This is a genomic window from Nocardia sp. NPDC051911, assembly GCF_040681035.1.
GTDB classification, from domain to species: domain Bacteria; phylum Actinomycetota; class Actinomycetes; order Mycobacteriales; family Mycobacteriaceae; genus Nocardia; species Nocardia sichangensis.
Genome location: NZ_JBFAXY010000022.1, coordinates 1 through 114802, shown reverse-complemented (window position 1 = coordinate 114802; position 114802 = coordinate 1). Strand labels below are relative to the sequence as shown.

Annotated in this window: 103 protein-coding genes and 3 pseudogenes (1 of these 106 cut by a window edge); 51 read left to right on the top strand and 55 right to left on the bottom strand. The window is 66.4% G+C overall.

Annotated elements, in window-relative coordinates:
* The 3 genes in view from eccCa to eccD are tightly spaced (at most 11 nt apart) and all read right to left on the bottom strand, a layout consistent with a single transcriptional unit that may run on beyond the window.
* Nucleotides 1–3097, bottom strand: the 5' portion of a protein-coding gene (eccCa, locus tag AB0L97_RS25450; protein ID WP_364433908.1) for a type VII secretion protein EccCa. It extends 938 nt beyond the left edge of the window; only the first 3097 of its 4035 coding nucleotides appear in the window; the start codon lies at nt 3095–3097; the stop codon falls past the left edge of the window.
* Nucleotides 3098–3108: 11 nt separating this feature from the next.
* On the bottom strand, nt 3109–4506 hold the full coding sequence (gene mycP / locus AB0L97_RS25445) for a type VII secretion-associated serine protease mycosin (protein WP_364434000.1): 1398 nt from the start codon (nt 4504–4506) through the stop codon (nt 3109–3111).
* Nucleotides 4499–5956 carry a type VII secretion integral membrane protein EccD gene (gene eccD / locus AB0L97_RS25440; RefSeq protein WP_364433905.1) on the bottom strand — a complete coding sequence of 486 codons (1458 nt, stop codon included), beginning with the start codon at nt 5954–5956 and terminating at the stop codon, nt 4499–4501. The genes mycP and eccD overlap by 8 nt, the downstream gene beginning before the upstream one ends.
* A gap of 226 nt (nt 5957–6182) precedes the next feature.
* Here eccD and eccA point away from each other — a divergent pair, with 226 nt between their 5' ends.
* The 13 genes and pseudogenes from eccA (at nt 6183) to AB0L97_RS25375 (ending at nt 18868) form a co-directional block, all read left to right on the top strand.
* Nucleotides 6183–8003, top strand: coding sequence for a type VII secretion AAA-ATPase EccA (gene eccA / locus AB0L97_RS25435; protein WP_356967624.1), 1821 nt, complete (start codon nt 6183–6185; stop codon nt 8001–8003).
* A gap of 489 nt (nt 8004–8492) precedes the next feature.
* Nucleotides 8493–9308, top strand: coding sequence for an SDR family oxidoreductase (locus AB0L97_RS25430; protein WP_364433901.1), 816 nt, complete (start codon nt 8493–8495; stop codon nt 9306–9308).
* Between the two features lie 91 nt (nt 9309–9399).
* The gene (locus AB0L97_RS25425) at nt 9400–10626 is read left to right on the top strand and encodes an acyl-CoA dehydrogenase family protein (RefSeq protein ID WP_364433898.1); all 1227 of its coding nucleotides are present in this window, start codon (nt 9400–9402) and stop codon (nt 10624–10626) included.
* A 2-nt stretch (nt 10627–10628) separates the two neighbouring features.
* On the top strand, nt 10629–10775 hold the full coding sequence (locus tag AB0L97_RS25420; RefSeq protein ID WP_355074394.1) for a hypothetical protein: 147 nt from the start codon (nt 10629–10631) through the stop codon (nt 10773–10775).
* A 34-nt stretch (nt 10776–10809) separates the two neighbouring features.
* Nucleotides 10810–11811 (top strand): phosphotransferase family protein, encoded by a 1002-nt coding sequence (locus AB0L97_RS25415; protein ID WP_364433997.1) that lies wholly within the window; start codon nt 10810–10812, stop codon nt 11809–11811.
* An 81-nt stretch (nt 11812–11892) separates the two neighbouring features.
* Nucleotides 11893–12303: pseudogene (locus tag AB0L97_RS25410) on the top strand (zinc-binding dehydrogenase); the annotation flags it as partial.
* A gap of 96 nt (nt 12304–12399) precedes the next feature.
* The gene (locus AB0L97_RS25405) at nt 12400–13089 is read left to right on the top strand and encodes a TetR/AcrR family transcriptional regulator (protein WP_355074393.1); all 690 of its coding nucleotides are present in this window, start codon (nt 12400–12402) and stop codon (nt 13087–13089) included.
* 607 nt (nt 13090–13696) lie between these two features.
* Complete coding sequence (locus tag AB0L97_RS25400; protein ID WP_364433894.1) at nt 13697–14581, top strand: hypothetical protein; 885 nt, start codon at nt 13697–13699, stop codon at nt 14579–14581.
* A gap of 35 nt (nt 14582–14616) precedes the next feature.
* Nucleotides 14617–15540 carry an alpha/beta hydrolase gene (locus tag AB0L97_RS25395; protein ID WP_364433993.1) on the top strand — a complete coding sequence of 308 codons (924 nt, stop codon included), beginning with the start codon at nt 14617–14619 and terminating at the stop codon, nt 15538–15540.
* A gap of 133 nt (nt 15541–15673) precedes the next feature.
* A complete protein-coding gene (locus AB0L97_RS25390) occupies nt 15674–16378 on the top strand; it encodes a hypothetical protein (protein WP_364433891.1) in 705 nt (234 codons plus the stop codon).
* A gap of 263 nt (nt 16379–16641) precedes the next feature.
* On the top strand, nt 16642–18171 hold the full coding sequence (locus tag AB0L97_RS25385; protein WP_364433888.1) for a long-chain fatty acid--CoA ligase: 1530 nt from the start codon (nt 16642–16644) through the stop codon (nt 18169–18171).
* Nucleotides 18172–18210: 39 nt separating this feature from the next.
* Nucleotides 18211–18534: pseudogene (locus AB0L97_RS25380) on the top strand (TetR family transcriptional regulator); the annotation flags it as partial.
* Nucleotides 18535–18670: 136 nt separating this feature from the next.
* Nucleotides 18671–18868, top strand: a complete 198-nt coding sequence (locus tag AB0L97_RS25375; RefSeq protein WP_364434009.1) for a hypothetical protein — start codon at nt 18671–18673, stop codon at nt 18866–18868.
* On the opposite strand, the gene AB0L97_RS25370 is transcribed toward AB0L97_RS25375, so the two are convergent.
* The 3 genes from AB0L97_RS25370 to AB0L97_RS25360 form a co-directional block, all read right to left on the bottom strand.
* The gene (locus tag AB0L97_RS25370) at nt 18865–19071 is read right to left on the bottom strand and encodes a hypothetical protein (protein WP_364434006.1); all 207 of its coding nucleotides are present in this window, start codon (nt 19069–19071) and stop codon (nt 18865–18867) included. The two genes, AB0L97_RS25375 and AB0L97_RS25370, sit on opposite strands and share 4 nt — an antisense overlap.
* Nucleotides 19032–19379 carry a CSLREA domain-containing protein gene (locus AB0L97_RS25365; protein WP_364433990.1) on the bottom strand — a complete coding sequence of 116 codons (348 nt, stop codon included), beginning with the start codon at nt 19377–19379 and terminating at the stop codon, nt 19032–19034. Before AB0L97_RS25365 ends, AB0L97_RS25370 begins: the two co-directional genes overlap by 40 nt.
* Before the next feature lie 154 nt (nt 19380–19533).
* Nucleotides 19534–20889 carry an MFS transporter gene (locus AB0L97_RS25360; RefSeq protein ID WP_355074381.1) on the bottom strand — a complete coding sequence of 452 codons (1356 nt, stop codon included), beginning with the start codon at nt 20887–20889 and terminating at the stop codon, nt 19534–19536.
* Between the two features lie 533 nt (nt 20890–21422).
* On the opposite strand from AB0L97_RS25360, the gene AB0L97_RS25355 reads away from it, so the two are divergent.
* The 4 genes from AB0L97_RS25355 to AB0L97_RS25340 all read left to right on the top strand — a co-directional run bounded on the left by AB0L97_RS25355 (nt 21423) and on the right by AB0L97_RS25340 (nt 24823).
* Entirely contained in the window at nt 21423–22097 is a 675-nt protein-coding gene (locus AB0L97_RS25355) for an ABC transporter substrate-binding protein (protein WP_364433884.1), read from the top strand.
* Nucleotides 22025–23080, top strand: coding sequence for an ABC transporter substrate-binding protein (locus tag AB0L97_RS25350; RefSeq protein WP_364433881.1), 1056 nt, complete (start codon nt 22025–22027; stop codon nt 23078–23080). The genes AB0L97_RS25355 and AB0L97_RS25350 overlap by 73 nt, the downstream gene beginning before the upstream one ends.
* A gap of 3 nt (nt 23081–23083) precedes the next feature.
* Nucleotides 23084–23626: a hypothetical protein gene (locus tag AB0L97_RS25345; RefSeq protein ID WP_364433878.1), complete on the top strand. Its 543-nt coding sequence runs from the start codon at nt 23084–23086 to the stop codon at nt 23624–23626.
* Between the two features lie 993 nt (nt 23627–24619).
* Nucleotides 24620–24823, top strand: a complete 204-nt coding sequence (locus tag AB0L97_RS25340) for a hypothetical protein (protein WP_364433875.1) — start codon at nt 24620–24622, stop codon at nt 24821–24823.
* 111 nt (nt 24824–24934) lie between these two features.
* Here AB0L97_RS25340 and AB0L97_RS25335 read toward each other — a convergent pair whose 3' ends face one another.
* The 7 genes and pseudogenes from AB0L97_RS25335 to AB0L97_RS25305 form a co-directional block, all read right to left on the bottom strand.
* Complete coding sequence (locus tag AB0L97_RS25335) at nt 24935–26836, bottom strand: WD40 repeat domain-containing protein (protein ID WP_364433987.1); 1902 nt, start codon at nt 26834–26836, stop codon at nt 24935–24937.
* Nucleotides 26837–27376: 540 nt separating this feature from the next.
* A pseudogene (locus AB0L97_RS25330) lies at nt 27377–27691 on the bottom strand (toll/interleukin-1 receptor domain-containing protein); the annotation flags it as partial.
* A gap of 338 nt (nt 27692–28029) precedes the next feature.
* Nucleotides 28030–28191, bottom strand: coding sequence for a hypothetical protein (locus AB0L97_RS25325; protein ID WP_364433872.1), 162 nt, complete (start codon nt 28189–28191; stop codon nt 28030–28032).
* Between the two features lie 50 nt (nt 28192–28241).
* On the bottom strand, nt 28242–28811 hold the full coding sequence (locus AB0L97_RS25320; RefSeq protein ID WP_364433869.1) for a hypothetical protein: 570 nt from the start codon (nt 28809–28811) through the stop codon (nt 28242–28244).
* A 27-nt stretch (nt 28812–28838) separates the two neighbouring features.
* On the bottom strand, nt 28839–29186 hold the full coding sequence (locus AB0L97_RS25315; RefSeq protein WP_364433866.1) for a DoxX family protein: 348 nt from the start codon (nt 29184–29186) through the stop codon (nt 28839–28841).
* Nucleotides 29187–29195: 9 nt separating this feature from the next.
* The gene (locus tag AB0L97_RS25310; RefSeq protein WP_364433862.1) at nt 29196–30056 is read right to left on the bottom strand and encodes a fumarylacetoacetate hydrolase family protein; all 861 of its coding nucleotides are present in this window, start codon (nt 30054–30056) and stop codon (nt 29196–29198) included.
* 77 nt (nt 30057–30133) lie between these two features.
* Entirely contained in the window at nt 30134–31000 is an 867-nt protein-coding gene (locus AB0L97_RS25305) for an alpha/beta hydrolase (protein WP_364433859.1), read from the bottom strand.
* Between the two features lie 93 nt (nt 31001–31093).
* On the opposite strand from AB0L97_RS25305, the gene AB0L97_RS25300 reads away from it, so the two are divergent.
* Nucleotides 31094–31741, top strand: a complete 648-nt coding sequence (locus AB0L97_RS25300) for a TetR/AcrR family transcriptional regulator (protein WP_364433856.1) — start codon at nt 31094–31096, stop codon at nt 31739–31741.
* 14 nt (nt 31742–31755) lie between these two features.
* On the top strand, nt 31756–32394 hold the full coding sequence (locus AB0L97_RS25295; RefSeq protein ID WP_364433853.1) for a polysaccharide deacetylase family protein: 639 nt from the start codon (nt 31756–31758) through the stop codon (nt 32392–32394).
* Nucleotides 32395–32485: 91 nt separating this feature from the next.
* On the opposite strand, the gene AB0L97_RS25290 is transcribed toward AB0L97_RS25295, so the two are convergent.
* Nucleotides 32486–32725: a hypothetical protein gene (locus AB0L97_RS25290; RefSeq protein ID WP_364433850.1), complete on the bottom strand. Its 240-nt coding sequence runs from the start codon at nt 32723–32725 to the stop codon at nt 32486–32488.
* A 196-nt stretch (nt 32726–32921) separates the two neighbouring features.
* On the opposite strand from AB0L97_RS25290, the gene AB0L97_RS25285 reads away from it, so the two are divergent.
* Nucleotides 32922–33389: a hypothetical protein gene (locus tag AB0L97_RS25285; protein WP_364433847.1), complete on the top strand. Its 468-nt coding sequence runs from the start codon at nt 32922–32924 to the stop codon at nt 33387–33389.
* Between the two features lie 14 nt (nt 33390–33403).
* A complete protein-coding gene (locus AB0L97_RS25280) occupies nt 33404–33553 on the top strand; it encodes a hypothetical protein (RefSeq protein WP_364433844.1) in 150 nt (49 codons plus the stop codon).
* Between the two features lie 154 nt (nt 33554–33707).
* On the opposite strand, the gene AB0L97_RS25275 is transcribed toward AB0L97_RS25280, so the two are convergent.
* A complete protein-coding gene (locus AB0L97_RS25275) occupies nt 33708–34385 on the bottom strand; it encodes a TetR/AcrR family transcriptional regulator (RefSeq protein WP_364433841.1) in 678 nt (225 codons plus the stop codon).
* Between the two features lie 113 nt (nt 34386–34498).
* Between AB0L97_RS25275 and AB0L97_RS25270 the strand changes: the two genes are divergently transcribed.
* Nucleotides 34499–36088 (top strand): MFS transporter, encoded by a 1590-nt coding sequence (locus AB0L97_RS25270; protein ID WP_355074338.1) that lies wholly within the window; start codon nt 34499–34501, stop codon nt 36086–36088.
* On the top strand, nt 36057–36521 hold the full coding sequence (locus AB0L97_RS25265; protein WP_364433837.1) for a transposase: 465 nt from the start codon (nt 36057–36059) through the stop codon (nt 36519–36521). Before AB0L97_RS25270 ends, AB0L97_RS25265 begins: the two co-directional genes overlap by 32 nt.
* A gap of 102 nt (nt 36522–36623) precedes the next feature.
* Here the strand turns inward: AB0L97_RS25265 and AB0L97_RS25260 are convergent, their stop codons facing one another.
* The 4 genes from AB0L97_RS25260 to AB0L97_RS25245 form a co-directional block, all read right to left on the bottom strand.
* Nucleotides 36624–37859, bottom strand: coding sequence for an FxsB family cyclophane-forming radical SAM/SPASM peptide maturase (locus AB0L97_RS25260; RefSeq protein ID WP_364433834.1), 1236 nt, complete (start codon nt 37857–37859; stop codon nt 36624–36626).
* A 22-nt stretch (nt 37860–37881) separates the two neighbouring features.
* Nucleotides 37882–39675: an HEXXH motif domain-containing protein gene (locus AB0L97_RS25255; protein ID WP_364433831.1), complete on the bottom strand. Its 1794-nt coding sequence runs from the start codon at nt 39673–39675 to the stop codon at nt 37882–37884.
* A 16-nt stretch (nt 39676–39691) separates the two neighbouring features.
* A complete protein-coding gene (locus tag AB0L97_RS25250) occupies nt 39692–40930 on the bottom strand; it encodes an FxsB family cyclophane-forming radical SAM/SPASM peptide maturase (RefSeq protein WP_355074332.1) in 1239 nt (412 codons plus the stop codon).
* A gap of 67 nt (nt 40931–40997) precedes the next feature.
* Nucleotides 40998–41150, bottom strand: coding sequence for a hypothetical protein (locus tag AB0L97_RS25245; protein WP_354957206.1), 153 nt, complete (start codon nt 41148–41150; stop codon nt 40998–41000).
* Between the two features lie 1468 nt (nt 41151–42618).
* On the opposite strand from AB0L97_RS25245, the gene AB0L97_RS25240 reads away from it, so the two are divergent.
* Complete coding sequence (locus AB0L97_RS25240) at nt 42619–44409, top strand: HEXXH motif domain-containing protein (RefSeq protein WP_364433826.1); 1791 nt, start codon at nt 42619–42621, stop codon at nt 44407–44409.
* Nucleotides 44402–45640 (top strand): MFS transporter, encoded by a 1239-nt coding sequence (locus tag AB0L97_RS25235; RefSeq protein ID WP_364433823.1) that lies wholly within the window; start codon nt 44402–44404, stop codon nt 45638–45640. The genes AB0L97_RS25240 and AB0L97_RS25235 overlap by 8 nt, the downstream gene beginning before the upstream one ends.
* Nucleotides 45641–45775: 135 nt before the next feature.
* Here AB0L97_RS25235 and AB0L97_RS25230 read toward each other — a convergent pair whose 3' ends face one another.
* Complete coding sequence (locus AB0L97_RS25230) at nt 45776–46228, bottom strand: Lrp/AsnC family transcriptional regulator (RefSeq protein ID WP_357883269.1); 453 nt, start codon at nt 46226–46228, stop codon at nt 45776–45778.
* A gap of 158 nt (nt 46229–46386) precedes the next feature.
* Between AB0L97_RS25230 and AB0L97_RS25225 the strand changes: the two genes are divergently transcribed.
* On the top strand, nt 46387–47412 hold the full coding sequence (locus tag AB0L97_RS25225; RefSeq protein WP_355074325.1) for a DMT family transporter: 1026 nt from the start codon (nt 46387–46389) through the stop codon (nt 47410–47412).
* 91 nt (nt 47413–47503) lie between these two features.
* Here the strand turns inward: AB0L97_RS25225 and AB0L97_RS25220 are convergent, their stop codons facing one another.
* Together AB0L97_RS25220 and AB0L97_RS25215 are read right to left on the bottom strand one after the other, a co-directional pair.
* Nucleotides 47504–48451: an alpha/beta hydrolase gene (locus tag AB0L97_RS25220; protein ID WP_364433818.1), complete on the bottom strand. Its 948-nt coding sequence runs from the start codon at nt 48449–48451 to the stop codon at nt 47504–47506.
* A 695-nt stretch (nt 48452–49146) separates the two neighbouring features.
* Nucleotides 49147–50013 carry a LysR family transcriptional regulator gene (locus AB0L97_RS25215; RefSeq protein ID WP_364433815.1) on the bottom strand — a complete coding sequence of 289 codons (867 nt, stop codon included), beginning with the start codon at nt 50011–50013 and terminating at the stop codon, nt 49147–49149.
* 80 nt (nt 50014–50093) lie between these two features.
* Between AB0L97_RS25215 and AB0L97_RS25210 the strand changes: the two genes are divergently transcribed.
* Together AB0L97_RS25210 and AB0L97_RS25205 are read left to right on the top strand one after the other, a co-directional pair.
* Nucleotides 50094–50453 carry a cupin domain-containing protein gene (locus AB0L97_RS25210; protein WP_364433812.1) on the top strand — a complete coding sequence of 120 codons (360 nt, stop codon included), beginning with the start codon at nt 50094–50096 and terminating at the stop codon, nt 50451–50453.
* Between the two features lie 183 nt (nt 50454–50636).
* The gene (locus tag AB0L97_RS25205; RefSeq protein ID WP_364433809.1) at nt 50637–50999 is read left to right on the top strand and encodes a DoxX family protein; all 363 of its coding nucleotides are present in this window, start codon (nt 50637–50639) and stop codon (nt 50997–50999) included.
* A gap of 7 nt (nt 51000–51006) precedes the next feature.
* On the opposite strand, the gene AB0L97_RS25200 is transcribed toward AB0L97_RS25205, so the two are convergent.
* From AB0L97_RS25200 to AB0L97_RS25190, 3 genes are all read right to left on the bottom strand, one after another.
* The gene (locus AB0L97_RS25200; RefSeq protein ID WP_364433806.1) at nt 51007–51393 is read right to left on the bottom strand and encodes an aldo/keto reductase; all 387 of its coding nucleotides are present in this window, start codon (nt 51391–51393) and stop codon (nt 51007–51009) included.
* Between the two features lie 335 nt (nt 51394–51728).
* Complete coding sequence (locus AB0L97_RS25195; RefSeq protein ID WP_364433803.1) at nt 51729–53180, bottom strand: amidase; 1452 nt, start codon at nt 53178–53180, stop codon at nt 51729–51731.
* A 345-nt stretch (nt 53181–53525) separates the two neighbouring features.
* The gene (locus AB0L97_RS25190; RefSeq protein ID WP_364433800.1) at nt 53526–54194 is read right to left on the bottom strand and encodes a TetR family transcriptional regulator; all 669 of its coding nucleotides are present in this window, start codon (nt 54192–54194) and stop codon (nt 53526–53528) included.
* Between the two features lie 97 nt (nt 54195–54291).
* Here AB0L97_RS25190 and AB0L97_RS25185 point away from each other — a divergent pair, with 97 nt between their 5' ends.
* Both AB0L97_RS25185 and AB0L97_RS25180 read left to right on the top strand, forming a co-directional pair.
* Complete coding sequence (locus AB0L97_RS25185; protein ID WP_364433797.1) at nt 54292–55737, top strand: MDR family MFS transporter; 1446 nt, start codon at nt 54292–54294, stop codon at nt 55735–55737.
* Nucleotides 55734–56009, top strand: a complete 276-nt coding sequence (locus AB0L97_RS25180; protein WP_364433794.1) for a hypothetical protein — start codon at nt 55734–55736, stop codon at nt 56007–56009. Before AB0L97_RS25185 ends, AB0L97_RS25180 begins: the two co-directional genes overlap by 4 nt.
* A gap of 14 nt (nt 56010–56023) precedes the next feature.
* Here the strand turns inward: AB0L97_RS25180 and AB0L97_RS25175 are convergent, their stop codons facing one another.
* Nucleotides 56024–56680: a helix-turn-helix domain-containing protein gene (locus tag AB0L97_RS25175; RefSeq protein ID WP_355074313.1), complete on the bottom strand. Its 657-nt coding sequence runs from the start codon at nt 56678–56680 to the stop codon at nt 56024–56026.
* Nucleotides 56681–56892: 212 nt separating this feature from the next.
* The gene (locus AB0L97_RS25170) at nt 56893–58020 is read right to left on the bottom strand and encodes an NADH:flavin oxidoreductase (RefSeq protein ID WP_364433790.1); all 1128 of its coding nucleotides are present in this window, start codon (nt 58018–58020) and stop codon (nt 56893–56895) included.
* Between the two features lie 111 nt (nt 58021–58131).
* Between AB0L97_RS25170 and AB0L97_RS25165 the strand changes: the two genes are divergently transcribed.
* Nucleotides 58132–58599, top strand: a complete 468-nt coding sequence (locus AB0L97_RS25165) for a MarR family transcriptional regulator (protein ID WP_355074309.1) — start codon at nt 58132–58134, stop codon at nt 58597–58599.
* A 319-nt stretch (nt 58600–58918) separates the two neighbouring features.
* On the opposite strand, the gene AB0L97_RS25160 is transcribed toward AB0L97_RS25165, so the two are convergent.
* The 4 genes from AB0L97_RS25160 to AB0L97_RS25145 all read right to left on the bottom strand — a co-directional run bounded on the left by AB0L97_RS25160 (nt 58919) and on the right by AB0L97_RS25145 (nt 63615).
* Nucleotides 58919–59722 carry a tachylectin-related carbohydrate-binding protein gene (locus AB0L97_RS25160; protein WP_364433786.1) on the bottom strand — a complete coding sequence of 268 codons (804 nt, stop codon included), beginning with the start codon at nt 59720–59722 and terminating at the stop codon, nt 58919–58921.
* A gap of 493 nt (nt 59723–60215) precedes the next feature.
* A complete protein-coding gene (locus AB0L97_RS25155) occupies nt 60216–60776 on the bottom strand; it encodes a choice-of-anchor K domain-containing protein (RefSeq protein ID WP_364433783.1) in 561 nt (186 codons plus the stop codon).
* A 525-nt stretch (nt 60777–61301) separates the two neighbouring features.
* Nucleotides 61302–62585, bottom strand: a complete 1284-nt coding sequence (locus AB0L97_RS25150) for a serine hydrolase (RefSeq protein WP_364433780.1) — start codon at nt 62583–62585, stop codon at nt 61302–61304.
* A gap of 265 nt (nt 62586–62850) precedes the next feature.
* On the bottom strand, nt 62851–63615 hold the full coding sequence (locus AB0L97_RS25145) for a potassium channel family protein (protein ID WP_364433777.1): 765 nt from the start codon (nt 63613–63615) through the stop codon (nt 62851–62853).
* A 332-nt stretch (nt 63616–63947) separates the two neighbouring features.
* Between AB0L97_RS25145 and AB0L97_RS25140 the strand changes: the two genes are divergently transcribed.
* On the top strand, nt 63948–65282 hold the full coding sequence (locus AB0L97_RS25140) for a carotenoid oxygenase family protein (RefSeq protein WP_364433774.1): 1335 nt from the start codon (nt 63948–63950) through the stop codon (nt 65280–65282).
* 195 nt (nt 65283–65477) lie between these two features.
* Here AB0L97_RS25140 and AB0L97_RS25135 read toward each other — a convergent pair whose 3' ends face one another.
* Nucleotides 65478–66170, bottom strand: coding sequence for a dienelactone hydrolase family protein (locus AB0L97_RS25135; RefSeq protein ID WP_364433771.1), 693 nt, complete (start codon nt 66168–66170; stop codon nt 65478–65480).
* 477 nt (nt 66171–66647) lie between these two features.
* The gene (locus AB0L97_RS25130; RefSeq protein WP_364433768.1) at nt 66648–67598 is read right to left on the bottom strand and encodes a zinc-binding dehydrogenase; all 951 of its coding nucleotides are present in this window, start codon (nt 67596–67598) and stop codon (nt 66648–66650) included.
* A gap of 77 nt (nt 67599–67675) precedes the next feature.
* Between AB0L97_RS25130 and AB0L97_RS25125 the strand changes: the two genes are divergently transcribed.
* Nucleotides 67676–68284 carry a helix-turn-helix domain-containing protein gene (locus AB0L97_RS25125; protein ID WP_364433765.1) on the top strand — a complete coding sequence of 203 codons (609 nt, stop codon included), beginning with the start codon at nt 67676–67678 and terminating at the stop codon, nt 68282–68284.
* A 73-nt stretch (nt 68285–68357) separates the two neighbouring features.
* Here the strand turns inward: AB0L97_RS25125 and AB0L97_RS25120 are convergent, their stop codons facing one another.
* From AB0L97_RS25120 to AB0L97_RS25105, 4 genes are all read right to left on the bottom strand, one after another.
* Nucleotides 68358–68771, bottom strand: a complete 414-nt coding sequence (locus AB0L97_RS25120) for a DUF1003 domain-containing protein (protein ID WP_364433762.1) — start codon at nt 68769–68771, stop codon at nt 68358–68360.
* Between the two features lie 206 nt (nt 68772–68977).
* Nucleotides 68978–69808 (bottom strand): LLM class F420-dependent oxidoreductase, encoded by an 831-nt coding sequence (locus AB0L97_RS25115; protein WP_355074294.1) that lies wholly within the window; start codon nt 69806–69808, stop codon nt 68978–68980.
* A 299-nt stretch (nt 69809–70107) separates the two neighbouring features.
* On the bottom strand, nt 70108–70338 hold the full coding sequence (locus AB0L97_RS25110) for a DUF6400 family protein (RefSeq protein ID WP_355074292.1): 231 nt from the start codon (nt 70336–70338) through the stop codon (nt 70108–70110).
* Nucleotides 70339–70576: 238 nt separating this feature from the next.
* A complete protein-coding gene (locus AB0L97_RS25105; RefSeq protein WP_355074290.1) occupies nt 70577–71029 on the bottom strand; it encodes a helix-turn-helix domain-containing protein in 453 nt (150 codons plus the stop codon).
* Between the two features lie 90 nt (nt 71030–71119).
* Between AB0L97_RS25105 and AB0L97_RS25100 the strand changes: the two genes are divergently transcribed.
* Entirely contained in the window at nt 71120–71530 is a 411-nt protein-coding gene (locus AB0L97_RS25100; protein ID WP_364433756.1) for a dihydrofolate reductase family protein, read from the top strand.
* Between the two features lie 46 nt (nt 71531–71576).
* Entirely contained in the window at nt 71577–71954 is a 378-nt protein-coding gene (locus tag AB0L97_RS25095; protein ID WP_356967487.1) for a PPOX class F420-dependent oxidoreductase, read from the top strand.
* A 73-nt stretch (nt 71955–72027) separates the two neighbouring features.
* On the opposite strand, the gene AB0L97_RS25090 is transcribed toward AB0L97_RS25095, so the two are convergent.
* On the bottom strand, nt 72028–72420 hold the full coding sequence (locus AB0L97_RS25090) for a hypothetical protein (protein ID WP_364433752.1): 393 nt from the start codon (nt 72418–72420) through the stop codon (nt 72028–72030).
* A gap of 227 nt (nt 72421–72647) precedes the next feature.
* Here AB0L97_RS25090 and AB0L97_RS25085 point away from each other — a divergent pair, with 227 nt between their 5' ends.
* A complete protein-coding gene (locus AB0L97_RS25085) occupies nt 72648–73304 on the top strand; it encodes a VC0807 family protein (RefSeq protein ID WP_364433749.1) in 657 nt (218 codons plus the stop codon).
* Between the two features lie 51 nt (nt 73305–73355).
* On the opposite strand, the gene AB0L97_RS25080 is transcribed toward AB0L97_RS25085, so the two are convergent.
* The 3 genes from AB0L97_RS25080 to AB0L97_RS25070 all read right to left on the bottom strand — a co-directional run bounded on the left by AB0L97_RS25080 (nt 73356) and on the right by AB0L97_RS25070 (nt 76618).
* Nucleotides 73356–74102 carry an ABC transporter permease gene (locus tag AB0L97_RS25080; protein ID WP_356967482.1) on the bottom strand — a complete coding sequence of 249 codons (747 nt, stop codon included), beginning with the start codon at nt 74100–74102 and terminating at the stop codon, nt 73356–73358.
* Nucleotides 74103–74267: 165 nt separating this feature from the next.
* Nucleotides 74268–75701, bottom strand: a complete 1434-nt coding sequence (locus tag AB0L97_RS25075; RefSeq protein WP_364433744.1) for an aminobutyraldehyde dehydrogenase — start codon at nt 75699–75701, stop codon at nt 74268–74270.
* Between the two features lie 494 nt (nt 75702–76195).
* Nucleotides 76196–76618, bottom strand: coding sequence for a VOC family protein (locus AB0L97_RS25070; RefSeq protein WP_364433741.1), 423 nt, complete (start codon nt 76616–76618; stop codon nt 76196–76198).
* A gap of 93 nt (nt 76619–76711) precedes the next feature.
* Here AB0L97_RS25070 and AB0L97_RS25065 point away from each other — a divergent pair, with 93 nt between their 5' ends.
* The gene (locus tag AB0L97_RS25065; protein WP_364433738.1) at nt 76712–77713 is read left to right on the top strand and encodes a transcriptional regulator; all 1002 of its coding nucleotides are present in this window, start codon (nt 76712–76714) and stop codon (nt 77711–77713) included.
* Nucleotides 77714–77852: 139 nt separating this feature from the next.
* On the opposite strand, the gene AB0L97_RS25060 is transcribed toward AB0L97_RS25065, so the two are convergent.
* Nucleotides 77853–78257: a hypothetical protein gene (locus AB0L97_RS25060; RefSeq protein WP_364433735.1), complete on the bottom strand. Its 405-nt coding sequence runs from the start codon at nt 78255–78257 to the stop codon at nt 77853–77855.
* 480 nt (nt 78258–78737) lie between these two features.
* Here AB0L97_RS25060 and AB0L97_RS25055 point away from each other — a divergent pair, with 480 nt between their 5' ends.
* Nucleotides 78738–79178 carry a hypothetical protein gene (locus AB0L97_RS25055; protein WP_364433732.1) on the top strand — a complete coding sequence of 147 codons (441 nt, stop codon included), beginning with the start codon at nt 78738–78740 and terminating at the stop codon, nt 79176–79178.
* 158 nt (nt 79179–79336) lie between these two features.
* On the opposite strand, the gene AB0L97_RS25050 is transcribed toward AB0L97_RS25055, so the two are convergent.
* The 9 genes from AB0L97_RS25050 to AB0L97_RS25010 all read right to left on the bottom strand — a co-directional run bounded on the left by AB0L97_RS25050 (nt 79337) and on the right by AB0L97_RS25010 (nt 88629).
* A complete protein-coding gene (locus AB0L97_RS25050; protein ID WP_364433729.1) occupies nt 79337–80569 on the bottom strand; it encodes a VWA domain-containing protein in 1233 nt (410 codons plus the stop codon).
* Nucleotides 80566–81210: an SRPBCC family protein gene (locus AB0L97_RS25045; protein ID WP_356967467.1), complete on the bottom strand. Its 645-nt coding sequence runs from the start codon at nt 81208–81210 to the stop codon at nt 80566–80568. Before AB0L97_RS25045 ends, AB0L97_RS25050 begins: the two co-directional genes overlap by 4 nt.
* A 13-nt stretch (nt 81211–81223) precedes the next feature.
* Nucleotides 81224–82111, bottom strand: coding sequence for a MoxR family ATPase (locus AB0L97_RS25040; protein WP_364433725.1), 888 nt, complete (start codon nt 82109–82111; stop codon nt 81224–81226).
* Nucleotides 82108–82701, bottom strand: coding sequence for a nucleotidyltransferase family protein (locus tag AB0L97_RS25035; RefSeq protein ID WP_364433722.1), 594 nt, complete (start codon nt 82699–82701; stop codon nt 82108–82110). The genes AB0L97_RS25040 and AB0L97_RS25035 overlap by 4 nt, the downstream gene beginning before the upstream one ends.
* The gene (locus AB0L97_RS25030) at nt 82698–83591 is read right to left on the bottom strand and encodes an XdhC family protein (protein ID WP_364433984.1); all 894 of its coding nucleotides are present in this window, start codon (nt 83589–83591) and stop codon (nt 82698–82700) included. The genes AB0L97_RS25035 and AB0L97_RS25030 overlap by 4 nt, the downstream gene beginning before the upstream one ends.
* Before the next feature lie 25 nt (nt 83592–83616).
* Nucleotides 83617–86007, bottom strand: a complete 2391-nt coding sequence (locus AB0L97_RS25025) for an aerobic carbon-monoxide dehydrogenase large subunit (RefSeq protein WP_364433719.1) — start codon at nt 86005–86007, stop codon at nt 83617–83619.
* Entirely contained in the window at nt 86004–86522 is a 519-nt protein-coding gene (locus AB0L97_RS25020; RefSeq protein ID WP_355074262.1) for a (2Fe-2S)-binding protein, read from the bottom strand. The genes AB0L97_RS25025 and AB0L97_RS25020 overlap by 4 nt, the downstream gene beginning before the upstream one ends.
* A 2-nt stretch (nt 86523–86524) precedes the next feature.
* A complete protein-coding gene (locus tag AB0L97_RS25015) occupies nt 86525–87415 on the bottom strand; it encodes a xanthine dehydrogenase family protein subunit M (RefSeq protein ID WP_355074261.1) in 891 nt (296 codons plus the stop codon).
* A gap of 80 nt (nt 87416–87495) precedes the next feature.
* Complete coding sequence (locus AB0L97_RS25010; protein WP_364433714.1) at nt 87496–88629, bottom strand: XdhC/CoxI family protein; 1134 nt, start codon at nt 88627–88629, stop codon at nt 87496–87498.
* Nucleotides 88630–88693: 64 nt separating this feature from the next.
* Here AB0L97_RS25010 and AB0L97_RS25005 point away from each other — a divergent pair, with 64 nt between their 5' ends.
* Entirely contained in the window at nt 88694–89650 is a 957-nt protein-coding gene (locus AB0L97_RS25005) for a LysR family transcriptional regulator (protein ID WP_355074257.1), read from the top strand.
* Nucleotides 89651–90123: 473 nt separating this feature from the next.
* Here AB0L97_RS25005 and AB0L97_RS25000 read toward each other — a convergent pair whose 3' ends face one another.
* The gene (locus AB0L97_RS25000; protein ID WP_364433710.1) at nt 90124–91101 is read right to left on the bottom strand and encodes an ADP-ribosylglycohydrolase family protein; all 978 of its coding nucleotides are present in this window, start codon (nt 91099–91101) and stop codon (nt 90124–90126) included.
* A gap of 408 nt (nt 91102–91509) precedes the next feature.
* Between AB0L97_RS25000 and AB0L97_RS24995 the strand changes: the two genes are divergently transcribed.
* Entirely contained in the window at nt 91510–92169 is a 660-nt protein-coding gene (locus AB0L97_RS24995) for a TetR/AcrR family transcriptional regulator C-terminal domain-containing protein (RefSeq protein ID WP_364433707.1), read from the top strand.
* A gap of 826 nt (nt 92170–92995) precedes the next feature.
* A complete protein-coding gene (locus AB0L97_RS24990) occupies nt 92996–98452 on the top strand; it encodes a carboxyl transferase domain-containing protein (RefSeq protein WP_364433704.1) in 5457 nt (1818 codons plus the stop codon).
* Nucleotides 98453–98637: 185 nt separating this feature from the next.
* On the opposite strand, the gene AB0L97_RS24985 is transcribed toward AB0L97_RS24990, so the two are convergent.
* Nucleotides 98638–99522: a universal stress protein gene (locus tag AB0L97_RS24985; protein WP_364433701.1), complete on the bottom strand. Its 885-nt coding sequence runs from the start codon at nt 99520–99522 to the stop codon at nt 98638–98640.
* Between the two features lie 840 nt (nt 99523–100362).
* Here AB0L97_RS24985 and AB0L97_RS24980 point away from each other — a divergent pair.
* Nucleotides 100363–100980 carry a hypothetical protein gene (locus tag AB0L97_RS24980; protein ID WP_364433698.1) on the top strand — a complete coding sequence of 206 codons (618 nt, stop codon included), beginning with the start codon at nt 100363–100365 and terminating at the stop codon, nt 100978–100980.
* Complete coding sequence (locus tag AB0L97_RS24975) at nt 100977–101627, top strand: hypothetical protein (RefSeq protein ID WP_355074245.1); 651 nt, start codon at nt 100977–100979, stop codon at nt 101625–101627. Before AB0L97_RS24980 ends, AB0L97_RS24975 begins: the two co-directional genes overlap by 4 nt.
* 61 nt (nt 101628–101688) lie before the next feature.
* Here the strand turns inward: AB0L97_RS24975 and AB0L97_RS24970 are convergent, their stop codons facing one another.
* Nucleotides 101689–102138 carry an FAD-binding oxidoreductase gene (locus tag AB0L97_RS24970; protein ID WP_364433694.1) on the bottom strand — a complete coding sequence of 150 codons (450 nt, stop codon included), beginning with the start codon at nt 102136–102138 and terminating at the stop codon, nt 101689–101691.
* Between the two features lie 211 nt (nt 102139–102349).
* Here AB0L97_RS24970 and AB0L97_RS24965 point away from each other — a divergent pair, with 211 nt between their 5' ends.
* Nucleotides 102350–104143 carry a thiamine pyrophosphate-requiring protein gene (locus tag AB0L97_RS24965; protein ID WP_364433691.1) on the top strand — a complete coding sequence of 598 codons (1794 nt, stop codon included), beginning with the start codon at nt 102350–102352 and terminating at the stop codon, nt 104141–104143.
* Nucleotides 104144–104171: 28 nt separating this feature from the next.
* Nucleotides 104172–105869 (top strand): cytochrome c oxidase subunit I, encoded by a 1698-nt coding sequence (gene ctaD / locus AB0L97_RS24960; RefSeq protein ID WP_364433688.1) that lies wholly within the window; start codon nt 104172–104174, stop codon nt 105867–105869.
* 20 nt (nt 105870–105889) lie between these two features.
* Here the strand turns inward: ctaD and AB0L97_RS24955 are convergent, their stop codons facing one another.
* Nucleotides 105890–106351: a DUF2083 domain-containing protein gene (locus AB0L97_RS24955; RefSeq protein WP_364433981.1), complete on the bottom strand. Its 462-nt coding sequence runs from the start codon at nt 106349–106351 to the stop codon at nt 105890–105892.
* Between the two features lie 137 nt (nt 106352–106488).
* Here AB0L97_RS24955 and prpD point away from each other — a divergent pair, with 137 nt between their 5' ends.
* The 6 genes from prpD to AB0L97_RS24925 all read left to right on the top strand — a co-directional run bounded on the left by prpD (nt 106489) and on the right by AB0L97_RS24925 (nt 114593).
* Nucleotides 106489–107991: a 2-methylcitrate dehydratase PrpD gene (prpD, locus tag AB0L97_RS24950; RefSeq protein WP_364433685.1), complete on the top strand. Its 1503-nt coding sequence runs from the start codon at nt 106489–106491 to the stop codon at nt 107989–107991.
* Nucleotides 107991–108905: a methylisocitrate lyase gene (gene prpB, locus AB0L97_RS24945; protein WP_364433681.1), complete on the top strand. Its 915-nt coding sequence runs from the start codon at nt 107991–107993 to the stop codon at nt 108903–108905. The genes prpD and prpB overlap by 1 nt, the downstream gene beginning before the upstream one ends.
* Nucleotides 108906–108931: 26 nt before the next feature.
* A complete protein-coding gene (locus AB0L97_RS24940) occupies nt 108932–110083 on the top strand; it encodes a bifunctional 2-methylcitrate synthase/citrate synthase (protein WP_364433978.1) in 1152 nt (383 codons plus the stop codon).
* Between the two features lie 240 nt (nt 110084–110323).
* Nucleotides 110324–111043, top strand: a complete 720-nt coding sequence (locus AB0L97_RS24935) for a DUF6069 family protein (protein WP_364433678.1) — start codon at nt 110324–110326, stop codon at nt 111041–111043.
* 607 nt (nt 111044–111650) lie between these two features.
* Nucleotides 111651–112562, top strand: a complete 912-nt coding sequence (locus AB0L97_RS24930; RefSeq protein WP_364433675.1) for a cutinase family protein — start codon at nt 111651–111653, stop codon at nt 112560–112562.
* 318 nt (nt 112563–112880) lie between these two features.
* On the top strand, nt 112881–114593 hold the full coding sequence (locus AB0L97_RS24925; protein WP_364433672.1) for an acyl-CoA dehydrogenase family protein: 1713 nt from the start codon (nt 112881–112883) through the stop codon (nt 114591–114593).
* Nucleotides 114594–114802: the final 209 nt, after the last annotated feature.

Genomic DNA, 114802 nt, shown 5'->3' with positions numbered 1-114802 from the left:
CCGCGCGGCGATCCATCTCCGAGTCCGACGGGTCGCCGAGGCGCAGTTCGATCCTGGTGCCGATCTGGTCCTTCACCACCGGCCGGATCTCGGCCCACCGGTTGGCGCCGAGCACGAGGTGGATGCCGTAGGACAGACCGCGCGCGGCCAAACCGAGCACCTGGCCTTCGACGATGTCGAAATCCTCCCGGAACGCCGCCCAGCCGTCGATGACGAGGAAGACATCGCCGAACAGGTCGGCCGAGAGCGGGTGCGCCGCGCGTTCGTCCTCGGGCAGCTGGGCGAGCCGCGCCTTCAGTTTCCGGAAGTCGCGCATGTTCTCGATGCCGAGGTCGAGAAAGCGGCGTTCACGCTGCCGCAACAGCATGCTGAGTTCGGCCACTGTCCGCCGGACGCGGTCGCCTTCGAGGCGACCTGCCGCCGACCCGACGTGCGGGAGACCGGTGAGCGCGGACAATGTGCCGCCACCGAAATCGAGGCAGTAGAACTGCACCTGCTCGGGGGTGTGGGTGGCCGCCGCGGCCGTGATGATGGTGCGCAGGGTGGTCGACTTGCCCGACTGCGGCCCACCGACCACCGCGATATTGCCCTGGGCGCCGGCCAGATCGATCGTGAGGACATCGCGCCGCTGCTCGTAGGGCTTGTCGACGATGCCGATCGGCAACCACAGATTGCCGTTGCGGTTGCTCTCCGAACGCCAATCCTGTTCGGGCAGCAGCATATCCACGGTGGGCGAGATGTCGAGCGGCGGCAGCCAGACTTCGTGCGCGGGTCTGCCGTGCCCGGTCAACCGCTCGACCACCACCTGCAGCAGTGACTGCTCGTGCGTGGGGGCGGGGGCTTCGGTCGCGGTCTCGCCGAGCAGTTCGCTCAGGTCCGGCAGTTCCACCGGGACCGGCTGCGCCGCGCGGACCGCGACGGCCGCGGCGGTGAAGAGGTCGACCGCGCCCGCTGTGCCGGTCGCCTCGGCGACGGCACGGTCACCGGCGGGCGGCACATAGGTGCCCGACACGTAGGTCGCGTTGAACCGCAGCGGGTCCGAGGAATCGCTCTTGAGATATCCGGCGCCGGGTTGACCGGGCAGGTGATAGGCGTCGGTGATGCCGAGCACCTGGCGGGACTCGCCGGCGGAGAAGGTGCGCAGGCCGATTCGGTAGGACAGGTGCGAGTCCAGACCACGCAGCCGGTTCTCCTCGAGGCGCTGCGATGCCAGCAGGAGATGCACCCGCAGCGATCGCCCGAGCCGGCCGATCATTACGAACAGTTCCGCGAAATCTGGTTTCTGCGAGAGCAATTCGGAGAACTCGTCGACGATGATGAACAGCGCGGGCAGCGGATCGAGCTGGGCTCCGTTGGTGCGCGCCTTCTCGTATTCGGTGACGTTGGCGAAGTTCCGGGTCGCTCGGAGCAGTTCCTGCCGGCGCGTCAATTCACCGGCGAGAGCGTCACGCATGCGGTCGACCATCGAGAGTTCTTCCTCGAGATTGGTGATCACCGCGGAAACATGGGGGAGAGGGTCGAGGCCGAGGAAGGTCGCACCGCCCTTGAAGTCGACCAGGACGAGGTTGAGCAGATCCGGTGAATGGGTGGTCACCATCGACAACACCAGCGTGCGCAGGAACTCCGACTTGCCCGAACCTGTGGCACCGATACACAGTCCGTGCGGGCCCATGCCGCTTTCCGCGGATTCCTTGATGTCGATCTCGACGGGCGTGCCGTCGGGAGTGACGCCGATCGGAACACGGAGGCGTTCGCGCGCGGATCGAGGCCGCCACACGGACTCGGCGTCGATCGTCGCGGCGTCGGGAATCGACAGCAGCGACATCAGACCGGGATCGCCGGAGACGTCGTCGCCGAGATTGACGATCTGGGCGGTGGTGGCGATCCGGAACCGAGCCATGGCGCGCGCGAAGATGGCGGCCACCTCGGGGCTCAGCCGATCGGGACCCGCGAAATTCTCCACCGACCCGCCGGTGCGCGCGCCGATCACCTCCTCGTCGACGACCAATTGCAGGCCGCGCCGGACCGCGAGCCCGGCTGGTGGCGCGGTCAGGTCCAATACGGTGACCGAGTCGAGGCCCGCGTCGCTGATCGTGCGCTCGGAACCGCTGACATAGCCGTCGTCGATGACGACGACCACGTGCAGCCGGCCCGCGGTGGGCGGTGCGTTGCGCAGGAACCGGCCGCGCTCGAGCAGGTCCTCGCTCAACGCGGTCTCCAGCTCCGATAGCGACTCGTAAACCATGCGCGCCGCGCCGATCCCGTCGCGGTCTCGCGGATGTTGCAGGTGTGGAAGCCATTTCGTCCAACGCCAGGCGTCCGCATCGGGGTCGGCGGTGACGATGGCGAAGATCATGAAGTCCGGACCGTGAAAAGTCGCCAGCTCCATCAGCATCGACCGGAGCAGCGCGCGCCCGTGCTCCCGCGGGCCTTCGATGTTGACCGCGGGGAACGCGCGCAGCGAGATGGCGGTCGGCAGGCCGTGCACGACCGAGTGAGTGCGCACGAACCGGCGCAGCGCCACCGTCGCCACCGGTTCCAGGTCTTCGAGCGGGCCGGTCTCGGGCCTGGCCAGCTTGGTGGCGATGCGATGGCTGCCGACGCCGATCCGGACATGCCCGAAGTCGGAATCGCCGGGCCGGCGTTCCCACATCCGCCGTGTGCCGATCAGGGCGTGCAGGTCGACCGGGTGGGGGTGGCTCCAGATCAACGCCGCCCGCTGCGCAGTGCCGGTGCCGCGGACGTCACGGCGCAATTGATCGAGGTAGCGGAAATAGTCCTTGCGTTCCTCATTGAGCTCGGCGGCCTTCTTGCCACCGCCACCGGTGCGACCGGCGAACATGCCGACCATCGACATCAGCATCATCATCGGAAACATCATGGCCATGGGGTTGGTCAGCATCGACCGGCCGCTCATGGTGAAAATCAGCGCCATCATGCCGACCATGGCGACCACCATGACCAGCGGAAGCAGGCGCTGCCACAGCGGGCCGGGCACCGGCGCGGTGATCTCCGGCGGTGCGTTGAGCACCACGTCGCCGCCGGGCGGCCGCGGCGGGGCGATCCGGGCCAGCCGAATGAAACCTTGTGTACTCATAGCTGTTCCGTTCAGTCGTCACCGGGCAGAACGAGCGGCATGCGCTGCTTGCGGCGGAAGGGGATCGACAGCGTCGAGAAGATGGCGAGCAGGGTCAGGCAGATCGCGGCGCCCGTCACGCCGATGCGCCGCGGCCACGGGTTCACCGGTGCGATCGGGGCCGGGCCCGCGATCTGTTCGCCGGCCGCCGGATCATGGAGCGGCGGATTCGGCAGTACGGCGGTGAGCGCGGCTACCGGATCGACCATGCCCGCGCCGATCCGGGCGTCGTGGCCATCGCCGGGTGCATGCGCCGTGCCGATGATGCGATCCATCACCTCTTTGGCGGACAGCTGCGGAAAGCGTGCGCGCACAAGGGCCGCCAGGCCTGCGACGTAGGCGCTGGAAAAGCTGGTTCCCGCCACCGGCGATACCTGACCGTCGGCTTGTGGGGTGCCGTTGACCAGGCCGGTGGCACCAGGTTTGCTGTCGAGTGAAATCAGGTTGCTGCCGGGGGCGGCCACCGAGACCCACGGCCCGTACAGCGTGAACGGCGACGGCGAGCCGTCCGGCTCGACCGAGGCCACCGAAAGGACATAGGGCGAGAACCACGCGGGCGTCGCGATCGTTCTGACCGAATCCCAGCCGGCGCCGTTCTGCTGCTTGCACGCGCCCTGCGATTGCAGGTTTCCCGCCGCCGCTACCACGACGACATCGCGGTCGTAAGCGTATTTCAATGCGGCGCCGAGCATCCCGTCCACCGGGCCGGCACCGGCGGGCCGGCAGGACACTTCGGAGATGTTGACGACCGTTGCGTGCAGATCCACCGCGCGGACCACGGCATGCGCCAGGGTGGCGACGGTGCCGTACCCGCCGGCCGACATGCCATCGGGCCGGTCATTGCCGTAGCTGTTCTTGGCTTGATAGGCCAGGCTGGTCTGCCGGATCGCGAGCACCGTGGCTCCCGGCGCGACACCGGCGAAACCATCGCCACCGTCCGGGGACGGGTGTGCGGCGATGATCCCGGCGACCAGGGTGCCGTGCCCGTCGCAGTCGGTCGTGCCGTCGGAATCGGAGACGTAGTCCCCGCCCGCGTCGACCGTCAACCGCGGATGGCGAGTGACTCCGGTGTCGATCACCGCGACAACCTGTCCCGCGCCGCGACCGAATTCCCAGGCAGCGGCCAGCCCGAGCGCCTTTTGGGCGGCGGGCACCCCAGCCGGAGGTGGTCCCGTCCAGTTGGGTTCCGAGCACAGCAGTCGCTGTTGCGAGGGTTCCGGCGGGGCCACCGGGGCGCCGGTGATCAGCAGGCCCGGATCGACCCCGGGCGGAGCGACGGCCCTGGCTGGACCGGTGGGCAGCAACGCCGCCGTGATCGTAAGTGCCGCGACGGCGAGCGCGGCCGGTGCCGATCGTGCGTGGTCACGCATTGCGGGCCAGGGCATAGACGTCGATGATCCAGAACACCAGTGGCCCGATCAGGCAGATCATGAGGTACTCCAGCAGCTCGCCGGCCCGCTGCACGACCGGCGAGATCTCGAGCTTCGGCCCGGCCACCCCGATCAGCAGCGCGAGTGCCGCGACGACGAGCAGCGCGCCCGCAGCGGGCAGCGCGGCATCGGTGAGTTGGGTGCCGAGCAGCACCATCGGCGGGATCAGCGCCGAGCAGCCGCCGAGCACCAGCAGCGCGGCCTGGGTGAGGTCGGAGAAGGCACGCCCGCGCCGGGCCAGCACGATGCCGACCGCCACCGCCAGCAACGCGGTCTGCCAGAGGTGGTCCCGGGCCGTCGCGACCACCATGATCGTCGCGATCACCGTCACCGTCACGATCCCGGCGATCATCCCGGACTGATAGTCGTTGGCCCGGCGGGCCCGTTCGCCCAGCCCGGCCGCCGAGGGAATCGAGGTCGCGCCGATCGCGCCGATGCCCTCGATGGTCGGTCGGGGCTCATGGTCGCGCGGATCGATCACTCCGCCCGCGGTCGGCACCGGCGGCACCGGCAGCCGCGCTGCCGCGACCGCGATCCGCGGCGTCAGCGTGATGCCGAGCAGTGCGAAAAAGATGACTCCGGCCGCGGTTTTGGACGGTGCCACCTGCCATACCGTGGTCGTACCCGCGGCGCCGAGGCCGAACGCCGCGATCGTGATGACGGCGGTGAACATGGTTGGGCGCACCGCGATCACCCGCATCGCGACCGTCGCGAGCAGTATCGTGACGGCGCAACTCAGCAGCAGGTGCGGTGCGCCCGGCAGACCGGGCACGAGCGCCGCGGCCCCGGCGCCCATCAGCAGCAACCCGCACAGCGCCAGGACCGTGGCGGGCAGTGTCGCGGCATACCACCGGGCGACGAGCCCGGCTCCGACCAGGACGAGGAGCCCGAACCCGCTGCCCGCCGCGCCAGCCCATCCGCCGGCCCCGTGTCCCGCCGCGTACAGCAACAGGAGGCAGGCGCTCGCGACCGCGGCGATCGCGCCGCCGAGCCCGGCCAGGCCCGCGGACTCGGCGGTCCAGCCGCGAAACGAGTTGTCGGTCAGCCGGGCCACGGCGTCGATCACGTCATCGAAGAGCGCCGGGGAGTCGACCGAATCCACTGCGGCCAGCACCAGCAGGTCGCCGTCGAAGACCTCGGCCTCGGTGAGCGTCCGGACCGGGTCGATCGCGGTGTGGCCCAGCCGGGACAGCGTCCAGTGCCGGGCGACCAGCGGCCCGTCCTCCTCGTGTTCGGACAGGTCCGGATTGCGAGAGGCGATGAGTGTCACCACATCTGGAATGAAAGTGGCGATCGGGATCGTGGCGGGCAGCGCGACATCGACCTGAGTATTCCCGCCGATCACCGAGACTCTGCACAGCTGCGGCTCGATCGCCGTTGACTCGATCACGTGATGACTCCCGAATTCCCTGGTTACGACGATCAGGAAGGTAGCAATCACGGTGCCGCGCGGCGGTGGCCCGAGGCGGAGTTCGCTTTGTCGTAACCCGCGGTGTGGCAACGACATGCGGTTATCGCGTCGAGCCCGCGCGGCGGGGTGAACTGTCCGTGAATGGCCGGTGCTCGCCGTCCGGGTTCGCTGGGCTGGACAGCCGAGTCCGCGCTAATTTCCGGGCATGTCAGCGATTCGGCAAGCGCAACAGGTCTTCGATGCGGGCGTCCTCTCGCTCGGTCTGATGGTCGACGGCCAGCAAGCCGCGAAGAATCTCGAGTACGCCAAGGTCGCCTTCCGCCGGGCGACCGAGCTCGATCCCGACATGTGCGACGCCTGGCTCGGGCGCGTCGCCGCCGGGGACGCCACCCAGGAAGTGCTACGCCAGTTACACCGCACCTCGACGACTTCGCATCTGCGTGAGCAGCGCCGTCTCGGTCTGCCGCCGCGGCAACTGGCCGGTCGGTTCCAGATCGGCCAGTACATCGACTATCCGATCGCCAGCCTCACCGAGATCTGGCTCGCCCAGGCGATGCATCTCGTCGAGGACCGGGATTTCGATGCGGCCGAACGCGTTCTCGACGAACTCGACGAGCGTCGCAGGCAGCTGACCGAGGATCCCGACCGTGCCGTCGACGACAAGGTCTGCGCCTATGCGCGCGGCGTGCTCTATTTCACCGGTCAACTGTGGCAAGAGGTGATGGGCGTGCTGGCCGGGTCGGCCGACTGGCAGGACCAATACATGGCGGCCGGCGCGCACGTCATGGTCGGCACCGCCTGCGCCCACCTCGGCCTCTTCGGCGAGGCGACCCGCAGGCTGGAACTGGCCGAGCGCGGCCCGATTCCGGCGGCCCGGACTGCGGCCATGTACTGCCGTGGGCTGGCGTTGCGCGAACAAGGCCACGAGGACGAGGCGCGGGCGTTGTTCGAGACCGTCTACACGCAGGTCCCCGGGTTCGCCGCCAACGCCACCGCGATGCGCGATCCCAAGTTCCGGATCATGGTGACCACCAAGGAACAGATCGAATCACGCACCGACCGTTGGGATCCGGCGTCCGCGCCGTCGCTGGCGGAGGCGGCCGAGGAGGAACAGCATCACAGGGCCGAGCTGATCCTGGCCGCCGCCCGCGCGGAACTGGCGGCGCAGATCGGCCTGGGTGCGGTCAAGGTGCAGGTCGCCAAGCTGCAGTCCTCGGCGATGATGGCCAAGATCAGGGCCGAGAAGGGCCTCAACAGCATGCCCCGCGGCCAGCATCTCGCCTTCACCGGCCCGCCTGGCACCGGCAAGACCACCATCGCCAGGGTGGTGGCCAAGATCTACTGCGGGCTCGGGTTGCTGAAGACCGACAAGGTCGTGGAGGCCAAACGATCCGACTTCGTCGGCCAGCACCTGGGTTCGACCGCGATCAAATCCAACCAGCTGATCGATTCGGCCATGGACGGCGTGCTGTTCGTCGACGAGGCCTACACCCTGATCCAGGCGGGCCTTTCCGGTGGTGACGCCTTCGGGCGCGAGGCCGTCGACACCCTGCTGGCGCGGATGGAGAACGATCGCGACCGCCTGGTCGTCATCATCGCAGGCTACGACGGCGAGATCGACCGCTTCCTGGCCAGCAACGACGGCCTGTCCTCCCGCTTCGCCAAGCGCGTGAAGTTCGACTCCTACTCGCCCGGCGAACTCTGCGAGATAGCCCAATTCATCGCCGCCAGACGCGATTCTGCCGTATCCGACGATGCGGTCGAACTGTTGCGCGAGTCGTGCGCGACGCTCTACGCCACCGAAGGCACCGACCAGAGCGGCCTGCCCCGCCGCGGCGTCGACCTCGCCGGCAACGGTCGATTCATCCGAAATGTCATCGAAAGTGCAGAGGAAGAGCGCGAATACCGCCTAGCCATGGACGACAGCCTCGACCACCGCGCGCTCGACGAAGAAACCTTGATGCGCATCGAGGCCGACGATATGCGCAAGGCACTGGAAGTGGTGCTCTCAACCCTGATGCCCTGAGTGCGAACACAACTGGAAGTAGCAGCATCTCGCCGAGCTTGTTGCTGCCCAGACGGCGAAGTTCGCCAACTTGTACGACGTCAGCCACGAGCGCGAGGACGTCGCGCGACTTGTGTCGGAACGGTCGAGGCGGATGCCGGGAACCTTCCACCAGCTACCGCGAGACAGGTATGAAACAGCATGAAGTCACCTCTTTCGTGACCCGTCTGCTGATTCCTTCGACATCTATCGAAGCGCACCTTGGTTGCTTCGCGCCACCCTGCGCGTTCGCAGGGAGCGGGGGTGGGTGGCGTGACCAACGGAGGTGTGGTCATGTCCGGCTCGCGATGAGGCGGCACTGGAGCCGATTCTCGGCGCGTGGCAGTGCTTGAAACTGACGTCGACTTCAACTATACAGATGTCAGGGGCCGCATCGGGTCCAGCTGGTAGTAGGAGCCGTCCGTTCGGATGTGGCGGCGCGCCCCCATCGACACGAAAGCAGGTTCGGTAGTGCAGGTTGCAGGCAAGGTCGCCATTGTCACCGGTGGCGGCGGAGGCATCGGCGGCGCTATCGCGCGGGCTCTCGTCGGTGCGGGTACCCGCGTAGTCGTCGCAGACCTGCACGCATCTACCGCTCAGGCCGTCGCCGACCGGATCAACGCCGACCATCCCGGTACCGCGGTGTCCGCCGGCGCGGACGTATCGGACACCGAGGCGATTCGCCAACTCATCGCGTTGGCTGACAAGCACTTCGGTCCCGTCGACATGTACTTCGCCAACGCCGGAATCGTCGGTGCGCCTGGGCTCGAGGCCGACGAAGCCGCCTGGAGCCTGGCGATCGACGTGAACCTGCGCGCCCACATCCGGGCCGCGCAGTTGCTGGTCCCGGCATGGGTGGAGCGGGGTGCGGGCTACTTCGTCAGCACCGCCTCCGCGGCGGGGCTGCTCACCCAGATCGGGTCGGCCACCTACGCGGTCACCAAGCACGCCGCGGTCGGTTTCGCCGAGTGGCTCAGCGTCACCTACGGAGACCAAGGGGTGCGGGTCAGCTGCCTGTGCCCACAGGGCGTCAATACGAAGCTGCTGTTCGGTGGGGAGTCCGGGGAAGTCCTCGGCGCCGCGGCAACCCGCGCCGTCACCAGCGCCGGTGAGGTGCTCGAACCGGCCCAGGTCGCGGCCGACGTGATCGCCGCGATCGACGAAGAGCGTTTCCTGATCCTGCCGCACCCGCAGGTGCTGGACATGTACCGGCACAAGGCCGCCGACTACGACCGATGGCTGCGCGGCATGCGGCGCTACCAGACGAAGGTGCTGGCGCAGGACTGAGGTCCTCCCGCGGCATCGACCTCGTCGAGGCTGTCGTCGGCCACAACGAGCGCCGCACCCCCGATTCCCTCCGGACCCGTCAGGAGTTCTCATGTCCCTGTTCGACATCTCCGAACGCGCCCAGCAGTTGCAGAACGAACTGCTGGATTTCATGGATGCACACGTATACCCGGCCGAGACCGTGTACGAGGAGCAGATGCGCGCGGCCGGCGATCCACATTTCCATCCGCCGATACTCGAGGAACTCAAGACCGAGGCGAGAAGGCGGGGCCTGTGGAACCTCTTCCATCCACATCCTGCCACCGGTGCCGGACTGACCAACCTCGAGTACGCGCCGCTGGCGGAGATCATGGGCCGCAGCCACATCGCGCCCGAGGCGTGCAACTGCAACGCCCCCGACACCGGCAACATGGAGGTCCTCGAGCTCTTCGGCACCGAGAAGCACAAAGAGAAGTATCTGAAACCCCTGCTCGACGGCACTATGGCGTCCGCGTTCGCGATGACGGAGCCAGGTGTGGCCAGCTCCGATGCCACCAATGTCGAACTGTCTATGGTCAAGGACGGTGACGAATACGTCCTCAACGGCCGGAAGTGGTTCGCCTCCAACGCCCTCCACAAGAACTGCAAGGTCATGATCGTCATGGGCAAGACCGATCCGGCCGCCCCGACGCACCGGCAGCAGTCGATGATGGTGGTACCGATCGACGCACCCGGTGTGACCGTGCTGCGCAACTTGCCGGTCTTCGGTTACGCCGACCGAGAAGGTCACGCCGAGATCGACTTCAAGGACGTACGGGTTCCGGTCGAGGACCTACTCAAAGGCGAGGGAGAGGGCTTCGCGATCAGCCAGGCCCGGCTGGGCCCCGGTCGCATCCACCACTGCATGCGTGCCATCGGCGCGGCCGAGCGCGCGCTGGAACTGATGTGCAAGCGCGCCCAGTCGCGCGTCACGTTCGGCAAGCCGATCGCCGACAATGCCAACATCCAGGACTGGATCGCCGAAGCGCGCATCGACATCGAGATGATCCGGCTACTCACCCTCAAGGCCGCATATCTGATGGACACCGTCGGTAACAAGGAAGCACAGACCGAGATCGCCGCGATCAAGGTCGCCGCCCCGGCCATCGCGCTGAAGATCGTGGACCGGGCCATCCAAGTGCACGGTGGCGCGGGCGTCACCGACGACTTCCCGCTCGCCATGTCGTACGCACACCTGCGGACCCTGCGCCTGGCCGACGGCCCGGACGAAGTGCACAAGCGCGCTATCGCCCGCCGCGAACTGCGCCAGTACCGCGACCTGCGACCGGACGGTATCTGAGCATGACTCCCATGCAGTCGCGTGCCAGAGCGTCTTTTCTGGATCTGAGCGGCAGAACCGCGATCGTCACCGGCGCTTCGCGCGGCATCGGCGGCCAGCGGCTCGGCGACGTGGTGCCCTACCGGAACGGAGCGACGCTCGGTGCCTGAGACCTCGGCGCGAGATGCGATCGGCATCGATCCGATGGCGGTCACCCGCTGGTTCGGCGACCTCGGGATCGAGTTCGCCGGCCGGCTGGGCTTCCACCGGATCGGTCTCGGTCAGTCCAATCTCACTTACCTCGTGCGGGACGACGCCGGTCGGCGCTGGGTGCTGCGCCGGCCCCCATTGGGGCGCCTGTTGGCCTCGGCACACGACGTCGCGCGGGAGGCGCGGATCATGTCCGCGCTCGCGGGCACTTCCGTCCCTGCACCGCGGATCCTCGGTGTCGCGGAGAATTCCGCGATCTCCGACGTGCCGTTGGTGCTGATGAACTTCATCGACGGCCAGGTCGTCGACACGATGGAGATCGCGGAGTCACTACCTCAGCGACGGCGTCGCGAGATCGCGGAGTCCCTGCCGCGCGCCCTCGCGCAAATCCACGCCGTCGACCTGGAGCGGACCGGACTGTCCGATTTGGCGAGCCACAAGCCGTACGCGCGACGCCAACTCGCGCGGTGGTCCGGCCAGTGGGAGAAGTCCAAGACCCGGGAATTGCCCGAACTCGACGATCTGACCCGCAGGCTGATGGCCGCGGTGCCCCAGCAGACCGAACTCGCGCTCGTGCACGGCGACTTCCACCTGCGCAATGTGATCGTCGCCCACACGAGCGGTGAGGTCATCGGCGTGCTGGACTGGGAACTGTCCACGCTCGGAGATCCGTTGGCCGACATGGGTTCTATGCTCGCCTACTGGCCCGAGCCGGGGGAGGACACGGGGGGAGACTTCCCGGTCTCCACACTCGCGGGATTCCCGAACCGGGACGAACTCGCCCGGATGTACCTCGACGAGACCGGCCGGGACCCGCAGGCGCTGAAGTTCTGGCACGCGCTCGGTCTATGGAAGGTGGCGATCATCGCCGAAGGTGTCCTGCGCCGGGCGATGGACACCCCCGCGAACAAGGCGGCAGCCGGCACCCCGACCGTCGAGCGCATCGATGCTCTGGTCCACAAGGCCATCGTTATCGCCGATGCCGCGGGGATATGAATCCCCGGCCATCGACACTTATCAGGAGAATCTTCTATGAAGGCATGACGCGTCAACGAACTCGGCGGGCCGCAGGACGTCGTGAAGCTCGAGGACGTCGCCAAGCCGACCGCCGGTGACGGTCAGGCAGGGTGAAGGTGTTGGCTGCTCCGGCCAACTTCCCGGACGTGCTGCTCTGTCGCGGCCAGTACCAGATCAAGCCGCCACTGCCGTTCACTCCGGGTGTCGAGCTCTGCGGCGAGGTCGTCGCGGTCGGAGCGGTGTCGGACGCGCCGTGGTCGGTGATCGGGTCGTCGGCACCACCGCACTGCCAAGCGGCGCGTTCGCGGAGTACGCGCTGATGAACCAAGCGAAGACTTCGTGCAAGCAGTCGAGGAGTTCACCGGCGGCCACGGCGCGGATATCGTTTTCGACCCGGTCGGCGGCGACGCCTACAGCGGGTCGACCGAGTGCATCGCCTTCGAAGGCCGGATCGTCGCGATCGGCTTCGCCCTGAACCGTGGCTCCGCCGCAATGGTCGACGTCGCCTGCGGTTCGCCGCGGCATGATCTGGCGAGCTCCGATGGTTGCGTTGCTATAACTGTTCCCATGTCACGATCGACCGCAGGGGACGAACACGAGGGCCCGCCGCCGTCCATGGCGAACTCCGCGCTGCTGCGCGAGCTTCCGGCCACCGGTCGGGGATTGCGGACGCGCTCGGCCTTGATCGCAGCTGCCCGTACGGTGTTCGAGCGTTCGGGCTACCTCGACACCCGGCTGGTCGACATCACCACAGAGGCCAAATGCTCGTCCGGCACCTTCTATACGTACTTCTCCAGCAAGGAGGAGATCTTCGCGGCTGTCCTCGAGTTGGCGCAGGAAGACATGATGCATCCAGGAATGCCGCATGTGGACCCCGACGCCGACCCTGCTGGGATCATCGAGGCGAGCAACCGGGCGTACTTCGAGGCGTACAAGCGCAATGCCAAGCTGATGGCGTTGCTCGAACAGGTAGCCAGCATCGATCCGGAGTTCCGCAAACTGCGTCGGCGGCGCGCGGAGGCGTTCGTTCGGCGAAACGCCCGCAGCATCGAGTCCCTGCAGGCGCGGGGACTCGCAGACACGGAGGTCGATCCGCTGTTGGCCTCGCGCGCACTGTCCGGGATGATCAGTCGGCTCGCGTTCGACTACTTCGTGACCGGTGAAGGCGCACCGGAGGATCTGAGGGTCGACCTGGACGAACTGACGCGCATCGGAACCCGGTTATGGGTCAACGCGCTGCGCATCTCCCCGCTGTGAGCCAGGCCCGTCCGAGCCGCACAAAGCACCTTTCAGGCGACCTCCGCGCTGAATGGTGCTCATCATTTCCCGCCTTTTCCGGTCGTTTCTGTGTGATTTTGTGTGTCGTGTGACCGGTCGCAGGCCGGTGTGCCAGACGGTGGTACTCGAACTTTCGGCGAACGGCGAACCGTCGTCTTCGACAATATAGCTCCCGGCCCACCGGCCGGGGTCGCCCCCGGCAAGGTCGTCGAAGCCCCCCGTGAGCCCTGCGGGTAGGGCGACAGCCGACACCGGCGCCTCCGGGGGTTCCGCCGTTCCGGCAGGACCGTAAATGACGTTGATTTCGGTTCGAGACTTGACGTAGGTCACAACTTGATGTTGAGTTCAGCTTCAATGTTCGGCCCGCCGGAGGGAGGGTCGAAGCCCAGATCCGAAACAACGACGATCGAGGGAACCGCATGGCCCCACTCCTGACTGTGAACGATCTGTCTCGCAGGCTTCTGGTCGCAGGCAGGCCGCTTCGCGAGGTCGGTGTCGCACCCGCCGCAAGCGAGGGCGCCGGCCCGGTCGGCGAGCGGCGATGAGTTCCGTGACCTTTCTGCCAGTCGAATTCGAAAGAATGACGATGTCCACTGTTTCGCCGGAGACCGCCCGGCTCACCTTCCGTGCTCTCGAACTGATTCACGGGATGATCTACTTCAGCCCGCACGGGCAGGAGTGCTATGCCGAAATCGGCTTGCAGGGGCGGGCCCCGACATATTTCGCGCCCCGCTCGGCAGCGATGGGCCCGGTACCCGCGGAAGTCGCCGTCGCGACATTCTTCAACTTCAATCCGGTGGCGGTGCGCTCCGCGCTGCCCGCGGCCTGGCACACCGCCGCGCCTGGGCACGTCCTGGAGGCGCGGTACGAGGCCGTCGACCGCTCGCTGCGCCAAGCATGGGGCGACGACGTCGACGGTCCAACGGTTCGGGAGGCGGCCGATCTCGCACGCCGTGCCGCGGAACGCGCCTGCGATCGGCCTCAGGGACGTCCGCTGTTCGCCGGACACGCGCAGCTGCCGTGGCCGGACGCTCCGCACCTGGTGCTGTGGCACGCGCAGACTCTGCTGCGCGAATTCCGAGGCGACGGACACGTCGCGCTGCTGTTCACCGAAGGCCTCGATGGTATGGAGGCGCTGATCACGCATGCCGCGACGGGGGCCATCAGCGCGGAAGTCCTCCGCGTCAGCCGGTACTGGAGCGAAGAGGAGTGGGCTGCGGGCATCGAGCGGTTGCGTGCTCGCGGGTGGCTTCTGAATGGGCCCGGACTCGCCCTCAGCGAGGAAGGGCGGCGGCGCCGGCAATCGATCGAGGACCGGACTGACCAACTCGCCGTGTACGCGTACGAAGCAATCGGACCGGAGGGGTGTTCGCGACTGGGCGAGTTGGGCATGCCGCTGACGAAGGCGGTTGCGCAGGCCGATCTGGGTTTCCCGGCCGAGCTGATCGCCCGGTACCGGGACGGCCGGTGACCGGGGCGCCGAGGCTCGAGCAGGAGGAGGTGCGGATGACGGTCGATGTTGCGGCGTGGCAGGCGCTCGGATCTCGGCGGATCGCCACGAACGGGATCGAACTGCGGGTCGTCGATCATGGCGAGGGACCGGTGGTTGTTCTCTGCCACGGATTTCCCGAACTCGCATTCTCGTGGCGTCATCAGGTTTTCGCCCTCGCCGAGGCCGGGTATCGCGTGATCGCCCCGGATATGCGCGGCTACGGAGGTAGCTCGCGGCCGTCCGAGATCGAGGACTACGACGTATTGACGATCTGCGCCGACCTGGTGGGACTGTTGAACGCCCTCGGCGTGGAGGATGCCGTGTTCATCGGACACGACTGGGGTGCCGCCGTGGTCTGGCAGATGGCACTGGCCTATCCCGGCCGGGTGCGGGCGGTGGCTGGACTGAGCGTTCCACCGGCGCCGCGCGCGCCGGTTCCACCGCTGGGGATTCTGCGTTCCCGGCTGGGAGATTCGTTCTACATGTGCTGGTTCCAGGAGCCGGGAGTCGCGGATGCCATGCTCGCGCAGGACGTTCGATGGACACTCCTCAATAACGACACTCCCTCGCCGCAGGCTCTGGCACGGCGGCCGAGCGGAGAACTACCGCGTCCCCCGTGGTTGTCGGAGGACGAGCTGCGGGTATTCGTTGAGGCGTTCGAGCACACGGGCTTCAGCGGAGGACTGAACTACTACCGGAACATGGACCGGAATTGGGAGCTCACGGCCCCGCTCGACGGTCACGTCATCACGCAGCCCTCGCTTTTCCTGACCGGTTCCAAAGATGCGGTTCGCATGTTCATGCCGGCCGAAACGATGACATCGGTCCTCGCGGATCTGCGCGAAAACATTGTGATCGCAGGCGCCGGCCATTGGATTCAGCAGGAGCGACCAGCGGAAGTCAACGAGGCGCTGGTGAAATTCCTCGATTCCATCTGATGTGGATGGAGTCGGGCGCGATGCGCGGGAGCGGTCGGAGACGGTTTCGTCGGCGGAACCGAATCGAATCGCACCCGTGCGTGTTCGCAGTCTCTCGAACGTCTGGTTCGAGGCACAAAGAAGAAGGAAAAAGATGAGGAAAACGATTGCAGCAGCGTCGCTGCTCGTCTCGACGCTCGGCATAACCGCCGGAACGGTATCGGCGGCACCGGCCGATACCGCGGCGGTCGGTTACAAGGTATCGGTCGGAGAGCGGTCATCGGTGATCGATCTCGCGGCCGGCTCGATTGCCGTCGAAGAGGGGGTGCTGAAGATCAAGGCCCCCGGCGGTGCTGTGGTGGCGGGTTCGGAATTGTCTTTCCGGGTCGATGATTTCGTCTTCCCGATCGCCGCCGATATCCGCGACCGCACTGCTACCTTGACGCCGCAGTTCGACCTCGAGCACGCCGCCTACAAGCCGGTGGCGCTGCCCTACGAAGACCAGGCTCCCTGGAAGACCCAGTACGACCGGGAACAAGCCGCTTGGGCGCGACTGTCCTCCACGATCCTCATGGGCGCGACGATCGGTACCGCCGTCGGCGGCATCGGCGGCGCGGCTGTCGGTTGCGTGCTGGGCGGGATCGCCGGGGCGACCGTCGCTTCCGCGGCGATTATCGGCTTGTTCGGAGGCTTCATTCCGGCAGCCGCCATCGGATGTGTGGGCGGAATCATGGCCCTCGGCGCGCTGGGGACGTTGGCAGGCCAGATTCTCGTCACCGCTCCGGTCGCGATCATGGCGGCAGTCCAGTACTTCACGACGATCAACCAGCCGATGCCGGCCCCGGCCCCGGCGAAGTGACGCCAACCCTGCCCAGCCGGTTTCGCCGGCTGGGCAGGGTCTGGGCTTTCATGACAGACTTCGCCGCCACGAAGCTGCCGAACCTCGGCTGGAGTGCGGACGAGGCCTCTCCGGTAGACCGTTAGCGGCTGTTCTGGTCGCATCACACGGTTTCCTTGCCGATGCGGTTGTCGCAGATTTCCCTTTTGACAGTTATTGAACTTGACGCCGAGTTCAATTACGGTGCGAGGGGGATTACCAGCTAGGCCAGAAGGAGGAATCGGATGGTCAACGTCGCCGGTCCGATGTGGAAGAACGCGCTCGATCGGCCCGAGGCGATCGCGATCAGGGCGCAGGGCGAGGAATGGAGCTATGGCCGGCTGAAGGACTCGGTGGCGGCCTTCGCCGGTGCACTGCGTGCCGCCGGGATCGACAGTCGCGACCGCGTACTGCTGGTGGCCCCGAGCGTCCCCGAATTCGTTGTTGCCTACCTGGGTGCGCACCTCGTCGGCGCCATCGTCATCACCATGAACACGATGGCGACCGGAGCCGAAATCGGCTATGTCCTCGACGATTCCACGGCACGCCTGGTGATCGCGTGGCACGAGGCGACGACATCGGCCGAGACGGCCACGCGGGAGCGCGGACTCCCGCTCTGGGTGCTCGAGCCGGGCGCACAGCGTGATCGGACGGAGCCGCTGTCCGAACCCGTCGATCTCGCCCCGGATGATGTCGCGGTTCTGCTGTATACCTCCGGTACCACCGGCAAGCCGAAGGGCGTAGAGCTCACGATCGCCAACCTGCACGCCGCGTCGACGATCTTGATCGACTACCTCGGGGTGACGAGCGAGGAGCGGATGGGCACCGCGCTGCCGCTGTTCCACGTATTCGGACAGTCGGTCGTCATGAATACCGCTCTGCACCTGGGTGCGTCGCTGTCGCTGCTGTCGCGGTTCGATCCCGGTCGCATGCTCGAGATGGTGCGCGCGGACGAGATCACCCTGATGTCGGGTGTCCCGACGATGTGGAACGCGATGCTGCACGCCGGAGGGGACTTCGGGCCCGAGCAGTTCGGGAGTCTGCGGATGGCTTCGTCGGGCGGTGCCTCACTCCCGGGGGAGGTCATCCGAGCTTTTCGCGCCCGGTTCGGCTGCGAGATCATGGAAGGCTATGGGCTTACCGAATCGTCGGGAATAGCGACGTTCAACCCCGTCGGGAAGGACCCGAGGGTGGGTTCTGTGGGTCTTCCGTTGCCCGGCATGCGAATCGAAGTCCGGGACGCCTCGGGCTCGGTACTCGCTCCCGGTGAGGTAGGCGAGTTGTACCTGTCCGGTCCGACGATCATGCGGGGATACTGGAACCGGCCGGAGGCCACCGCATGCGACCTGCGCGACGGCTGGCTCGCCACCGGGGATCTCGGCAAGATCGATGACGACGGCTATGTCTACATCATCGACCGGGCCAAGGACATGATCATCCGGGGCGGCTACAACGTCTATCCCCGTGAAGTCGAGGAAGTGTTGTACGGGCACCCCGATATCGTCGAAGCGGCGGTGATCGGTGTGCCCGACGAGCACTACGGCGAGGAGGTCGCCGCGGTGATCGCCCTGGCGCCCGGAGCGGAGCCGACACCGGATGAACTGCGGAGTTGGGCCAAGGAGCAGCTGTCGGCATACAAGGTTCCACACCTGTTCGCGTTCGTGGACCAGTTGCCGAAGGGCGCCACCGGAAAGATCCTGAAGCGGGCGATCGACTGGAAGTCGCTGCCAGGCCTGAACGATCCGGCGGACAGGGGAGCGGTTGCCCGTCGGTGAGCTGGGCGGCTTACGCCGTCGAGGTCTCCCCGCGCCTTGATGGGTGTGACGCAGGTGTCGGCAGGACAGGCCTGTCGTCCCTGCGTCACCCGGCTCGTGAAGTCTGTGCCGAGCCGTGCGCGCACTCTGATATGGAAGATGTGGGTGCGACGCAGGAAGTTGCTGGAACCGACTCTGACGACCTTGCCGCACAGCCTCGCTCGTGATCTGGTGACGGGGTCGCAGCGTCAGCGGCTGTTGTTCGGTGTGACCGTCGTTGTCGCGGATCGCGGCTATCTCACTGCGACGGTCGCGGATATCGCTGCCGCGGCGAAGGTTTCGCGCTGGACGTTCTATCAGCACTTCCCGGACAAAGAGGCGTGCTTTCTCGCCGCAGCGGAGACGGGTCGCGATCTGATGATCGATCATCTGGAGCAGGTGATGAGGCAGGTGCTCTCCGAACCGGTGGAGCCACTCGAGGCCCTCCGGCGCGGGATCCGGGCGTATCTCACCCTGTTGCGTGGGGAACCGTCGTTTGCCCGGCTCGTTCTATTTGGAGACCGCCGTGGCCGGGTCTCGTGCATATCTGGCGGTGACCGAGGCGACCAACGAGGCCGTGCGCCGGATCTTGCGTGACGGCGGGGATTTGCTCGCGCTCGAGGACGCGGTGATGTACATTCACCGCGCATTACTCGGGCTGGCTACGCCTGCCGACTAGGACACGACTGTGTCGCCTGCCCCGGTGAACTCGCAGGAAGCGTCGTCGCTGGTGTCGCCACCCTCGGAGACAATCCGCGCGAACGCCGTCGCGCAGTTGGCCGATGCGATACCGGAGATATTCGCCCTGATGGTGGAGTTCCGCACGGTCGGCGCGGTGACGTTCAGGTCTCCCGTGGTCGGATCGGCGTTGCGGCACTGCACTTTCTGCGGGTCGGGCGGTATCGCCAAACATAGCGGCCGACCGGCACCACGATCGTGCTGCCCGGACGGGCATTGGCCACCTGCACCGCGGCGCGCAGGGTGCAGGTACCAGAAGCCGTGCGGCACAATCGGCTTCCGAGATCGGCCGCGGTTTCGTCCGCAGTGGTGTCGACCGTGATCACCACCGGCGTATCCCCAGCGGGCGCGCTGTCGGCGTGGGCCGTTCCGGGGAATCCGCCTGCGGTTCCAACGGCCAGGGCTGTGATGGCAGCAGCGCCGGCCACCGCGGCAGATGTTCTCGTCCTCATGGGGGTCTTTGATCCAATCATGAACCTGAAGTTGTAAACGCTCGCGTCCAAGTCGGGTACGTGAGCGTTTACAACTTTGCGGCAGGCCAACGCCCAGTGGTGGCGTTTACGTGAATCCTGTTGGCAGTTACCCGGATTGATCAGACGATGCTGATCAGGACGGAACGGAGACGGAGGCGTTCCCGCCGGCCGTCGCGGGCTGACCGGCCGACACGGTTTCCGGCAGTGCCCATGCGCAGCCGAGCGTGCACAGCGCCATGACCATGAGGAAGGCGGAGACCGACGCTGTCGAACCGGTTGCCGCCAGCAGCGCGGTCATGAGGAAGGGCGTGCCACCACTGACGAGGATGGCGGCCAGCTGGTAGGACAGCGTTATGCCGGAGTAGCGGATTCGGGGCTCGAACAGTTCCGCGAGATACGCCGCCAACGGGCCGTACACCAGCCCGGAGCCGATGCCGCTGCCGACAGTGGTTGCGATCATGATCGCCGTGAGTGAGCCGCTACCCACCAGCCAGAAGAAGGGGAATGCCCACAGCGCCATGAGCGCTGCCCCGATCAGTATCAATGGGCGGCGACCCACACGGTCGGACAGCGAGCCGGCGAGATAGATGATGGGCACTCCGATGGCCGAGGAGAGCAGAGAGACGGCCAGCAGGCTGTTGCGGGCCAGGCCGAGTTCGCGCACACCGTAATCGAGCACACCGGCGACGCTGATGTAGAAGATGGCGTTCGTTCCGAACAACAGCCCGGCGCCGAGCAGAACCCGCTTCGAGCGCGTGCGCAGTACTTCGAGAATCGGGGCCTGCGCGACCGCGGTCGAGGCCACGGCAGCTTTGGTTTGCAGCCGGCGGAACTCGGGGGAGTCCTCGATGCGGAGTTGGATGAACAGCACCACCGGGAACAGCGCGGCGCTGGCCAGGAACGGGATACGCCAACCCCAGCTCAGAAAGTCGGCACCCTTGACGTATGCGCTGACCAGAAGGAACGCGCCGGTGCCCAGTAGCAGTCCCAAGGGCACGCCCATCTGGCCGAAGGTGCCCGCTTGGCCCTTGCGGTTCGGCTTGGTGGTTTCGGTGAGCAGCAGAGTGACCCCGCCCCACTGGCCTCCCACGGCGATGCCCTGGAGGAACCGCAATGCCACCAGCAGAATCGGCGCGGCCACGCCGATCGTCTTGGAGGTGGGCAGCAGGCCGATCGTGCAGGTGGATGCGGCGACCAGGATCAGGCACGAGACCAGTGCCGGCTTGCGGCCGAAGGTGTCGCCGATGTGCCCGAAGATCAGTCCGCCCAGTGGCCGTGCGATGAAGCCCGCCCAGAAGGTGCTGAAGGACAGCAAGGTGCCCATCAGCGGCGACGCATGGGGAAAGAACAGCTTGCCGAATACCAAGGCAGCGGCTGTTCCGTAGATAAAGAAGTCGTACCATTCGATCGAACTGCCCACCAGGGCAGCGGCCATGAGGCGCCGTAATTTCTTCTGGTCCGGGCTGCCGGAATCCGAATTCGGAGTCATACCTATCTCCAGGGTGAGAAACGAACCTGATGTGACGCGGGTCACCGTCAGTGGTCGGCACGCTACTTGAAGTTGACGTCGTATTCAATAGATTCCGCGAGATTCTCGGCATGCACTCCGGCATGGGCCGGTCCGGGGTGTGATGCTCACGCGACTGTGTGAGCGGGGAACCGGCCGGGCGCTGGACCACACGGTGATCCCGTTCCACCGTGCGGAGACCGGGCATTCCTGGTTTCACGAAAACTGAACGATTCTCGAAGACGAGCTTGGTTGTTCCGGCTACCGGCGCTGTGCAGACTGCACTGTGGATCGCCGGTGCGGTCCGCTGTCCGTCGAGCGGTGAAGGAGCGTGACCATGCGATTCGCGGTGTCCACGCGCTCGGCGGTGCGGCAGGCGTTCGCCGACTGTTGTCGCTGACGCGAAACCACTTCGCGCGCCGCTCCGGACGGTTTGTTCCCGGGGTTCTCGGCCACCACTTCGCCACCCACGGCATTCGCCGCAAGGGGACGGCCACTCGTCAGGAGTTTGTCAGATGTCATCACGCAGGTTCTCGAGGGCGGCGGCGCTCATCGCCGTCACCATCACCGCCGCGGTGCTGGCCGGATGCGCGGCGCCGGCCAACCGGGTCGCGGGCGGCGGCGACGGCGGCACGCCGGTCGCGGGCGGGACATTGCGGTTCGCGGTGCTGGACGCACCGGCCAACCTCGATCCGCATTCGGGCAGTTCCTACCCCGAATCGCTGATCACCAGCAATATCACCGACAAGCTGACCTACCAGAACCCCGAGACCGGCGCCATCGAACCGTGGCTGGCCACCTCATGGGACATCGATCCCGAGCTCACCCGATTCACCTTCCATCTGCGCGACGACGTCACCTTCAGCGACGGGTCGAAATTCACCGCGGATTCGGTGAAGGAGAACTTCGACCTGCTCGGTTTCGGCAACAAGGAACTCGGCATCGTGCCGGTGACCGCGTACTGGGTCGGCTACTCCGGCACCCGCGTGCTCGACCCGCGCACCGTCGAGGTAGCCTTCACCCGCCCGAATGCGGGCTTCCTGCAGGCGCTCTCGCTCTACTTCTCCGGCATCCTCGGGCACACACCACCCTGCAGCTGCCCAAAGAGCAGCGCAGCTTGCCGCAGAATCTGGTCACCACCGGGCCTTTCACCGTCACCGAGCACGTCTACCAGCAGAAGACGGTGCTGAAGAAGCGTTCCGGGTACAACTGGGCGCCTGCCAGCCGTAAACACAACGGCGAGGCGTATCTGGACGCGGTGGAGATTTCGGTGATCCCGGAGGCCGGTGTGCGCACCGGAGCGCTACGAGCGGGCCGGGTGGACGCGATCCTGGATGTGAACAACACCGACGAGGCGCCGCTGACCCGCGAGGGCTACCGGATCGTGCCGCAGCTCATTCCCGGTCGCGACATCGCCTTCGACTTCAAGACCGACCTGTTCCCCACCAACGACCGCGCGGTGCGCGAAGCGGTCAAGCTGGCCTGGAATCGCGACGCGCTGAGCAAGACCGTGCTCACTCCGAGCTACAAGGTGTCCAGTTCGGTGCTGTCCGAACGGGTGCCGGGCTACGTCGACTTCTCCGGCACACTGAAGCAGGACCAGCGCAGGGCCGAGCAGATCCTGGAGGACGCGGGCTGGCGCAGGGGCGCCGACGGCATCCGCGTCGACCGCGACGGCCGCAGGCTGGAACTGGCGCTGATCGGCATCAACAACCTGGTGAACAACAAGCCTGCCTACGAGCTGATCCAGCAGGACCTGCGCAAGATCGGCGTCGACCTGAAGCTGAACGTGCTGCCGATCCCGGACTACCAGGCCGCCATCACCCAGCCGCAGCGCTGGAACATCCAGGTGGCCAACCAGAGCCGCGCGGACGTCGCGGTGCTCGAACAGGTGTACTCGCCGCAGTTCGGCAACATGGCCAAGCTGGCCCAGGGCGATCCGGTCTACCAGCAGGCGATCGACACGCTCGGCGCGGTCAGCAAGACCATCGACCCGCAGCGGCGGGCGGCCGCGGCCCAGGCGGCGCAACGGTTCCTGTTGGAGGACCAGGTGCTCACCGTGCCGGTGTACAACCCGGCCCAGGTCACCGCGGCGAATCCGAAGGTGCACAACGTGGGCTACGAGGCGCAGTCGCGAAACGTCTTCTACGACACCTGGATCGAGCCGAGGTAACCGATGTTCCGCTATGTGCTGGCCAAACTCGGCCAAGCGGTGTTCGTGGTGTGGGGCGCGTACACCGTGACGTTCGTGCTGCTTTACGACGCGGTGGATCTGTTGTTCGACCCCACCCAGGGTGACCTCGTCACCGAGCAGGACAAGCAGAACGCGAGGGAGTACTACGGACTCGACCACGATCTGCTCGGCCAATACCTGAACCGGCTGTTCGCGGCCGCCCGCGGTGACTTCGGGGCATCCACCCGCACCGGCGAGCAGGTGTGGCCGCTGATCGTGTCGGTGCTGCCGCAGACCGCGCTGCTCGCCGCCTGCGCGCTGGTCCTGGCGGTGCTGCTGGCGCTCGCGGTCACGTTGATCTCCGCCTACACGCGCGTGCGGTGGCTGAGCGGCCTGTTCGCCGCGCTGCCCGCGGCGGGTGTGTCGGTGCCGGTGTTCCTGGTGGGATCGGCGATCCTGCAGGTGTTTTCGTTCCAGAGCCGGGCTGGCGAACGTGCAACCGGAAAAACAATTCGATTCCCTGGGTGTAGGCGCGTGCACCGCTGAGCGCGATCGCGATGTCGTCGGTGCGCACGAGTGCAGCATCAATGCCCACGGTCACGGGAAGCTCGTTCGACGGTCTCGTACGCCTCCGAAAGCCGGACGCCTGTTGCCCAGTGGCGGAGAGCCTTTCGTCCAATGATGCCTCCTTCGTCTTATCGCCCGTTTCGGTGCAGGCGCGTATCAGGCAACGGTAGCGTTCCCCTCCGACAGCCTTGGTAGCGCTGGCTCTACGCAATGGGGCTTTCTGACATAAGCGGCGGGGCCAGAACTGCCCGGCGTTCAGCCGCCGGAATGGTCGTGTGCGGAAACCAGCCGACTACACGTGGTGGTTGCACTGGTCCAGTACGGCCGCATGGTCTCCACCGGAAGAGCATCCTCATCGAGCCTCGGAATCCGCTCTGTGTCAGGTTCTGGCTCATCTCTCCGATCAGGTGTTTCGTGGTCGGGGTGGTTACCCGCAGCGGGCGCCGATCGGCAAGCACCAAAGCCCGTAGTACAGGGCCAGCTCGATGCTGCTTGTTCTGGTCTATGAACCGCATTCGGTCCTCCGAGTCCATCGGCAGGCTTGGGCACGCGACGACCGAGTGCCCTGGCGGACGCATCGCGGCCTTTGGCGATGAGGTGGACGAACCGGGCGAGATAGGTTTGAGGGCGCGGCCGCCCACTGCGCTCGTCGTGCGAGCCGGTCCGATCACCAGGCTCCGGCCGCGTACACGATGCCACCACGCCGATCGAGGTGTACCGGAGGCGCCTCCAGCAAGTTTGGCAGCAATGACCTTCAGAATCGATGCGTGTCTGCGGTATTCGGCTCAGCACGTCTAGCGTGTGCTGGTGAGTCGCAGCTGGTCGCAGTGAGTTTCTGGTGTGGAGGCCTTTGGTTACCGGGTGCCGAGACGAGGGGGCCGGCCGTTTACAGCGGCGCGGTGGTGCTATTCGGTGAAGGACACGACATAGTGCCTCGACAACGGCTTCGACAACACGATCAAGGAGGTTCACGTGGCCGAGAAGAGCTACCGCTCCGCCGATACCGGCGAATACGTGAGCGAGGAGACCGCAGCGGAGAACCCGAAGACCACCCTCGGTGAGGATGAGCCTGACGACGGGGACAACCGGCGCGACCGCTCAGCAATTACTGGACATTTCGTCAAGCCTGACACCAGCCGCCGTCACCCCGACACCACCGTGACCGAGAACGGATGACGCATCGAGTCGCGCCACCGTTCGAGGCGGCGGCCAGTCCGGCATTCGATGGGAACTGCTCCGCGACAACGGCGGTTCGGTGTTTTTCGGTCACCCGGTGTTCGGGCGTGTTCAGCAGGGCGGCCGATAGGGACGGCCGTGTAGGTAGAGTCCCCAGTCGCCTTCCCAGAGCGGCCCGCTGACCTGCGCGCAGATGCGGGGGATGAGTTCGTCTGGCGTGGTGTCCCACGATATAGGTGGGTGATCGTCGTATTGGGCGTGCACCCGTCCGCGCTCGTCGAACCGAAGCGCGCGCAGGTGGACGGACAGCTCGGCGGGTAGGGACCAGGCGAACAGTTCCTGCGGTGCGGAGCGGTCGCGCAGGTCGAACAGTCGAACCGAACGATTGTCGCCCACTGCCAGCACGGTCGCGTCCGAGGACAGGCCAATGGCATACGTCGAGAGACCTGACGGGCTGCCGATGGATGCGGTCAGCCGCGCCTTGTCCGGATGTGTCAGATCGAATACCCGTATTCGGCCGTCCTCGTCGCCGAATACAAGCACACGACCGTCGCGGCTGAGGGTCGTCGCGGAGACCCGGTTCTTCTTGTCCGGGTACGTGGCGACGATCCGGGGAGTTCGCGGGTCGGTGGCGTCTACGATCGACATGCTGCCGTCGCCACCGGCGATGAGAATCAAACCCCGTTCGACGGCCTCCACCCGGCTTATTCGGAACTCGCTGTCGAGCGTGCCCAAGGGCACCGTATGGGTTCTGTCACCGACATCGAAGATCTCGAGTCCGTCGGGTACGCCAATCGCCAGTTCGGTACCTGTTGGGTCGAACGACAGCGCTGCACTGAGCCCGGTCATACTGTTGCGTATGTTCACGGTCCCGACTTGCACCGGGGCAGCCGGATCGCCTACATCCCAGAGGAACACGGAGGTGTCGTAGCCGCCGACGGCCAACGTGCGCCCATCAGGGCTGAACGCCAGTGCCACGCCGGTAGCAACAGGCAGGACGGCGGTCACCACTGGTCGGTCGACATCGACGAGATCCCGGAGCACCACCTCTTGGCTGCTGCCGGATGCCAGCAGCCGTCCGTCCGGACGCACCGCGATCGCGGCGGCCTGGTCCGTCAGATCGGTGAGCGCGGGGCCGTAAAGACGCCAGGTACGGACCCGCCCGCCGAAGGAAGCGGTCACGACATCGCGGCCGTCGGCGGTGAAAACGGCCCCTGACACCATGTTCACGCCGTCGTCCAGAACCTTCTCGATATGAATCCTCGCCAGGTCCGCGGTGTTCCACAATCTGGCGCTGTCGCGGCTCGCGGTGACCAAGTGGTGACCATCGCGACTGAAGACCGCAGTGCATACAGGACTCTCGTGCTTCTTCACTATCGCAGGGGCGGCAGGACCCGCGAAATTCCATACCGCCACCCGGCCGTCGTTACCGCCAGCCACCAGGGACCGTCCATCCGGTCCGAAATCCGCGACGCACACTCCTTCCGGACGGCCTGACAGAACCGCGCCCGGCGCCGGGGAGAGGGGGTCGGCCACGTTCCACAGGCGGATCGCGCCGTCGGGAGCTTCGACGGCCAGCATGCGCCCATCCGGGCTGAAGGGTATCGACAGAACACCGGATACACCGTCGGTGATGCTGCCGGCCCGGCTCGGATGCGCGGGATCAGCGATCGACCATAGGTCAACCCGCCAGCCCTCGCGCCGGATCTGCCCGCCGACCGCCAATGTGCGGCCGTCTGGACTGAATCGAAGTGATACGACAGGCGGGCCGACGAACTGCGCGACAGCAATTGGGTCGGCCGGATTCGTAATGTCCCACAGACCAACGGTGCCGTCGAGACTGCCGGTGGCCAGCAGCCGGCCGTCCGGGCTGAAAGTCACCGAATAGGTGAATCGAAGGGCCAGCCTGCTCAACGCGTTGGACCTGTCCGCAGCGGTCAGATCCCACAGTGTGACGGTTTGTGACTCGCCTGCGGTAGCCAGCAGCATCCGGCCGGAATTGATCGCCGCCACGGAATCGGTGAAACCGAGGTAGGTCTCCCGTGGGGTGGCGACCGCGGCCAGCAGTCCGGACCACGCTTGGGAGGTCGGCGCGTACCGGTAGGCCAGAATGTTCAACTGCCTGGCGAGGTTCTGCTGCGTCGGTCGAACCCCCGCGGCATCCGCCGCGAGCCGACGCGAAAGCGCAATATCGCCCTGGTTTCTGGCTTCCAGCAGCTGCTGTCCCGCGAAGACCACAGCCACTACCGTCGCCACGGTCGAAAAAACGACGATGACGAGGGCCGCTCGGCGCAGCCTCAACCCTCTGCGATCCGCACTGTCGAGGTCGTCCGGGCTCCTGTCGTGCACGGGTGCGGCCAGTTTGCCTATCGCGGACCGAAATGGACTGTTGCGCAACGTGAGCCGACGGGAATCGAGGTCGCGCAGGTCGACCCACAGCGGCTCACCGCGGAACCATCCGTCGAGCTGCGGTGGTAGCGCCGTGGTGCGCGATCGATCGAAGTCGCCGAGCCGCTCGTCCCAGTGGATCTCACCGGCGGCTACGACTATCAGGAATTTCTCCGGCGTGCCGATCTGCTTCCAGAACTCCACCTCCCGCCGCACCCCCGTGGACGCGGCGGCCTGCGGGGAGGCCAGCAGAATGAAGAACTCGGACTTCCGGATCGCGAGTTCGAGGGTGGCCCACAGGTCTGCGTTCGCGGGCAGACTCGTGTCGTCTCGGAATACCCGCAACGCACGTAATGTGTACCAGCGCCGGGCCAAACGGTGCAGACCCTGCTGTACCGCGGTCGCAACCACCCGGTCTTCGCCGTGGCTGTAGGAAATGAACGCGTTGTAGTCGTATTGTCTGCTCCGCGAATCGGCCACCGCACCAGCATGGCGCACCCAAACCCGTGCCGGTGCCAAAGACTGCTGAAAGCCCCTACACCGGCTTCACGGGCAACGTCGGTCGAAGCGCAGAAGCAATCCGATGGAACAGCATCTCGGAACTGATTATCGGCGAATGACGCGGCAAATCGGCCACTGAGTCGTAGCTGTTGAATCCGCGCAGGTAGTTGTAGATCATCGCTCGCGATACGCCGATCAGTTTTCGGGACCGAGGAGACGGTCTCCTCCGCCTGGCACGGGCCTGGTGGATCTGTTCGGCGGTAATCGCCGGTGGTGTGACGAGGTGTTGCCGGTGGGTCCGTGCGGCGGGCCAAGCCCTACTCGGTGCCGTCGATGATCAGCTCGCGGATGAATTCGGCCAGCGCGGCGAAGGAGTGGAAGACCAGGCGCCCGCCGGAGATAAGGTCCTGCAGCGATCTGCCGAACCGACTGAAGAGCAGGGTGGTGATGCTGCCGGGGATGCGTCGGGTTCGGGTCAATTTGTGCATCACGGGTCCGGTCGATGCAGGCGGTGTGGACAGGGCCGGCGTCAGCTGGCCTTCTCGACGAAGGCCGAGCTCCAGGCCGTATCTCCGCTGTGGGCTTGCTCGCGGGCCCAAGTGAAGTGGTGGCGGGCCGAGGCCAGCAGCAGTGGCCCCGCGGCTAGGCCGGCGGCCGCGAACTTCAGGTTCTCGCGGCGGGTTTCGACGAGGATGCTGCCCAGGCCGCCGGCGAACCACGTCCACAGGACGATGTTGTAGGCGGGTAGCTGGTTAGGGTGCAGGCCCTCGGCTTCGTCCAGCCAGGGGAGGAACCCGTACCGCAGCGACCACGGCCAGTCGGTGAAGTGGACCAGAACCGAGGCCACGGCGATCCCGGCGTTGAATGCCAGCGCGGGCCCATCATCGGGTCGATTGCGGAAGGCTTTGCGCCACATCAGTACTGGCGTCAACGACCATAGGACGTTGGTGGCGCGGCGGCCGAGCTCGGGTTCGAGGAAGACACCGACTCCGGCCCAGCGCTCGAAGGCGTTGTGCCCGAAACCTCCGAGGGTGGCCAGCGCGTTGAACAGCGGCGGGCGCGGACGCGCGGTGTTGTCGCGGCGGGTGAACAGTGACATGAGGGTTCTCCTATCGGGCGGCGATCGTCAGGACGTCGCGATGAGCGTCACCAGCGCCACACTGGCGACGAAGGTGACAACAGCAGGTAGATACGCGCTGGCCTGGTCGTGGGCCAAGCGGTGGTAGATCAGCGCCGCAACCATCAGTGTGGCGGCGGCCGTGGCCGCAACGGCGCCGAGCGGGGGCACCACCACTCCGATCGCCAAAGCAGCGGCGAGGGCGAGTTCGAACAGACCCAGCAGCCGGAATCGATGCACCGGAATGGCGAAATGTTCGGCGTCGGTGCGTGATCGGCTGGTCGCGAGGGCCTTGCTGGCACCGGTGACGATGAAAAGGAGCACCAGCATTGCGGTGATGATGGTCGCGAGGGACATGGTGGCCTCCTACTCGGCCGTGCAGGTGTTGCGTAGTTCGCCGAGCCCTTCGATAACCGAGCGGATGGTGGTCCCCGGGGTCAGGAAGCGGGCCGGGCTACGTGAGTAGCCGACGCCCTCGGGCGTTCCGGTGAAGATCAGATCGCCCGGCAGCAGTTCACACACTGAGGACAGGTAGCTGACCAGCGATGCGACGTCGAACATCATCTGGCTGGTTCGCGCGGATTGCACGACCTCGGTGTCGAGCACGGTTTCGATGGCCAGGTCGGTGAGGTCCGGAATCTCGTCGATGGTGGTCAGCCAGGGTCCGATGGGGCTGAATCCCCTGTAACTCTTGGCGAGGCTGAATTGCGGTGGGCTGCCGGCCATCTGCGCGGTCCGTTCGGAGATGTCCTGGCCCACGCAGAGCCCGGCGAGGTGATCGAGCGCGGAGACGGCGGGGATGTCGCGGCCACCGCGGCCGATCACCGCGACGAGTTCGACTTCCCAGTCACAGGTGTCGGTCGGCAGCGCGATGTCGTCGGCCGGACCGGTGATCGAGGAGGTGAACTTCGTGAACACCAGCGGTTGGGTCGGCACGGCCAGACCGGTCTCGGCGCTGTGTCCGGCGTAGTTCAGTCCGACGGCGAAGATCTGGTATGGGCGGACAACCGGTGGCCCGAGGCGTTCGAGTTGGGCGAGCAGATCGGCGCGAGTCAGGCTCGCATCGGCTTTCGGACGTGTGGTGTCGAACCACACACGGATCCGGTCGAGGTTCGCGATCGCGTGGTCGAGGTCGCTGGGCAGCGCGCCGCCGGAGGCGTGAGCGATGTCGATGACGCCGTCGTCGGTGACGATGGTGGCCCGGCCGTCGAGGTTGGCGAGTCTCATTGTGGGTGTGCTGCTTTCGATCTGATCGGCGTTGCAGAAGCGCGCGGATAGAGCCTGCCGACATGTGCCGGTGATGCTCAGTGCCGGGCGGTGCCGGCGTGAGGAGTGCGCGCGGCGTCGAGGGTGTCGAGCCGGTCGCGGCACCATGTGGCGACGACGTCGGCATATTCGCTGGTATGGAACAACATCAGCTGGTGGACGCCGTCGGGCTGGATGTAGAAGTCGACCGGTCCACTGGTCGCGTCGACGACCGCCTGCGCGACCGGGCCGGGGAATATAGGGTCCTTCGCTCCGACGGCGTAGAGGATGGGTTTGGTGTTCTCAGCCAACGGCACCGCAGGGTCGTAGCGCAGGATCGACGCCCACGAAGCCAGGTCGTAGGACCAGGTGTTCAACGGGTCACGGCGCTTTTGCGCGCCGGCGCCGCGAAAGCCGTAGTCCTGGTCGAAGTCGATGAAGCGATCGATGTCGAACCGCAGCGCGGCACCGAAGTGGGCGACCATCTGATCGAACACCGGTGAGCGGAAGGGGTTATCGGGTGGGATGAGGGGCGAGGAGGGGATGACGAATCCCATCAGGATCGCCCCGGAGTACGCCTCCGACGCGGCGTATGCACTATAGGCCGCGGCGGTGCCCAGCGACGAGCCCTTGATGAATACCGGCAGCCCGGTGGCGGCACGGATGTGGTCGGTGACCTCCAGGGCTGCGTCCACCCATTCCGCGAGGGTGAACTGCCCGGCAGGGCGGTCGGTGCACGAGCGCCCGTGCCCGGGTGCGTCCATGGTCCATACCTCGGCGCCCAGCCTCGCGTAGTGCGCCCCGAATCGGTCGTAGATCCCTCCGTGGCCTCCTGTCCCGTGCTGCACCAACAGCACGTGATCGGCATCCGGGCCCGGATATCGGTAGGCGAATGTGTCGCCGACTATGTGGTCTTCTCGCTTCATTGCGGACCTCCATCGCGTCATGACATTAAATTGATGTTCATCAATTAAGCATAGATGTTGATGATCGTCAATATCCTGGCTAGTGTTGACCGCATGACCAGCAAGCCACGTAGGGGCCGCCCGCCGGCAGATCTGTCACCGGCGTCGCTGACCAACATCTTGTCCGCGGCGCTGGACGTCTTCGCCGCGTACGGATTCGACGGCACCTCGGTGGCCGCGCTGAATCGGGAACTGGGGGTCAGTCACAACCTGATCCATCAGCGCTTCGGGTCCAAGGAGGGGCTGTGGGTCGCCACCGTCGATTGGGCCTTCGGGGAAATCGACAAGCGTATGACCTTGGACGCGCAGTTGGCCGCCACCGATCTGCTGGGTGCCGTGCGGGAGACTATCGTGCGTTTCCTGTGCCTGCACGCCTCCCACCCGCAGGTGCTGAGGTTGGTCTCGGTCGAAGCGGCCACCGACAGCCCCCGGCTGGCCTACCTGGTTCAAACCCACGTCGAGCCGCTCTACAACCGCCTGACCGGCCCGCTGAAGATCCTGGTCGACCGGGGCGTGCTCACCACCGCCGACATCCGCAGCCTGCATTTTCTCGTCGCGCACGGAGGAACCGCCCCGTTCAGCCTGGTGCCCTTCGCCATAAAACTCGACCCACTCGATCCGCTGGCCCCGCAGGCCATCCGCGCGCACGCGGAGTTCGTCGCCGACATGGCGGTAGCGGGCTTGCGCGCCCGCGGTGCCTGAACACGAGGAGCCCGATGAAGGTCACGCTGAGCTTCGACAACGGCCCCACCGAAACCACGGGCGAAGTACTCGACACCCTCGCCGAGCGAGGGATCCTGGCCAGCTTCTTCGTCGTGGGCGCCGAATTGGAGAAACCGGGCCGGCGCGCCCTGACCGAACGGGCCGCCGCTGAAGGGCACTGGGTCGGCAATCACACCATGACCCACTCGATCCAGTTCGGCGACTGCGACGACCCGACCCTTCCCGCGCGCGAGATCGGCCAGGCGCAAGCACTGCTGGGGTCACTCGCCCACCCGGACAAGCTGTTTCGTCCCTACGGCGGCGGAGGCATCCTCGATCGGCGGCTGCTGAATCCGGCCGCGATCACCTATCTTCGAGCGAACGACTACACCTGCGTGCTGTGGAACAACGTCCCGCACGACTGGGATCGACCCGACGACTGGGTGTCACAGTGCCTGGCCGAAATTCATGCACGACCATGGAGCCTGGTCGTTCTGCACGACCTCCCCTCCGGGGCGATGCGGCATCTCCCGGCATTCCTGGACGAACTCGATGCGCGCGGCGTAGACCTTGTCCAAGAATTCCCCGAGGCCACCGTGCCGATCTACCGCGGAGCCCAACGCGAATCCCTCGCCGATCTCAGCGTTTCCTGAGGCACTCGGCTGCGCCAACCGTGCCCCGCGGTGGCCACTCCGACACGAATCCAGACACGGCAAACTGCACAGGAATACCGCCGGACAAAACTCATCCGGCAGCCGAGGCAACGCGCCAACCACCGCACCCCGCCAGTCGGCCATGCCCCTCCACCTCGAACGGTTCGTTGTTCTGCAGCCAATAGACGGTGGCCTCGTCGAGCGCGCCGATACTCGACCGCATCATCATCCGCAGGGCGAGGTTTTCAGGATCGAGTCCGAGTAGCGCGGTCCACGTCTCGATGGCCCGCCAACGCCCGGCTTCGAAGGGACCTGATCTCGATCTCCCCACAGCGGCATCCTCGGCACCGGCAGGTGGCCGGTTCGGCGGTAGAGATCGTGGCGGCCGCCCAGCGGAAAGTCGGCGATAGTGGCAGCCGGCGCGTAGACCGAGCCTTCGAATTGGTAGCACTCCCGCGCCGTCGCGGTGAGTGCCGCGGGCTGCTGCGGATCGCGCACGTCGGCTGGCCAAGTTCACCGGCCTGACGATGACCGAAGGCGGAGAACTGGGTAACCGCCTGCGTAACCTCATCGCACCGCGACTGCGCGTCGTGCCCGGCCTCACCGGCATGGTCACCAGCGGAGAGTCCCCGCCCCTCCGCCGTTCCTCGCTGGTGGAGGCGCCGCGGATGCGTAGAGGTCTGACCGGCCGGCTCGTCCCGAACGACCGCTTGGCCGATGGGCGGCGCGTGGACGACGTCGTTATAGGGCGATACGCCATCATCACCACGGCCGAATTATCGCCAGGTGATCAGGCGATCGTGAAACAACGCGGCGGTGTCGTGCTGCGCCCCGAGCCGCATACGGATCTGTACCGCTGGATTCGCCGCGGCCACGTGAGCGCGCTCCGGGTCCGGCCGGACGGCATCGTGCAGAGCTGCCGGGGAAGCCTGCCTGCTCTGTGCGCGTCGCTCCCGCGGTTCGCGCCGAGTATTCCGCGGACACGTGCGAGCTGAACGTCGCGGCCAAGGTGACCGAGCAGCAGGTGACCGGCCAGATCGAGCAGGTGATGTCCGGACTGAAGGGGTTGTCACAGGTCGCCGCCATCGTGGATCCATACAACTGTGGTCAAGGGCTCGCCGAGCGTCGTCCGATCACGCTTTCGTCATCCTCGAAGTAGCCACCGGTTTCCACGGCCTCGCGCCGCACTCTGATCAGTGCCCGATGCCGCTCGTTGCGCCGAAACCTTGCTCGGTGTCTAGCGCATCGGCGGCGATATCGACCCGTTCGATTCGCGATCCAGCCGTGCGGTGATTTCGGGGTCGGTCGATGCTCTACCGCACGTCATCGGCGACATCAGGCGCCGATGACGAGTGAGCGTTCTCCAAACCGGCTGCGATGACGGCGATTTCGCCCGCCTGTCCCGGTGGCACGCCGAGTGCGACCAGGCAGGCGCGGGCAGCCGCCACGTCGGGGTCGGCCTCGGTCCAGCTTCCGTCGGTGCGCGCCTCGAGCAGTGCCAGAACCAGCCCGGCGAGCGCGCGGGACAGCGCTTGGGCGGGGAGGTGATCGGAGTACACGCCGAGCTGCTGGCCGTGGCGCAGCATGGCCGCGCCGTGCTCGTGCACAGGCGCCAGCCGCTCCTCGATCCGCGCGCCCAGGTTCGTCTCGGTCAGCTTGAACAGCAGGCGGTATTTGTCGCCGACCCGCCAGAGGGCGATCGTGCACCGGGCCGAGGTCACCGTCACCGGCTCGTCCGGGTCGAGCGAGCGCAGCGTGTGTGCGATGTCCTCTGACGCCAGGTCGAGGAGGCCGTCGATCAGTGCCTCCCTGGTCGGGAAGTGGCCGTAGAGAGTTCTGCGCACGACGCCTGCGGCCGAGGCGATCTCCTCCATGCTCGCCGCGGGATTGCGGGCCAGTTCGGCTGCCGCGATATCGAGGATCCGCTTCCGATTGGCCCGCGCTCGTGTGCCCGGGGTCGTCGAGGAAGTCGTGCTCCTGGTCGCTGTCATGTGAGTCCCTTCACGTCGAAGCCTTCCACAGTTGCGCATCGTTGTGCAAATTCTATACATTGCACAGCAATGTGCAAATGCACAATGGTGTGCAGATAGTGAGAGGAACGGATGTGTCTCTGCTAGTCACCTCACCGGTGGAACCGGGTGCCGTATACAGCCGCCGCTGGGCCGCGCTCGCCGTGTTGTGCCTGAGCGTGCTGATCGGCGTCATGACGAATACGTCGCTGATCGTGGCCGCTCCCGATATGACCCTCGACCTAGGTTTGTCCAGCCAGGACCTGCAGTGGGTCGTCGACGCCTACACCATCCCGTATGCCGCCTTGATGCTGCTCATGGGTGCGATCGGCGACAAGTACAGCCGCCGCGGCATGCTGATCCTGGGTCTGGCCGTCTTCGCGGCCGGCGCGGTGCTGGGCTCGACCGTCGACAGCGCCGACTGGGTGATCGCCGCGCGGGCGATCATGGGGACCGGTGCGGCGATGATCATGCCCGCGACGTTGTCTTTGCTCGTGGCGACCTTCCCGAAGCGGGAACGCGCCGTGGCCATCACGATCTGGACCGCTACCACCGGCCTCGCGATCGCGGTCGGTCCGTTGGTAGCGGGCTGGCTGCTCACCGACCACGGCTGGGCGTCGACCTTCCTGATCAACGTTCCCATCGCGGTCATATCGATAGTCGCGGCGCTGATAGTGGTCCCGCCGTCGCGGGCGCACACGACACAGCGATTGGACCTCATGGGCGGCGCACTGTCGGTCGTTGCGGTCGCGGCGCTGGTGTACATGATCATCGAAGGTCCGCGCAACGGCTGGCACACCTCCGCGGTGCTCGCCGGTGTGGTGGCCGCTTTCGCCGCGGCGGGGTTCATCGCCTGGGAACTGCGGCATCCCAACCCGATGCTCGATATCCGCAAATTCCGCGATCGTGCGTTCGCGGGTGCGAATCTCGCTGTGCTGCTGTTCTTCCTGGCCGCATTCGGCGCGATCTACTACGTCACGCAGCATCTGCAGTTCGTGCTCGGATACGACGCCCTCGCCACCGGCGTGCGGCTGCTGCCGCTGGCGGGCGCGGTCTTCGTCGGCTCGGCGATCACCGGCGTGCTGACGCCGCGCCTCGGGCTTCGGGCGATGGTGGTGGCGGGCATGCTGCTCGGCATCCTCGCCTTGGCGGCGTTGACCCAGGTCGACGCCGAGTCCGGCTACTCGGCGTTCGCCGGGCCACTGGTGCTGATGGGCCTGGCTATCGGACTGAGTGTCTCCCCGGCCACCGACACGATCATGGATGCCTTCCCGGAACGGCTGCTCGGCGTGGGTGGCGCGGTGAACGACACCTCGGTGGAACTGGGCGGCACGCTCGGCATCGCGATCCTCGGCTCACTTCTCGGCACCGCCTACGGCGACGAGATCGCACCGATCGTCACCGGCCGCATGCCCGCGGAAGCCGCCGGCGCGGTACAGGACTCCATCGGCGGCGCGCTCGTTGTGGCCCAGCGGCTCGACGAAGCCGGGATGCACCAACAGGCAGCCCAGTTGGTGTCCGCCGCCGATGCCGCCTTCGCCCACGCCGTGTCACACACCAGCCTGATCGCGGCGATCGTGCTGGCGGTCGGCACCCTCGCCGTCGCCGCACTGCTGCCCGGCGGGCGCAAGAAGGGGTCCGTCGCCGCTTCGAGTGCGGTCAAGGAAGAGATCACGGTCGGCTGACGCGGTCTGCGCTCCAACCGCACAGCGTGGGCACGCAGATGCGTGCCCACGCTTGCGCTGTCGGTGGAGAGGGCGTCTCTGTAATCGGTTCTCACAGCTGTCGGGGATTCATGTGTCGATCTCCGATCCGGCGACGTGGAACGACCTCAGGTCGGGTGCCGGTGACCAGGATGGTGGCGGTGAAGTGCGGCGATCAGCGTGTCCGGCGAACCCCAGCCCCGGTTGGTGCCGTCCAGCGCTTCGGCTCGGTCGGGTCGGGTGGTCCGACGCGTTGGATTGGCTGTCGTCGGGCACGAGCAGCGCATCGCGATGTGTCACAGATGAAGGTCGTCGGGTTGCCGACGTCGCCCGCGCCCCAGGAGTCACCGAGGCCACCCTGTACCGCTGGAAGCGGCAGGCCCTGGTCGACCGTGGTCGCGCACCCAGCGGATGAGCGTATCCGTGGGTGTGACCGGCGCGGTTTCCAGACGTTCGGCAAGGTCTGCGTGACGCTCGCACCCAGCCTCCGACGATGATCCATGCGCCCTGGCAGTGGTCACCCGTGGAGTGCCGTGGCGACGTCGGCGCGCATTCGCGATTCGATGTGGCGAATCAATTTGGCCAGGTCGGCGCAATACACCGAGGGATTACGGAAGCCGTCGCCCGCACGGTATCGCGTGACGTAGTGACCACCACCGCACACGGTGTGTATCGAGCAGGCGCGGCAGGTGTCGCTGAGCGCGTCCGCGCCGATCTGGCGCGCCACGATCTCGGGTACCAGCATCGCCTGGTCGAGCGGATTGCGTTGGCCGGAAGGCAGTTTGGTCGCACCCGAGAAGGTCGCCTTCAAGTCGTCGATCTGCGCTACACTTCCGTCGGTTTCGATCACCGCTATGCGGGTGGGGCCGAGGCCCCATACCTCTGATTCCACGGTCCCGCCCAGTATCAGGTCCATGATGTTCTCGAACATTCGGATCCGCGTGTCCAATTGCGGCGCGCCATACCAGCGGTCGAAGATCGGGATCAGCCAGTCCGCATACGGAGTGGCTCCGGGATCTGCGGATAACCCAGGCGGCGGCGTCGTCCAATTGCCCAGTGGAATCTCGAAATTGACTTTCGGGGGCTGAAACGCGAGTAATCCTTCGTAGGCCTGCAAGGGGTCGTTTGCGAGGTCGATGACGCAGAGCAGACCGTTGAGCAGATGCCGCCGATCGCCGATCCTCAATTTCTCGAGGGCGGCAGCCACCCGGGAGTAGCTGCCCGCGCCGCGGCGGTCCCGGCGATGGCGGTCGTGACTGCGCTCATCGCCGTCGAGACTGACGGTGATGCCGATGTCCCAGTCGTCGCAGATCCTCAGGAACTCGTCGTCGAGCAGCACGCCGTTGGTCTGCAGAGCGAGGTTGACAGCGGTAATCGGCTCCAGCGCCGCCCGCGCCTGCGATGCGAAATACTCGAGATCGGCATGACCCGCCATGAGCGGTTCGCCGCCGAAGAAGACGAGACTCACCGCGGGTGGGCCGAACCTGCGAACGTGATCGGCGATTGTTCGCAGCGCGTCGTCGAAAACCTCCCGGCGCATCGCCTTCGGCTGCTCCCGCCAACTCTGGTCGGCCATTTCGTAGATGTAGCAGTAATCGCACGCCAGATTGCATCGACTGTGAATCTTGAGGAGAAACTCCGTAAACGGAAGCGGCTCGAATCCGTTGCGCTGCAATTCGGCCACGTCGAGTCCCGTCTCGGGCCATGACTTCCGCACTGTGGGCAGCCCCAGTGCCACCGATGTCGGTTCCATTGTGTGCTCTCGATTCCTGGTTTCAGATATCGGTGCGTGGGCGGTCGGACAACCACCGCACCAGCTCGACGACGTCGGTCTCGGTGCCGTCGGACAGCAGCCGCTGGTACAGGCGCGCCGCCACCTCGGCCCGATCGTTGAGAACGCCGAAGTCGGTGTCGGGAAACAGTTCCGGCAGGCTCGAGGCCAGACCAGCCCAGAGCTGCGGGAGCAGCGGGTCGACGCGCAGATCCAGGGCGTACAACTCGACGGCCTCGGCAGGCTCGCCGGCCAGGTAGGCGCGAGTGCCGCGGGGCAGTTCCGCGGGCGCGACGCTCGAAGCGGCGGCCGGGTCGTGCATCCTCAGCCGTACCGGAATATGCAGATCGCGGTGGCGATCCGGGATCGTCTCCTGATCCACGTACCGTATGGACGGCAGTTCCGCGGGAGGTTCCGCTCGCGCGACCCACAGCTCCGCCAGCTCGGCCAGCTCGGCGTCGTCGGATGTACGATTGCGCACCTGCCAAGAAGTGCGATGTGCCACCAGAATCTCGGCCACCGCGTCGCGAGCCTCCGCCGGCACGTCCTCGTCGGCCCACGGCCGGACGCCTGCGGTCAGCGCGCTCAGGAACTCCTCTCCACTCTCGGTCAGCAGGCCAGAACCGGATGCCTGCTCCATCGCGGTCGCCAGTTGTGTACGCCCGCGCTCGAATTCGATATGCGCACGCATCGATCGGTGGCAATCGGCATGCCGGTGTACCCGCCAGAAGTCGGTGACCCCGAAGAAGGCGTAGATCCCGTGCAGCAGACCGAGGATCGGCCGTGGATCATCGCGCCACGGCGCGTAGAAGCGACACGTCGGGTCGGGATCCACGATCAGCACCTGATCGGCGAGCATGGCGAGTTTGCTGTGCTGGATTTCGTGAATCAGCGACACCGCCATTTCGCAGGAGTCCTTCGGGGCTGTGGTGTACACACAGCCGGTCCCGCTGAAGGCGGTGTGGCCGACGGTCGCCGCCACCGGTCGCGCGGTGAGCGGCGTCAGTAGCCGCAGGCAGGCACGCATCGGCGTCAGATAGCCGGGGAAGTCTCGTTGCAGGACGTGCCAGGCCTGCGCGAAATCCTCTCGCCAAGTGCGGAATTCGTCGGTCGTCAGCCGCGGTGCCGTACCCGAGGGCAGGTCGCGGAACGGGTCGAGATCATCGAGGACGACCTCCGGTTCGCCGTTTCCGCCGTGCAACCGCCGCAGCGGCAGCCACGCCGGGTCGGACTCGTCGGCAGGCGACGCCACCGAGATCGGGGCGCTGCCGTCAGCGACGATGCGTATCGCGCCATCCCCCCAGTTCAGCATGCAGTGGCCGTAGTCGCCCGCGGATCCAACCCGCGCCATCCCGATCCCGGGCAGCATGACTTCGCCGTTGCGTACGACAACCCGCATCGATCCGCTGGGCAGATTGGTGACCACGGCGGCCGCCGCCAACCAGCCGAGGTAGCCGCAGTCGGCCCACAACGGAGTTGGTTCCCGATCGTCCGAGCCGTTGCGCAAGCGCTGGAGCACGCGGCCGAGCCACACCCCGGTGTGCGGGTAGGCCAGCAGTGCCTCGACCGCGCCAGGATGTGACTCCTCCAGCTCGGTCAGGACCCGATAGGCATCGGAAAGGCCGGCGGCGTCGTCGATTTTCGGGTGGTGAGCGGTGACTTCGGTGATGAGCGCGCGTAGTAGTACGAGTCGTATGGTCAGCATGTCCGAAGTCATCCGGACGACGGCTGCCTCCGTGCCGTAACCGGTGAACAGCTCGGCCGCTGCATGGTCGATACCGATGGTCGGGGCGGACATGGTTGCACTCCTGTCGTCAGTGATCTGCGGCGGCGGCGAGGTCGGTGCGGACCCGCGCTCCGATGTGGTGGATCAGCTTCGTCAGGTCCGCGCAATACACGGAGGGATTGCGGAAGCCGTTATCGGCGCGATACCGGTGCACGTAGTGCCCGCCGCCGCAGACGCTGTGGATCGAACATGCCCGGCAGGTTTCACTCAGGGCATCCGCGCCGATCTGACGAGCGACGATCGCGGGTTCCAGCAGTGCGAGGTCGAGCGGATTGCCCACGTTCGCGGTGCGCAACTTGGTGGCCCCAGCGAAGGCCGACTTCAACTCGTCGACCTGCTCCAGAGTGCCGTCGGTTTCGATCACGGCCAGCTGTATGGGGGCCAGCCCGAGTAATTCGGATGTCACGGAGCCGCCCAGCAGCAGGTCGATGATGTCGTCGAAGATCCTGACCCGGGTCTCCAGCTCCGGAGCCCGGAACCAGCGATCGAACACCGAAATGAGCCAGTCGGCGTAGGGGGTAGCGGTGTGGTCGGCGGTCCGCGCCGGTGGTGGCGTCGTCCAAGTGCCGTGCGGAAGCAGAAAATCGACCGCCGGGGGTCGACAGGCCAGCAACGCTTCGTAGGTCCGCACCGGGTCGTTGGCCACATCGATGGTGCAGAGCAGGCCGGCGAACAGGTGCCGGTTCTCGTCCGCAGTCAGTTGCGTGATCCCGGCCGCGACGCGCGTGTAGCTCCCGGCGCCCCGCCGATCCCGGCGATGCCTGTCGTTACCGCTCTCGTCGCCGTCGAGGCTGACTCCTACGCGAACATTCCAGCGCGCGCAGATGCGCAAGAACTCCAGGTCGAGCAGCACGCCATTGGTCTGCACGCCCAGCCGCACCTCGGTGATCGGCTCCAGTGATTCGCGAGCCGACCGGGCGAAGTATTCGAGATCGCGATGTCCGACCAGCAGCGGTTCGCCACCGTGGAACACAAGATCCACCGCGGGCAGCTGGAAGCGGCGAGCATGATCGGCGATCATCTGAAGGGCCTCGTCGAAAACCCTGCGGCTCATGGTCTTCGGTTGATCGCGCCAGCTCTGATCGGCCATCTCGTAGACGTAGCAGTAGTCGCAGGCCAGGTTGCAACGGCTGTGGATCTTGACAACGAATTCCGTGAACGGCAGCGGCTCCCAGCCACGGCGGCGCAGTCCTTCGACATCCAATCCAATTGCGGGCCAGGACGTTTGCACCACGGGTACGCCCAACGGCACCGGGCCGGACTCCATATTCGCTCCCTCGAGCTGCGGGAACGGCCACGGGCGCGCTGCTACCGAATCGCCCGTGGCCGCGTGATCACTTGGTGGGGTTGATGAACGACTTGAATCCGCCGGGGGCCCTGTCCTGCGAACCCTTGGCGTAGCGCTCGAGGGCGGCTCGCATGGCCGGAGTGCAGTGGGTGGCCAGCTCTTCCGTGTTGAGCGCCGCGAGTTCATCGAGTCTTCCCATTTACGGGACCTCCTTTTCTGTATTCCCGTAACGGCGCGGCAAATTGCCAGGCGTTGCAAGAATTGATCGGCTCGACAATGCCGACAAGTGAAACGGGATATCTATCAATGGGCGACGGTTGTCGTCCCGAGAATGATCTTAATCGCGCGGAACGTACGATCGCTCACGCCTGTCCCCGTTGTTGGGAAGGACATCTCGCACTCGCGCAACAGCTATTCACGGTGATGGGCGAGTGCGAGGTCGTATGGAGCTCAGATTTGCAGGGGGCCGTTGGGTCAGCTCTTGATGTCGCTTTCAACTCGAACCCGCTTCGCTGCAAAGATGCGTGCAAGCGTGAACCGGCCCAGTTCGACAGAAAGTCGCATACCGCCCATTACGGACAATTCGCCAACTGGCGGCAATTCCTGCCGAATGCCGGCGCAGCGGCACGGTGTGCAGGTTGATGGGTAGCCGTCAATTCTGTGGGGCCAAGTCCGCGAGTGCGCCCCCGATCATCTCGCGCAACCAAATCCGCCGGTTCCACCTCGAAGGTCGCGGTCTGCTCCATGGCGCTGCACAACTTTCGTGTCACCGTGGCCAAGGCGGCTCCGAAAGTCGCCGATAACACCGAAATGGCAACCGACGCGGCCGTCACAGTGACGTAACTCGCCGCCATGGCGGGCAAGGTCTGCCAACTCCGCGACCTTGGCCGTCACGGTCGCACTCGCCGCGATGTCCAGCGCCTTCGCCACGCCCGGTTCGGGTCCGCCATATGCGGGCGTCTATGCCGCGACCAACTGCTCGTGCGAATGTCCTGGTAGACCCCACCCATATCCTTGATCGCACCGGTCACCGTGCCGCAGCCGGATCCCTTCCCTTGGATCAGGGCACTCGCTGCCGTGCCGCGTTCGCCGATGCTCTCCAGATACTCCCGATTCCCAACCATGGGAGTTTCGATTGTCAGGAATCCCATTGTCTTGCAATAGACTTCAGCCAACGGGGCCGATGGCATGTCGTCCAGCGAAGGTAATCTCCCAGAACGGTCGATTATCCGACTGCGCGATCGGCAATTTCACTGTCCGTACACGGGAGTGAAAGAAGGAGGTATCTCGTGGAGCATCTTGCCGTACCCGCCCGACAGGAGCGGCGCAGTTGATGGTAAGTAGTCCCGCGATATAGAGATTGACCACGGGTGGTCTGGTGCAATGCTACCCGTGGTCGTTCACGCAGGTGGACGGAGCAAGAGATGGCGCCGTTGCCTGTATCGATAGGACATTTCCGGGAGCAACCCTTCTGGTCCGCGGCGGGATTGGATGCGACCCGGCTACCTTGGAAACCGGCGTGCGATTCTTCGGTGACATCATCGATCTTCTGCTCGGCGGACATCCGACATCGGAATTCGCTGGACTCACGCCCATTCGATTTGCCGTGATCTCGTGTCGGTACGGACTTCGACTCTGCCATTGACACCTAGCGACGGGACACCCATATGCCAACGACAGTCACCGGGATCGACGATGTCACGGCCAGCTCGAGTTCCGGATACGGAACCGAGCCTGCTATCGCGACGCTGACCGAAGGCGCGCTGTTGATGCGGCTGATCCTGCTGCGCACTCTCATCGCCGAAACCACGTCGCGGCCGGAAATTGCCGACGCCGCAGGACTTTCCCTTGCCTACCAGACGCTGGCCGAATTGCAACGATCCCATCCGGCCGAGGTCGCTACGCTGTTGTCGTACCCGCACGTCGGCCCGTGGCTCGCCCAGGTCCTGCAGCGCCTCCATGCCGAGCCCGACGACGCGCCGACCCCACTGTGGGCCGACTGTGGCTACCTGGGCTGGCTCGCCGCGGCAGGCGCCATCGCCTGTCTGCCCGAAGGTTCCATCAACCTCGTAGTGCGGAACGGCGTGGTGATGTTGCCCGGGATCGGCAGGGCCGAGCTCGGCCCTGCCGAGGACAACGGGCACTGCGAACTGCACTGGACACGGGACGGCGCGCTGCGCTTCACCCGGGGAACCAGCACAGTTCTGGTCCCGTCCCAGGATGACGAGTCCGATCCCGCCTGGCTGCCGCTGCGGCGATTGCGGGGGGCGGATGCGGAACGGGAGGTGTTCCTCGACGACCTGGACCCGTTCCGATACTTGCTGGACGGTCAGCAGCCACCCCGGCTCACGACCGCCCAAGCCGGCACATGGCAACAGGATTTCGCGGCGGCCTGGGAACTACTGCGCCGAGACTTCGACCGGTACCTCGTGCCGATGCGCAGTTGCTTGCAGTCTTTGGCGCCGCTGAGTGCACAACCACTCGCGGCGAGCACGAGCCACACCGCATTCAACGGAGTCGGCTGCGTCTACACCACGGCCCCCGCGGACCCATGCCAGCTGGCGCTCACGCTGATCCATGAGGTCCAGCACACGAAGTTCACGCTGCTGACCGATCAGATCGTGCTGTTCGATCCCGACTCGGTGTGCCGCTTCTACGCGCCGTGGCGCGACGACCCGCGTCCGATCATGGGCCTGCTGCACGGGATCTACGCATTCTTCGGAGTCACCGACTTCTGGCGAATACATCGTCACGCCGACTGCCACCGATCGATGGAAGCGAATGTCGATTTCGAATTGTGGCGTCTACAGGTGGAAGGTGCCGTGGCGCAGGCATCGACCTCGAGTCTGCTCACGGAGGCGGGTTCGCAATTCCTGAACGCGCTCAGCGCTGAAATGCGCCCGTGGGGAGAGGAGGATGTGCCCACGGCGGTCAGGGTCGCCGCGTCCGAGGTGGCGATAGCGCATCGGACGTTTTGGCAGGTGCGGAACCTGACACCGGACGTCGCCGGCATCGCCGAGCTGGCCGTGCGCTGGATCGCGCGGGCGCCACGGCCCGACGGCCTGCCGCCCGCGGATCAGGTGGACCAGAGCACCGTGCCGAACGATCATCGCCGCCTGCACCTTCCAGCGCAGCTGAAGCTGCTGGACCACGCCGCGGCCGAAGCTCTGTCGATCCCCGAGCAGCCGCGCGGCGACCGGGCCTATCTGGCGGGTGACATGGCCGCGGCGGTCGCGCTGTACACCGAGGAAGTGCGCGTCGACCCGCTCCGGCCACAGTTGTGGGCGGGCTTGGCGCTGGCGTTGCCGAAGCTCCACCCGGACGATGACTTCAGCGTTCTCGATGACAGGGCCGAGGTCGCCGCCCACCTGTGCCAGGTACTGCTGGCGGATGCCGAAGGTGTCGAGATCGTCGAGCTGGTGCGGTGGTTGTCGAGGTATCCGCGCACTCATGGGTAGATCGGGAATCCACGCCAACCGGAACTTCCTGCTGCTGTGGTCCGGAAACGCGACATCGCTGGTGGGCTTCCACGGCGTCCGAATCGCCTATCCGATGCTGGTTCTCGCGGTGACCGGCTCGCCCGCCGCGGCGGGATGGGTCGGTTTCGCGTTGAACCTGCCGAGTCTGATCTTCCAGATCCCTGCAGGCATCGTCGCGGACTATTCCAACCGGATCCGGACCCTGGTGATATGCCAGATCACCGGGTTGATCGCGGCCTGCCTGGCTGCCGGGGCGGTCGCTGCCGAGCTCTCGAGCCTCGCGCTGATAGTCGGTGTCACGGCGTTCATCGAGGGCAGTGTCTACGTCTTCGTCGGCCTCAGTGAGCTGGGCGCGATCCGCGACGTGGTGTCACACGCACAGCGACCCGCCGCGTTCTCGTTCCTCGAGGCCGAGCAACCGATCGCCATCCTGGTCGGACGAGCAGCAGGTGCGGCGGTCTACGGCGTGGCCCGCTGGCTGCCGTTCATCGCCGACGCCGTGTCGTATCTCTACTGCCTCGTCGCACTGTTGCTGATCCGTCCGGACTCGACAGCACCGCAGAAAGCCGCCGAGCCCGACCGTCATTCGGTCCGGCGTACGATCGCCGACGGCTTCCGTGTCGTTTGGACCGAACCTTTCCTGCGGACGTCGACGGCGATGATCGGACTGTCGAATATCGTCATTCAGCTCGTCTTGCTGCTGATATTGGTGGAACTGAAGAACGGCGGCGGTCCCGCGTGGACCGTCGGCGTGGTGCTCGGCGCCGCGGGCGTCGGCGGAGTACTGGGCGCCGCCGCGGCGGCACGGCTCACCACTCGCTTCCCTCCTCGGAATGTCTATCGGGGCGCGCTGTGGGCATGGACGGCGCTGCTCGTTCCAATGGCGCTCAGCGCCGATCCGTTTGTGCTGGCCGCGTGTTGGTGTGGCATCGGCGGCGTGGGGGTCGTCAGCAACGTCGCGTTGACGATATCCCGGCTCGATGTGATCCCCGAACAGACCCTCGGTCGCGCGGTCGCGACGATGGCACTGTTCTGCGACGGCGCGGTCGCGCTCGGCGCGCTCGGGGCGGGCTATCTGTTGTCCACAGTTGGCGCCGTCGCCACGCGATGGTTGGCACTCACGGCCATGTTCACACTCGCCGCATACGCAAGTACTCGCACCACCCGCTCTCGCGATCTACCGCTTGCGCTGACATCACCCGATTCCTGAGGCGCGAGCCTGCTCGTCCCAGTGGGGCAGCAGTGCCGCTCGGGCAGCGCGATCCATGATGAGATTCTGCTGTCTGCTCTCGATTTCTCGCCGAGCCGACCGCGCCGCCGACCAGCGAGGGGCGAGCGGGAGGCTTCAAATCGGCTCGATGACGTTCTTCCGTAGGTGTCCGTAGACCACTGAGGTGCGTACGTCTGCGAGTTCCTTTCGCTCGGTCAGCTTGTCCAAGACCACCGAGTGCAGATGGTCGGTGTCGCGAACGGCCACATGAAGGAGGAAGTCGTCGGTGCCTGTCAGCGTGAAGATTTCGATCACCTCGGGCATTCGCGTTACGAAGGCTTGGAACTGTTCGATGACCGCACGTGTAGGCGGTCGTATCCGTACGGCGATGATCGCCTGCAGCCCCCGGCCGAGCGACGGGAGGTCTACCTCGGCGTGGTATCCCAGCAGCACGCCGCGCTCACGGAGGGAGCGAATCCGCTCCAAGCAGGTCGAGGGTGCGATGCCCAACTCCTGGGCCATGTCCCGGTTGGTGCGCCGACCGTCCAACTGCAGAAGCCGAAGTAACGCCGAATCTAGTTCATCCATATTCCGTCTCTCTGGTAAAACTCCGAATCTAATTCGGACATACTGCCAGGATGCCCGGCTGATTGCTACCTTGATTGCCATATCCCCGTTCATAATTCGCCTCCGATGAAGCGGACGAACAGAGATCAGAAGTTTTTGGACGGTAAGGAGCACGGGAAGTGGATGAGCGGCAGGCCGAAGTCTTGGCGATCTGTTCGGTCGTAATGGCCGCGCTGTTGTGGAGCAGCTCGTACGCGGTAACCAAACTGGTGCTGACGGACGTCGGCCCGCTGAGCATCGGGGCCATCCGTTTCACGCTCGCCGCGGTACTGCTCGGGATCATCATGTTCTTGCGCCGCAACCCGGCCGTCAGACCGGATGCCCGTCGGCGGCGGCTGATCTACCTCAGTGGGTTGCTGGGCATTACGGCCTACTTCGTGCTGGAGAACATCGGCGTCGAGCTGTCGACCGCCTCCGACGCCTCGTTGATCGTGGCCACCTACCCATTGATGACCATGCTTTTGGAGCTGGTGGTCTTTCGGAGCAGAATGCCGCCGCTCCGGGTCGGCGGTGTGCTGCTGGCTACCCTGGGGGCTTTCCTCGTCGTTCACAACGGGGCGGATGTTGGAGGCAGCGGTCGCTGGTCAGGCGACATTCTGCTGTTGCTCGGCGGACTGGTGTGGGCCGGGTACAACATGCTGGGCAAGTATGCGGGGCACGGGCAGGACGCGGTGACCCTCACCTACTACCAGACCATGGCCGGCGCCGCCGGCTTCCTGTTCGCCTCGCTACCGGAGTTGAAGCATTGGCGGGTACCCGACGCCACGGCCTCGGCGCTGCTCGTGTATCTGGCCGTCGCATGTTCCGTCGGCGCCTTCCTGCTCTACAACTACGGCCTGCGCCGGATGGCCTCGAGCGTCGCGGTGAACATCCTCAACCTGGTGCCGGTGTTCGGTGTGCTCGGCGCCGTGGTGATCAATGCGGAGACGGTCCGGCCGGCGCAAGTCTTCGGTGGGGTCATCATCATCGCCGGGGTGACACTCGGATCGGTCGAGCACCGCTCGCCCGCCGGGAAAGTCGCAGTTCCCCGAACCGACCCGGCCACCGAGTGCGTGCGAACGAGTTCGTCCTGCAGGGTTGCGGTCGAATCGTCGTCGGATTCGGCCCCGTCAGTGATCGACGAGAGGATGCGCCTGAATCGGTAGGGAGTGGGCTTCAAGATCACGATCGCGTCCTGCTCGGTCGACTGTGCCCGAATGTCCGTGGCTCCCTGCGCCGTCGGACCTCGACGCCGAGCTACCGAGTGAACCGAGCGATGTCCTCGGCAACGCGCTCTGGTGCTTCGAAGGGGAACGCGTGACCGAGCCCGGGGTAGATCAGCAATTCCGAATTGTTGATGTAGCGATGTAGCACGATGGAGTTGGCGGCGGGTTCTTGCTCGTCGTTCTCCGCGCCCAAGATGAGGGTGGGCAGCTGCAGGGCCGGCAAGCTGCTGATGACGTTGGTGGTGGGGTTGATGAGCCAGTCGGTCATCGCGGCGCGTTGACGGTTGAGGCCGGTGAGGTTCGTCCCGATCCTGTTGAGGCGCAAGCCTGTTCGTCGACGCCACGCTGACAGAGCGTCGGGGTGGCCGCTGAAATACAGTGGAATGACCTGGTCGGCGGGCGCAAGCGGGTCGAACGCGGGCAGGCCTCGGACCAGACTGGGCAGATCGGGCAGCACCTGCTGTGTTCCGCCGGGGCCGGTGCCCATCAGGACCAGGGCGCCGACGTCATCGGGATGGTCCACGGCCATGCGTTGCGCGACGAATCCTCCGAGGGAGAAGCCCACCACGGTGGGGCGGCCCAGGTGGAGCGCCTGGATCAGGGCTGACGCCTGATCGGAGAGCTGAGGGACAGTCGAGATGGCCGAAGAGCCGGCCGGGGTTCGTCCCACGCCGTCGGAGTCGAAGATGACGACGTGATTGGTCATGGCGAGGCGGTCGAGCAGTGCCGGATCCCAGTCGTCCATGCTGAGTCCGAGACATGGGGTCAGCAACAAGGTCGGTCCATGTCCGAAGCTGCGGTAGGCGATCGGCAGCCCCGCGACGGTGACGACGTGGGTGGGTGCCGTCAGCGACGGCGACCGGTCGAAGTGATCGGCCGTTGTCGACTCGATGTCGGTATGGGCAGGCGGGCGGGCCGTAGGGGCGGCGTCGGCGGCGGTGGGCGCGACCAGCAGCATGCTGGTTGCCAGTGCGGCCACGACGGCCGAGGCGGGCACCGAGCATCGCGAGACGGGTCGCCCACGGTGGGGCATCGGCCCGCTGCCGGGTGTTGCCGGAGTTGGCTGCAGTGGATGGTGGGCGGACATGCGGGCTCCTCGCCGTTGCGGGATGGACTGAGTGGATGTGCTGTGATGGGCGTAGGCGTGCTGTTCGGACACACGTCCACTGCCTCTTCGGGTCTGAATGGTCGTCCCCGCGCATAGGAGATGCCGGGGGCCCGAAAGGATTCACAGCTGTCATCTGCCAAGAGGCGAAGCGGCGACCACGAGATCGTCACCGATGCACCGCGTCGGCGGCGACAATCCGAGTCGGCCGGCGTATTCCGGTGCGACACCTGCGAGGCAAGGGCAATTTCGTCGCGCTGCTTCTCACATTCGATGCGCCACGTTCTGCAACATTCGGCCGGTTTTGGGCTGCGCGGCGCGGCCGCGCCAGGACAGCGTCCCAGATTGCCTGGGCTGGGTGCGCGCCGTATTGACAAGTCCCCTGATCCCACGGGTGAGTCTTTACGCCCGAGTTCGGAAAACGACGGCGCACCCCGTCGAACGCACTGAGATGCCGCCGGTCGATCGATTGTCTCGGTGATCGGCTGTGGCGCAGGACATCCGCTCGAGTAGCCGATTGAGTGCGTCTCGCGCCGAGCTTTCCATCCGGCTCGTGGACCGGGTCGCCTTCACTGCCGAGGCGGGGGATCGAGGTATGCGATCGTGGCTATCTGCACGAACGATCGGATCAGGGGGTTGGCGTCACCTTCATTCCAGGCAACCACCACTCTGCTCGGTGCCATGTCGATCAGTGGGACCGTGCCCAGTCCCTCTGGCACACTGTGCCCGAGCGGGGATATGCCGACGGTGCCGTTCCAGAGCACGGCCTGCACACATTCCTGAACGACCCGCACTACCGGACCTTCGCGTGTCCGGCCCCCGTTCCAATAGGTCTGCCAGGTGGGATCGGTGCCGTCGGGGAACTGGAACCAGTGGCGGCCGGCCAAGTCGGCCAGCGTCAGGTGGTCGCGGCGGGCCAGTGGATCGTCGGCGCGCAAGACGGCCCCGACCGGGTCGGCACGCAGTTCATGCACGGTCAGGGCGGTGTCGTCGAACGGGGGCCGGGTCACAGCGACGTCGACCAGGCCCGCCCGCAGTCCGCAGGTGGGGTCGGTGAGATCGGTGTCGCGGATGCGGATGTCGACCTCGGGATGCTTGTGGCGGTAGGCCGCGGCAAGCCTGGTGACACCGGGGTCGGTGCCGTCGCCCAGGATGCCGACGGTGAGGTTCGCGGTTCCGGCCGCGGCGGCGACCCGCACGGTGGCGCGCTCGGCCTGATCGAGCAGGGCGCGCGCCTCGTCGAGCAGCACCATCCCGACCCGGGTGAGGCCGATGCCCGTGGGCGACCTGTCGAACAGGGGCGCACCGACTTCCGACTCCAATTGCCGGATGGCGCGGCTCAGGGGCGGCTGGCTCATGTGCAGCCGGGCGGCGGCGCGACCGAAATGGCGTTCCTCGGCAACAGCTACGAAGTAGCGCAGCGTACGCAGCTCCACGCTGGCACGATACCCGTCCGGTATCGGCATCGCAGAACAGGTCTTGGACGCCCACGACAACTCGGCGGTGCAATCGAAACATGTCAGACGACAAAAACAACTCCGGCACAACCGTTTCGGTGGTCGGCCCGGGCGAGGGAGAGCTGATCATCCTGGGCGCCACGCGAATGCGCGTCCTCGAGGACGGCAGCAACACCGCGCACCGCCTCGGTCTCGCCGAATCCATCATTCCCCCACACACGCCCGGACCACCGCAGCACCGGCACGCCCAGCACGACGAAGGGTTCTACATCATCTCCGGCACGCTGCGGTTCACCGTTGGCAACACCGACTACGACGTGACAGCGGGCACGCTGGTGATGGTCCCACCCGGCACCCCGCACACCTTCGCCAACATCACCGATCGACCAGCCGTCATGCTCAGCACCTTCACCCCCTGACCTGTACGTGCAGTACTTCCGCGACCTCCAGGACATGGTCGCCGACAGCCGGGGACTGACACCGCAGGTGAACATCGAGGTGATGAGCCACTACGCCACCGAGCCCGCCACCGACTTCGCCTGAACCCCAGCGGGCCGGGGCGCTTTCGCCTCGGCCCGCACATGACACCTCTGGATGGAATCGTGAACATCGCATTCTGGATCACTGCCGGTCTGCTCGCCCTCTTCTACCTCTACGCAGGCGGACTGAAGATCACCCGAAGCCGGGATCAACTCCGGCCCATGATGTCCTGGGTGGACCACATACCACTGTCCGTGATCCGGACCGTCGGCGCACTCGAAGTACTCGGCGCACTCGGGCTGATCCTTCCACCTCTGACCGGTCTGACGCCTGGGCTCGCCGTCGCCGCGGCCATCGGGTTCGTACTCCTGCAACTCGGTGCGATCCCGGTCCATCTGACCGGCGTGGACCACAAAGTCGCCCTCAACATCACCCTTCTTCTCATGGCAGCCGTGACCGTTTGGCTCGCAACCATCTGGGTGTGATGCGAGATTATCTCGGAGTCGGCTTCGCACCGCCCGACATGTCGTGTTCCCAGCTGCCGCGCGTGTCGACGTCCGCAGCGTCCGCCAGCGCCTCCAGCTCCGCGATCTCCTCGTCGGCGAGTTCGATGCCGTGAGCTCGGACCAACCCGTCGATGTAATCCGCCTTCGTGACCCCGATGATCGGGGTGGTCCCCTTGGCGATGGCCCAGGCGGTGGCGACGTCGGCGGCGGACGCGCCTCGGTCCTCGCCGATCGCCCCCATCCGGTCCGTCAGCGGCTGCAGCTGGGGGAGGATGCCGTTGTACACGGCCGCCCGGCTGCTGCCCTCCGGCAACGGGTGGGCCGGGCCGTACCTGCCGGTCAGCGCCCCTTGTTCGAACCTGATCACGTACACCGCCGAACCCGGCCGCCGCACCCGAAGACCGGCTCAAACTCCTCGCCAGCTGGGCAGCTACGCAATCTCGGGCAGAAGAGCCCACCCGCCACTCTCCTCAGCCCGGGCCGCTCTGATCCGTCGCGGTTCACCCGGCCGGGAATCCGGGGTACGAACTCGACCGGCCCGCGCGAAGTTCCTATACCCGCTGATTCACTATGTCTCGCGCGGGACGCGCGGGGGCCATGCCGGTGTGAACCGGATGGCCCGAGGAGTCGAAAGTGCGAACCCCCGTACTTGGTTTCGCCTCACACTGTTTGTTCGTCATCCGCTCGACCGGCACCCGGTAGTGCACCTCACTTCGGTGCCTGGAAGCCGCCGATCTTCTGCTCGAGGAGCTCGGCCAGCCGCAGCGGGGTGCGGTCCTCGAACATCGGACCGATGAGCTGCACTCCCACCGGCAGGCCCTCGGGTGAGCGGCCCGCGGGTATGGCGGTGGCGGGCAGGCCGGGCATGGTGGCCATACCGGCCCAGACGAGCTGGTCGAAGTACGGGTACTCGACGCCGTCGATGTCGATGTGCCGGTCCTCCAGACCTCCGTCGTGGTCGTGCGGGAACGCGGGAGTAGGCGTGATGGGGCACACCACGGCATCGAACTCGGCGAACAGTTGCCGCCAGCCGTGGCGGTGGAGTTCGCGACGATTGTTCGCCTCGACCCAGTCGCGGTGGCTGAGCACCATGCCGCGCAGCCGCGCCGCATCGAGGCTCCGGTCGTCCGCGCTCAGTGCGGCGGCTTGGGTCCGCAGCTGTCGGTACACGTCGAGGGGAAGACCCGCGGCGGCGTTCGACAGCATCAGCTGCATATAGAGCGTCGCCGCTTCGATCGGATCAGGCAGCAGCGGGCTGTGCCGTTCGACGCGGGCGCCCTCGTCGACGAGGGCCTCGGCGACCCGGTTCACGCCCGCCCGCACCGCCGATCCGGTCGGAATGAGCGGATGTTCCTCGATGATCAGGACACGGAAGTCGGCCAGCCGTTCGTGGCGCGCGGGCGGCAGTGCGACGTCGTAGGCGACGCCGTAGGTCAGCGGGTCCGGTCCGGCCATCACGTCGAGCAGGAGCGTGAGGTCGCGGGCGGTGCGCGCCATCGGACCGACAACAGCGAGGTCGAGATCGACCGGCAATGCCGGCGCCGGCGGTGCGACCATACCGCGGGACGCCACCAGTCCGAGTGTCGGCTTGTGCGCGTAGATGCCGCAGAAATGCGCGGGGGTGCGCAGCGAACCGGCGAGGTCGGAGCCGATGGACAGCGCGCCGAATCCGGACGCCAGGGCCGCCGCGGAACCGCCGGACGACCCACCCGAGGTGCGGCTGTGGTCCCACGGGTTGTTGGTGGTTCCGTAGATCTCGTTGAAGCTTTGGATATCTCGCAGCGTCAACGGCACATTGGTCTTTCCGAGCAGCACCGCGCCGGCGGCCTTCAGCCGCGACACCTGTACCGCGTCCTCGGCAGGCACATAATCCTTGTACTGCGGCATGCCCCAGGTCGTGGGCAGTCCGGCGATGTCGTAGGACTCCTTGACCGTCACCGGAATACCGAGCAGCGGCCGATCCTCGCCGCGGGCGCGCGCCTGGTCGGCAGCGCGTGCGGCGGCCCGCGCATTATCGAAATCCGGTACGCAGATCGCGTTGATCGCCTTGTCGTCGCGCTCGATACGCGCGATCGCCTCGTCGGTCAGTTCCACCGATGTCACTTCACCAGCATGCAAGGCGGCCGCGAGTTCTTCCGCCGACTGAAAACTCCAATCCATGAATCCGACGGTATTGGCCTGCCGGACAGGACATAAAATGCCGCTTCGCGCAATGGAAAGTCGAGCGGACACCATGCACCGGTGAAGTCATGCGCTCGTTCTGCCATCGCCGGACATTCCACCCCAGGTCACAGCGTCGGCAGCGGGCCAACTCCATGAGCGCGGGGCATAAGAATGCCGCGCCGGGCAACGGGATATATGTCTCATATGCTCATCCGCGGTCAACGCGTTCGTAATCACTTCCGCCGACCTCTGGCTTAACGCACAAACCGACTGAGAGAAACCGCCGGAAAACACCGATACCGAGATTGGCCCGAGCGCCGCCGCGCCCAGGAAGAGCCCGGATCAGGCCCCTTCCGGTGATTCGGCCGTGCCGAGGCGGCGGATAAGGGCGCGGAGTTGAGTGCGATAGTACTCCTCGAATTCCGGTGAGCCGGGAGTCTTTCCGGTGGCTCGCAGGGCGGCCTCGGGGAGCATCAGGGGCGCCAAAACCATGCTCATGACGGCCATGCGGACGAACGCGGGATCCAGCTCCGGGACTATCTGGCCGCGCTCCTTTGCTCGGCGGAGGTTGGCCAGATCGGTGTCGATGACCGTGGCGTCGTCGATGTAGTCGGATTCGGTGCCGCCACCGGTCAACCCGCGCCAGATGACCAGGCGGGCCGGGCGTGGGTCCGCCAGCGCGGCGGTGAGGTAACGGGCGGCGGTCTCGTCGAGGGGGAGTGCCGGATCGGCACGCTCGGCCTCGGCCTCCGGCCAGTGCCGTTGAATCTCTTGATAGAGGTTTTCCTTGCCGCCGAAGTAGTAGGCGATGAGCTGTTTGTTCACCCCCGCGCGAGCGGCGATGTCCTGGACTCGCGCACCGTCGAAGCCCTTTGCGGAGAACTCATCCAGGGCCGCATCGAGCAGAGCCTGACGGGAGCGCTCCGCGTCGCGGCGGCGCTCGTCCGCGCTGGGGGCGCGGCGCGGACGGCGGGCCGGGCCTTCGGGCGTCGGATCCGTGCTGCGGGCCATGCGAACAGGTTACCGGTTCGGGTGACTGGTTCAACCAGTCGGATGCATTGTCATCCAATTGGTTGACAGAGTTTCCCGTGTGGATGACACTGCGAAGGTGACTGCTTCCAACGTTTCCGACGGCGTGACCACCGGGCTGAGCCCGCAGGCACGTCGGGCCGTGGTCGTCGTATTGGTCGGCGCGGTGCTCGCCTTCCTCGACGCCACGATCGTCAATGTCGCTCTGCACTCCCTGGCTACGGCCCTGAACGCGTCGCTGGACGCCATCCAGTGGGTCGTCACGGCTTATCTCCTGGTGCAGGTGGCGGTGCTGCCCGCCAGCGGCTGGGCTGCCCGCAAGATCGGGCCCAAGCGGCTCTATATGAGCACGCTCGGCCTGTTCACCGTCGCCTCGATCGCCTGCGGACTCGCGGACTCCGTGGGTACCCTGATCGTCGCCCGCGTCGCGCAGGGATTCGGCGCGGGGCTGATGATTCCCGTCGGGCAGTTGATCCTGATCACCAGCGCTGGGCAGCGCGGCATGGCGCGAGCCATGGTGGCGGCGGGACTGCCGATGGTGCTCACACCCGTCATCGGGCCGACCATCGGCGGACTGTTGTTGCAATACGCGGGCTGGCAGTGGATCTTCCTGATCAACGTGCCATTCGGCGTGCTGGGCCTGGTGCTGGCGTGGCGACTGCTCCAGCCCGACGAGCCGACCGAAGCCGCGGGTCCGTTGGATGTCGTTGGACTGGTGATGATTTCACTCGGAACAGTGGGCGTCACTTTCGGATCGGCTCGCGCCGGAGTCCGGAATGTGACCGATCCGCAGGTGCTGGTCCCGGTCCTGGCCGGCGTCGCCGTCATCGGCCTTTTCGTCGTGCACGCGACGCGATCCGCGCATCCTGTTCTCGATCTGCGGCTGTGGCGGGATCCGCTGTTCCGTGCGGGTGCGGTCACGACGCTGGTGCTGGGCGCGGTGACCTTCGGGGCGATGGTGCTGCTGCCTCTGTATTTTCAGGTGATCCGAGATCAGGATGCCGCGCACACCGGAATGCTGCTGGCCCCGCAAGGGCTGGGCGCGGCCCTAGCCATGGGGCTGTCGGCACCCATGGTCGAGCGGCTCGGCGGGCTCACCAGCGTGGTCGGTGCGGTGATCGGTGTCGTCGCCACGGTGCCGTTCCTGTTCGTTGCCTGCAACACGCCGTACTGGCTGCTGGCCGCCGCGATGATCGTGCGTGGCCTCGGCATCGGACTGGCCGCGACACCTGCCATGACGGTGGCGCTGCGCAACCTCGGCCCGGCTCAGATGGCGGATGCCACACCTCAGCTCAATATCATGCAGCGCATCGGCGGATCCATCGGCACGGCCGTGTTCGTGGTGATCCTGCAGCAGGGGCTGAGAGACAGCGGGATCCAGCACTCGGAGCAGGCGGGGGCGTTCGCGACCACTTTCACCTGGGTGCTGGGAGCCGCGCTGGTCGCCATTATTCCCGCGGCCGCGTTGGCCGCACGGGGCGGACGCCTCGACGCGGCCGGTGACTCTCTCGGCAACGAGCCATGATCCGATTGGCAAAGCTCACCGGGGTGGTGATGACCGACGGTGGCGAGCTCGGCAACCGGCTGCGCGGCATCATCGCACCACGGATACATCGACTGCCCGGCCTCGCCCGTGTGATGTCCAGCGGCGAGACACCACCACTGCGCCGCTCGGCGCTGGTGGCCGCTCTACTGCTATGGCGCGGCTCGGCAGGGCGTCTGTTGCCCAACGATCGCCTCGAGGACGGGCGCCGCCTCGACGAGGTCGCGGATAGACCTGCGCCACTCCGAGCATGACGATGCCACCGGAACTATGGATCGGGCACAAGCTGCGGCTGCGGCTGTGGGGGCAGGGGGTGGGAGACGAGCTTCTGCGCCGAACGCTTGTTCATGCCGAACATGCGCAGCACATGGAAGGTCATCTCGTCGGTCAGCGCGCCCGCATCGGCCCCGGGTTGGGCGTCCAGGAGTTGCAGCAGGCCCAGCAGCGCGCCGCCTGCGGCCATGACGGCCATGTCCGGGTCCATCGGCTCGAACCGGCCCGCCTCCTGGGCGGCGATGATGTCGCGGCGGGCACGCGGGGCCAGGCCCTCGTCCCGAAGCAGCACCGGCATGCCGGAATTCAGCAGCACCCGCACTATCTCCGGCGCCTGCCGCTGGAGACGGCCGGTCATCCGGAAACTCACCGCGAATACCTCGGCCGGGTCGTCGTACAGCTTCACGATCTCGTCGCGCATCTCGCTGTAGACCTGCAACACCGAGCGGACGGCTTCGTCGAACAGCTCTTCTTTGGAGGTGAAGTGGTTGTAGAACGAGCCGAATCCCACGTCGGCGGCGTCGGTGATCTCTTGGATGCTCACCGCCGAACGTCCTTCCGCCAGGAACTTCCGTGCTGCGCCCAGCAGTGCGTTGCGGGTGCGTTCCCGGCGGCGGTCGATGCGATTTCGCACCACGGGGTCGGCGGACATGGATCCCTCTTCCATCGGCGAATGTCACCGTAATCGTATCTGATGGCTCCATCAGATACGATTACAGTGGTGACGGCCTCCCGGCGGTGGTCCATGCGCCGAACGCCGGGTGTCCTGGATGCGCTCGCCCGGCGTGGCTCGCTATGGATGCCCACGGTGCGCTCGATCCGCCGTTTCGCTCGGATCGACGACGACGGCCTGCTGAAACTCGCTTACCTCAGCGTCTTCAGTGCCGCCGCGTCGTACGGCTTCAGCTCGTCGATCCGCCCCGCCAGGACCTTGGACGCCCACTCCGGGTCCTGGAGCAGGGCGCGACCGACGGCGACCAAGTCGAATTCTTCGCGCTCCAGGCGATCGAGGAGGTTGTCGAGGCTGCCGAGTTCGGCGCCCTCGCCGGTGAAGGCACGGAGGAAGTCACCGTCCAGGCCGACCGAGCCGACGGTGATGGTGGGCTTGCCGGTGAGCTTCTTGGTCCAGCCTGCCAGGTTCAGGTCCGAGCCGTCGAACTCCGGGAGCCAGTAGCGACGGGTGGAGGCGTGGAAGGCGTCTACGCCGGCTGCGGCGAGCGGAGCCAGGATCGCTTCCAGCTCCTGCGGCGTCTCGGCGAGCCGTGCATCGTAGGCCTCCTGCTTCCACTGCGAGTAACGGAAGATCACGGGGAAGCCGGGCGAGACGGCCGCACGAACAGCGGCCACGATCTCGGCGGCGAACTTTGTCCGGGCCGCGATGCCGCCGCCGTAGGCATCATCACGGCGGTTCGTTCGCGCCCACAGGAACTGGTCGAGGAGATAACCGTGAGCGCCGTGCAGTTCGACGCCGTCGAAGCCGATGCGCTCGGCGTCCGCCGCGGCCTCGGCGAAGGCGCCGATGACGTCGTCCAGGTCACCCTGGGTCATCGCCTTACCGAGACCCTCGGTGCCGTCGACGCGAATACCGGAGGGGCCGACGGCGGGCGCATCGGGGTAGGGCGCGTCCCCCTGGTTGCGGACCATGCCGATGTGCCACAGCTGCGGCACGATGGTGCCGCCTGCCGCGTGAACGTCCTCGGCGACCTTCGCCCACCCCGCCAACTGCTCTTCACCGTGGAAGCGCGGCACGCGGTCACTCTGCCCAGCGGACTCGTGGCCGACGTAGGTGCCCTCGGTGACGATCATGCCCACGCCGGCGGCGGCCCGGCGGGCGTAGTACGACCGCACATCGTCACCGGGAACGCCGCCGGGGGAGAACATGCGCGTCATCGGCGCCATCACGATGCGGTTCGGGACGGTCAGGCCGTTCAGCGCGACGGGCCGCGAGAGGATCTCGGCTGTGCGCGAGGCGTCGGACGCGGTGACGATCACTGGGTACTCCTCGTTGGTACGACTTCGATGGTTGAGAACTTCAAGCAATGGCCACACACGCTAAGGGTAAATATTTGAGATAGTCAAGTTTCTGCGGATAGGCTGGTTGCCATGGCAGAAGCTCCCCGCGTCGACACGGCCCAGTTGATGGAGCTGCTCTCGGTGTCGCTCGGCGTCTACTACGGCGACTTCACCGTCGCGGCGGCGAGCGAGAACTTGACGGCGAGCCAGGGCAAGGCGCTGACCGTGCTGCGCCGAGGGCCCGTCGCGATGCGCGCCTTGGCCGAGACCTTGGCCTGCGACGCCTCCAACGTCACCGGGATCATCAACCGGCTGGAGAAGCGTGGCCTCGTGCGACGAGAGGCCAGCGAAGCCGACCGGCGCGTCACCAATCTCGTCATCACGCCCGAGGGCGAACAGATAACCGACACGATCCGGGCGAAAATGCGCGCCACCCAGGACGGCCTGAACAGGCTCAGCGACCAGGACCGCGACTGTCTGTACGAACTGTTGGAACGGGTCTTCGTCTCCCGGCTCGTCACCCGAGCGGACTCACCTGCGTCGGTCGCAGGTCGATAAGCGCCGGCACACCGACCCGAAAGAGCTGTTCCAGGCCAACGACCGACGTTGTCTGGAAATGCGACGAGCACGCCCCTCCAAGCACTACCGACGCCGCGACGCTGCGCACCGACGGCCACGCCGGTCGGATCCAGCTCGGGTGGGGTGCTGAGTCCGGGCCGGTCAGGGTGTGCGCTTCGGAGGACTGCGGGCACGTTGGACGGAACGTAATCGGGCGGTCTCCGCCTTCTTTGGATGTAGACGCTCCCCCAGAGGCCTCTGGGGGAGCGTGCATCAAGCGGAGCCGCGATTCACAGGACATCGAATCTCGGATGGATGCTCAGACGAGGTGGAGGTAAGTGTCGCCGCTGAACACCGAGCTGTAGATGTCCCAGCCACCACTGATCTTCCTCCCACCCGCACCGGCCGTCCACGTCGCCGTGCCGTCTCGCCACCCGTCGTGGCGATACCAGTGCAGATCCCCGTTCGGCTTGATGCCGTAGATCGCGCCGTCGTAGCCGCTGAACACCTTGTCGTAGATGTCCCAGCCGCCACTGATCCGGTTGCCGCCCGCACCGGCGGTCCACCTGGCGGTGCCGTCTTGCCACCCGTCGTGCCGGTACCACTGCAGGTCACCGTTCGGCTTGATGCCGTAGAGCACCCCGAGGTAGCCGCTGAACACCTTGTCGTAGATGTCCCAGCCGCCACTGATCCGGTTGCCGCCCGCACCGGCGGTCCACCTGGCGGTGCCGTCCTGCCACCCGTCGTGGCGGTACCACTGCAGGTCACCGTTCGGCTTGATGCCGTAGACCACGCCTCGGCCGATGCTGAAGACCGTGCGGTAGATGTCCCAGCCGCCACTGATCCTGTTACCGCCCGCACCGGCGGTCCAGAAGGCGCCGCCGTCCTGCCAGCCGTCGTGGCGGTACCACTGGAGATCGCCGTCCGGCTTGATGCCGTAGATGACGCCGCTGTCGCGGCCGCTGAACACCGTGCTGTAGATGTCCCAGCCGCCACTGATCCTTTTCCCGCCCTCACCTGCTGTCCAAAAGGCTCCGCCGTTCTGGACACCGTCGTGGCGATACCACTGCAGATCGCCATCGGGCTTGATGCCATATAACGCAGTGCCGACAACCCTGGTCATTTCTGTTCCTACCTTTTTGTCGCGAGTGATACTGCTGTCGTCCCCGACATTTCGGCCGCTCGGCCGAACTCCTGGCGATAATTTCAGGACGCTGGATCGCGGACACCAGTAGTCGACTACTCGTTTCGGGGCGTAGCTGATGAATTGCCCTGCAGGGTGTGCGACAGCGTCGCGGCGGCTCGGCTCCCTGGATCGGCCGCCGGGAAATGTCAGCTCGAGGCGAACGCGTCAGCCTGCGGTCGGCGCCCGGGGCACGATGATCGCCGTGGACAAGTGGTCGCTCGGGACTCCGGCGGCGTGCATCGCGGCCGATAGCGCCACAAGGAAAGACCGTCGGCGCGGCTAGCTGCGCCCGGGTCACGGTGGTCGATCATGCACGCTGGATTGCCGCGGCCGGGCCCGGCGAACACGCCGTCGGGCCCGGCCGTGAAGTGGCCGTTTACATCAGCGTCCCGCCACACCGGGACATAGGATGGGCGCCGGGCGAGTATCTTCAGGAACCCGGCTCAACCTGGGGTTCGAATTTCGCAACGAGCCAGACTCTCTTGATTTCCCCTTCGGGATTTTCGAAGTACGGCTTCACTTCATCCTTGTCATCCAGGAAACCGCTGATGGTCACCAGGTATTCGGTGCCGTCGACGCGGACGATGTCGTTCTCGTGGACTACCGGCGGTCTCACCACATCGGCGACGTCACCCGGCTGGTTGGGCGTCTCGTCGTGACGGAAACGCAGGGTGAAGGTATGGTCGAATCCCTCGTCCTGGAAGTCGACGGTGACCTTCAAGAAAACCGAGAACTGACTGTGTGGCAGATGAATTCGACGGTTGTAGTGTGCGAATATGCCGAGCCTGAAGTTCTGGCCGTCGAGGCGCGCGTCGACATCGGTGAGGCCGGTGAAGTCGTAGCCGCTCTTCTCCTCGTCTTGGCTGCCGCCCCATCGGATACTCGATTTGATGCCCGCGCTCGACCTGACTCCGGGCTGTCGCAAACCCTCGAACTGCGACTCGTCCACGCTGACGCGCGTCCAAACACCTCTGGTGTCCACTTTCCCCATGACAGACATGCCCCCTTGTTTCCGGACCGATCGGCGAACTGCCTATCTACCGTGAGACACATCATCCCCCACAGAGGGCGACCTGTCATCGAAATCGGTTGTGCGACAGGAATAATTGGGCCGAGATACTACTCGGAGATCTTCGCTGCACCCATGCGCGCCGAAGACGGTGAAGGCAGGTTGGTGCGCGCATCTCAGGGGTGTCGTAGCCACTGGTCGAGGGCGTGCTCACCGACGAAGGTGAGTCGGACCATCCTGTTCGGCGACGTGTTCGCGTAGGAGTGCTGCTGGGTGCGCATCGATCGCCAAATCCAGTTCGTCGCGAACATCTTTCGGAGCTGTCTTCGAATGCTATGAGACCAAAAGGAACTACGGATCGGTTGCGCGGCCCGGCGTCGTGATATGTCGGCGGCGGCGTGGTGCGCGACGCGGATCGCGGCACGCCGCAGCCCGCGGCGCCCAGCGCAGAAGTGCTGGCGCCGCGGGGCAGCGAGATGACCTTGGCCGCATATACGCGTTGTGCCGCTACGGAATTCCAGGGGTCGCCGGGTGCGGGCCGACGCAGCCGAGTATGAAACAACCCGGTGGCCAATTCGCGAACGGTGCGGACATGGGTTTACCCAGGCAGGACAGCGGGTTGCAACCTGGGTAGGCCATCGGGCCGATGCCGAGTGCGGCGAGTGTCGCGTCCGGGTTCGAGATCATCGGATCGGACAGTTGGACATCGGATTGCTGTTCGTAGGGCGCCGCAGCGGGTATGCGAGGGTCCCGGAAGGCGGCGCCGACCGCGCGCAGGACATCGTGCGGGAAGCTCAACGCGCTCCCCGGCACCGTGACACCGGTCCAACTGACCATCAATCCGAGGCTCGGCACCACGAAATTGTCCTGGCGCATCATTCCCGACATCTGCATCGCATCCGGCGGCAGTCCAGGAAAGTAGTTGCCGCAGTCCGGCCCGTTCACCACGAACAGGAAGCCATAGCATGGGTTCGTCGGGGCGGGCCGGCCTGCCTGCGCGAGATATTCCGCGGAAATGATCTGGTGACCGCCCCACTGGCCGCGATTGGTGAGCAGCAGTCCGAGCTTGGCGAAGTCGTCCGGTGGCAGCAGTAGATGCGCGTAACCGTAGGTGTTTCCACTGCGGTCCCGTCCCCAGAAGTAGTCGGTCGGCGGAATTCCCAACGGATCGAAGAGCTTTCGTTGCGCGTACGTCTGAAAGTCCTCATCGACCGCACGCTGGATGACGTACACGAGCAGATCGACAGCGCGCTGACTGTAGCGCCACTCGGTGCCCTGCTGTTGATCGATCGGCATCGCCAGCGCCTGCGCCACCACATTCGGGTCGATTTGCGCCAACCCGGTGATGCCCTCCGAGGCCACCGCTACCCGCATGCCGCTGGATTCGACGAGCAGATTCCGCACCGTGATCGCGCGATGTCCGGCATCACCGAGCTCGGGTGGCAGATAGGCGCCGATCGGGTCATCGAGCCGCAGCCGCTGCTCGTCGACCGCGATCCCGGCTACCATCGAAACCACACTCTTGGTGCTACTCCATAGATTCCACGGCACACCGGCGGCCCGCGCGGTGTTCGGGCCGGTCGCGATCAGGCAATTGTTCCGAAAGATCTGCAGCGTCGTGCGGGTCGAATCCGCCGCGAGCGCCACCGCCTGGCGCAGCGCGGGCGAATCGAGTCCGACCTCCTCCGGGGTCGCTGTTTCCGGTACTCGTCCACTGCTGACCGCGCAATGCCTCAGCCCGTCCGGTTCGGCATGCGCCGTCACCGGCGCACCGATCCCGAACATCGACATTGCCGCCGTAATAGCGACCACCGCAACACTTCTCATAGCTCGACCCACGCCGGCCTCCGCTCTCGACGAACTCCACCTGGCTCATCGCCCCCACCTCACCCCCGGTTACGGCCCTGCGCGCCCCTACTTGCAGGGGCGGCCCCGCACCGGCCCGCATCCGCTGGTGGTCGCGGCTGTGGCGAATCATGTCGAAATCCGGCCGACACCGCAGGGTCGCGTTGGCGACTCTCGCCGGAGATGGGCATTGTCACCGAGGATGCGTGGGTCATTCGGCCGGCACGGTATCCGGCTCGATCCCAGTGGATCGCAGAGCGGCCACCTCGGCACGTAACGCTCTGATCTCTGCGACGAGTTCTGTGATCTCCCGATCGGTACTCTCCACATTCGCCTCGACGCTCTTCAGCTGATCCATCACCCAGCTGGTGGTGGTGCCGATTGCGAAACTGATCAGGCCGATGCCCAAGGTCATCAGGATCAGCGAGATCAAACGGCCTTCGGTGGTCACCGGATACACATCGCCGTAGCCGACGGTGGTCACCGACACCATCGACCACCACAGCGCGTCACCGAAATTGTGGATCTTGCTGTCGGCCGCCCCGTACTCGGCGTCGAAGAATGCCAGGCTGCACAGCAGCAGAAGCAGTAGCGAACTAGTTCCGACGAATACCGCGAGCCTGGCTCTGGTCGTCGTGTTCCGGTTCAGGGTGCCGATCACGAGCATGGCCGCCCGCAACAGCCGCAGGGGGCGAAGCGGCGGCAACACCACGATCAACAGGTCGACCGGGTGGGTACGCAGGAATCGCAACCGGTTCCCGGACAGCACCAACCGCACGGCGAAATCCAGCGCGAACGCCGCCCAGATCAGCACGTCGACCCGGGTGAGCCAGGCGTCCAGGCGAGGCGATGCCCCGGTATCGAGCACCTGCCAGGCATAGACGCAGAGAAACGCGACGGCCAGCACCATCAAGGGGATGCCGGTCGTCCGCTCCCAGGACTCTCTGCGGGTGCACTCGGAATGTGTTTCGGTCATCGGACTACCTGTGTCGCTGCGCAGCGGTGTCGGCGACACCGCGGGTTCGGCCGCCGAGTCCCGAAAGAGACCGGCCGTTCTCCAGCCGATTCTCACACGGAACCCAGGTCACCGTGCCTATCCCGGTCGTCATTCCAGCGGCGAGTCGGCCGGCGCCATCCGCGACGGCCGCCGCCGGCGCGGATGGCGGTGATCGAGTCGCGCATATTTTCTTGCGCGGCGCTGAGCTGGGAGTTCGGTGAGCGGCTCAGGGCTTCGCCGAAAACAAGTCTGTTTGTTCGGGAATTGTCTCGGCATCCTGGCACGGCGATCCAGGGAAGGGAGATCCGACGATGACAATGCCGTCGCACGCAGCCGTGCCGCTGCATCTGGCCGGGAACAACGCGCCGGTCACCGAGGAATGCACCGTGGAACCAGCGGAGGTGATCGGAGAAATACCCGCAGACTTGAACGGAATGTTCGTGCGTAATGGTCCCAACCCACGGACCGGTTGGTCACCGCACTACTTCGCCGGGGACGGCATGGTCCACGCGGTCGCCTTGACGGAAGGACGCGCGCGCTGGTATCGCAACCGCTACGTGCGCACCCCGCTCTACCACCACCCGGGCCGATCGCGCTTCGAACTCGGCTTCGACCCGGCGACCGCGACGATGGATTACCGGGTCACCACGGCCAACACTCACGTCGTCAGCCACGCGGGCCGACTTCTGGCGCTCGAGGAAGGCGGCTTCCCCTACCAGCTCACGCCGGAACTGGAGACCGTCGGACCGTTCACCTTCGACGGCGCGCTGCGAACGCCGATGACGGCGCACCCCAAGATCTGTCCGGAATCCGGCGAGTTGCTGTTCTTCGGTTACCGACTGCGCCCGCCGTATCTGACCTACCACCGTGTGTCACCCTCCGGCGAGCTGCTCCGGACCCAGCCGATCGAACTTCCGCGCGCCACGATGATGCACGACTTCGCCGTGACCCGGCACCATGTGGTCTTCATGGACCTGCCGGTCGTGTTCGACCAGGTCACCGCAGCGTGGCGCTGGGACGACGGACATCACGCGCGGTTCGGGGTGATGGCCCGCGCCGGTGGCCCGGTCCGCTGGTTCGACATCGAACCCTGCTATGTGTGGCATACCCTCAACGCATTCGAGGCCGACGGCGCCATCACCCTCACCGGTACGCGGGTGGCAGCATTGTGGCGGGACGGCAGCGACGATATCGGCGGCGGGCTGCCACGCCTGCACCAGTGGCGCCTGCTGCTTGCCGAGGGCACCGTCACCGAACAGCAGGTGGACGACGCGGTGGTCGAGTATCCGCGCGTCGCCGACAGCATGGTCGGGCTCCACCACCGCTTCGGTTACCTGGTCAGCTTCTCGCTCGAAGCCGAACCGAGCCACTCCCGCATCTACCGCTACGACTTCGCCGACGGCGCCTCACGGCGCACTCACCGACTGCCGGAAGGGCGTACCTGTGGTGAGGCCGTGTTCGTCCCGCGCGCCCAGGCGACGGACGAAAACGACGGATACCTGATGAGTTTCGCCCACGATCGTCTTCACGGAAACGGCTACCTTCTGATTCTGGACGCCGCCGACCTCGCCAGCCCTCCCATCGCCGAAGTCCACCTGCCCGTCCGAATCCCCACCGGCTTCCACGGCAGTTGGATCCCCTCTTGACTCCATCTCCAGCTGTTGCGCCGACCGCCCGCGCGGTCTCCTCCAATCCGTGTGTCGAGGCAGCGCGGCGCGCAGGTGTGCGGCCGATGCCGCGGTGTCCGGGACCGCCGTCGCGGACGGCGGGGAGCGTTCGATGCTCTACTGGTCCGACAACGCGGGCGGAGGCTCCCCGACGCCGATCTCGCGGCGTCGCGGTCACCGTAGGTGCTGGCCGAAGAACGTGAATACCCTCTGCCACGCGTCCGCGGCGACTTTCTCGTTCTCGCCGAACCCGAAGATGCGCGCCACCGCCTGCACGGGAGTGCGGTCGGCGAAGCTGTGGCCCGCGTCGGGGTAGGTCTTGACGTCGTGTGGAATCTTCTTCTGGGTCAACACTTCTTCGAGGCGCGGGCCGCTACCCCGGTTCATCGGATCGCGTCGGCCGAAGCTGGCGACTATGGGGCATGCGCCCTCGACGATTTCGGCGTACTTGCTCTGCAGGGGCGGTGGATAGAACGGCGCTGATGCGCCGAAACCCTTCGTAGAGGCGACGAGGGCGAACCCGCCGCCCGAGCAGAATCCGGCGATGCCGACTGCACCGGTGCAGTCGGACCTTTCTGCCAAGCATTTTCGTGCCGCCGCGATGTCGTCGAAGGTGCGGCCTTCATAGGCCATGAGATCGTTGAACATCGAGCGCATACAGCGGATCATCCCGCCGCGGGAGTACAGGTTGGGCACGATCGCCAGATAGCCGTTGCCGGCGATGCGACGCGCGATCGCCCGGTGGGGGTCGCGGAGCCCGAGGGCGTCGTGGATGACGACCACGCCAGGCCAAGGTCCCTCGCCGGACGGAATTTCGAGCACCGCGTCGATGGTTTCGTCGAGCGTCTGGATGCTGATGTCTGTCATGGCGCTCTGACTTCCTTCGGTGGGTCGGGGCGAGTTTGTCGGGACGTCGAGCGGTGGACATCCACACGGCCAGCTGAATGCGGTGTCGAGTCTGCTGCGCAAACTCCGATTATCCCAGTTCAGGAGCCTTTTCCAGGTCGACACGCCTGTGCTCGACCCAGCCGGTCGAACAGAAGCTACCTCACCGCCCGCACCATCGAACTCGAATTGAAACCAGCACTAAGTTATTGCGATCGTCGGCGCTTCCGGCTGTCGAACGTAGGGGTCCACCGCGGAAGGCAGGGGATGATGGGGCCATGGCAGTACCGACGCCGCCTCTGAAACCGATACGGCCTGTGAATCCGATGGAGCGCGTCGAGCCGAATCGGGCGGTCGGGGGCTGGGAGGTCCGGCCGCCGAGAAATCTTTCCGGTGGCGCGGGAGGGGCGAATCGCCGGGGCGCGGAGACCTGGCGCTGGATTTCGGTGACGCGATCGCTCACGGCGTCAGGACGATGCGACCGAAAACCTCTCCGGCGTCCATCTTCCGATGCGCCAGCTCGGCCTGCTCCAGCGGCAGCAATTCGTGCACTACCGCATCCAGTTCCCCGCGAGCCGCGGCGGCGAACTGCTCGGCGCGGATCGCTCGCTGGGCGGTGTGGTCGATGGTGTCGGCGCTGAAGGTTGCGAAGGAGAGCGACTTCTGGAACGCCGTCATCATCGTCATACCGAAATCGGCCGGTGGATAGCCCGCGACGATTCCCACGACCACCATGCGGCCGTTCGGCGCGAGTTTGCCGAGGAACGACGGGACGGCGGCGCCGGCGACGATGTCGATGATGACGTCGTAGTCCGCGCCGCCGGTCCCGGCGCGGTCCAACACCTGGGTGGCGCCGAGGGCGCGGAGCCGATCGGCTCTCTCCGGCGAGGAGGTCGTGACCGCGACCGCGGCGGCGCCGGCGCGAGCGGCGAGCTGCACGGCCGAGATTCCGATACTGCCGCCCGCTCCGCGCACCAGCACCGACTCGCCTGCGGCGAAGCGGGCGTGAGCGAGACCGAAGTGCGCCACGACTCCGGAGCTGCCCAGGGTGACCGCCGCGGCCGGAGACAGGTGCTCGGGCAGCGCGAGGATCTGCTCGACGGCGGCAACGGCATGTTCGACATATCCGCCGCCGACCCCGGTGAACGCCCACACCCGCCGCCCCACCCACGAGCGGTCGACACCCGCGCCGACCGCGGTCACCACCCCGGCGACCTCGCTGCCGGGGATGTGCCCCTCCCGGAAGCCGTAACCGCCGAGGGTGCCGCGCCGGATCACCGCGTCCACTCCACCGACGCCGATCGCCTCCGTGGTGACGAGCACCTGACCTGCGGCGGGCGACGGGATGCGAATGTCGGCCACTGCCATGCCGTCAGGGCTTCCGAAGGTCCGGATCTCGATGGCTTTCACTGGCTCTCCTCGTCTCCCGTCAGCCCCCCGAGCCGACGCTAACGGACGCATGCGTCCGCTTAGCTAAAGTGAGAGCGGTGGCCGACCGTTTGCCTCACACTCTGCGTTCGGATGCCAGGGACAACCGCGAACGCATCCTGGACGCCGCGCGGGCTCTGTTCGCCGCCGAGGGAATGACCGTGCCGATGCGCGATATCGCCCGCCATGCCCGGGTCGGGCCCGCGACGCTGTACCGGCACTTTCCGACCAAGGAGATCCTGGCAACCGCCGCGTTCGCCGGTGAGATGCGCGCCTGCCGCGCCCTCGTCGAGCAAGGACTGTCCGACCCGGATCCCTGGCATGGCTTCTGCCGGTTCATCGAGAACATCTGTGCGCTGCACGCCGACAACCGCGCCTTCACCGAGGCGTTCACCTCGACCTTTCCCGACGCAATCGACTTCGCCGCCGAACGTGCCGCTGCGCTACGGGCGGTCGGCGAACTGGCCCGCCGCGCCGAGAAGACCGGGCAGCTGCGACCAGACTTCGCAGTCGCCGACCTGAGCCTCATGCTCATGGCACACCGAGGAATCCGGGCCGGCTCGCAGACCCGGGTGGCGGCCTCGCGGCGCTTCGCCGCGCTCATGATCCAGGCGTTCCGCGCCTCGCCTGAGAACGGTCCGCTGTCGGCAATGCCGCGTGCGCGGTAGGAGTCGCTTTCCGCCGCAACGCAACACCGCGGGACGGTGGCAGCGCGCTGTCGTGCCGGTCGGTCGACCGCGATCACAACCGCTCGGCCTGGTCGGGCGTTTCCTCGATGATGCGACGGTGCAGTTCGGTGGTCATGGCGTGGATGGCGCGGGTGAGTTCGGTGTTCGTCTTGAGTTCGAGCTCTTCCTCGGCGAAGTCGTGGTCGGCTTTGAGCTGCTGGAACTCGGCCGCTCGGTTCTGTCCGATCATCACGAACGTCGAGAGGAAGATGGCCTCGAGGGATACCACGAGAGTCAATGTCGGCCAAGGGCTTTCCTCGCAGAGGAGCATCCAGGCGGCGAATCCGGCCGCGTGGAGGTAGACGAACGGCATCGATCCGGCAAAGCGGGTGATCGAGTCCGCGAGGCGTAGTTGCCAGTTGTCGCGGCGGCGGGTGTGGAAGTCCACCACGACCGGGTGCTGGGCGGGATTCGGCGGCTGGGACATAGTGGGCTCCCCGGCAGGAGGATTGTGGGCGACGACGCCGGAATACTATCGGCCGCCGCCTGCACACCCTCCGACTCCGGCTACCTCTGCGGCAGCGGACGCATCCGTCGCCAGTGCTCGACACCGCTGTACGCACCCATCGAACCGTCGATCGACGTGGATCAGCGAATGGCCGGCCTCACGAGAACGCGGCCCGGCACGGTGATTCAGTCGGCCGCGGTCAGCAGCGGCGCGAGTTGGCGCAGCGAGCCGAGATAGTCCGCATCCAATGCCTGCAGCGCAATGTGATCGGCACCAGCCTTCAGATGCTCGACCAGTTGCCCGGTGACCTCGACGGGCGTGCCGTGCACCGTGAGCACATCGATGAGACGGTCACTGCCCGGTTTGGTCACATCGTCCTCGGAGAAGCCGAGACGCCGCAGGTTCGAGACGTAATTGCGCAGGCCGAGATACATGTCCACCATCTGCCTGCCGACTTCGCGCGCCCGCTGCGGATCGTCGTCGAGCACGAGCTTCTGCTCCGCGACCAGCAGCGCGGAGCCGAGGATCCGGCGCGCCCGCGCGGTGTGCTCCGGCGGAGCCAGATACGGCAGCGCGCCTGCGGTGCGCTCGCGCGAGAGTTCGAGCACCTTCGGCCCGAGGGCCGCCAGTGCGATCCGCTCCTTCGGCACCCCGGCCTTGTCGAGCTCGTCGAGGTACTCCACCAGCGCGTCGTACGGTTTCTGATACGGCTTGTTGGCCTCCGGGTGCCCCACGCCGATACCGAGCAGGAAGCGGCCGGGGAATCGCTGTTCGATCCGGTGGAACGATTCGGCGACCGTATTAGCCGGTGCCGTCCAGATATTCACGATGCTGGTGGCGACGATCAACGTCTCCGTCGCCTCGAGCAACGACTCGACCACCGGCAAGTCGGCGGGCGGCGACCCACCGAGCCACAGCGCGCTGTAACCGAGACCCTCGAGTTCGGCGGCATCCGCGGGAGCGAATCCCCGGTAGCCGCGCCATACTCCGTACCGTCCGAGACCGTCGATCGCCATAAACGTCCGAACCTTCCTTTTGCCTCCGCTGGTCAGCGACCCGCCGCTGAAGGTATACCGTTTCGCGTCCCGGCCCACGCGGGCGTGGACGCCGGCGGGCGAAGATTTCCTCAGGAAAACGATAACGGTGCGGACGACCGGCGCCTACGACCTGGGGGCAGTCCGACCACTCGGCCGTGTCCCTGGTCCCGCGCGACAGCTCTGGATGAGTTCCGGATACCGGCTCGGGGACGATCCGTCCGGCGGTCGGGCTGTCGCACACGCCGAACACCGGTCACGGTTCGTGCTCGGCGGTCGGATCAGTGCGCAGTATCGCGTGTCGCTCGATCCGGCAGGATCCCCGCTTGAACGAGTTCCTCGTAGATTCGCTGCTGCTCATCGTCGAGATTCGAGTACAGCATGGTGTACGCCAGCTCTTCCTCGGCGAGCACCGCGACCGGATCCCAGTCGTCTCCGAGCGCCGCCAAGACGGCGCTGCGCCGTCGTGCCTCGTCCAGCGTGAGGTCGTAAGCGAAATTATGGTCGGCCATTCGGCATCTCCAACCAGGTTCTTTCCAAAATGAATGGACGACGATGCCCAACCACACCTTTTGGCGCAATGATCTGCATCACGTTCTGTGATATGCCTTCGTCACATTCGATGTCCGTACATGCGCTGGACGGCGGAGTAGAGCGAATGATCGGAAGCGTATTCGGCCGGCGATTGATCCAGGCCCCGAATCCCGCTACCCGGCGCCCTCGCAACTGGACGCAACGCAAGCGGGCGGGTCATCCGGCTGCGCCGGGGCCCGGCAGTGTGTCGATGTCCTCCGCGTGCATCGGCTCGCCGCAGTGGGCGCAGCGCAGGTCGACGTCGCTGATCCGGCCGCACGCGTGGTGGCGGTAGAGCACCGGCGGGCCTTCCTGGCCCGAGAGCCATCTGTCACCCCAGCGGGTCATGACCATGAGCAGGTCCACCAGCTCGAGACCCTTCTTCGTGAGGTGGTACTCGTAGCGTGGCCGCTGGTCGTAAGGACGCCGGACGAGCACCCCCTGATCGACGAGGTGGTTCAGCCGCTCGGTCAGGACCTTGCGGGAGATTCCCAGGTCGGCCTGGATCTGGTCGAACCGATTGAGCCCGACCCACACATCCCGCAGGACCAGCGGTGACCACGGCTCCCCGATGACGTCGAGCGTCCGCGCGATCGAGCACGCCATTCCGCTGAAGTTCGTGCGCTGCATGGAAACAGCTTACCCATTGGAGTTCCTTCAGGGAACTAAAGGTGCTACGGTACTGAAGTCTCTTGAAGGAACTCAGAGAGGAATGTGGAGATGAGCAAGGTTTTCAGCGCGTTGGCGGTATCGGTCGACGGAGATATCACCGGCCGTGACCCCGGGGCCGGTCGCGGTCTCGGCGATGGAGGGACGCTGTTCGTCGTCAGCCACCCGCCCGCGCCGGAGATCTCCGACCGCCAAAACCTCGTCACCACCGGCATCGAGGACGCGATCGCGGCAGCTCGTGAGACCGCAGGCGACAAGGATGTCGCCTTCATGGGCGGCGGCGTCGTGACCGAGGCGTTGAAAGCGGGACTCGTCGACGAAGTGGTTCTGCATCAGGTGCCGGTCCTGCTCGGCGAGGGCAGGCCCTTCTTCTGGGCGCTGCCCGAGCAGGTGCGTCTGCGTCTGGTCGAAGCCGTTCCCGCGCCGGGAGTCACCCACCTCCACTACGAGATTCAGCGTTGACCCTTCGATATCGATACCGAGAACTCACGCCCAGGAGATGACAAGCATGCTCGACCCCGAAGTGCGCCGCGTGCTCGAAGGCACCTCGATCGCCCACCTCGCCAGCATCCTGCCCGACGGCGCACCCCACTCCGTCCCCGTCTGGACCGGCACCCACGGCGACCATATCGCGATCATCACCGGCCCCGGCTATCGCAAGACTCGCAACATGCGCCGCGACCCCCGGATCGCACTGTCCCTCACACCGGTCGACAACCCGCTCCGGCCGGTCGTCATCCGCGGCAGGGTCGTCGCATGGCTCGAAGGCGACGCAGCTTGGGAGATCGTCGACCAAATCTCGACGAAATACACCGGCAACCCCTACTCGCGGCAAGAGGAGCGGTTCATCGCGCTCATCGAGCCGACCCGTCAAAGCATCGGCTGAAACCGCGGGGCTACACCCCGGCCGGATGTCCCTACCGTCCATCGCATCGGGGTAGTCGGTGGTTGTACAGCCGTCAGGGCGCATCCAACACACTTGCCGGAACCCCGTAGGGCAGGAACCGCACCCGACGGCGATCATCGGTGTTGTCGCGATGCGCGCGCAAGGCCTCGAGTTCGCTCGGAAAGACCTGCTCGACCTTGGCCTCGCCGATGTCGTCGACTCTGTAGATCACCCACACCCCGCTGCCGGTCTCCCCGGTGGTCTCGCCCTCGGGTTTCGGTGGACGTGGCTGTTGTGATTGGACGAACTGACCGAGCAGCGACGCCAGTGAACCGACGGTCGCGTGATCTACGCGATCCAGGTATACACCGGCTTTCCCGAGCAGGTCGCGGAGCTCGGTGCCCGCCCCACGCAGTGCGCGTTCGAAATCTTCCGGATCGATGCCGAAAGGCCCGTTGGTTGGCATCGCATGTGCTCCTGGGGACGAGTTGGGTGCTACGTCCTCAGTGTCCTCGCCGAACGCCGACTCCGCCACGTCGAACGGCTGCGGGTCCGGGTCGGGTGCCGTTCAGGGGCGGCTACCGCGGCATGACAGTTGTCATGCCCGACATGTGACGGTTGACAGATCCCGGACGGCTCTCGCGTTCGTAGATTCGATTCCTGTCCGGCCCGTTCTTACAGGAGTTGCCCACCATGATCGTCGACGACACCGTTTCCCCCGCCGCGCAGGTTGCCACTGGGCGTCCGGACCTGCGAAAACTGTTCGCCCCCGTGGCGCGCGACATCCTGGTGCCGATAGCGGCCTACTTCGTGCTGCACGCGCTCGGCTGCTCCGATTTCATGGCGCTGCTTGCCGGGGCGCTGGCCTCCGCGGCGACCGTGCTCGTGGAGGTGGCGCGGAATCGCCGGATCGACCTGTTCGCCGGAATGGTCTTGGGCGGCTTCGTGATCGGACTGATCGGGTCGCTGCTCAGTGGCGACGCCCGCACGCTCATGGTGCAACAATCCGTGGTGACCGCCGGTATCGGCGTCACAATCCTCATCGGGCTGTTCTTCGGCAAACCGCTGACCTACTACGCCGCCCGCCGCGTCATGGCGACCGGCGACCTGGCCGTCATCGAGCACACCTACCGCACCAATGCGCTGGCCCGCCGCACCCACGTCCGCCTCTCGGCATTGTGGGGCGTGGGACTGGTCGTCGAGGCCGCGACCCGGATCGTGTTGGTCTACCGGCTGTCGGTGCCCACCATGGCGTGGTTGTCCACGGTGCTGCTGACGGCCACGTTGACGGTGCTGGTGGTCGTCACCGTCCGGATGGTCGAGCGGATGCGCAAGACGCTCAGGGGCTGACCGGCGCGGGGTCGGTGCGGCACCTTCGGCTGGTACTGATCCATTGTGTCGTTATCGTGGTGTGCGGCGAACCTTCGATCGTGCGACCAGTTCGGTGGTCACCGCTACCGCGGATGCTTGGGCCAGCAGCAGGCCGGTGAGAACCAGCATCTGTACCGCGGCGGCTTGCAGGGCTGAACCGCTGGCGAGCAGCACACCGATGAATGCGCCGGGCAGAGTGACCAATCCGACTGTGCGGGTCTGATCGACGCCCGGTAGCAGCGCATCACCCGTACTCGGACGGACGACCTCGAGTCGTGCTTCGCGTTCGGTGAAGCCCAGACTCATCGCCGCCTCCACTTCACCCCACCGTTGTTCGACCGTGTCGAGGGCTCGACGGGCGGCGAGCGATGTCGCGGTCATCGTCCCGCCCAGCACGATTCCGCCGATCGGGACCAACGCCACACCAGTGAGTGGGACCACGCCGCTGATCAGCATCAGTGGCACCACCACCCCGATTCCCGCCCCGAGCGCGACGGTGAGCCACATTCCCGACCAGCCGGCCGAGGACCGCTGCGCGGCGGTCGCCACCGCGGCGGCGAACATGACGGCCAGGACGAGCACCGCGGACCAGAGATGTGCCAGCGCCGCGGCCAGTACCAGCGCGACGATTCCGAGTTGTGCGGCGCCGCGGATCGCGGCGCGCGGAGCCACGGGAGTCGGTCCCAATCGCGCCACCCGATACCACGCGGCCGTCAGAGCCACCATCACCACGCACAGCACCGCCAGTTCGACGCCGGGCTCTACGGTCGCGTGCACCCGCGCCCCTTTCGTCTTCGCTCACGGCACCGGATTCGTTGCCTACGCTGTTGCGATTGTGCCGCCGACCGGCCTGGATCACACGAGTAGGTGATGGCGACGCCGCAATTGGCGCATGGTGCCGCCGGTGGCGGCGACCGGCTGTGCTGTCGTCGTCGTGGGGCTTCAGTCGATCTTGGCCATCACATGCTTGACACGGGTGTAGTCCTCCAGCCCGTACATCGACAGATCCTTGCCGTGTCCGGACGACTTGAACCCGCCGTGCGGCATCTCGGCGACCAGCGCGGTGTGGGTGTTGATCCACACGGAGCCGAAGTCGAGCGCGGCCGACACGCGGAGCGCCCTCGACACATCCTTGGTCCACACCGAGGAGGCCAGCCCGTATTCGACGCCGTTGGCCCACCGGATCGCCTCGTCTTCGTCGGTGAACGACTGCACGGTGATCACCGGGCCGAAGATCTCGTTCTGGCTCATCCGGTCATCCTGCAACAACCCCCCGATGACCGTCGGCTCGACGTAATACCCGTGGTCGCCCTGCCGGTGTCCACCGGCCACGACCGAAGCGTGATCGGGCACCTCGTCGAGGAAGCCGAGCACCCGCTGTAGTTGGTCGGCGTTGTTGACCGGTGGCACCCAGGCATCTTCGTCATCGGCGGCTTTGCCGAAAGTGGTTGTCGCGCCGCAGGCCTGCTCGGCCAGCGCCGCGGTCAGATCGTCGGCCACAGAGCCGTGACCGAGCACTCGGGTGGCCGCCGTGCAATCCTGCCCGGCGTTGAAATAGCCCGCGGCCGCGATACCCTGGGCGGCAGCAGCGATATCGGCGTCGGGGAACACGATCACCGGCGCTTTGCCGCCCAACTCCAAATGCGTGCGCTTCAGGTGGCTCCCGGCCGACTCCGCGACCGCACGGCCCGCGGCCACCGAACCGGTGATCGATACCATCTTCGGAGTCGGATGCGCGACCACCGCCGCACCGGTCGCCCGGTCACCGGCTACCACGTTGAGCACACCTGGCGGCAGGTGTTCGGAGGCCAGTTCGGCGAGCATCACCGTCGTCACCGGAGTGGTTTCGCTCGGCTTGATCACCACGGTATTGCCTGCCGCTATCGCGGGAACGAACTTCCAGATGGCCATCATCATCGGGTAATTCCACGGTGTCACCTGCCCGATGACGCCGATCGGCTCCCGGCGGATCCAGGATGTATGGCCCGCCAGGTACTCGCAGGCCGACTTGCCCTCGAGTACCCGTGCCGCTCCCGCGAAGAATCGGGTCTGGTCCAGCATCTGCGGGATCTCCGCGGCCGAGGTGATGTGGTTCGGCTTGCCGGTGTCGCGGCCCTCGGCCTCGACAAGCGCGTCGGCGGCATTCTCCAACTCGTCGGCGAAATCCAACAGCGCCTTCTGGCGTTGCGCCGGCGTCGTCCGCTTCCAGTCGCGGAACGCTCTGGCGGCCGCTGCGTACGCGTTGTCGATGTCCTGTTCGTCGGACACCGGGGCGGTACCGTACCGATCGCCGGTAGCGGGGTCGACCAGTGCCATCGTCGCACCACCGACCGAGTCGACGAGCTTGCCGTCGATGAAGTTCTGAACCACTGTCATGATGCCTCCTCGATCGCTCTGTTCTGTCGACGATTCGTTGGCGTGGGACGGTCGGTCGACTCGGCATCTGGTCGCCATCGTCGGGCTATCAATTATCGTCGATATTTGATTTATCGATATCGAATGAATCGATTTTACTCCTCTCGCGACTGCCGAGGACTATGCTGCTGGAGTCCTGCTTATCCGCGCCGAACAGCGTCATTTCATCCGATTGCGACGAATTCCGCCTCGCTAAGAATATTGTCGTTCCAGATGTCGGAAAAGTTGTGCACCGCCTTCACCCCCCGCCGACCGGCGTTGCCGCCGCCCATCGGGATATCGAATCATGGCCCGGGGCCCGTCTGGCCACGAAGGCGGCGGCGAATTCGATTGGGTTGGTGGAATGCGGCGGCGATTCTGCGGCAGATGAGATTCGTCAACGCGAAGTGTCCCAGGCGGCCCGGCGGGGAAGGCGGATGGACATCGGGGCGGGAGCGCCCCGATGACGCAACGAGTTATCCGTTGTATTCGCTGACGACGTCGACGACCCAGACCACACCGAAACGGTCCCGCAGCATCCCGTAGGCGGTCGCCCAGCTCGCCGGGCCCATCGGAATCACCACGGTGGCGCCCGCGGTGAGTTTCTCCCAGTAGTCCGACACCTCGTCGACGGTCTCTCCGCGCACGGAGACAAAGAACCCGTTCTCTCCAGGGTGGTAGTCCATCGACGAGGGCACGTCGTAGGCCATGACGTGGAACCCGCTGTCGGCCTGTACCTGGCCCCACATGATCTGGTCGGCCTCGGACTCGTCACGGACAGCTCCGGCGTCTCCGTAGGTGACGACGGCGAGGTGGCCGCCGAAAACGGACTGGTAGAACGCCAGCGCGGCGCGGGCGTCACCGCGGAAGTTCAGGTGGGTGGTGGTTGTGAGGGACAAGGTTGCTCCTGATTCGGCTCGATGGCTGACGTGAGCAACGTTCGCAAGGGTAGTGGCCAGGTTGTGTCCTCTACTTCGGGCAGGATGACAAACATGCCGAAAACTTCCGTGCGACTGCTGGCACTGCTGTCCCTGCTCCAGGCGCGCCGGGACTGGCCGGGAATGCTGCTGGCTCAGCGGCTGGAAGTCAGCCCGCGCACGGTACGCCGTGACGTGGACCGGCTGCGTCAACTCGGCTATCCGATCGTCACCAGCAAAGGCCCGGACGGGGGATACCGGCTCGGCGCGGGTACACAACTGCCACCGCTGCTGTTCGACGACGAGCAGGCCGTCGCCCTGGCCGTCGCACTGCAGATCGCCACCACCGCCGGCGCCGGTATCGAAGAATCCGCGGCGCGAGCGCTGACCACCATCCGTCAGGTCATGCCCGCGCGGCTACGCCACCGCATGGACACTCTTCGGATCACCGCTGTCGCACCGCCCGCCGACCAGTCCGCACCCGAGGTCGGCACGGAGGTTCTCACGGCGATCGGCGCCGCCATCAATGCCCGCGAAGTACTGCGTTTCGACTACAACGGCGCGTCCGCACCGCTTGCCGCCGCGCACCCGCCGCGTCGAGTGCAGCCCCACCATCTCGTCACGTGGGGAGGGCGCTGGTACCTCGTGGCGTGGGACCTCGACCGTGACGACTGGCGGACGTTTCGAGCCGACCGGATCACCCCGCGCATCCCCACCGGCCCCCGCTTCGTTCCGCGCGAACTCCCTGCGGGAGATGTGGCCACCTTCGTGAGCAGCAGGTTTCGCGGTTCGGACGCGAACGGCGGATGGCCCTGCCGCGGTGCGGTCATCCTGCACCTGCCCGCCACCGAGATCGCACCGTTCCTCCACGACGGAGTGGTCGAGGCGCTCGGTCCCGACCGCTGCCGAATCGTCCTGGGCTCGTGGTCGTGGCCCGCGCTCGCAAGCTCTGTCGGCAGGTTCGACGCTGACATCGAGGTCATCGGCCCGCCCGAACTCACCGCCGCTTTCGCCCACCTGGCCCGCCGCTACACCGACGCAGCGAACAGCGGACCCGGCCGGCAGGTGTGCGGGTGAGTCGTTGTCCGGCGGCGCACTCGAATCAGCACGGAACCGCGTCGGGCCCGAACCGATCGCCGGGATCGAACACACCGAGCAGCCGTATACCTGACGAGCAGGTGCGATATACGAGAGGGTGTTGCCTTCGGCTGAACAATCACGCAGGTGGTCGGCAACCGTAACTTTGCGGCATTCGATACCACGGGCGCGGGCAGACCCTGGCGCACGCGGAACACCGGATAGGCCGAGCTTCATTGACCACCAGCTTATTGCCGACGAATGTATGCACGATAAGAGACTTCGAATGGCCGGCGTCAACCAAACCGGTGAAGACGAAGTCGTACATGGTGAGGCGTCTTCCGCATTCGCAGACGATTTTTTGGAGGTAGTACTCGTCGCCGGCGAGCATGCCCTCTCGCAGGTCGAGGATCCGCTCCATCCGTGCGATGTCGACGTCATCTGATTTGGTCGACTTCGTATCGTCTCTGAGTTCGGCAACACTCGGTCCCGATTGTTCGAATTTCTCGCGGGACAGCGAAACGACTCGATCGTAGTCAGCCATTACCGTCCTCCAGGTTCTGGGAGCCATCCCCTCGGCTGCGGTGTCCGGAGGCCGAGTGTAGCCGCCGTTGGATTCGTGGGCCGCATCCGCTCTGCGTTCTCGTTGGCGTGTCGCTGCGCGCGGAATTCGAGATGATTTCCGAGTCGCCTCCCGGTCGCGCCGTGCACTGGCGCGGGGTGCCGACCGCCGCTCACCGCAGACAGCCGACAGAGTCACCGGGCGGCGGTGGGTGGAGACAGCGCGAGGTTCGGGGGTAGGTCCCGACCGGACGGTTGCCGACTACGCAGATCGTCCGCAGCTCGCTGTGAGCAGTAGGGGGCTCTGTCTCGTTCGGAGGAGCCAGGCGGCTGCGATCGCGCCCGTACCGACGTGATTCTTCGGTCGATGGGCGGGGTAGCCCAAAGGCACGGAATCTTCTGACGCGAGGCTCGCGGGAACACCGTGGCCTCGGGATCTAGCGGATGGTGAGGACGACGGATCATGACCGGTTTGAGCGAGGGTGTCTATCGGATCGTCAATGTCGGCGCCGGTTGTGTGCTGGCGCTCGACAGCGCTGATCAGGTGACGGTGGTGGCGGAGCCAGGTGTCGAGGACGGCTGGCAGCATTGGCTGTTGTCCAGAGCGCCGGAATTCGGCGAGGGAATTTGGTATATCGGCAGCGGACGCACCGGCACCAGGCTTGGACTCGGCGACGGGGTGGTGAGCGAGGGAACCCACCTCGAGTGCAGTGGGACGCCGATGGGGTGGCAGATCACCGCCGAGGAAGCCCACCCCGACTGTTACCGCATCGCTGTCTGGGCCGCCTGCGAGTTCGTCCTCGACCTGCCCGGTCACGACGGTGACATCGGCCCCGAGCAGATCGGGCTCGCGCGATCCGCGCCGATCAGCCGCACCCAGCAGTGGCAATTCCAGCACACCTGATCATCCGCCGGACGGCGGACAGCGCGATCGAACCGGACGGTGTTCGAAACTCAATCATGTGGAACCCCGGTCGGAATGGTCGCGCGCAGTAGCCGGTGCGCCTCGGGTGTGCCGTCGAGGGCTCGGGTGGGTTTGCGCCACCGCAAGGTTCTCGATGATCACCGGGACGGGATCGGGTATCGACCTGGGTCGGCGGACACAGCCGACGATGCCAGAATCCGAACGAACGCGTGTATCTCCGCAAGAGTGTGCGCGGGCATCATGGTGTCGCAGAACGGCAGGGCTGCCGCCATCGCGCCGGTGGCCGGCTGGAACCCGGACTCGCCCGCACGGGGATTGAGCCAGATGACGCGCCAAGCCCGGCGTCTGATCCGGGCCATCGCGCGGGCCAAGAGATCGGGAGTGTCGCTGTCCCAACCGTCCGAGGCGATGACGACGACGGCGCCGCGCACCGCGTTACCGGACGGAGTCGCCAGCAGTGTGCCGAGGCATCGGCCGATGTGCGTGCCGCCGTAGCGGTCGAGCACCTTGTCGTTGGCCCGGGCCACCGCCACCTCGGGGGAACGGTGCGCGAGCACGGGGGTAAGCCTGGTCAGGGAAGTGGAGAAGGCGAACGCCTCGGGTCGATCGGACGAACGGCGTTGCATGGCGGCCCGCATCAGGTGCAGGTAGATCGTCGAATACGGCTGCATGGAACGGCTGACGTCGCACACCATGACGATCCGGCGCGGGCGACGCCGGGGACGGGTGCGGACCAGCACCGCCGACTCCCAGCCGGTGCGCCGCGAGTGGTTCATCGTCGCCCGGAAGTCGATCCGCTTGCCATGCGGATCACTTTCCTGGCGCGTGCTGCGGCGCTGCGGCCAGAGCGCCGCCGCCTGTTCCAGCCAGGCGCCGATCGTTCGCAGATCGTCCGGATCGAAGCAGGCGAACGGTTCCTGTTCCCGTGCGGCGAACCGGCTCGGCAGCACGTCCGGCAGCGCTGGAGCCTGGTCGGTGGACCGGTCGGCGCCGGTTGCCGATCGTGGTGTCGCCCAGGGGACATCACCGCCGTGCCGAGACCGCCCCCAACCGACTGTGCCCGGCGCCGACGCGCGTTCGGCCGGTAGTCCGTGCGTTCGGCTCGCCGGGTCCACACCGAGCACCGCGTCGGCGAACACCGCCGCGAAGACCGCGTCGAAGGCGGCGAGATCTTGCATGCGATCGACGAGCGTCAGTCGCATGGCCCAGTAGAGTTCGGTGCGCGAGCGCGGCGCCATGCGACGCCAGGCTTGCACGAACAGCGTGGGACCGCTCGGCGCCACCGCGACGCCGCTTCCCCGCAGCCGCGCGACCACCGCGACGGCGAACGCCGCCAGATCCACCCCGCGCAGCAGTGCCGCCCGCGTCATCGATTCGTGCGTATCCGCTTGCGCAGCAGAATTATTCCGAGCACTGCCGCGAGTGCGAACACGACCGCGGGCGCATATTTCTTGATCATCGCGGGCCCCATGAGTTCGACAAGGTCCAGCGGCGCGGGCTCGGGCGGCGCCACCGGCTGCGCTGCTCGGCGGTCCGGCTCGGCTACCGGCTCCACAGAGGTCTCATCGGCAGCCGCGAGTTTCGTCTCCAAGGATGTGACGAACTGATTCATCATCTTCTCGGACACCTGTTGCAGCATTCCGCTGCCGAACTGGGCGAGTTTGCCGACAACCTTGAGGTCGGTGTCGACGGTGACCCGCGTCCTGCCGTCGTCCGCGCACAGCCGTGTGGTGATGGTCGCGGCGGCGTTCCCGGAACCGTGTGAATCCCGGCCGCGCCCGCTGATGACGGCGCGATGGTCGTGTTCGTCGCGCTCGACGAATTGCGCTTTGCCGGTGAATTCGCTGGTCACCGGGCCGACTTTGACCTTCAATCTGCCGAGGAAGTCGTCTCCCTGCCATCCGACCATCTGTGCGCCTGGCAGGAGCGGGACGACCTGTTCGAGGTCGGTCAGTACCTCCCATGCCTGCTCGACGGGTGCGTTGACGGTGAACTCGTTGGCGATCTTCATTGCGGCATCCCTCTCATCCGGTAGCCAGGTCTCGCGTATATTCGGCGAACGCCTCCCGCACGGCCGTGCGGTCGTCGGGTGTCTTCGCCAGCGCGCTGAGTGCTGCGACCGCCTCCGGCGCGACGAGATCGGCGACATCGAGCGTCGCCAACGCGGCGATCCAGTCGATGGTCTCGGCGACGCCGGGCGGCTTGTCGAGATCGAGACCGCGAGCGTGCGCGACGAACAGGGTGGCATGTTCGATCAGCGCATCGGTCGCCCCGGGCACCGTGCGTCGCACGATCGCCACCGCGCGGGACGGTTCGGGATAGTCGATCCAGTGGTAGAGGCAGCGCCGCCGCAGCGCGTCGTGCAGGTCGCGACTGCGGTTCGAGGTCAGCACCGCGAGTGGCGGCCGCTCGGCGGTGAAGGTGCCGAGTTCCGGCACGGTCACCGCGGCCTCACCGAGGAATTCCAGCAGCAACGCCTCGAATTCGTCGTCGGCACGGTCGATTTCGTCGACCAGCAGCACCGGGGGCGTCGGACCGCGATAACGGACGCAGCGCAGGATCGGACGGTCGACCAGGAATGCCTCGGTGAACAAGTCGGCTTCGGTGAGGTCGGCGCCGCGCGCTTCGGCGAGTCGAATGCTGAGCAGCTGACGCTGGTAATTCCAGTCGTACAGCGCTTCGTTCACGGTGAGGCCCTCGTAGCACTGCAGGCGGATCAGCGGCGCGGCGAGCGCGGTGGCAAGGGTCTTCGCCGCGGTCGTCTTGCCGACTCCCGGCTCGCCTTCCAGCAGTAGGGGCCGACCCAACGTGGTGGCCAGATAGAAGGCGGCGGCGGTACCGGTGTCGAGCAGGTAGTCGTCGGCGTCGAATCGCCGGATCACGTCCTCGATATCGGCGAACGGCGACATCATGGCGAGGTCGAGGCGCGCAGGCGCTCGTAATCGGCCCAGGTGTCCACATCCAAGGGCACCGCTGCGTCGACGTCGAGCCGGGACACCGGGACGCGGCCCGACTCGATGATCTTCCAGACCGCCTTGTCGCCGTGCAGTCGGGCCAACTGGCCGAACAGGCCGCGGGGCAGCCAGAACGGATGCCCGACGCCGTCGCGGTAGCCGCAGACCGTGATCGCCGCGGTCGTCGCGTCGGCGATCAGTCGTTCGACGGTCGCGGCCGACAGACCCGGTTGATCACCGAGCATCAGCACGATTCCGGGGGCCAGGGGATGTACCGAGCCCAGGGCCGAACGCAACGACGAGGAACAGCCCGAACCGAAGTCGTCGGCCACGACCACCTCCACCCCGGTGAGATCGACCTGCTGCCGGACCGCTGCGGCCGCCCCGCCGAGGGTGACGATGATCTGACCGAAACCGCAGGCTCGAACCACGTCCAGTGTGGCGCCGAGAAGTGTCGTATCCCGGTATGGCAGTAGCTGTTTCGGTGTGCCGAGACGCCGTGAGGTTCCCGCCGCGAGTACGACCCCGGTGACGAATCCGTTTGTCATGAGCCCGTCTTCGCCTCGGCGAAGGAAGTGCGGCAGCCGGAGCCGCAGAACCAGTAGTCGACGTCGTCGATGGTGAGATGTGGTGTGTCCGGCCCGACCGCCACGGTCATACCGCACACCGGATCGAGCGCCTCGAACGTGACGCTCGACAGGCGAACCGGGATGGCCAAGCCGCCCTTGCGGATCGCCTGGATCACTTCCGCGACGATCGAGACGGCGATCTCCGCCGAGGTCTTGGCGCCGATCGGCAGGCCCACCGGGGTGCGCACGCGCATCTGCTCGGCTTCGGTCAAGCCGAGCTCGTCCAGAATCGACGCTCCCCGGATCTTGCTGGCCACCAAACCGACATACCCCACACCCGAGTCGAGCGCGGCGCGGATCGTCTCGGCTTCCGGGCCGCCGTGGCTCGCGATCACGACCGCGGTCGTGTCGGTCAGCGAATCCGGGGAGTCGGCTTCGCCGACACCGCGCTGCACATCGAATCCCACCAGTGCGCACATTTCGGCCAGTGCGTCCGCGATCGGTGTCGCGCCGCAGATGCGCACCAAGGGCGCCGGAACCTGCGGCTCGAGGAATATCTCCAGCGCTCCGCCGGACAGACAGGGATTCACCACCACAGCCGCGCCGGGGGCTTCGGGAAATTGCAGGTCGCCGTCGGGCAGCACGCGCAGCAGCACGCTCTCGTTCGACTGCAGGGCGCCCAGCGCGGCCTTGCGGACCGAGTTCTGGGCGCACTGGCCGCCGACGAATCCTTCGATTGTCCCGTCCTGCAACAGGATCGCCTCGTCCCCGGCATGCGCCGAGGTCGGCTGCTGCGCTCGGACGACGGTCGCGTGCACGAACGGAGTCCGGGTCCGAACCAGTTGCTGGGCACGCTCGGTCATCTTCATCGGTGTTCCCATCGCTCCCACCCACTCAGACGGGCGGTGTGGCCCGGCCCTGCATCGCTTCCCAGACCCGCGACGGCGTCAGCGGCATGTCGGCGTGCCGAACCCCGTAAGGCGCCAACGCGTCCACCACCGCGTTGACCACTGCCGCCGGTGATCCGACGGTCGCCGATTCGCCGATACCTTTCGCGCCGATCGGGTGGTGCGGCGAAGGAGTGACCGTGTATCCGGTCTCGAAATGCGGAACCTCGAGCGCCGTTGGGATGAGGTAGTCCATCAGGGATCCGCCGAGGCAGTTGCCGTCCTCGTCGAAGGCGATGATCTCCATCAGCGCCATGCCGATGCCGTCGGTGATGCCGCCGTGCACCTGACCCTCGATGATCATCGGATTGATCCGGGTCCCGCAGTCGTCGACGGCGAGGAAGCGCCGGACCTTCACCACGGCCGTCCCCGGGTCGACATCGACGACGCAGAAGTACGCGCCATAGGGGTAGGTGAGATTCGCCGGATTGTAACAGATCTGCGCGTCGAGTCCGCCCTCGATACCCTCCGGCAGATCACCCGCGCCGTGTGCTCGCATCGCGATCTGCTGGATCGTGACGGCCGCGGACGGGTCGCCTTTGACGTGGAACAAGCCCTTCTCCCACTCCAGATCGGCGACGGACACTTCGAGCATGCCGGACGCGATGATCCGGGCCTTGTCGCGCACCTTCCGCGCCACCAACGCGGCAGCGGCGCCGGAGACCGGAGTCGAGCGGCTGCCGTAGGTGCCGAGGCCGAACGGGGTCTGATCGGTGTCGCCGTGGACGACGTCGATGTCGTCCGGCGGTATCCCGAGTTCCTCGGCGACGATCTGGGCGAACGTCGTCTCGTGTCCCTGCCCCTGGGTCTGCACCGACAGCCGCACAACGGCTTTGCCGGTCGGGTGGACCCGCAGCTCACACCCGTCGGCCATCCCGAGCCCGAGGATGTCCATATCCTTGCGCGGTCCCGCGCCGGCTGCTTCGGTGAAGAAAGCCATCCCGATGCCCATCAACTCACCGCGGGCGCGCTTTTCCCGCTGCTCTTCGCGCAGGGCGTCGTATCCGATCATGTCCATCGCCAAGCGCATGGTCTTCTCATAGTCACCGGAGTCGTAGACCCAACCGGTCTTGCTGGTGTACGGGAACTGTTCGGGCCGGAGCAGATTGCGCAGCCGCAGCTGCGCCGGATCCATCTTCAGTTCCTGCGCGAGGCAATCCACCAACCGCTCGACGAAGTAGACGGCCTCGGTGATCCGGAACGAGCACGCGTAGGCGACGCCGCCAGGGGCCTTGTTCGTGTAGACCGCCGTCATCTTGCAGTAGGCGGCCTCGATGTCGTAGCTGCCGGTGAAGACACCGAAGAAGCCGGCCGGATATTTCAACGGGGCGGCCGTGCCGTTGAACGCGCCGTGATCGGCGAGCACGGTGGACCGTATGGCCAGGATCTTGCCGTCGGCGTCGGCCGCGATCTCACCGAGCATGATGTAGTCGCGGGCGAACCCGGTGCTGGTCAGGTTCTCGCTGCGATCCTCCATCCATTTGACCGGTTTGCCCAGTAGCAGCGACCCGACGATGGCGCAGACGTATCCCGGGTAGATGGGCACCTTGTTGCCGAAACCACCGCCGATATCGGGTGCGATCACCCGGATCTTGTGCTCAGGCAGCCCGGCCACCATCGCGTAGAGCGTGCGATGGGCGTGCGGCGCCTGACTCGTCGACCACAGGGTGAGCTTGCCGGTCACCGGATCGAGATCCGCGACGGCGCCGCAGGTTTCCATCGGCGCGGGATGCACGCGCGGATAAACGATCTCCTGCTCGACGACGACGTCCGCGCGGGCGAACACCGCCTCGGTCGCGGCGGCGTCACCGGTCTCCCAGTCGAAGCAGTGGTTGTCCCGCTTGTCCTCGAGATCATCTCGGATCACCGGCATCTCGGGCGAGAGCGCGGTCCGGGCATCGATCACCGGAGGGAGCATGTCGTACTCCACGTCGATGAGTTCCAGCGCGTCACGCGCGGCGTAGCGGTCCTCCGCGACGACGAAGGCCACCTCCTGGCCTTGGAACCGGACCTTGTCGGTCGCCAGCACCGCCTGCACGTCGTTGGAAAGCGTCGGCATCCAGGCCAGTCCCTTGGCGGCGAGGTCCGCCCCGGTGACGACCGCCTTCACCTTCGGATGCGCCTGTGCCGCGGAGACGTCGACGCTCACGATCCGCGCGTGCGCGAACGGCGAACGCAGGATCGCCATATGCAGCATGCCGGGCAGTTGGACGTCGTCGACGAAATTGCCGCGTCCGCGAATGAACCGGGGATCCTCCTTGCGGAGCATCCTGCCGTGCCCGCACGGCTTGCGGTCGTTGTCGACGCGGTCTTCCGGCCGGGATTCGACGGCGGTCATGATGTGCTCCCTACCGGCGCCGCGGTGGGCGCGGGTTCTGGCTCCGCCGCTTCGCCCCGTTGCTTCGCCGCGGCCCACTGGATCGACCGCACGATGGTGGTGTATCCGGTGCAGCGGCAGATCTGGCCCGAGATCGCCTCCCGGATGGTCTGCTCGTCGGGATCCGGGTTGCGGTCGAGTAGTGCCCGGGCCGTGATCATCATCCCGGGCGTGCAGAATCCGCACTGCAGCCCGTGACACTGCATGAAGCCTTCTTGCACGGGATCGAGCTTGCCGTCGACCTCGAGTCCCTCGACGGTGCGCACCGAACGCCCGCCTGCCATGACGGCCAGCATCGTGCACGACTTCACCGGTTCGCCGTCCACCTCCACCACACAGGTGCCGCAGTTGCTGGTGTCACATCCCCAGTGGGTTCCGGTGAGCCGCAATTGGTCTCGTAGGAAGTGCACGAGCAGGGTGCGCGGCTCGACGTCGGCGCTCACCTGCTCGCCGTTGACGGTCATGGTTACCTGCATGGCTAGTTCCCTCTCAGCGCGGGATCGTTCGGTACGCGCTCGACCGCGGTGCGCAGCGCGCGGATCGTCAGTTCGGAGGCGAGGTGGCGCTTGTAGTCCGCGCTGCCACGCGAATCGGAAGCGGGTGAGCACGCCGCGCTCGCCCGGCGGCCCACCTCCGCGAAGATCTCTTCGGTGGGCGCCTCACCGATGAGCAGGTCCGAGGCGGTGGCCAGCGCCGCCGGATCGGGCTCGACGGCGGTCAGGCCGATCCGGGCGGCCGCTATCGCACCGTCGCGCAGTGTCACCGTCGCGCCTGCCGCCGCGATCGCCCAGTCGCCGACTCGGCGCTTCACCTCCTTGTAGGCGCTGGAGGTCCGATGCCGCACGGGAATTCTGATCTCGATCAGAAGTTCATTGCGCATCATGGCGGTCTCGTACGGGCCGACCAGGAAGTCGTCCATCGCGATCTCCCGGTCACCGGACGGTCCGCGCACCAGGCTGGTGGCGCCGAGAACCGTGCAGACCGTGGTCAGATCCTCGGCGGGATCGGCCTGGCACAGCGAGCCGCCGATCGTGCCGCGGTTGCGCACGACCGGGTCGGCGATCACGCGCTCGGCGTCACGGAAGATCGGGCATACCGCGGCGAGATCGTCGGATTCGAGCAGATGCCGGTGCCGCACCATCGAGCCGATGCGCACCAGGGTCGGATCGGTGACTATATAGCCCAGCTCGGCAGCCAGGTCGTTGATGTCGATGAGATATTCCGGATTGGCCAGGCGCAGTTTCATCATCGGCAACAGGCTGTGCCCGCCCGCGATGATGCGCGCCTCCTCTCCGAGCCGGTCCAGGAGTCCGATGGCGTGATCCACGCCCGTCGCGCGCTCGTATTCGAATGGTCCGGGCACCTGCATGTGACCCACCTCACGTTCATGGGGAGAAGCTCAGCTTCTGCGCCGCTGAACTGGGGGTCAAGGCCGGATTAAGTAATCACTTAATCGGCTGTCGGTGCCGTGTGGTGAATCCGTCCGCCGGTTCCGGTCAGCGAACGGCCGTGCCCACCCCAGCGCCGCGCGATGATCTCGGCCGCGATGGACACCGCCGTCTCCTCCGGCGTCCGGCCGCCCAGATCCAGCCCGATCGGGCTGGCGAGCCGGGCGAGTTGCTCCTCGGTGAGTCCGGCCTGCCGCAGGCGCGCCAGCCGCTGGTCGTGCGTGCGGCGCGACCCCATGGCGCCGACATAACCGATCCGCGGCGCCCGCAGGGCCACCTCGAGCAGCGGAACGTCGAACTTGGGATCGTGGGTCAGCACGCAGACGACGGTCCGCGCATCGACCGCGCCTGCCGCGATCTGCGCGGCCAGGTAGCGGTGCGGCCAGTCGACGACGACCTCGTCGGCGGTCGGGAACCGGGCCGAGGTGGCGAAGATCGGCCGCGCGTCGCATACGGTCACCCGGTAGCCGAGAAATGATCCCTGCTGCGCCACGGCGGCGGCGAAATCGATGGCCCCGAACACCAGCATCCGCGGCTGCCTGGCATGACTGGCGACGAAAACCGCCATGCCCTCGCCGCGACGCTGCCCGTCCGGGCCATAGGACAGCACCTCGCTGCGGCCCGCCGCGAGCAACCCGGCCGCGTCATCGATCACCGCGTCGTCGGTGCGCGCCGACCCCAGCGTGCCGCGCGCGTCACTCGGCCGGATCAGCAGCCGCCGCCCGATCCGGCCGGGGTCCGGGTGCTCGATGACGGTCGCGATCGCGACCGGCCGGTGCTCGGCGATGTCCGCGGCCACCTCGCCGAGTTCCGGAAACGTCTTCCGGGAGATGGGTTCGACGAAGATGTCGATGATGCCGCCGCAGGTGAGGCCGACGGCGAACGCGTCGTCATCGGAGAACCCGAACCGCTGCAGCACCGGAAGACCGGTGCGCACGACATCGGTGGCGAGTTCGTAGACCGCGCCTTCGACGCAGCCGCCGGAGACCGAACCGCCGACCGTACCGTCCGGGGCGACGACCATGGCGGCGCCTGGCGGCCGCGGCGCCGAGCGGAAGGTGCGTACGACCGTCGCGACCCCAGCCGTGCCCCCGGCGTTCCACGTTGCCATCAGATCCGTGAGCACGTCCTGCATGATGCGTCCTCCGGGCGCGATACGGCGGTAGGCACCGCGTCCACCTCCAAACTAGACTCGGATCGTGACGCCCGCCCAGCTTCGGGCCTACTCGACCGTGGTGCGGCTCGGCTCCGTCCATGCGGCGGCCAGAGAGCTGGGGATGTCCGACGCCGGTGTCTCGTTGCACATCGCCCAGCTGCGCAAAGAGCTCGACGACCCGTTGTTCACCCGCGCCGCCGCGGGGCTGGCCTTCACGCCCGGCGGATTGCGCTTGGCCAGCCGGGCCATCGAGATCCTCGGACTGCAACGGCAGACCGCGATCGAGGTGAGCGAAGCCGCCCATGGCCGACGGCTGCTGCGCATCGCGGCATCGAGCGCGTTCGCCGAACATGCCGCGCCGGGCCTCATCGACTTGTTCGCGGCGCGGGCGAAGGATCTGGCGGTCGAGCTGAGCGTGCACCCCACCAGCCGGTTCCGGGGTCTGATCGAGACCCGTGCGGTGGACATCGCGCTCGGGCCCGGGCCGGAGAACGCCGACACGGCCATCGCCGCCCGGCCGTTCCTGAAGTATCAGATCATCTCGGTCGCGCGCCCCGACAGCCCTCTGGCGGGCGCCGCCGCACCTCCGGCGCTGCTGCGGGAGCAGCCGTGGATGCTGGGTCCCAGCGCGGGCAGTGTGGACGGGCACATCGCGACGATGCTGCGCGAGTTGGCGGTACCCGAATCCCATCAGCGGATCTTCCAGAGCGACGCCGCCGCTCTGGAAGAGGTCCGCCGGGTCGGAGGCATCACCCCGACGATCGGTTTCGCCGTGGCCGCCGATCTCGCGGCCGGTCGGTTGATCCACGTCAAGGGACCAGGGCTCCAGGTATCCGACGAGTGGTGCGCCACCACGTTGCCGCCCGATTCCCGCCAGCCCGCGGTGTCGGAACTGCTGCGGTTCATCACCACCCCGCGATGCATCCAGGCGATGATCCGTGGGTCCGGCGTGGGCGTCACGCGGTTTCGCCCGAAAGTGCATGTGACCCTGTGGAGTTGAAATCGCGACTGCTGCGCACCGTTGACGGGATGCTTCGCCTCGAGTCGGCACGACGGCCTCGATGGCGGAGTCGATGTTGTCGGCGATGCGGAACGTCTGGCCGCCGCGGGCCGCGACGTAGAGTTGGGTTTACACGGCCGGCAGGAGGCTGATGTGAGCGAGCCGGACAGGATCATCCAGCATTTGCGCGGGCCCTCGGCGCGGAGGACGGCGTTGCCGCCCGGCTCGAGCACTCGTTGGTTCAGGCCCCGGGCCGACCTCATTCGCCACTGAGAAGCGTGGGCCGTCCAAGGGCGCCCGCGGGCACAGGACATCGCTCACGTCACCGCATGATCGGCGCCGCTCGGTTGAAAAGCGTTGCGACCACGAGGCTCTGGGCCGCGACCGGTGCGGCGGGCGTCAGGGTAGGGGAGGAAGTACGACGGGGGAGTGGCGTCTTGGTGTTGGGGATCCACGGCGTCAGCTGGTTGTTCTCACGACGCGCCGGACAGCCACTTCCGGAAGCGGCCGGAAACGGAATCTTTGCGCCGTGGTGGTCGGCGGGTGGGGTCGAACCAGCCGGGCAACGGTTCTCGCGCGGCGAGCCAGGTTCGCGGCACTCCTTCGAGCGGGCCGGGGTGCGTGTCGGTGCCGGTGTGGGCGGCGACGATTCCGCCGACGATGGCGCTCGTGGTGTCGATATCGCCGTCCGCGGCGATACACGTGGTGATCGCGGCCGGGTAGTCGTCGAGATGCGTCGCCGCTACCCAGATCGTGAACGGCACCGTGTTCTGCGCGGTGACCCGGGATCCGTTGCCGAGTTCGTCCGCGGCCTCCTCCGCGGAGGCCTCGAGCAGACTACGAGCACGGCGAATCAGGCGGGTCGTCTCGCCATCGTCGAGGCGGTCGAGGACGCCGGTGATGAAATCTGCTGGCGTGGGCCGACTTCCGCGCAGGCGAGCATGTGCGGCCTGACCGGCCGCGAGCGCCACCGCGACCGCGCCGAGGACGCCCTCCGGATGCAGATGCGTCACCTGCGCCGATCGCGCCGCTTCGGCGGCGATCTTTTCCGGATCGTCGGCGTAGAAGGCGCCGAGCGGAGCGACCCGCATGGCCGCACCGTTTCCACAGGATCCCTGGTTGTCGTACACGGCTCCGGCCGCCTCCCGCCAGTGCACGCCGTCGCGGATCCGGCGCAAGGTACCGACCGCCAGGAAGCCGTAGTCACGGCTCGGGTCGAATCGGCGCGCGAAGGCGGCGGCGAGCCGATCCTGGTCGATCCCACCGCGACCGATGAGTTCGGCAACCACGGTGCAGGCCATTTCGGTGTCGTCGGTCCACCCGCACTGCCGGGCCGGGAGATTGCCGGCCCGAAGATCCGGAATCGACCGGCCCATGATGGGAAATTCCGCTCCCAGCGCGTCTCCCACGGACAGTCCATCGAGTGAATCGAGCATCAACTCAACATGCATCGCGTCTGATGGTAGCCATCCGAAACGGCGGTGCATACGAATGCGCAGGCTGGGCCGTACCTGAACCGAGCGCTGACGGCGGAACGCCCAGCTGGGCGAGATGGGTGAATTCGCTGTCGTCGGGCGCCACGGGAACAATTGCATGTTCATACTTAGATATGCGCATCAAGATATGTATCACCCATAGAGCCGTTGACGGCAATGCAGCGCTTGTCCTAGCCTCGGCGAGGTGAACAATGATCACCCGGCGGTCGTAAACACTTCCGTCTCGCGTTCGGGAGATCTGGACGGCCTCCGCTTCGTAGATGTCCGTGGGGTGACTCGACGGCTCATATGTGTCGATCACGTGGGGGGAGGCACTCGCCGCGTCCTTGAGCCTGCTCGCGGCGCGGGATCGGCGCGATAGCGATGACCAAGCGCGGGTTGACCCGGGATCGTCTGGCCGACATCGCTCACGATTACGTCTCGGAGAACGGTCTGGACGCGCTCACGATGCGACGGCTGGCTTCCGCGGCGGGGGTGACGCCGGGTGCGTTGTACAAGCATTTACGGGACCGGAAGGATCTCCAGCGTGCGATGGCCGACACCATTTTCCGGGCCGTCGACCTGTCGGATATCGACCTCGGCAACCCCGATGTCGCTCAGACGATGATCTGCTGTCGGCGTATTCGTGCGGCGATACTTCGTTTCCGTGAGGGAGGGCGCGTCGTCGCGGGCTCGTACTCGCCTTCGCCGGAGACCATCAGAGTCTCCAGCACGCTGACGACACTCCTCCGCGGTGTGGTTCTGCCGCAGTTCGGCGTCGGCGAGATCGTTTTGGTATTGCGTTCCTACATCACGGGTTTCGTCATCGAGGAACAGGCCTATCTCGAACTGAGCAACGCGGGCGAGTGGGATTCCCTGGTGGCGCGAATTTCGACCGGTGATCATGCCCGGCAGGAGGGCGCCGACGATGTCCTCGCGATTATGACCGGTGATCGGGATCTGAGGTTCACGGACGGATTGCGCGCTGTTCTCTACGGCAAGGTTCGAGATTCGGCGAACATCCTTGCCCCGGTGCGTAACTGACCGCGGCGTCGGATTCGGCCGAATCGACGGGCGCGGCCGCATCATGGCTGATCGGCTCAACCGGTTCGCGGTCTGTCCGGACGTCGACGCATCGGCGAAGGCGGTGCGCTTCATATGCATCTGCGACCTGGGTCGGCGCGTCGGGCCTCCCGGGTGCGGGGTGGCAGCGCGACGGGGTGAATCGGCATCCGAGCCTTTTGTATGCCTACGGTAAAGCCGAGGTCGGGAAGATCGCGATCGGAACGCGCTACGGCGGGCGCATCGAGTCATTTGCTCCGTACCCCGGGTGAGGAGGTGAACCCGGGACAACTACGCGGTGCCTCGTCACGGGGTCGTCCGGTGGGTCGCGAAGTGGCGGGTTCCCCGTTCGTGGGAGGGGAGACGTCTGCGAAAGGGAGACACCGTTCGCGTGCAGGTTGCGGCGCCACAGCTCTCGGTACTCGCTAAAATATTCGAAACCGACCAGTAATTCGCGTTTCTGGTTTCGTAGCGGAATCCGACGACGCGAGCGTACGCGAGGCGAAAAGATTGACGCGGCACCGGCCTGCCTCTAACCTTCGCGTGGTGAACGATGCTTACCATGCGGCGTCGGGGTGGCCGTCGCAGGTATCGCCATCTCTGCGACCGACGGCTGCCGGATCACTCCACGCTTCCCTGACCGTCGCAGTCGGCAGCGGGCTACCCGGCGCGCCTGCCCCGCACCCGCGCGACGATACGGCCGAGTAACCACCGGACAGGTGTAATTGCACCGACCGGATGTGCGACAAAGGGTATCCACCCTTTTGCCCGTCGACCGGGCCACAACTTCGGAGAGGAAGGACGGCGAGTGTTCAGCCGCATCGCCATTGTGAACCGGGGAGAGGCCGCCATGCGCCTCATCCACGCGGTCCGAGACCTGGCCGCGGAAACGGCACGTTCGATCGAGACCATCGCCTTCTACACCGATGTCGATCGCAACGCGACGTTCGTGCGCGAGGCCGATATCACCTATGACCTCGGGCCGGCCTCCGCGCGACCGTACCTGGATCTGAAGGCGCTCGAACGGGCGCTGGTGGCGACCCGGGCCGACGCCGCGTGGGTCGGCTGGGGCTTCGTCGCCGAAGATCCGGCGTTCGCCGAGTTGTGCGACCAGATCGGCGTGACCTTCATCGGTCCGGATGCCGAGGCGATGCGCAAACTCGGCGACAAGATCGGCGCGAAGCTCATCGCCGAAGAGGTCGGTGTACCGGTCGCGCCGTGGAGCCGCGGCCCGGTCGAGACCGTCGACGACGCGCTCGCCTCCGCCGCCGACATCGGCTACCCGCTCATGCTGAAAGCGACCGCGGGCGGCGGCGGGCGCGGTATTCGCGTTGTCACCGACGAGGCCGAGTTGGTCGACGCCTACGAACGCACCCGGCAGGAGGCCGCCCGCGCGTTCGGCAGTGGTGTGGTGTTCCTCGAACGGCTCGTCACCGGCGCTCGCCATGTCGAGGTTCAGGTGATCGCGGACGGTCAGGGCACCGCTTGGGCGCTGGGTGTGCGCGACTGCTCGGTGCAGCGGCGCAACCAGAAGGTCATCGAGGAGTCCGCGTCACCGGTGCTGCGGCCCGAGCAGGTCGCCGAACTCAAGGCCTCGGCCGAGCGCCTGGCGGTCGCGGTCGGTTACCGCGGCGCGGCGACCGTCGAGTTCCTCTATCACCCCGGTGACGAGCTGTTCGCGTTCCTCGAGGTCAACACCCGTCTGCAGGTCGAGCACCCGATCACCGAGCAGACCACCGGTTTCGACCTGGTTCGCGCGCAACTGGCGGTGGCTTCGGGTGAACGGCTCGAGGGCGAGCCGCCCGCCGAGCGTGGGCACGCCATCGAAGCGCGGCTCAACGCCGAGGACCCCGACCGCGACTTCGCTCCCGCGCCGGGCCGGATCGCCCGCTTGGACCTGCCCGCGGGGCCGGGTATTCGGGTCGACACCGGTGTCAGTGAAGGCGATGTCATCCCCGCCGATTTCGATTCGATGATCGCCAAGATCATCGCTTACGGCCGCGACCGGTCCGAGGCGCTGGGTAGGTTGCGCCGGGCCGTCGGGCAGACCCGGGTGATCATCGAGGGCGGCGCTACGAACAAGAGTTTCGTCCTCGAACTGCTGGACCAGCCCGAGGTGATCGACGCGAGCGCCGACACCGGCTGGATCGACCGGGTGCGCGGACAGGGTCGCCTCGTTTCGCACCGCAACTCCGCCGTCGCGCTCGCGGCCGCCGCCATCGATGCCTACGAGGAAGAGGAACGGGCCGAGCGGGACCGCCTGCTGTCCACCGCCGCGGGCGGTCGTCCCCTGGTGCAGCACCACGCGGGCCGACCGCTCGACCTCAAATTGCGCGGAGTCGGCTATCGGGTGCGCGTGGCCCGTACCGGCGCGCATCGGTTCCGCATCGGCATCGAGGCGGGCGAGGACATCCGCACCGCCGATGTCGACCTGGTCCGCTATGACCGGCATTCCGGCCAGATCGTGGTCAACGGCACCGCCTTCCGCGTCACCGCGGGCACGCACGGGCCGATCCACGTGGTCGACGTCGATGGTGTGACCCATCGGGTGAGCCGGGACGAGGGCGGCGTCGTCCGCTCACCGGCACCCGCGCTCGTGGTCGCCACGCCGTTGCAGGTCGGCGACGAGGTCGAGGCCAACGCGCCGCTGCTGGTGCTGGAGAGCATGAAGATGGAGACGGTGCTGCGCGCACCGTTCAAGGCGCGGCTGAAGGAATGCGCCGTCTCGGTCGGTACCCAGGTGGAGACCGGGGCGCCGCTGCTGCGGCTGGAGCGCCTGGTGGACGACGCGGTCGAGGAGACCGCGGCCGTCGGGTCGGTCGAACTGGACCTGCCCGCCGGGGATGCGCAGGCTCATCCGCACGAGCGGATCGTCCGACGATCGCAGGACCTGCGCGGCCTGCTGCTCGGTTTCGACGTCGATCCGCACGACGACCGCCGGGTGCTGACGGATTACCTCGATGCCCGCCGTATCGCCGTCGCGGACGACCGCAGGCCGCTGGCGGAGGAACTCGAACTCATCGACGTGTTCACCGACCTCGCCGAGTTGAGCCACAACCGGCCGTCGGGTGAGGACGCCCAAGGGCATGTCCACAGTGCCCGCGAGTACTTCCACACTTACCTGCAGAGCCTGGACGTCGAACGGGCCGGACTGCCGGAATCGTTCAAGAGCAAGCTCGCGCGGGCGCTCGGCCACTACGGCGTGTCCGATTTGGAACGTTCCCCCGAGCTCGAGGCCGCGGTCTTCCGGATCTTCCTCGCCCAGCAACGCACCGACACCGTCGCGGTCGTGACGGCACTGCTGCGGGAGTGGCTGGGCGAGCGGATGCCCGATCGAGCCCTGCGCGAACCGGTCGGTCTGGCACTGGAACGGCTGGTCGCCGCGACCCAGGTGCATTTCCCCGTAGTCGCCGATCTTGCTCGCGGTCTGGTGTTCGGCTGGTACGGCCAGCCGTTGCTGCGGCGTAATCGCGCCCGCGTGTACACCAATGTCCGCCGGTCCCTGCGGTACCTGGACACCCATCCCGACGCGTCCGATCGCGCGGAGCGTATCTCCGACATGGTCCGCAGCACCGAACCGCTGGTGCGGTTGCTGGGCCAGCGGCTGGTGCGCGGCAGCGACGACAACACGGCGATGCTCGAGGTGCTGACCCGCCGGTACTACGGCAACAAGGGGCTCACCGGCGTCCGCACCCACGACGTCGACGGATGCCGCTACCTGATCGCCGACCGCGACGGTGCGAGCCTGGTGTCCGCCGCGGTGCGCTTCGACGCGCTCGGTGCTGCGGTGCGCGGGCTGGCCGAACTGACCGGCGACGCGGTGTCGATCGACGCCGACATCTACCTCAGCTGGGAGAAGCAGCCCGCCGACTTCGACGCCATGGCCGCGGCTCTGCACTCGGTGCTCAGCGCGCAGCCGCTGCCGAAGCAGGTGCACCGGATCACCGCGACAGTCGCGGGCAGCAACGGCGCGGTCATGCATCACCACTTCACCTTCCGCCCGTCGGCCACCGGCCCGGCCGAGGAAAGGCTGATCCGCGGCCTGCATCCGTACATCGCGCAGCGGATGCAAATGGAGCGGCTGCGCAAGTTCGATCTGACGCGCCTGCCGTCGTCCGACGACGAGGAGATCTATCTGTTCCGGTGCGTCGCGAAGGACAATCCGGCCGACGACCGGCTCATCGCGTTCGCCCAGGTGCGGGACCTGACCGCGCTGCGCGAACACGACGGACGGCTGCTCGCGCTGCCGACCGCCGAGAGCACGATCGCCACCTGCCTCGACTCGATCCGCCGGGCGCAGTCGCAGCGGCCGTCGGCGAAGCGGCTCAACACCAATCGCATCGTGATGTACGTCTGGCCGCCGCTGGATGTCACCCGCGCCGAGCTCGAGCGGATCGGCGGGCATGTGCTGCCGACGACCGCGGGCGCCGGACTCGAGGAGATCGTGCTCATCGCGCGGGAACGCGACGCGGACACCGGCGAGTTGGCGAAGGTGGCCATCCGGATCAGTTTCGATGCCGCGGGCGGCACCGTGGTGACCTTCGGCGAGCCGTCCGACGAACCGATCGAACCGCTCGACGCCTACCGGCAGAAGGTGCTGCGCGCCGCGGGCCGCAATGCGGTGTACCCCTACGAATTGACCGGCCTGCTCGGCGATTTCACCGAATACGACCTCGACAGCGATCACACGCTCGTCCCGGTCGACCGGCCGAAGGGGCGCAACACCGCCGCGATCGTCGCCGGCGTCATCACCACGGCCACCCCGAAACACCCGGAGGGCGTCACGCGGGTGGTGCTGCTCGGCGACCCGACGAAAGCATTGGGCGCGCTGTCGGAACCGGAGTGCAGGCGGGTGATCGCCGCACTGGACCTGGCCGAGCGCCTGGAGGTGCCGCTGGAGTGGTACGCGCTGTCGGCGGGCGCTCGCATCTCGATGGAATCGGGCACCGAGAACATGGACTGGGTGGCGGCCGCGCTCAAGCGGATCGTCGAATTCACCCAGGCGGGCCGCGAGATCAACATCGTGGTCGCGGGCATCAATGTCGGAGCTCAGCCGTACTGGAACGCCGAGGCGACCATGCTCATGCACACCAAGGGCATCCTGGTGATGACGCCGGATTCGGCCATGGTGCTCACCGGTAAGCAGGCGCTGGACTTCTCCGGCGGCGTGTCGGCCGAGGACAACTTCGGCATCGGCGGCTACGACCGGGTCATGGGTCCGAACGGACAGGCGCAGTACTGGGCGCCGAACCTGGCCGCGGCGCGCGACATCCTGATGGCGCACTACGACCACACCTACATCGTCCCTGGTGAGCAGGCGCCGCGGCGGTCGCAGACGAGCGATCCCATCGATCGCGACATCTCCGATTTCCCGCACGTCCTGGCGGGCAGCGACTTCGCCACCGTCGGCGAGATCTTCTCCGCCACCGCGAATCCGGACCGGAAGAAGCCGTTCGACATCCGCACGGTGATGCGCGCGGTCGCCGACCAGGACCACCCCGTGCTGGAGCGCTGGGCGGGCATGGCCGACGCCGAGACCGCCGTCGTGCAGGACGCGCATCTGGGCGGAATCCCGGTGTGCCTGCTGGGCATCGAGTCCAGGGGCGTGCCGCGGCACGGTTTTCCGCCCACCGACGGCCCGGACACCTACACCGCGGGCACGCTGTTCCCCCGGTCGTCGAAGAAGGCCGCGCGGGCGATCAACGCCGCGAGCGGCAACCGTCCGCTGGTGGTGCTGGCGAACCTGTCGGGCTTCGACGGGTCGCCGGAGTCGATGCGCAAGTTGCAGTTGGAGTACGGCGCCGAGATCGGCCGTGCGATCGTCAACTTCGACGGTCCGATCGTGTTCTGCGTGATCTCCCGCTATCACGGTGGCGCGTTCGTCGTCTTCTCGAAGGCGTTGAACCCGAACATGACCGTCCTGGCGCTGGAAGGCTCATTCGCCTCGGTGCTCGGCGGCGCGCCCGCCGCGGCGGCGGTGTTCTCCGGTGACGTCGCCACCCGCACCACGGCCGACCCGCGGGTGCAGGAGCTGGAGGTGCGCGTCGCCAACGCGGCCGGTACCGATCGCGCCACTCTGAGCGCCGAACTGGACGAACTGCGCTCCTCGGTGCGCGCGGAGAAACTCGGTGAAGTGGCCGCGGAGTTCGACCGCATCCACAACATCCAGCGCGCCGTCGAAGTCGGCTCTGTCGATGCGGTCATCCGCGCCGATGAACTGCGGCTTCGCGTCATCGAAGCCATCCAGGAGCGCCTGGACGGCTGACGGCGGGCGGGCGGCGTCCTCGGCGGGCGGCGGCTGGACGGTCGGTTGTGCTCGATAGCGGCACAATCCGATCGGCAGTCGTCGCCCGCCCTCGTGTGCGAGCTCGGCTACGCGCCCACGGCTCCCCGTGGTGCACCGTGAATCGGTAGCGTTGACGGTCCGTCGATCGCGGTGGCGGTGCCCGTCTATCGCCGGTTCCGGGGGTGCCGCGCAAAGCTCGCCGGTCTTGTGACTATCACCGGCACCTGCGCCCCGTGTAGTACGGCTCTACTGACCGAACCGAGCGGCATCGCGGAGAATTCGTCGTGCCCGCGGCTGCCGACGACGATCGACCGCGCTTTCTCGCCCGCCTCGAGCAGTCGCCTGGCGGGGTGGTCCTCGACCACGACACGCCTCACCGTCACTTCCGGATACGCCTCGCTGTACCCTGCCAAACTCCGGTCGAGCAATCCCTCGCCACCCTCCCGCGATTCGATGAGCGAGCCGGGGAAGCCGGACAACGCGTGGACCGCAACGAGATCGGCGCCGCGAAACGCCGCTTCGTCGAAAGCCAAGGAGACGGCTGCCGCGCTGCTCGTGGAGGCATCGACGCCGACGACGACAGGCCCGTCGCCGTGCTCGACGCCACGGGGAATGACGGCAACGGGGCATCCCGCCTGCCGCGCCAGCGCGGTGCTCAGCGATCCCAGCATCGCGCGGCTGAACGCGCCGAGGTCATGGGCGCCGACCACGAGCAGCCGCGCGGTCTCGGATCGGCGGCGCAGAACCGGAACGGGGGCGGCGTTGGTCAACTCCGCGGTCACGTCGATCCGATTGATCGGAGCGGATTCGGCGATGGCCGTGGCGTACGCGATCTCCAACGCGTCCGGGCCGCCCCAGCGATAGCTGCCGGGGGCGGACGGCCCGAACTCGACGCCGGAACCGTGGTCGCCGAGGCCACCGGTCAGATAGACGAGGTGCAGCGGTGCGTGGCGGTGGGCGGCGTCGATGGCGGCCCAGCGCACGGCGGCAAGCGCCACCTCGGAACCGTCGACACCCGCGAGGATCGGAGCCTTGCTCGAAGTGAACATGGGTTCTCCTCCGGTTCGCATGCGGGGGCCGTTGTCGGGCCGGGTCGAGATCGTGGCGGCGTACCTGCGAGTGTCCGTCTCCTCGGCGAGGCGGCAGTAGAGCAACCGGTAGCCAGCGGCGAAGGACCAAGGTCCCGCTCTTGCACCCGGCCGGGAGCCGCCTTCCCCGCGGCGACCTCTGCGGCGAAGTCGCGGAGCACGGATGGTGCGTTCGAGCCTCGACTGGTGATACATCCGCTGGCCTCGCCGAATCAAGGGCGGTGCCGAGGCAGACGGGTACGGGCGCGACTACGGGAAACGGGTAGTCGGCTACTCGCGTCGGCAGGTCGAGGAGAGCGAAGGCTCGACTGCATCCTCGGGAGCATGCCTGTCTCGGGGGAGGTGATCATGAGAAACGATTCGCGAGTATTCCTTGTCGCGGCGGCCGTAGCGGGACTGCTCGGCGCGGTGTCGGTACCGGTCGCGGCACCGGAGCCGGTTACCACCGTGCCCAACCCGTCGCCGGTCACGTCGCAACCCGCTTGGCCGAACAGCACGCCCACGGATGACTGGCTGCCCAAGACTACGCGGTCCGATTGGACGACCACCCCGACGACACCGGAGCCCACGACGGGGAAACGGGAGCCCAAAACCACGACTGAACCGGAGCTCACAACCACGACGACCAGGCCGGAACCGACAACCACGACGAATCCGGAACCGACAACCACGACGACAAAGCCGGAGTCCACAACCACGACGCAACCGAGTCCGACGACGACCACGACGACGAAACCGGTCGGGACAACCGCGCCGCCACCGAGTTCCGGTCCGTCCCCTGTACCGACCGAGAGTTCGGCCGTGCTTCCCGCACCCGTTCTCACCGCGCCGGCCACTGCGGAACGCGGCACCGTGATCACTGTGCACGGCGAACGCTGGCCCTGCGACCTGGTGCGGGTGCTTCCGGATTGGTCCGCGGCGGTGACCGCCCAGGTTCAGGGCGGTTCGTTCGATGCTCGCGTCGATGTGCCACAGGGAGCCGCACTGGGTCTGCACTCCATCCCCGCCGCCTGTGCGGGAACCTCTCAGCGCATTGTCGCGAAGACGTCCGTGGAGATATCACCCGCGCGGCTCGTCCCCACACCCAACGGAGCCGGAATCCCGGAACCGCCCGGCGAGCCTCCGCCTCCTCTGGGACAAGCCGATGCGGGCAACCCGGACACCGGCCCCATCGGCATAGTGGGCATCGGAGGGTTCCTCCTTGCCCTCGGTGCCGCGGCTCTGGTCATACGGGGTCGCGGGAAACGCCCGGGCGGCGCGTCGCACGATGAGGATCCGCATCTGCCACGGGTACATGTGCGTGTGGTCGCGGACGGCCCCCCATCCATCCACGTTCGCCAGGTCGCCCGCGCTCCCGAGGTCCGGGTGCGGCTGCGGGCCCGCGAGCCATGGCTGAATGTCAAGGAGGTATTCGGATGACAAGTCCAGCGTTGATCAGGGCTCGGACAGTACTGTTCCAGAACGCTCCGCACGATGTCGGTGTGGGCGAGTTGGCCGAGTGCCTGCACGAAAGGGGCGCCGAACACTTGGCACTGCGCCGGGCGCCGGGCGTGGCCGCACTACTGGAGTCGGCGGCGCTGCACGAGGTGGCCGAGACGATAGATGGGCTGCTCGAGGTCGACTTGGGCACTGTCGCGATCGAGGGTTGGCGCCGCTACGACCGGCTACGCATGGCGGCGATGCGTACAAGTGCGGGCGGAGCCGAGCAGGTGACGCTGTTCGAACACGAGATCACCCAGACCTACCATCCGTGCCTGGATGTCACCATCGACGGAAACCCGGTGGGGGAGTTCACGATCGAACTCTGCGTCGCGCTACTGCTCCAGCCGCTCGCCGCCACCGTTCGCAACGGCATGCTGGCGGCGCTCGGCCCCGGCGATTGCACCGTGACGGTATCGATCGGCGCGCCGGAGCTCGGGCCGATCATGAAACGCCAACGTACGCTGCACACGGCGACCATGATCGACCTCCGATGGCCCATCCCGCTCGTCGAGCAGCCCGGAGCCTCGTCGGTCGATCGCGTGCACCGGGTGCGTCCGCCGCAATCGCGGTGGACCGGCGGGTGATGAAAAAGTATGGACGTCAGGGCATGTCGCCGCCCGGGCCTTCACCGGCCGGGCCGTGCTCTCATTCCGTCGAGCCGGAAGCGCGGCGAGAGCTGTCGGTCGTGCAGCTGACATGGGTGGACGGCTTGGGGCCGACCATCAGGCCGGTGGATGCCAGCTCGGTGTTGAGCCGGTCGAGCGCGATGCCCGGCTCGACCACGGCGGTGGCGGCGGCACGGTCCCCCGACACCACATGCGGGCAGTATTTACTCCGGTCCATAACGATCGCCGCGTTGCGGCATTGCCCGGCCAGGCTCGTGCCGCCACCACGCGACACCACCGGCACGTCGTGCGCGCGACAGACGGCGACCGCCGTGGCCGCGTCCTCCGGTGTGCGCGGCGCGACCACCCCGAGGGGGACGGCGCGATAGTTGGACGCATCCGTCGAGTACGTCGCGCGGCTTCCTGAGTCGAATCGAACCTCGCCGTCGATCCGCTCGGTGAGTCCGCGCGCAGTGCCTCCAACGGCCATCTGGAACGACCGGAAGCGCTGTGATGGCCGGGCAATTGAAGCGAACGCGCCATTTCGGGCACATCCTCTCGACGACGGCAGGTGAGCATCGGAACAGACGAGAACACCGCGCGGATACCCGTCCGGTCGCCGCGTATGCCTCGGGTTGAGGGCCGCCGGCCGGGGTAATCGGCCCCGGAGACGACACCTCGAAGGCGGACAGGAGAACGACATGGCTGACCAGGTCGCCGACTATGTCTTGCGACGGCTGCGTGACTGGGGCGTGCAGCAGGTGTTCGGCTATCCGGGCGACGGCATCAACGGCTTGATCGCCGCGTTCGGGCGGGCCGACAACAAACCCGCCTTCATTCAGGCGCGCCACGAGGAGATGGCCGCGTTCCAGGCGGTGGGCTACGCGAAGTTCAGCGGCGAGGTCGGCGTCTGCACTGCCACGTCGGGTCCGGGAGCGATCCATCTGCTCAACGGCCTCTACGACGCGAAACTCGATCACGTGCCGGTCGTGGCGATCGTGGGGCAGACCGCGCGCAGCGCGATGGGCGGCAGCTATCAGCAGGAAGTCGATCTGCAGAGCCTGTTCAAGGATGTCGCCTCGGACTACTTGGTCGAGGTGAACGTTCCCGATCAATTGCCCAACGCGCTCGACCGCGCGTTCCGTATCGCGACCACCCGCCGGGCCCCCACGGCGCTGATCATCCCCTCCGATCTGCAGGAGGAGCGCTATCAGCCGCCCGAGCACGCGTTCAAGCAAGTGCCATCCAGCCCGCCTTCGGCACTGCATGCCACGGTCACCGCGGATCGCGCAGGCATAGAACGAGCCGCCGAGATCATCGACGCCGGGTCGCGGGTGGCGATCCTCGTCGGGCAAGGCGCCCGGGACGCCGCCGAGCAGGTGATGGAGCTGGCCGAGATCACCGGAGCCGGGGTGGCCAAAGCCCTGCTCGGCAAGGACGTGCTATCGGACGACCTGCCGTACGTGACCGGATCCATCGGGCTCCTGGGTACCCGGCCCAGCTATGAACTGATGCGCGACTGCGACACCCTGTTGATCATCGGATCGAATTTCCCTTATTCGCAGTTCCTTCCGGACTTCGGTCAGGCGCGTGCGGTGCAGATCGACATCGACGGCGCCATGATCGGCATGCGATACCCCACCGAGGTCAACCTCGTCGGTGACGCGAAACGAACACTCACCGAACTGCTTCCGCTGCTGAGCCGCAAGTCCGATCGCAGCTGGCGGACGACGATCGAATCCAACGTGCGGCGCTGGTGGGACACGATCGAACGCCAGTCGCTGCTGGACGCGAAGCCGGTCAATCCCATGCGGGTGGTGTGGGAACTGTCGCGGTACATCCCGGAGGACGCCATCGTGACCGCGGACTCCGGGTCGTCCACCAACTGGTATGCCCGCTGTCTGCGGTTCCGCGGGCGGATGCGGGGTTCGTTGTCGGGGACGCTGGCGACCATGGGGCCCGGTGTGCCGTACGCGATCGGCGCGAAGTTCGCCCACCCGGACCGGCCGGTGGTCGCTCTCGTCGGTGACGGTGCGATGCAGATGAACGGCGCGGGCGAATTGCTGACCATCAGCCGTTACCACGAGCAGTGGCGCGATCCACGGCTGGTGGTGTGCGTGTTCCACAACAACGACCTGAACCAGGTCACGTGGGAGCTGCGCTCGATGGGGGGCGCGCCGAAATTCGAGGAATCGCAGTCGCTGCCGGAGGTCTCCTACGCCGAACTCGCCCGCACGTACGGCCTGGGCGCCATCGCCGTGGACGACCCCAACGACCTCGCGCCCGCCTGGGAAGCGGCGCTGTCGGCCGAGCGGCCCACGGTGCTCGACGTCCGCTGCGATCCGGAGGTACCGCCGATCCCACCGCACGCCACCTGGGACCAGATGAAATCCACCGCCGAAGCGGTGCTGCGGGGCGACCCCGACGCCTGGCATCTCGTGGCACAAGGCGCGAAAGCCAAGGCCCAGGAATTCGTCCCCGGCCACCGCGGGTGATCTCGCCGGTAGCAGGTGAGGAGTATCGATGACTCAGGTGTCGTATCCACTCGCACCGCAGGTCACACCGACCAGGCCGTTTCCGGCGCGGACGGCTCCGAAGGGCTCGGTGTTGTGGCGGCTGGTCACCACGACGGACCCGAAGGTGCTCGGCATCATGTATCTCGTCGCCGCGACCGCCTTCTTCTTGCTCGGCGGTTTGATGGCGCTGCTCATGCGCGCGGAACTGGCACGGCCGGGCCTGCAGTTCCTCTCACCCGAGCAGTACAACCAGCTGTTCACCATCCACGGCACCGTCATGCTCCTGCTGTATGCGACTCCGACGGTGTTCGGATTCGCCAACGCGGTCCTTCCGCTGCAACTCGGAGCACCCGACGTGGCATTTCCCCGGTTGAATGCCTTGAGCTTCTGGCTGTTCCTCTTCGGCGGGACGATGGTGGTCTCCGGATTCGTGACACCCGGCGGCGCGGCTGATTTCGGATGGACGGCGTATACGCCACTGAGCGACATCATCCACGCGCCAGGCCCCGGAGCCGATCTGTGGATCATGGGCTTGGTCGTATCCGGTTTGGGCACCATTCTCGGCGCGGTGAACATGATAACCACCATCGTCTGCCTGCGCGCGCCCGGCATGACGATGTTCCGCATGTCCATGTTCGGGTGGAACATCCTGGTGACCAGCGTGCTGGTGTTGCTCGCGTTCCCGATTCTCACCGCCGCCTTGATGGCGCTGGCCTACGACCGGCATCTCGGCGGGCACATCTACGACGCCGCCACCGGTGGCGTCCTGCTCTGGCAGCATCTGTTCTGGTTCTTCGGGCACCCCGAGGTCTACATCGTGGCACTGCCGTTCTTCGGGATCATCAGCGAGATCCTCCCCGTGTTCAGCCGCAAACCCCTGTTCGGCTATGGACCTCTGGTGTACGCCACCATCTCGATCGGAGTGCTGTCGGCAGCGGTATGGGCGCATCACATGTTCGCGACCGGGGCGGTGCTGATGCCCTTCTTCTCGATGATGACCTTCCTGATCGCGGTGCCGACCGGGGTCAAATTCTTCAACTGGATCGGCACCATGTGGAAGGGGAACCTGACTTTCGAGACCCCGATGCTGTTCGCCGTCGGCTTCATCGTCACTTTCTTGTTCGGCGGACTGTCCGGCGTCATCCTCGCCAGCCCGCCATTGGACTGGCAGATTCACGACACCTATTTCGTCGTAGCCCACTTCCACTACGTGTTGTTCGGCACGATCGTTTTCGCCACTTTCGGCGGAATCTACTTCTGGTTCCCCAAGATGACCGGGCGCTACATGGACGAACGCCTGGGCAGGCTGCATTTCTGGACGACATTCGTCGGCTTTCACACGACCTTTCTGGTTCAACACTGGCTGGGCGCCGAAGGTATGCCCCGCCGGTACGCCGACTATCTGCCGACCGACGGGTTCACCGCGCTGAACGCCGTCTCGACCATCGGATCGTTCATTCTGGGCGTCTCGATGGTCACGTTCGTATGGAACGCGTTCCGCAGCTACCGCTACGGCGAGGTCGTCACCGTGGACGACGCCTGGGGCGGGGGAAATTCACTCGAATGGGCCACGACCTGCCCGCCTCCTCGGCACAACTTCTACGAACTCCCCCGTATCAGATCCGAACGCCCGGCCTTCGAACTCCACTACCCACACATGCGAGAACGGATGCGCGCGGAATCGTACGTCGGCTGGGGCTCGTAGGTGGCACGCAGCCGGTGTGATCATCGCGGTTCGCCGCGATGGTCGGCCGGGGTGTAGGGGATGTTGGCGGCGCGGTTCTCATCGATTCGGATCGCGCGCCCGAGTTGCGGGAAGGCGCGCTGGGCGCAGTCGGGGCGTTCGCAGATCTTGCAGCCCGCGCCGATGGGCACCGCGGAGGTGTCGTCGTGGATGGGCAGGCCGTGGGAGTAGACGAGCTTGTCGGCGTAGGCCAGGTCGCATCCCAGACCGATCGCGAAATCCCTTCTGGGAGAGAGGTATCCGGGGGTGCTCTCGTCGGTGGTTCGGGCCAGCCAGAGGTATTTGCGTCCGTCGGGCATCTCCGCGATCTGGGTACGGATTCGACCGGGTGTGGTGAAGGTTTCGTGGACGACCCACAGCGGGCAGCTGCCGCCGACCCTGCTCGCGCAGTGCGCGCAGCCGTCCGCCCGCATACATCTTCTGCATGCTCGCGAATGTAGCACCACAAGAGTTCGCAATTTCCACAAATTTGCTGATTTCGGTACGCAAAATTCGGCATTTGTAACGGATTTCCCGCGTGCATAGGCGTGGGTAGTGTGCGAAAAGAAACCCGGAAATCGATGATCTGGAGGCTTCCGTCGTGAAAAACCACCTCGTCCGCACGCGCCGCTCCGCTGAGCACTTCCCCCGCGAGGAGCACCTCGCGTGGCGGATCGCCGAGGTTGCCGCGGACCCGGTGGCGGTCGCTCCGGAGACCGAGGAGATGATCGTCAACCGGATCATCGACAACGCGGCGGTCGCGGCGGCGTCGGTGACGCGTCGTCCGGTGGCCAACGCGCGCGCCCAGGCGCTGGCGCACCCGTACCAGCCGGGCGCGACCGTCTTCGGCGTCGACGGTCGATGCTCGCCGGAGTGGGCGGCCTGGGCCAACGGCGTGGCCGTGCGCGAACTGGATTTTCACGACACGTTCTTGGCCGCGGAGTACTCCCACCCCGGCGACAACATCCCGTCGATCCTGGCGGTAGCCCAGCATGCCGGACGCGGCGGGCGGGATCTGATCCGCGGGTTGGCGACCGGATACGAGATCCAGGTGGACCTGGTGCGGGCGATCTGCCTGCACGAGCACAAGATCGACCACGTCGCCCACCTCGGCCCCTCCGCCGCCGCCGGTATCGGCACGCTGCTCGGCCTGGACATCGAGACCATCTATCAGGCCATCGGTCAGGCACTGCACACCACCACCGCCACCCGGCAATCGCGCAAGGGAGAAATCTCCAGTTGGAAGGCCTACGCACCCGCTTTCGCCGGGAAGATGGCGGTGGAAGCGGTCGATCGTGCCCTGCGCGGTGAAGGCGCGCCGTCGCCGATCTGGGAAGGGGAGGACGGCGTCATCGCCTGGCTGCTGGGCGGCCCCGACAAGGAGTATTCGGTGCCGCTGCCCGGCCCGGGTGAACCCAAGCGCGGCATACTCGACACCTACACCAAGGAGCATTCCGCCGAATACCAGAGCCAGGCGCCGATCGACCTGGCGCGCCGGTTGCGTGAGCGGATCGGCGACCTGGACCGGATCGCCTCGATCGTGCTGTACACCAGCCACCACACGCACGTGGTGATCGGCACCGGATCGGGCGATCCGCAGAAGTTCGACCCGACGGCGTCCCGCGAAACCCTCGATCACTCCGTCATGTACATCTTCGCCGTCGCCCTGCAGGACGGCGCCTGGCACCACGAGCGCTCCTACGCCCCCGAACGTGCACAGCGGCCCGACACCGTCGAGTTGTGGCGCAAGATCTCCACCGCCGAGGACCCGGAGTGGACCCGGCGCTATCACTCGACCGACCCGAACGAGAAGGCGTTCGGCGCCCGTGTCGAGGTCACGCTGAAGAGCGGCGAGGTGATCGTCGACGAACTCGCGGTCGCCGACGCGCACCCGCTCGGTGCGCGGCCATTCACCCGGGACCAGTACATCGCCAAGTTCCGGACGCTGGCCGAGGGAGTGATCGACGCGGGCGAGCAGGACCGCTTCCTCGACGTGGCCCAGCGCACCCCGCAGCTGTCCGCCGAGGAACTGGGTCAGTTGAACTTCACCGTGTCCGACGAGGTACTCGCGCGGGCGCCGAAATTGCCGAAGGGACTGTTCTGATGACCGGTCTGCTGGCCGCGGCCACGCCGGCCGCCGACAAACGCGCCGCGTTCCGCGCGGGGCTGGCCTCCGGAACGATCCAGCGTTTCCCGGGCGCGTTCAATCCGCTGGTAGCCAAGCTGATTCAAGAAATCGGCTTCGAAGGCGTGTATGTCTCCGGCGCGGTGGTCTCGGCCGATCTGGCGCTGCCGGATATCGGGCTCACCACCTCGACCGAGGTGGCGGAGCGCGGTCGGCAGATCGCGCGCGTGACCGATCTGCCGGTGCTCATCGATGCCGACACCGGCTTCGGCGAGCCGATGAGCGCCGCGCGCACGGTCTCGATGCTGGAAGACGCCGGAATCGCGGGCTGCCATCTCGAGGATCAGGTGAATCCGAAACGGTGCGGTCACCTCGACGGCAAGGCTGTGGTGCCGGTCGAGGAGATGGTGCGCAGGCTCCGGGCCGCGGTGTCCGCCCGGCGGGATCCGAATTTCGTCCTCTGCGCGCGCACCGACGCCGCCGGGATCGAAGGCATCGACGCCGCGATCGATCGGGCCGGGGCCTATGCCGAAGCGGGCGCGGACCTGATTTTCACCGAGGCGTTGCGCACCGTCGCGGATTTTGAGAAGTTCCGGGCCGCGATGCCCATTCCATTGCTGGCGAATATGACCGAGTTCGGTAAGTCCGAACTCATCCCGGCGGCGACACTGGAGCGGATCGGCTACAACGCGGTGATCTACCCGGTGTCCACCCTGCGGTTGGCGATGTTCGCGGCCGAGGCCGGGTTGCGAGAGATCTTCGAGCAGGGCACGCAATCGGGCTTGCTCGATCGAATGCAGCCCCGCTCTCGCCTGTACGAGCTTCTCCAGTACGAGCGATACAACGAATTCGATTCCGACATCTTCGATTTCACTCTGGGAAGGAACCAGTGATGAACACCGCATCGCCAAGCGATTCGATGGGGGGCGGTGGTCGGGCGACGGGTGGGCCGGAGGCCGCGGTACCGACCATAGCCAAAGGCCTGGCAGGCGTCGTCGTCGACACCACCGCCATCTCGAGGGTTGCGCCGGAATCCAACTCTCTGACCTACCGGGGCTACGCCGTACAGGACCTGGCCGCGCACTGCGGTTTCGAGCAAGTGGCGTATCTGCTCTGGTACGGCGAGTTGCCCTCGGACGCCGAACTGGAGCGGTTCCAGCAGCGAGAACGCGCGGCCCGCCGGGCCGACCGGTCACTGCTGTCGCTGGTGGCCAAGTTGCCCGACACCTGCCACCCGATGGATGTGGTCCGCACCGCCATCAGCTACCTCGGCGCGGAAGACCCGGCCGAAGACGACAATTCGGCGAACGCCAACCGCGCCAAGGCTCTTCGCATGTTCGCGGTGCTGCCGACCATCGTCGCGGCCGACTATCGCCGTCGCCATGGCCTGGACCCGATCGCACCGCATTCCCATCTGGGGTACGCGGAGAACTTCCTGAACATGTGCTTCGGGACCATCCCGTCGCGCGCGTTGGTGGAAGCGTTCGAAGTGTCGTTGATCCTCTACGCCGAGCACAGCTTCAACGCCTCCACCTTCGCCGCCCGCGTCGTCACCTCCACGCAGTCGGACATATACAGCGCCGTCACCGCCGCCATCGGCGCATTGAAAGGGCCCCTGCACGGCGGCGCGAACGAAGCCGTCATGCACGACATGCTGGAGATCGACGACCCCGCGCTGGCCCAGGCATGGTTGCGTAACAAGCTGGCGCGCAAGGAGAAGGTGATGGGCTTCGGCCACCGCGTCTACAAGAACGGTGACTCCCGCGTCCCTACCATGAAGAAAGCCTTCCTGGATATCGCCGCGGCGACCGACGGCCAGAAGTGGGTGCGTATATACGAGGTCCTCGAGCGCACCATGCGCGAGGCCACCGGCATCGAACCGAATCTCGACTTCCCGACCGGCCCCGCCTACTACCTGCTCGGCTTCGATATCGAGGTGTTCACCCCGATCTTCGTGATGAGCCGCATCACCGGCTGGACCGCGCACATCATCGAGCAGGGCGAATCCAACGCGTTGATCCGGCCACTGAGCGAATACGTGGGCGTCCCGCAACGGACGGTCGTCGCCTGAACTTTCCGCACCGCGGATCGTGCTCAGGTGCGATCGGCCGGGAACCGGGAGGAGTTGTCGGCTGGGCCACGGCGCTCCTCAGAACCGATCGGAGTCCGGCACCTTACTGATCTCCGCCATGGCGGCGCTGGCCTGTGTGTGACGACTGCGCGCAACGGGAATTCAATAGGGGGCAGCGGCCCTTGCGGCCCCGCCCTACACTCGACGCACACGCAAGCTCTCCACGGAGGTGATCGGCGGTTGAATCCCATGAATCCGCGCGACCAGCACACCGCACGTTATGAAGCCGGTTATCAGCCGGGCGATTACCGTGATCCCGGGTACGGCCAGGATCGCGGGTACAGCCAGGCCTCGGGATACGGCCAGGATCACGGGTACGCCCAGGATCACGGGTACGCCCAGGATCACGGGTACGCCCAGGATCACAGATACGACCAGGATCACAGATACGACCAGGCGTCCGGATACGGCCAGGACCAGGGACAGGGCGCGTATCAGCACTCCGAACGCCCGGAGAGGCAACCTCGGTCGCGGCAGGAGCCGGACGTCAATATCGGCATGTTCGTCGGCGGTGTGATCGCCGCGGCGGTGGTGACCGCGCTCGCGGCGTGGTTGTGCGCCTGGATCATCGAGATCATCGCCACCCGGGTGAGCGAGAGCGGCAAGTTCGGGGTGTGGAACCCGATGGCCCAAGATGCGTACTGGTTCGCCGTGGTGGCATTCATTTGTGCGCTGTTGGGCGGGGTGCTGTGGTATCTGTTGCGCTTGGGCACTCCGTCGCCGGAGTTGTTCTTCGGCTGGATCGTGGGCATTCTGACCGCCGCGGCGGTGATCATTCCTCTGGCACTGTCCAGCGACCTCTGGGTCGGCATCTCCACCGGGATCGAACATTTGGTGATCGGGCTCCCGATCCTCAGCCTCGTGCGCATGGTGGGCGCGAAGAGCATCGTGCCCCGGTGATCGACCCTGCGCAGTGTTTGCACGCGCGCTGCCGGAGCCGGATGCCCATCCTTGCTCGGGGGTGGCCGTGGCATCGGAGGATACGTCGGGTGTGGGAGCGCGGTTGACCGAGGGGGGTGCACCTTCACTCGGCTTGCCGACCCATCCGCTGGGTATGTGACTGCCTATTCACCCTAACGCCACCATTGGTGGTGACGGCAGGGCCTGTCGTCCGCGGTAACGACGCACGTGGTGCCGCAAGCTGTGTCGTCGGGATGCGAGAAAACCACTACAGCAGTGGGAATGGACGGTACTCGCACTGGCTGGTGTCTCCGGAAGCCGGCGACTGAGACTGGGTTGCGATTAGCCGAGGCGGGACGCTGGACGATCATTATGTTAATGGCTATTCTTATACTCTGCCGACGTGTGGTCGTCCTTGTGCTCGCATGATCGGTGCTCGGCTCAATGAGGAGTGGCGCAGGTATGGATGGACTCAGGCGGCGCGGCGTCGAAACCCGTTGTGCGATCACGATCCGGAGCAACCGGTCTCCGAGGCGTCGAACTCGGTGCGGCCCGAACGGCATGACGGATTTCCTGCGGCTACCGTGATGAGCGCCTGAGGTATTCGATGCTCGCTCGATGGAAGACGATCGCCGCTGCGTTGGTAGCCGTGGCGGTGACCACCGTTCATCTCGGTGTCGTGTCCGCTTCGGACGGCGCACCGGCCCATTGCCCAGAGTTGTACGTCGTGGCGATTCCCGGAACGTGGGAAACGTCCAACACCGATCCGGGCAAAGGAATGCTCGCGCTGAGCCTGAATGATCTACCCGGGGATGTCCAGGTCGACTATGTCCCCTACGCGGCAACGGCTTTCCCATGGGAAAGCGAAGTGTACGGTCGCTCCAAACAGGAGGCGATCGACAAAGCGCGCGTCCTGGTATCGGCAATGGCCCAGCTGTGCGGGGCCACCCGGATCGCGCTGCTCGGCTACAGTCAAGGCGCGGACGCGGCAGGTGATCTCGCGGCCGAAATCGGTACCGGACTGGGCGTGGTGCCGCCACACCGGGTCGTGCTGGTCGGGCTGATCTCCGATCCTCGTCGCTCACCCGGCGACCTTCTGATCGGGCCGCCTGTCCCGGGTGCGGGCGCGATCGGCTCTCGCGCAGGGGGTTTCGGCTGGCTCACCGCGCGGACCTACACCTTCTGCATCGCGGGTGACCTGTATTGCGCGATGCCGGACGGCGACTTCGCCGGACGCATCGCCGGCTTCTTCGTGCAACTGTCGAATCCCGATCCCGGCAACATGGGTGAATATCAGCGGCAGGCAATCGAAATCATCGGTGACGCATTGGCCGCGGGAGGCCTCGGTCTCTTGTCCGATCAGCTCAACGCCTCCGCTTACGAACAGCGGAAGCGGCAGATCGATGAATTCCTGAAGTCCGGCGTCCACCAGAGTTATCCCGCGTACGCCATCGGCCCCGATGCGGCCACGCCGTTGACCTGGCTGCGCCAGCGCCTCATCGAGGCGACGAGTTCCTGACCCTCCGTTCGGTAACGAGCACCTCGCCGCTGGAGCCGGTATCCACCGCGCCTGATCCGAGTGCACTTCTGCACCGGTATCCGGGATCCGGTGCGCCGCGACCTGGCCGCGGTCCACGATGGCGTGCGCCTGTGCGGGCCTGTTCTCGGCCTGGTCGAACGGCACATTGCCCGCGACACGCGACCAGGTCGTCGAACACCTCGCCGAGACGCTGACCGCTTACCGTCGCCTGTACCGCCGAGCCCCGTCCGATGATTGACGGCAGCTGCCGTCAGTTCTAAATTGAAGGCACTTGCCGTCAGTTCGAAAGGTGTCGTCATGGCCCTGTTCAACCCGAAGACCGAGACGTTCGAGGAGTTCGATCCCGCCACGCGGGCTCGGCTACGGTCGGTGGTCGACTTCTTCGAGCGGAAGGGCAAGCAGGCGCTCACCAGCGACGCGCACCGAGCGGAGTGGTACGAGGACTGGATGCGGTTCCTGGCGGAGAGCCGGATCATCGCCTACATGGCGACCCCGCGGGCGAGTTCGGGCGCGGATCCGGAGAAGCGCTGGGACACCGCGTTCATTTCCCGGTTCAACGAGATCACCGGCTTCTACGGATCGCAGTACTGGTATGCGTGGGGCGTCTCCACGCTCGGCCTCGCCACCATCTGGCAGAGCGCCAACGGCAAGGCGCATCTGCGTGCGGCCGAGGAACTCGACCGCGGCGGGATCATCGGGTTCGGGCTGTCGGAAAAGGACCATGGCGCCGACATCTACGCTACCGATATGCTGCTCTCTCCCGATGGCGCAGGGGGTTTCACCGCCACGGGCAGCAAGTACTACATCGGCAACGGCAACGTGGCCAGGATCGTGCCGACCATCGGCAGGCGCACCGACCTGGAGGGTTCCGACGCGTACGTCTGGTTCATCGCCGACAGCCAGCACCCGAACTACCGGCTGGTCAAGAACGTCATCCACGGGCAGAACTTCGTCTCCGCCTACGACCTGGTGGACTATCCCGTCTCGGCCGACGACGTACTCCACGTAGGCCGCAAGGCGTTCGACTCCGCGCTCGCCGCGGTCAACCTCGGCAAGTTCAACATCGGCATGGTCGCGTTGGGGATCGTGGAGCACTGTTTCTATGAGACGATCAACCACGCCGCCGCCAAGGTCCTGTTCGGGCACCCTGTCACGGACTTCCCGCAGGTGCGCCAGATCCTGAGCGACAGCTACGTGCGCATGACCGCCATGCGGCTCTACCACGAACGAGCGATCGACTACATGCGCTGCTCGACCCCCGAGGACCGCCGCTTCGTGATGTTCAACTCCATCGGCAAGATGAAGGTCACTCGCGAGGCCGAGCGCGTGTTCCGTGAACTCTCGGATGTCATCTCCGCCAAGGGATTCGAGAAGGACTCCTACTTCGCGACGGCACGCGGCACCATCGACTCGATGCCACGGCTGGAGGGCACCGCACACGTCAATATGGCCTTGACGTTGAAATTCATGCCGAACTTCTTGTTCAACCCCGCGGAACTGCCGCCGGTCCCGGTGCGACGGGATTCCGGCGACGACGAGTCGCTGTTCCGGCAACCGGGCGCGGCGGGGTTGGGCGCAGTGCGATTCGCGGATTGGCGGCCGGCGTACGAACGCTATCGGCACCTGCCCAACGTGGCATTGTTCGTCGAGCAAGCCGAGCGCTTCACTCATTTCCCCGTGCAGGCACCGCCTACCCCGGCCCAACTCGAGGATCTGGACTATCAGCTCGCGGTGGGGGAATTGTTCACGCTGCTGCCTTACGGGCAGCTCATCCTGGAACAAGCCGAGATCAAAGGGGCGTCCGAGGACATTGTGGACTCGATCTTCGAGATATTCGTGCGCGACTTCTCCTCGTACGCGCTGGGAGTCTTCTCGAAAGCCTCCTCGACCACCGCTCAACAGGATTGGGCACTGAGCGTGCTGCGTAAGCCGATCATCGACGTCCAGCGAACCGCGCGCCTGCACGACGAGGTGATGAGCCACGCGGGCGTGTTCGAAATGAACCCGTAGCCGGCTGCCCCTCCTCGACGGCGCACGCCGTCGCCGTCGAGGACGGTCGAGATTGCGCAGGAACCTGTTCCCGTACGCTTCTCTGTGAATTTCGAATAACTTTTCGCCGTGCGGGCGATGACCGAGCGCGCGGTTCGCCGGTGGGCAGCTCGCTGAGAATTTGTGGAGGTTGGCGTGGGCGTCGAGGTCAGGACCGAGAGTGTGACCAA

What these genes read in the sequence shown, in the direction of transcription:
- AB0L97_RS25035 (WP_364433722.1), bottom strand. Translation starts at nt 82,701, where the DNA reads ATGACAAACGGATTCGTCACCGGGGTCGTACTCGCGGCGGGAACCTCA.
- AB0L97_RS25010 (WP_364433714.1), bottom strand. Translation starts at nt 88,629, where the DNA reads ATGCAGGACGTGCTCACGGATCTGATGGCAACGTGGAACGCCGGGGGC.
- AB0L97_RS24930 (WP_364433675.1), top strand. Translation starts at nt 111,651, where the DNA reads ATGCTCGCTCGATGGAAGACGATCGCCGCTGCGTTGGTAGCCGTGGCG.
- AB0L97_RS25110 (WP_355074292.1), bottom strand. Translation starts at nt 70,338, where the DNA reads ATGGCCGACCATAATTTCGCTTACGACCTCACGCTGGACGAGGCACGA.
- AB0L97_RS25320 (WP_364433869.1), bottom strand. Translation starts at nt 28,811, where the DNA reads ATGTCACTGTTCACCCGCCGCGACAACACCGCGCGTCCGCGCCCGCCG.
- AB0L97_RS25235 (WP_364433823.1), top strand. Translation starts at nt 44,402, where the DNA reads ATGGGTAGATCGGGAATCCACGCCAACCGGAACTTCCTGCTGCTGTGG.
- AB0L97_RS25165 (WP_355074309.1), top strand. Translation starts at nt 58,132, where the DNA reads ATGGCAGAAGCTCCCCGCGTCGACACGGCCCAGTTGATGGAGCTGCTC.
- AB0L97_RS25390 (WP_364433891.1), top strand. Translation starts at nt 15,674, where the DNA reads ATGAGGAAAACGATTGCAGCAGCGTCGCTGCTCGTCTCGACGCTCGGC.
- AB0L97_RS25285 (WP_364433847.1), top strand. Translation starts at nt 32,922, where the DNA reads ATGACCGAAGGCGGAGAACTGGGTAACCGCCTGCGTAACCTCATCGCA.
- AB0L97_RS25250 (WP_355074332.1), bottom strand. Translation starts at nt 40,930, where the DNA reads ATGGAGTCCGGCCCGGTGCCGTTGGGCGTACCCGTGGTGCAAACGTCC.
- AB0L97_RS25300 (WP_364433856.1), top strand. Translation starts at nt 31,094, where the DNA reads ATGACCAGCAAGCCACGTAGGGGCCGCCCGCCGGCAGATCTGTCACCG.
- AB0L97_RS25065 (WP_364433738.1), top strand. Translation starts at nt 76,712, where the DNA reads ATGCCGAAAACTTCCGTGCGACTGCTGGCACTGCTGTCCCTGCTCCAG.
- AB0L97_RS25180 (WP_364433794.1), top strand. Translation starts at nt 55,734, where the DNA reads ATGATCCGATTGGCAAAGCTCACCGGGGTGGTGATGACCGACGGTGGC.
- AB0L97_RS25385 (WP_364433888.1), top strand. Translation starts at nt 16,642, where the DNA reads ATGGTCAACGTCGCCGGTCCGATGTGGAAGAACGCGCTCGATCGGCCC.
- AB0L97_RS25195 (WP_364433803.1), bottom strand. Translation starts at nt 53,180, where the DNA reads ATGGATTGGAGTTTTCAGTCGGCGGAAGAACTCGCGGCCGCCTTGCAT.
- AB0L97_RS25135 (WP_364433771.1), bottom strand. Translation starts at nt 66,170, where the DNA reads ATGACAGACATCAGCATCCAGACGCTCGACGAAACCATCGACGCGGTG.
- AB0L97_RS24965 (WP_364433691.1), top strand. Translation starts at nt 102,350, where the DNA reads ATGGCTGACCAGGTCGCCGACTATGTCTTGCGACGGCTGCGTGACTGG.
- AB0L97_RS25310 (WP_364433862.1), bottom strand. Translation starts at nt 30,056, where the DNA reads ATGAGACTCGCCAACCTCGACGGCCGGGCCACCATCGTCACCGACGAC.
- AB0L97_RS25150 (WP_364433780.1), bottom strand. Translation starts at nt 62,585, where the DNA reads ATGTCGATGTTCGGGATCGGTGCGCCGGTGACGGCGCATGCCGAACCG.
- AB0L97_RS24940 (WP_364433978.1), top strand. Translation starts at nt 108,932, where the DNA reads ATGGGGGGCGGTGGTCGGGCGACGGGTGGGCCGGAGGCCGCGGTACCG.
- AB0L97_RS25105 (WP_355074290.1), bottom strand. Translation starts at nt 71,029, where the DNA reads ATGCAGCGCACGAACTTCAGCGGAATGGCGTGCTCGATCGCGCGGACG.
- AB0L97_RS25175 (WP_355074313.1), bottom strand. Translation starts at nt 56,680, where the DNA reads ATGTCCGCCGACCCCGTGGTGCGAAATCGCATCGACCGCCGCCGGGAA.
- AB0L97_RS25395 (WP_364433993.1), top strand. Translation starts at nt 14,617, where the DNA reads ATGACGGTCGATGTTGCGGCGTGGCAGGCGCTCGGATCTCGGCGGATC.
- AB0L97_RS25295 (WP_364433853.1), top strand. Translation starts at nt 31,756, where the DNA reads ATGAAGGTCACGCTGAGCTTCGACAACGGCCCCACCGAAACCACGGGC.
- AB0L97_RS25425 (WP_364433898.1), top strand. Translation starts at nt 9,400, where the DNA reads ATGTCCCTGTTCGACATCTCCGAACGCGCCCAGCAGTTGCAGAACGAA.
- AB0L97_RS25020 (WP_355074262.1), bottom strand. Translation starts at nt 86,522, where the DNA reads ATGCAGGTAACCATGACCGTCAACGGCGAGCAGGTGAGCGCCGACGTC.
- AB0L97_RS25075 (WP_364433744.1), bottom strand. Translation starts at nt 75,701, where the DNA reads ATGACAGTGGTTCAGAACTTCATCGACGGCAAGCTCGTCGACTCGGTC.
- ctaD (WP_364433688.1), top strand. Translation starts at nt 104,172, where the DNA reads ATGACTCAGGTGTCGTATCCACTCGCACCGCAGGTCACACCGACCAGG.
- AB0L97_RS25355 (WP_364433884.1), top strand. Translation starts at nt 21,423, where the DNA reads ATGTCATCACGCAGGTTCTCGAGGGCGGCGGCGCTCATCGCCGTCACC.
- AB0L97_RS25100 (WP_364433756.1), top strand. Translation starts at nt 71,120, where the DNA reads ATGAGCAAGGTTTTCAGCGCGTTGGCGGTATCGGTCGACGGAGATATC.
- AB0L97_RS25345 (WP_364433878.1), top strand. Translation starts at nt 23,084, where the DNA reads ATGTTCCGCTATGTGCTGGCCAAACTCGGCCAAGCGGTGTTCGTGGTG.
- AB0L97_RS25000 (WP_364433710.1), bottom strand. Translation starts at nt 91,101, where the DNA reads ATGCATGTTGAGTTGATGCTCGATTCACTCGATGGACTGTCCGTGGGA.
- AB0L97_RS25095 (WP_356967487.1), top strand. Translation starts at nt 71,577, where the DNA reads ATGCTCGACCCCGAAGTGCGCCGCGTGCTCGAAGGCACCTCGATCGCC.
- AB0L97_RS24970 (WP_364433694.1), bottom strand. Translation starts at nt 102,138, where the DNA reads ATGGCCGTTGGAGGCACTGCGCGCGGACTCACCGAGCGGATCGACGGC.
- AB0L97_RS25405 (WP_355074393.1), top strand. Translation starts at nt 12,400, where the DNA reads ATGTCACGATCGACCGCAGGGGACGAACACGAGGGCCCGCCGCCGTCC.
- AB0L97_RS25190 (WP_364433800.1), bottom strand. Translation starts at nt 54,194, where the DNA reads ATGGCCCGCAGCACGGATCCGACGCCCGAAGGCCCGGCCCGCCGTCCG.
- AB0L97_RS25255 (WP_364433831.1), bottom strand. Translation starts at nt 39,675, where the DNA reads ATGTCCGCCCCGACCATCGGTATCGACCATGCAGCGGCCGAGCTGTTC.
- AB0L97_RS25155 (WP_364433783.1), bottom strand. Translation starts at nt 60,776, where the DNA reads ATGGGGAAAGTGGACACCAGAGGTGTTTGGACGCGCGTCAGCGTGGAC.
- AB0L97_RS25090 (WP_364433752.1), bottom strand. Translation starts at nt 72,420, where the DNA reads ATGCCAACCAACGGGCCTTTCGGCATCGATCCGGAAGATTTCGAACGC.
- mycP (WP_364434000.1), bottom strand. Translation starts at nt 4,506, where the DNA reads ATGCGTGACCACGCACGATCGGCACCGGCCGCGCTCGCCGTCGCGGCA.
- AB0L97_RS25120 (WP_364433762.1), bottom strand. Translation starts at nt 68,771, where the DNA reads ATGTCCCAGCCGCCGAATCCCGCCCAGCACCCGGTCGTGGTGGACTTC.
- prpB (WP_364433681.1), top strand. Translation starts at nt 107,991, where the DNA reads ATGACCGGTCTGCTGGCCGCGGCCACGCCGGCCGCCGACAAACGCGCC.
- AB0L97_RS25060 (WP_364433735.1), bottom strand. Translation starts at nt 78,257, where the DNA reads ATGGCTGACTACGATCGAGTCGTTTCGCTGTCCCGCGAGAAATTCGAA.
- AB0L97_RS25015 (WP_355074261.1), bottom strand. Translation starts at nt 87,415, where the DNA reads ATGCAGGTGCCCGGACCATTCGAATACGAGCGCGCGACGGGCGTGGAT.
- AB0L97_RS25365 (WP_364433990.1), bottom strand. Translation starts at nt 19,379, where the DNA reads ATGAGGACGAGAACATCTGCCGCGGTGGCCGGCGCTGCTGCCATCACA.
- AB0L97_RS25050 (WP_364433729.1), bottom strand. Translation starts at nt 80,569, where the DNA reads ATGACGCGGGCGGCACTGCTGCGCGGGGTGGATCTGGCGGCGTTCGCC.
- AB0L97_RS24925 (WP_364433672.1), top strand. Translation starts at nt 112,881, where the DNA reads ATGGCCCTGTTCAACCCGAAGACCGAGACGTTCGAGGAGTTCGATCCC.
- AB0L97_RS24985 (WP_364433701.1), bottom strand. Translation starts at nt 99,522, where the DNA reads ATGTTCACTTCGAGCAAGGCTCCGATCCTCGCGGGTGTCGACGGTTCC.
- AB0L97_RS25240 (WP_364433826.1), top strand. Translation starts at nt 42,619, where the DNA reads ATGCCAACGACAGTCACCGGGATCGACGATGTCACGGCCAGCTCGAGT.
- AB0L97_RS25040 (WP_364433725.1), bottom strand. Translation starts at nt 82,111, where the DNA reads ATGATGTCGCCGTTCGCCGATATCGAGGACGTGATCCGGCGATTCGAC.
- AB0L97_RS25415 (WP_364433997.1), top strand. Translation starts at nt 10,810, where the DNA reads ATGGCGGTCACCCGCTGGTTCGGCGACCTCGGGATCGAGTTCGCCGGC.
- AB0L97_RS25145 (WP_364433777.1), bottom strand. Translation starts at nt 63,615, where the DNA reads ATGACCGAAACACATTCCGAGTGCACCCGCAGAGAGTCCTGGGAGCGG.
- AB0L97_RS25305 (WP_364433859.1), bottom strand. Translation starts at nt 31,000, where the DNA reads ATGAAGCGAGAAGACCACATAGTCGGCGACACATTCGCCTACCGATAT.
- AB0L97_RS25315 (WP_364433866.1), bottom strand. Translation starts at nt 29,186, where the DNA reads ATGTCCCTCGCGACCATCATCACCGCAATGCTGGTGCTCCTTTTCATC.
- AB0L97_RS25230 (WP_357883269.1), bottom strand. Translation starts at nt 46,228, where the DNA reads ATGGATGAACTAGATTCGGCGTTACTTCGGCTTCTGCAGTTGGACGGT.
- AB0L97_RS25140 (WP_364433774.1), top strand. Translation starts at nt 63,948, where the DNA reads ATGACAATGCCGTCGCACGCAGCCGTGCCGCTGCATCTGGCCGGGAAC.
- AB0L97_RS25245 (WP_354957206.1), bottom strand. Translation starts at nt 41,150, where the DNA reads ATGGGAAGACTCGATGAACTCGCGGCGCTCAACACGGAAGAGCTGGCC.
- AB0L97_RS24995 (WP_364433707.1), top strand. Translation starts at nt 91,510, where the DNA reads ATGACCAAGCGCGGGTTGACCCGGGATCGTCTGGCCGACATCGCTCAC.
- AB0L97_RS25045 (WP_356967467.1), bottom strand. Translation starts at nt 81,210, where the DNA reads ATGAAGATCGCCAACGAGTTCACCGTCAACGCACCCGTCGAGCAGGCA.
- AB0L97_RS25210 (WP_364433812.1), top strand. Translation starts at nt 50,094, where the DNA reads ATGTCAGACGACAAAAACAACTCCGGCACAACCGTTTCGGTGGTCGGC.
- AB0L97_RS25160 (WP_364433786.1), bottom strand. Translation starts at nt 59,722, where the DNA reads ATGACCAGGGTTGTCGGCACTGCGTTATATGGCATCAAGCCCGATGGC.
- AB0L97_RS25420 (WP_355074394.1), top strand. Translation starts at nt 10,629, where the DNA reads ATGACTCCCATGCAGTCGCGTGCCAGAGCGTCTTTTCTGGATCTGAGC.
- AB0L97_RS24975 (WP_355074245.1), top strand. Translation starts at nt 100,977, where the DNA reads ATGACAAGTCCAGCGTTGATCAGGGCTCGGACAGTACTGTTCCAGAAC.
- AB0L97_RS25400 (WP_364433894.1), top strand. Translation starts at nt 13,697, where the DNA reads ATGTCCACTGTTTCGCCGGAGACCGCCCGGCTCACCTTCCGTGCTCTC.
- AB0L97_RS25085 (WP_364433749.1), top strand. Translation starts at nt 72,648, where the DNA reads ATGATCGTCGACGACACCGTTTCCCCCGCCGCGCAGGTTGCCACTGGG.
- AB0L97_RS25360 (WP_355074381.1), bottom strand. Translation starts at nt 20,889, where the DNA reads ATGACTCCGAATTCGGATTCCGGCAGCCCGGACCAGAAGAAATTACGG.
- AB0L97_RS25260 (WP_364433834.1), bottom strand. Translation starts at nt 37,859, where the DNA reads ATGGAACCGACATCGGTGGCACTGGGGCTGCCCACAGTGCGGAAGTCA.
- AB0L97_RS25275 (WP_364433841.1), bottom strand. Translation starts at nt 34,385, where the DNA reads ATGACAGCGACCAGGAGCACGACTTCCTCGACGACCCCGGGCACACGA.
- AB0L97_RS25115 (WP_355074294.1), bottom strand. Translation starts at nt 69,808, where the DNA reads ATGGCGATCGACGGTCTCGGACGGTACGGAGTATGGCGCGGCTACCGG.
- AB0L97_RS25025 (WP_364433719.1), bottom strand. Translation starts at nt 86,007, where the DNA reads ATGACCGCCGTCGAATCCCGGCCGGAAGACCGCGTCGACAACGACCGC.
- AB0L97_RS25055 (WP_364433732.1), top strand. Translation starts at nt 78,738, where the DNA reads ATGACCGGTTTGAGCGAGGGTGTCTATCGGATCGTCAATGTCGGCGCC.
- AB0L97_RS25030 (WP_364433984.1), bottom strand. Translation starts at nt 83,591, where the DNA reads ATGAAGATGACCGAGCGTGCCCAGCAACTGGTTCGGACCCGGACTCCG.
- eccA (WP_356967624.1), top strand. Translation starts at nt 6,183, where the DNA reads ATGTCAGCGATTCGGCAAGCGCAACAGGTCTTCGATGCGGGCGTCCTC.